This window comes from Pseudomonas sp. GW822-FHT04H02, assembly GCF_058800645.1.
On sequence record NZ_JBXAMM010000010.1, the window covers coordinates 1 to 110,725 of the forward strand.

General features: G+C 63.1%; 111 protein-coding genes and 2 pseudogenes (1 of these 113 cut by a window edge). 59 read left to right on the plus strand and 54 right to left on the minus strand.

Going from position 1 to position 110,725, the window contains the following annotated elements; genetic code table 11:
- Positions 1-184: 184 nt before the first annotated feature.
- Both AC1RMG_RS30875 and AC1RMG_RS30880 read right to left on the minus strand, forming a co-directional pair.
- Positions 185-1,405, minus strand: a complete 1,221-nt coding sequence (locus AC1RMG_RS30875) for a CaiB/BaiF CoA transferase family protein (RefSeq protein ID WP_410037194.1) — start codon at positions 1,403-1,405, stop codon at positions 185-187.
- A 13-nt stretch (positions 1,406-1,418) separates the two neighbouring features.
- Positions 1,419-2,600, minus strand: a complete 1,182-nt coding sequence (locus tag AC1RMG_RS30880; RefSeq protein WP_011058503.1) for an acyl-CoA dehydrogenase — start codon at positions 2,598-2,600, stop codon at positions 1,419-1,421.
- A 159-nt stretch (positions 2,601-2,759) separates the two neighbouring features.
- Between AC1RMG_RS30880 and AC1RMG_RS30885 the strand changes: the two genes are divergently transcribed.
- The 11 genes from AC1RMG_RS30885 to AC1RMG_RS30935 all read left to right on the plus strand — a co-directional run bounded on the left by AC1RMG_RS30885 (position 2,760) and on the right by AC1RMG_RS30935 (position 12,887).
- Positions 2,760-3,659 (plus strand): LysR family transcriptional regulator, encoded by a 900-nt coding sequence (locus AC1RMG_RS30885; protein ID WP_123472550.1) that lies wholly within the window; start codon positions 2,760-2,762, stop codon positions 3,657-3,659.
- A gap of 451 nt (positions 3,660-4,110) precedes the next feature.
- A complete protein-coding gene (locus AC1RMG_RS30890) occupies positions 4,111-5,232 on the plus strand; it encodes a Re/Si-specific NAD(P)(+) transhydrogenase subunit alpha (RefSeq protein ID WP_011058501.1) in 1,122 nt (373 codons plus the stop codon).
- A 15-nt stretch (positions 5,233-5,247) separates the two neighbouring features.
- Complete coding sequence (locus tag AC1RMG_RS30895; RefSeq protein ID WP_005783507.1) at positions 5,248-5,571, plus strand: NAD(P) transhydrogenase subunit alpha part 2; 324 nt, start codon at positions 5,248-5,250, stop codon at positions 5,569-5,571.
- Entirely contained in the window at positions 5,571-7,007 is a 1,437-nt protein-coding gene (locus AC1RMG_RS30900; protein WP_103407858.1) for an NAD(P)(+) transhydrogenase (Re/Si-specific) subunit beta, read from the plus strand. Before AC1RMG_RS30895 ends, AC1RMG_RS30900 begins: the two co-directional genes overlap by 1 nt.
- 179 nt (positions 7,008-7,186) lie before the next feature.
- On the plus strand, positions 7,187-8,680 hold the full coding sequence (gene scpC, locus AC1RMG_RS30905) for a succinyl-CoA:acetate CoA-transferase ScpC (protein WP_011058499.1): 1,494 nt from the start codon (positions 7,187-7,189) through the stop codon (positions 8,678-8,680).
- Between the two features lie 319 nt (positions 8,681-8,999).
- The gene (locus AC1RMG_RS30910; protein WP_011058498.1) at positions 9,000-9,215 is read left to right on the plus strand and encodes a DUF1127 domain-containing protein; all 216 of its coding nucleotides are present in this window, start codon (positions 9,000-9,002) and stop codon (positions 9,213-9,215) included.
- Positions 9,216-9,483: 268 nt separating this feature from the next.
- Positions 9,484-9,684 carry a DUF1127 domain-containing protein gene (locus AC1RMG_RS30915; protein WP_493170962.1) on the plus strand — a complete coding sequence of 67 codons (201 nt, stop codon included), beginning with the start codon at positions 9,484-9,486 and terminating at the stop codon, positions 9,682-9,684.
- A 167-nt stretch (positions 9,685-9,851) separates the two neighbouring features.
- Positions 9,852-10,169 (plus strand): DUF2388 domain-containing protein, encoded by a 318-nt coding sequence (locus tag AC1RMG_RS30920; RefSeq protein ID WP_011058497.1) that lies wholly within the window; start codon positions 9,852-9,854, stop codon positions 10,167-10,169.
- Between the two features lie 103 nt (positions 10,170-10,272).
- Positions 10,273-10,581, plus strand: a complete 309-nt coding sequence (locus AC1RMG_RS30925) for a DUF2388 domain-containing protein (RefSeq protein WP_011058496.1) — start codon at positions 10,273-10,275, stop codon at positions 10,579-10,581.
- Positions 10,582-10,608: 27 nt separating this feature from the next.
- Positions 10,609-10,929 carry a DUF2388 domain-containing protein gene (locus AC1RMG_RS30930; RefSeq protein ID WP_011058495.1) on the plus strand — a complete coding sequence of 107 codons (321 nt, stop codon included), beginning with the start codon at positions 10,609-10,611 and terminating at the stop codon, positions 10,927-10,929.
- Positions 10,926-12,887 (plus strand): DUF7844 domain-containing protein, encoded by a 1,962-nt coding sequence (locus AC1RMG_RS30935; protein ID WP_493170964.1) that lies wholly within the window; start codon positions 10,926-10,928, stop codon positions 12,885-12,887. Before AC1RMG_RS30930 ends, AC1RMG_RS30935 begins: the two co-directional genes overlap by 4 nt.
- Before the next feature lie 103 nt (positions 12,888-12,990).
- Here the strand turns inward: AC1RMG_RS30935 and AC1RMG_RS30940 are convergent, their stop codons facing one another.
- The gene (locus AC1RMG_RS30940; RefSeq protein WP_210482910.1) at positions 12,991-13,392 is read right to left on the minus strand and encodes a GFA family protein; all 402 of its coding nucleotides are present in this window, start codon (positions 13,390-13,392) and stop codon (positions 12,991-12,993) included.
- A gap of 319 nt (positions 13,393-13,711) precedes the next feature.
- On the opposite strand from AC1RMG_RS30940, the gene AC1RMG_RS30945 reads away from it, so the two are divergent.
- From AC1RMG_RS30945 to AC1RMG_RS30985, 9 genes are all read left to right on the plus strand, one after another.
- On the plus strand, positions 13,712-15,019 hold the full coding sequence (locus AC1RMG_RS30945) for a CitMHS family transporter (protein WP_015633664.1): 1,308 nt from the start codon (positions 13,712-13,714) through the stop codon (positions 15,017-15,019).
- 67 nt (positions 15,020-15,086) lie between these two features.
- Positions 15,087-15,854, plus strand: coding sequence for a TerC family protein (locus AC1RMG_RS30950; RefSeq protein WP_011058491.1), 768 nt, complete (start codon positions 15,087-15,089; stop codon positions 15,852-15,854).
- Positions 15,855-16,070: 216 nt separating this feature from the next.
- A complete protein-coding gene (locus AC1RMG_RS30955; RefSeq protein ID WP_493170966.1) occupies positions 16,071-17,729 on the plus strand; it encodes a Na/Pi cotransporter family protein in 1,659 nt (552 codons plus the stop codon).
- Between the two features lie 56 nt (positions 17,730-17,785).
- On the plus strand, positions 17,786-19,168 hold the full coding sequence (locus AC1RMG_RS30960) for a M16 family metallopeptidase (protein ID WP_493170968.1): 1,383 nt from the start codon (positions 17,786-17,788) through the stop codon (positions 19,166-19,168).
- 179 nt (positions 19,169-19,347) lie between these two features.
- A complete protein-coding gene (locus AC1RMG_RS30965; RefSeq protein WP_493170970.1) occupies positions 19,348-20,391 on the plus strand; it encodes a DUF5924 family protein in 1,044 nt (347 codons plus the stop codon).
- Positions 20,392-20,445: 54 nt separating this feature from the next.
- The gene (locus AC1RMG_RS30970; RefSeq protein WP_011058487.1) at positions 20,446-21,594 is read left to right on the plus strand and encodes an ABC transporter permease; all 1,149 of its coding nucleotides are present in this window, start codon (positions 20,446-20,448) and stop codon (positions 21,592-21,594) included.
- Entirely contained in the window at positions 21,591-22,394 is an 804-nt protein-coding gene (locus AC1RMG_RS30975) for an ABC transporter ATP-binding protein (protein ID WP_011058486.1), read from the plus strand. The genes AC1RMG_RS30970 and AC1RMG_RS30975 overlap by 4 nt, the downstream gene beginning before the upstream one ends.
- A gap of 1 nt (position 22,395) precedes the next feature.
- The gene (locus AC1RMG_RS30980) at positions 22,396-23,334 is read left to right on the plus strand and encodes an MlaD family protein (RefSeq protein ID WP_011058485.1); all 939 of its coding nucleotides are present in this window, start codon (positions 22,396-22,398) and stop codon (positions 23,332-23,334) included.
- A complete protein-coding gene (locus tag AC1RMG_RS30985; RefSeq protein ID WP_011058484.1) occupies positions 23,331-23,960 on the plus strand; it encodes an ABC-type transport auxiliary lipoprotein family protein in 630 nt (209 codons plus the stop codon). Before AC1RMG_RS30980 ends, AC1RMG_RS30985 begins: the two co-directional genes overlap by 4 nt.
- A gap of 72 nt (positions 23,961-24,032) precedes the next feature.
- On the opposite strand, the gene AC1RMG_RS30990 is transcribed toward AC1RMG_RS30985, so the two are convergent.
- The 5 genes from AC1RMG_RS30990 to AC1RMG_RS31010 all read right to left on the minus strand — a co-directional run bounded on the left by AC1RMG_RS30990 (position 24,033) and on the right by AC1RMG_RS31010 (position 28,516).
- Positions 24,033-25,262: a nucleoside recognition domain-containing protein gene (locus tag AC1RMG_RS30990; protein ID WP_493170972.1), complete on the minus strand. Its 1,230-nt coding sequence runs from the start codon at positions 25,260-25,262 to the stop codon at positions 24,033-24,035.
- Between the two features lie 176 nt (positions 25,263-25,438).
- Positions 25,439-26,770 (minus strand): glutamate/aspartate:proton symporter GltP, encoded by a 1,332-nt coding sequence (gltP, locus tag AC1RMG_RS30995; protein WP_011058482.1) that lies wholly within the window; start codon positions 26,768-26,770, stop codon positions 25,439-25,441.
- A gap of 745 nt (positions 26,771-27,515) precedes the next feature.
- Positions 27,516-27,983 carry an inhibitor of vertebrate lysozyme family protein gene (locus AC1RMG_RS31000; protein ID WP_015633660.1) on the minus strand — a complete coding sequence of 156 codons (468 nt, stop codon included), beginning with the start codon at positions 27,981-27,983 and terminating at the stop codon, positions 27,516-27,518.
- Between the two features lie 2 nt (positions 27,984-27,985).
- Positions 27,986-28,150 carry a DUF1328 domain-containing protein gene (locus AC1RMG_RS31005; RefSeq protein ID WP_003170804.1) on the minus strand — a complete coding sequence of 55 codons (165 nt, stop codon included), beginning with the start codon at positions 28,148-28,150 and terminating at the stop codon, positions 27,986-27,988.
- 81 nt (positions 28,151-28,231) lie between these two features.
- Positions 28,232-28,516, minus strand: coding sequence for a hypothetical protein (locus tag AC1RMG_RS31010; RefSeq protein WP_015633659.1), 285 nt, complete (start codon positions 28,514-28,516; stop codon positions 28,232-28,234).
- Positions 28,517-28,957: 441 nt separating this feature from the next.
- Between AC1RMG_RS31010 and algB the strand changes: the two genes are divergently transcribed.
- Positions 28,958-30,304 carry a sigma-54-dependent response regulator transcription factor AlgB gene (gene algB / locus AC1RMG_RS31015; RefSeq protein ID WP_011058479.1) on the plus strand — a complete coding sequence of 449 codons (1,347 nt, stop codon included), beginning with the start codon at positions 28,958-28,960 and terminating at the stop codon, positions 30,302-30,304.
- Between the two features lie 10 nt (positions 30,305-30,314).
- Positions 30,315-32,099, plus strand: coding sequence for a KinB sensor domain-containing domain (locus AC1RMG_RS31020; protein WP_015633658.1), 1,785 nt, complete (start codon positions 30,315-30,317; stop codon positions 32,097-32,099).
- A gap of 4 nt (positions 32,100-32,103) precedes the next feature.
- On the opposite strand, the gene AC1RMG_RS31025 is transcribed toward AC1RMG_RS31020, so the two are convergent.
- From AC1RMG_RS31025 to AC1RMG_RS31055, 7 genes are all read right to left on the minus strand, one after another.
- A complete protein-coding gene (locus tag AC1RMG_RS31025; RefSeq protein WP_493170974.1) occupies positions 32,104-33,723 on the minus strand; it encodes an EAL domain-containing protein in 1,620 nt (539 codons plus the stop codon).
- A 76-nt stretch (positions 33,724-33,799) separates the two neighbouring features.
- Complete coding sequence (locus tag AC1RMG_RS31030) at positions 33,800-34,579, minus strand: N-acetylmuramoyl-L-alanine amidase (protein WP_011058476.1); 780 nt, start codon at positions 34,577-34,579, stop codon at positions 33,800-33,802.
- 101 nt (positions 34,580-34,680) lie between these two features.
- The gene (locus AC1RMG_RS31035) at positions 34,681-36,864 is read right to left on the minus strand and encodes a GGDEF domain-containing protein (RefSeq protein WP_493170975.1); all 2,184 of its coding nucleotides are present in this window, start codon (positions 36,862-36,864) and stop codon (positions 34,681-34,683) included.
- Entirely contained in the window at positions 36,861-37,739 is an 879-nt protein-coding gene (locus tag AC1RMG_RS31040; RefSeq protein ID WP_011058474.1) for an endonuclease/exonuclease/phosphatase family protein, read from the minus strand. The genes AC1RMG_RS31035 and AC1RMG_RS31040 overlap by 4 nt, the downstream gene beginning before the upstream one ends.
- 12 nt (positions 37,740-37,751) lie before the next feature.
- Positions 37,752-38,381, minus strand: a complete 630-nt coding sequence (locus AC1RMG_RS31045; RefSeq protein WP_125062521.1) for a thiol:disulfide interchange protein DsbA/DsbL — start codon at positions 38,379-38,381, stop codon at positions 37,752-37,754.
- Positions 38,382-38,578: 197 nt separating this feature from the next.
- Positions 38,579-39,184, minus strand: coding sequence for a c-type cytochrome (locus tag AC1RMG_RS31050; RefSeq protein WP_011058472.1), 606 nt, complete (start codon positions 39,182-39,184; stop codon positions 38,579-38,581).
- 45 nt (positions 39,185-39,229) lie between these two features.
- Positions 39,230-39,520, minus strand: a complete 291-nt coding sequence (locus tag AC1RMG_RS31055; protein WP_015633654.1) for a c-type cytochrome — start codon at positions 39,518-39,520, stop codon at positions 39,230-39,232.
- Between the two features lie 191 nt (positions 39,521-39,711).
- Between AC1RMG_RS31055 and yihA the strand changes: the two genes are divergently transcribed.
- Complete coding sequence (gene yihA, locus AC1RMG_RS31060) at positions 39,712-40,353, plus strand: ribosome biogenesis GTP-binding protein YihA/YsxC (protein WP_011058471.1); 642 nt, start codon at positions 39,712-39,714, stop codon at positions 40,351-40,353.
- Between the two features lie 415 nt (positions 40,354-40,768).
- Here the strand turns inward: yihA and polA are convergent, their stop codons facing one another.
- Positions 40,769-43,561 carry a DNA polymerase I gene (polA, locus tag AC1RMG_RS31065; protein ID WP_169892310.1) on the minus strand — a complete coding sequence of 931 codons (2,793 nt, stop codon included), beginning with the start codon at positions 43,559-43,561 and terminating at the stop codon, positions 40,769-40,771.
- Positions 43,562-43,635: 74 nt separating this feature from the next.
- Between polA and AC1RMG_RS31070 the strand changes: the two genes are divergently transcribed.
- Both AC1RMG_RS31070 and AC1RMG_RS31075 read left to right on the plus strand, forming a co-directional pair.
- Positions 43,636-43,923 (plus strand): DUF2782 domain-containing protein, encoded by a 288-nt coding sequence (locus AC1RMG_RS31070; RefSeq protein ID WP_011058469.1) that lies wholly within the window; start codon positions 43,636-43,638, stop codon positions 43,921-43,923.
- A 65-nt stretch (positions 43,924-43,988) separates the two neighbouring features.
- Positions 43,989-44,939, plus strand: coding sequence for a homoserine kinase (locus AC1RMG_RS31075; RefSeq protein ID WP_493170978.1), 951 nt, complete (start codon positions 43,989-43,991; stop codon positions 44,937-44,939).
- 90 nt (positions 44,940-45,029) lie between these two features.
- Here AC1RMG_RS31075 and AC1RMG_RS31080 read toward each other — a convergent pair whose 3' ends face one another.
- The gene (locus AC1RMG_RS31080) at positions 45,030-45,950 is read right to left on the minus strand and encodes a zinc ABC transporter substrate-binding protein (RefSeq protein WP_053154825.1); all 921 of its coding nucleotides are present in this window, start codon (positions 45,948-45,950) and stop codon (positions 45,030-45,032) included.
- Positions 45,951-46,016: 66 nt separating this feature from the next.
- Here AC1RMG_RS31080 and zur point away from each other — a divergent pair, with 66 nt between their 5' ends.
- From zur to AC1RMG_RS31100, 4 genes are read left to right on the plus strand one after another with little or no spacing between them, the layout of a single operon-like run.
- Positions 46,017-46,499: a zinc uptake transcriptional repressor Zur gene (gene zur, locus AC1RMG_RS31085; RefSeq protein WP_011058466.1), complete on the plus strand. Its 483-nt coding sequence runs from the start codon at positions 46,017-46,019 to the stop codon at positions 46,497-46,499.
- Complete coding sequence (gene znuC, locus AC1RMG_RS31090) at positions 46,499-47,284, plus strand: zinc ABC transporter ATP-binding protein ZnuC (RefSeq protein ID WP_011058465.1); 786 nt, start codon at positions 46,499-46,501, stop codon at positions 47,282-47,284. Before zur ends, znuC begins: the two co-directional genes overlap by 1 nt.
- The gene (gene znuB, locus AC1RMG_RS31095; protein ID WP_011058464.1) at positions 47,277-48,065 is read left to right on the plus strand and encodes a zinc ABC transporter permease subunit ZnuB; all 789 of its coding nucleotides are present in this window, start codon (positions 47,277-47,279) and stop codon (positions 48,063-48,065) included. Before znuC ends, znuB begins: the two co-directional genes overlap by 8 nt.
- Positions 48,066-48,102: 37 nt before the next feature.
- A complete protein-coding gene (locus tag AC1RMG_RS31100; protein WP_019095618.1) occupies positions 48,103-48,822 on the plus strand; it encodes a PA5502 family lipoprotein in 720 nt (239 codons plus the stop codon).
- Positions 48,823-48,878: 56 nt separating this feature from the next.
- Here the strand turns inward: AC1RMG_RS31100 and katE are convergent, their stop codons facing one another.
- Positions 48,879-51,071 carry a catalase HPII gene (gene katE / locus AC1RMG_RS31105; RefSeq protein ID WP_401156431.1) on the minus strand — a complete coding sequence of 731 codons (2,193 nt, stop codon included), beginning with the start codon at positions 51,069-51,071 and terminating at the stop codon, positions 48,879-48,881.
- A 215-nt stretch (positions 51,072-51,286) separates the two neighbouring features.
- Between katE and AC1RMG_RS31110 the strand changes: the two genes are divergently transcribed.
- Genes AC1RMG_RS31110 through AC1RMG_RS31120 form a run of 3 tightly spaced genes read left to right on the plus strand, consistent with a single transcriptional unit; the run spans position 51,287 to position 53,792 of the window.
- Complete coding sequence (locus tag AC1RMG_RS31110; RefSeq protein ID WP_019095617.1) at positions 51,287-52,294, plus strand: methionine ABC transporter ATP-binding protein; 1,008 nt, start codon at positions 51,287-51,289, stop codon at positions 52,292-52,294.
- Entirely contained in the window at positions 52,294-52,959 is a 666-nt protein-coding gene (locus AC1RMG_RS31115; protein ID WP_011058460.1) for a methionine ABC transporter permease, read from the plus strand. Before AC1RMG_RS31110 ends, AC1RMG_RS31115 begins: the two co-directional genes overlap by 1 nt.
- Positions 52,960-53,018: 59 nt before the next feature.
- The gene (locus AC1RMG_RS31120; protein ID WP_174395494.1) at positions 53,019-53,792 is read left to right on the plus strand and encodes a MetQ/NlpA family ABC transporter substrate-binding protein; all 774 of its coding nucleotides are present in this window, start codon (positions 53,019-53,021) and stop codon (positions 53,790-53,792) included.
- A 199-nt stretch (positions 53,793-53,991) separates the two neighbouring features.
- On the opposite strand, the gene AC1RMG_RS31125 is transcribed toward AC1RMG_RS31120, so the two are convergent.
- From AC1RMG_RS31125 to AC1RMG_RS31145, 5 genes are read right to left on the minus strand one after another with little or no spacing between them, the layout of a single operon-like run.
- Complete coding sequence (locus AC1RMG_RS31125; protein ID WP_015633647.1) at positions 53,992-54,627, minus strand: SCO family protein; 636 nt, start codon at positions 54,625-54,627, stop codon at positions 53,992-53,994.
- Positions 54,624-55,526 (minus strand): heme o synthase, encoded by a 903-nt coding sequence (gene cyoE, locus AC1RMG_RS31130; protein WP_065364959.1) that lies wholly within the window; start codon positions 55,524-55,526, stop codon positions 54,624-54,626. Before cyoE ends, AC1RMG_RS31125 begins: the two co-directional genes overlap by 4 nt.
- Positions 55,514-56,593 carry a COX15/CtaA family protein gene (locus AC1RMG_RS31135; RefSeq protein ID WP_493170981.1) on the minus strand — a complete coding sequence of 360 codons (1,080 nt, stop codon included), beginning with the start codon at positions 56,591-56,593 and terminating at the stop codon, positions 55,514-55,516. The genes cyoE and AC1RMG_RS31135 overlap by 13 nt, the downstream gene beginning before the upstream one ends.
- 10 nt (positions 56,594-56,603) lie before the next feature.
- Complete coding sequence (locus AC1RMG_RS31140; protein WP_015633644.1) at positions 56,604-57,194, minus strand: PA_0111/PP_0108 family redox-active disulfide protein; 591 nt, start codon at positions 57,192-57,194, stop codon at positions 56,604-56,606.
- On the minus strand, positions 57,160-57,900 hold the full coding sequence (locus AC1RMG_RS31145) for an SURF1 family protein (RefSeq protein ID WP_065364960.1): 741 nt from the start codon (positions 57,898-57,900) through the stop codon (positions 57,160-57,162). The genes AC1RMG_RS31140 and AC1RMG_RS31145 overlap by 35 nt, the downstream gene beginning before the upstream one ends.
- Positions 57,901-57,970: 70 nt before the next feature.
- Between AC1RMG_RS31145 and AC1RMG_RS31150 the strand changes: the two genes are divergently transcribed.
- A complete protein-coding gene (locus AC1RMG_RS31150) occupies positions 57,971-58,174 on the plus strand; it encodes a twin transmembrane helix small protein (protein ID WP_011058453.1) in 204 nt (67 codons plus the stop codon).
- 6 nt (positions 58,175-58,180) lie between these two features.
- Here AC1RMG_RS31150 and AC1RMG_RS31155 read toward each other — a convergent pair whose 3' ends face one another.
- The 4 genes from AC1RMG_RS31155 to coxB form a co-directional block, all read right to left on the minus strand.
- Complete coding sequence (locus AC1RMG_RS31155; RefSeq protein ID WP_011058452.1) at positions 58,181-59,068, minus strand: cytochrome c oxidase subunit 3; 888 nt, start codon at positions 59,066-59,068, stop codon at positions 58,181-58,183.
- A gap of 33 nt (positions 59,069-59,101) precedes the next feature.
- On the minus strand, positions 59,102-59,659 hold the full coding sequence (locus AC1RMG_RS31160; RefSeq protein WP_011058451.1) for a cytochrome c oxidase assembly protein: 558 nt from the start codon (positions 59,657-59,659) through the stop codon (positions 59,102-59,104).
- A gap of 99 nt (positions 59,660-59,758) precedes the next feature.
- Entirely contained in the window at positions 59,759-61,354 is a 1,596-nt protein-coding gene (gene ctaD / locus AC1RMG_RS31165; RefSeq protein WP_011058450.1) for a cytochrome c oxidase subunit I, read from the minus strand.
- 82 nt (positions 61,355-61,436) lie between these two features.
- Positions 61,437-62,564, minus strand: coding sequence for a cytochrome c oxidase subunit II (coxB, locus tag AC1RMG_RS31170; RefSeq protein WP_011058449.1), 1,128 nt, complete (start codon positions 62,562-62,564; stop codon positions 61,437-61,439).
- A 373-nt stretch (positions 62,565-62,937) separates the two neighbouring features.
- Here coxB and AC1RMG_RS31175 point away from each other — a divergent pair, with 373 nt between their 5' ends.
- On the plus strand, positions 62,938-63,588 hold the full coding sequence (locus tag AC1RMG_RS31175; protein WP_015633641.1) for a hypothetical protein: 651 nt from the start codon (positions 62,938-62,940) through the stop codon (positions 63,586-63,588).
- Between the two features lie 83 nt (positions 63,589-63,671).
- Here AC1RMG_RS31175 and AC1RMG_RS31180 read toward each other — a convergent pair whose 3' ends face one another.
- The 6 genes and pseudogenes from AC1RMG_RS31180 to AC1RMG_RS31205 form a co-directional block, all read right to left on the minus strand.
- Positions 63,672-65,207: a SulP family inorganic anion transporter gene (locus AC1RMG_RS31180; RefSeq protein ID WP_011058447.1), complete on the minus strand. Its 1,536-nt coding sequence runs from the start codon at positions 65,205-65,207 to the stop codon at positions 63,672-63,674.
- A 91-nt stretch (positions 65,208-65,298) separates the two neighbouring features.
- Positions 65,299-66,033 (minus strand): carbonic anhydrase, encoded by a 735-nt coding sequence (locus tag AC1RMG_RS31185; RefSeq protein ID WP_011058446.1) that lies wholly within the window; start codon positions 66,031-66,033, stop codon positions 65,299-65,301.
- Positions 66,034-66,276: 243 nt separating this feature from the next.
- Positions 66,277-67,113, minus strand: a pseudogene (locus AC1RMG_RS31190) (PA0069 family radical SAM protein); the annotation flags it as partial.
- Between the two features lie 84 nt (positions 67,114-67,197).
- Entirely contained in the window at positions 67,198-68,193 is a 996-nt protein-coding gene (locus AC1RMG_RS31195) for a Kiwa anti-phage protein KwaB-like domain-containing protein (protein ID WP_493170983.1), read from the minus strand.
- A 9-nt stretch (positions 68,194-68,202) separates the two neighbouring features.
- On the minus strand, positions 68,203-68,817 hold the full coding sequence (locus AC1RMG_RS31200) for a KwaA family protein (RefSeq protein ID WP_323623010.1): 615 nt from the start codon (positions 68,815-68,817) through the stop codon (positions 68,203-68,205).
- Positions 68,818-68,947: 130 nt separating this feature from the next.
- Positions 68,948-69,184, minus strand: a pseudogene (locus AC1RMG_RS31205) (PA0069 family radical SAM protein); the annotation flags it as partial.
- A gap of 199 nt (positions 69,185-69,383) precedes the next feature.
- On the opposite strand from AC1RMG_RS31205, the gene AC1RMG_RS31210 reads away from it, so the two are divergent.
- Entirely contained in the window at positions 69,384-69,740 is a 357-nt protein-coding gene (locus AC1RMG_RS31210) for a hypothetical protein (RefSeq protein ID WP_125062517.1), read from the plus strand.
- Positions 69,741-69,785: 45 nt separating this feature from the next.
- Here the strand turns inward: AC1RMG_RS31210 and AC1RMG_RS31215 are convergent, their stop codons facing one another.
- The 3 genes from AC1RMG_RS31215 to AC1RMG_RS31225 are packed head-to-tail and all read right to left on the minus strand — an operon-like array spanning position 69,786 to position 73,645.
- The gene (locus AC1RMG_RS31215) at positions 69,786-71,090 is read right to left on the minus strand and encodes a cytochrome c (protein ID WP_125062516.1); all 1,305 of its coding nucleotides are present in this window, start codon (positions 71,088-71,090) and stop codon (positions 69,786-69,788) included.
- A gap of 12 nt (positions 71,091-71,102) precedes the next feature.
- Entirely contained in the window at positions 71,103-72,887 is a 1,785-nt protein-coding gene (locus AC1RMG_RS31220; protein ID WP_015633637.1) for a GMC family oxidoreductase, read from the minus strand.
- 2 nt (positions 72,888-72,889) lie between these two features.
- Complete coding sequence (locus tag AC1RMG_RS31225; RefSeq protein WP_072443341.1) at positions 72,890-73,645, minus strand: gluconate 2-dehydrogenase subunit 3 family protein; 756 nt, start codon at positions 73,643-73,645, stop codon at positions 72,890-72,892.
- Between the two features lie 292 nt (positions 73,646-73,937).
- Here AC1RMG_RS31225 and AC1RMG_RS31230 point away from each other — a divergent pair, with 292 nt between their 5' ends.
- Entirely contained in the window at positions 73,938-74,597 is a 660-nt protein-coding gene (locus tag AC1RMG_RS31230; RefSeq protein WP_019095605.1) for a phosphatase domain-containing protein, read from the plus strand.
- Positions 74,598-74,717: 120 nt separating this feature from the next.
- Here AC1RMG_RS31230 and AC1RMG_RS31235 read toward each other — a convergent pair whose 3' ends face one another.
- Positions 74,718-74,996 (minus strand): YheV family putative zinc ribbon protein, encoded by a 279-nt coding sequence (locus AC1RMG_RS31235; protein ID WP_011058440.1) that lies wholly within the window; start codon positions 74,994-74,996, stop codon positions 74,718-74,720.
- On the minus strand, positions 74,993-77,044 hold the full coding sequence (gene prlC / locus AC1RMG_RS31240; protein WP_493170987.1) for an oligopeptidase A: 2,052 nt from the start codon (positions 77,042-77,044) through the stop codon (positions 74,993-74,995). Before prlC ends, AC1RMG_RS31235 begins: the two co-directional genes overlap by 4 nt.
- A gap of 102 nt (positions 77,045-77,146) precedes the next feature.
- Here prlC and AC1RMG_RS31245 point away from each other — a divergent pair, with 102 nt between their 5' ends.
- Both AC1RMG_RS31245 and AC1RMG_RS31250 read left to right on the plus strand, forming a co-directional pair.
- Positions 77,147-77,692 (plus strand): gamma carbonic anhydrase family protein, encoded by a 546-nt coding sequence (locus tag AC1RMG_RS31245; RefSeq protein WP_019095603.1) that lies wholly within the window; start codon positions 77,147-77,149, stop codon positions 77,690-77,692.
- A gap of 27 nt (positions 77,693-77,719) precedes the next feature.
- The gene (locus tag AC1RMG_RS31250) at positions 77,720-78,370 is read left to right on the plus strand and encodes an HAD family hydrolase (protein ID WP_011058437.1); all 651 of its coding nucleotides are present in this window, start codon (positions 77,720-77,722) and stop codon (positions 78,368-78,370) included.
- Positions 78,371-78,398: 28 nt separating this feature from the next.
- Here AC1RMG_RS31250 and AC1RMG_RS31255 read toward each other — a convergent pair whose 3' ends face one another.
- Positions 78,399-79,508, minus strand: coding sequence for an aminopeptidase (locus tag AC1RMG_RS31255; RefSeq protein WP_152685851.1), 1,110 nt, complete (start codon positions 79,506-79,508; stop codon positions 78,399-78,401).
- A gap of 59 nt (positions 79,509-79,567) precedes the next feature.
- Between AC1RMG_RS31255 and AC1RMG_RS31260 the strand changes: the two genes are divergently transcribed.
- Together AC1RMG_RS31260 and AC1RMG_RS31265 are read left to right on the plus strand one after the other, a co-directional pair.
- Positions 79,568-79,981 carry a PA0061/PA0062 family lipoprotein gene (locus tag AC1RMG_RS31260; RefSeq protein ID WP_011058435.1) on the plus strand — a complete coding sequence of 138 codons (414 nt, stop codon included), beginning with the start codon at positions 79,568-79,570 and terminating at the stop codon, positions 79,979-79,981.
- Positions 79,982-80,023: 42 nt separating this feature from the next.
- A complete protein-coding gene (locus AC1RMG_RS31265) occupies positions 80,024-80,443 on the plus strand; it encodes a PA0061/PA0062 family lipoprotein (protein WP_011058434.1) in 420 nt (139 codons plus the stop codon).
- A gap of 6 nt (positions 80,444-80,449) precedes the next feature.
- Here the strand turns inward: AC1RMG_RS31265 and AC1RMG_RS31270 are convergent, their stop codons facing one another.
- Both AC1RMG_RS31270 and AC1RMG_RS31275 read right to left on the minus strand, forming a co-directional pair.
- Complete coding sequence (locus tag AC1RMG_RS31270) at positions 80,450-80,683, minus strand: DUF1161 domain-containing protein (protein ID WP_011058433.1); 234 nt, start codon at positions 80,681-80,683, stop codon at positions 80,450-80,452.
- A gap of 156 nt (positions 80,684-80,839) precedes the next feature.
- Positions 80,840-81,271, minus strand: coding sequence for an OsmC family protein (locus AC1RMG_RS31275; RefSeq protein WP_011058432.1), 432 nt, complete (start codon positions 81,269-81,271; stop codon positions 80,840-80,842).
- Positions 81,272-81,511: 240 nt separating this feature from the next.
- On the opposite strand from AC1RMG_RS31275, the gene AC1RMG_RS31280 reads away from it, so the two are divergent.
- Complete coding sequence (locus tag AC1RMG_RS31280; RefSeq protein WP_210671242.1) at positions 81,512-82,513, plus strand: LLM class flavin-dependent oxidoreductase; 1,002 nt, start codon at positions 81,512-81,514, stop codon at positions 82,511-82,513.
- 60 nt (positions 82,514-82,573) lie between these two features.
- On the opposite strand, the gene AC1RMG_RS31285 is transcribed toward AC1RMG_RS31280, so the two are convergent.
- On the minus strand, positions 82,574-82,798 hold the full coding sequence (locus AC1RMG_RS31285) for a DUF1161 domain-containing protein (protein WP_041114958.1): 225 nt from the start codon (positions 82,796-82,798) through the stop codon (positions 82,574-82,576).
- Positions 82,799-82,932: 134 nt separating this feature from the next.
- Positions 82,933-83,148, minus strand: coding sequence for a dodecin (locus AC1RMG_RS31290; protein ID WP_011058429.1), 216 nt, complete (start codon positions 83,146-83,148; stop codon positions 82,933-82,935).
- Between the two features lie 158 nt (positions 83,149-83,306).
- Here AC1RMG_RS31290 and AC1RMG_RS31295 point away from each other — a divergent pair, with 158 nt between their 5' ends.
- Positions 83,307-83,633: an ElaB/YgaM/YqjD family protein gene (locus tag AC1RMG_RS31295; RefSeq protein ID WP_011058428.1), complete on the plus strand. Its 327-nt coding sequence runs from the start codon at positions 83,307-83,309 to the stop codon at positions 83,631-83,633.
- On the opposite strand, the gene AC1RMG_RS31300 is transcribed toward AC1RMG_RS31295, so the two are convergent.
- The gene (locus tag AC1RMG_RS31300) at positions 83,630-84,523 is read right to left on the minus strand and encodes a LysR family transcriptional regulator (protein WP_011058427.1); all 894 of its coding nucleotides are present in this window, start codon (positions 84,521-84,523) and stop codon (positions 83,630-83,632) included. The two genes, AC1RMG_RS31295 and AC1RMG_RS31300, sit on opposite strands and share 4 nt — an antisense overlap.
- Positions 84,524-84,670: 147 nt before the next feature.
- Here AC1RMG_RS31300 and trpB point away from each other — a divergent pair, with 147 nt between their 5' ends.
- The 3 genes from trpB (at position 84,671) to AC1RMG_RS31315 (ending at position 87,268) form a co-directional block, all read left to right on the plus strand.
- Entirely contained in the window at positions 84,671-85,891 is a 1,221-nt protein-coding gene (gene trpB, locus AC1RMG_RS31305; RefSeq protein ID WP_011058426.1) for a tryptophan synthase subunit beta, read from the plus strand.
- Entirely contained in the window at positions 85,891-86,703 is an 813-nt protein-coding gene (trpA, locus tag AC1RMG_RS31310; protein ID WP_053154810.1) for a tryptophan synthase subunit alpha, read from the plus strand. Before trpB ends, trpA begins: the two co-directional genes overlap by 1 nt.
- Before the next feature lie 121 nt (positions 86,704-86,824).
- A complete protein-coding gene (locus AC1RMG_RS31315) occupies positions 86,825-87,268 on the plus strand; it encodes an anti-virulence regulator CigR family protein (protein ID WP_065364968.1) in 444 nt (147 codons plus the stop codon).
- 55 nt (positions 87,269-87,323) lie between these two features.
- Here AC1RMG_RS31315 and AC1RMG_RS31320 read toward each other — a convergent pair whose 3' ends face one another.
- Positions 87,324-87,650: a DOPA 4,5-dioxygenase family protein gene (locus tag AC1RMG_RS31320; protein ID WP_011058423.1), complete on the minus strand. Its 327-nt coding sequence runs from the start codon at positions 87,648-87,650 to the stop codon at positions 87,324-87,326.
- Positions 87,651-87,732: 82 nt separating this feature from the next.
- Here AC1RMG_RS31320 and AC1RMG_RS31325 point away from each other — a divergent pair, with 82 nt between their 5' ends.
- Positions 87,733-88,398, plus strand: coding sequence for an NAD(P)-dependent oxidoreductase (locus tag AC1RMG_RS31325; RefSeq protein WP_015633624.1), 666 nt, complete (start codon positions 87,733-87,735; stop codon positions 88,396-88,398).
- Here AC1RMG_RS31325 and AC1RMG_RS31330 read toward each other — a convergent pair.
- Positions 88,395-89,345, minus strand: a complete 951-nt coding sequence (locus tag AC1RMG_RS31330) for a choline sulfate utilization transcriptional regulator (protein WP_493170990.1) — start codon at positions 89,343-89,345, stop codon at positions 88,395-88,397. The genes AC1RMG_RS31325 and AC1RMG_RS31330 overlap by 4 nt on opposite strands.
- Positions 89,346-89,459: 114 nt before the next feature.
- Between AC1RMG_RS31330 and betC the strand changes: the two genes are divergently transcribed.
- The 3 genes from betC to AC1RMG_RS31345 all read left to right on the plus strand — a co-directional run bounded on the left by betC (position 89,460) and on the right by AC1RMG_RS31345 (position 93,578).
- A complete protein-coding gene (gene betC, locus AC1RMG_RS31335; protein WP_072443349.1) occupies positions 89,460-90,974 on the plus strand; it encodes a choline-sulfatase in 1,515 nt (504 codons plus the stop codon).
- A gap of 17 nt (positions 90,975-90,991) precedes the next feature.
- Positions 90,992-91,909, plus strand: a complete 918-nt coding sequence (choX, locus tag AC1RMG_RS31340) for a choline ABC transporter substrate-binding protein (protein WP_011058419.1) — start codon at positions 90,992-90,994, stop codon at positions 91,907-91,909.
- Between the two features lie 100 nt (positions 91,910-92,009).
- Positions 92,010-93,578: a SulP family inorganic anion transporter gene (locus tag AC1RMG_RS31345; RefSeq protein WP_123472569.1), complete on the plus strand. Its 1,569-nt coding sequence runs from the start codon at positions 92,010-92,012 to the stop codon at positions 93,576-93,578.
- A gap of 115 nt (positions 93,579-93,693) precedes the next feature.
- Here AC1RMG_RS31345 and aroE read toward each other — a convergent pair whose 3' ends face one another.
- On the minus strand, positions 93,694-94,515 hold the full coding sequence (gene aroE / locus AC1RMG_RS31350; RefSeq protein WP_015633620.1) for a shikimate dehydrogenase: 822 nt from the start codon (positions 94,513-94,515) through the stop codon (positions 93,694-93,696).
- A gap of 93 nt (positions 94,516-94,608) precedes the next feature.
- Positions 94,609-95,526, minus strand: coding sequence for an oxygen-dependent coproporphyrinogen oxidase (gene hemF / locus AC1RMG_RS31355; protein ID WP_493170993.1), 918 nt, complete (start codon positions 95,524-95,526; stop codon positions 94,609-94,611).
- A gap of 167 nt (positions 95,527-95,693) precedes the next feature.
- Between hemF and AC1RMG_RS31360 the strand changes: the two genes are divergently transcribed.
- Positions 95,694-96,671: an NADPH:quinone reductase gene (locus AC1RMG_RS31360; RefSeq protein WP_026020270.1), complete on the plus strand. Its 978-nt coding sequence runs from the start codon at positions 95,694-95,696 to the stop codon at positions 96,669-96,671.
- 64 nt (positions 96,672-96,735) lie between these two features.
- Here AC1RMG_RS31360 and tsaC read toward each other — a convergent pair whose 3' ends face one another.
- From tsaC to AC1RMG_RS31375, 3 genes are all read right to left on the minus strand, one after another.
- Positions 96,736-97,293, minus strand: a complete 558-nt coding sequence (tsaC, locus tag AC1RMG_RS31365) for an L-threonylcarbamoyladenylate synthase type 1 TsaC (RefSeq protein WP_011058414.1) — start codon at positions 97,291-97,293, stop codon at positions 96,736-96,738.
- A gap of 54 nt (positions 97,294-97,347) precedes the next feature.
- Complete coding sequence (gene dprA, locus AC1RMG_RS31370; RefSeq protein WP_125062508.1) at positions 97,348-98,454, minus strand: DNA-processing protein DprA; 1,107 nt, start codon at positions 98,452-98,454, stop codon at positions 97,348-97,350.
- 87 nt (positions 98,455-98,541) lie between these two features.
- Positions 98,542-99,552, minus strand: coding sequence for a LysM peptidoglycan-binding domain-containing protein (locus tag AC1RMG_RS31375; RefSeq protein ID WP_493170995.1), 1,011 nt, complete (start codon positions 99,550-99,552; stop codon positions 98,542-98,544).
- Between the two features lie 153 nt (positions 99,553-99,705).
- Between AC1RMG_RS31375 and def the strand changes: the two genes are divergently transcribed.
- From def to AC1RMG_RS31400, 5 genes are all read left to right on the plus strand, one after another.
- Positions 99,706-100,212 carry a peptide deformylase gene (gene def, locus AC1RMG_RS31380; RefSeq protein WP_011058411.1) on the plus strand — a complete coding sequence of 169 codons (507 nt, stop codon included), beginning with the start codon at positions 99,706-99,708 and terminating at the stop codon, positions 100,210-100,212.
- Between the two features lie 69 nt (positions 100,213-100,281).
- Positions 100,282-101,241 (plus strand): methionyl-tRNA formyltransferase, encoded by a 960-nt coding sequence (gene fmt, locus AC1RMG_RS31385; RefSeq protein ID WP_015633615.1) that lies wholly within the window; start codon positions 100,282-100,284, stop codon positions 101,239-101,241.
- Positions 101,238-102,563 carry a 16S rRNA (cytosine(967)-C(5))-methyltransferase RsmB gene (gene rsmB, locus AC1RMG_RS31390; protein ID WP_493170997.1) on the plus strand — a complete coding sequence of 442 codons (1,326 nt, stop codon included), beginning with the start codon at positions 101,238-101,240 and terminating at the stop codon, positions 102,561-102,563. The genes fmt and rsmB overlap by 4 nt, the downstream gene beginning before the upstream one ends.
- 22 nt (positions 102,564-102,585) lie before the next feature.
- Positions 102,586-103,959: a Trk system potassium transporter TrkA gene (gene trkA / locus AC1RMG_RS31395; protein ID WP_011058408.1), complete on the plus strand. Its 1,374-nt coding sequence runs from the start codon at positions 102,586-102,588 to the stop codon at positions 103,957-103,959.
- A 124-nt stretch (positions 103,960-104,083) separates the two neighbouring features.
- Positions 104,084-104,401, plus strand: a complete 318-nt coding sequence (locus AC1RMG_RS31400; protein ID WP_493170999.1) for a tetratricopeptide repeat protein — start codon at positions 104,084-104,086, stop codon at positions 104,399-104,401.
- A 171-nt stretch (positions 104,402-104,572) separates the two neighbouring features.
- Here AC1RMG_RS31400 and AC1RMG_RS31405 read toward each other — a convergent pair whose 3' ends face one another.
- From AC1RMG_RS31405 to AC1RMG_RS31415, 3 genes are all read right to left on the minus strand, one after another.
- Positions 104,573-104,812: a PilZ domain-containing protein gene (locus AC1RMG_RS31405; protein ID WP_011058406.1), complete on the minus strand. Its 240-nt coding sequence runs from the start codon at positions 104,810-104,812 to the stop codon at positions 104,573-104,575.
- A 72-nt stretch (positions 104,813-104,884) separates the two neighbouring features.
- Entirely contained in the window at positions 104,885-105,772 is an 888-nt protein-coding gene (locus AC1RMG_RS31410) for a lysophospholipid acyltransferase (RefSeq protein ID WP_011058405.1), read from the minus strand.
- A gap of 42 nt (positions 105,773-105,814) precedes the next feature.
- Entirely contained in the window at positions 105,815-106,378 is a 564-nt protein-coding gene (locus tag AC1RMG_RS31415; RefSeq protein WP_047290171.1) for a DNA-3-methyladenine glycosylase I, read from the minus strand.
- 81 nt (positions 106,379-106,459) lie between these two features.
- Here AC1RMG_RS31415 and glyQ point away from each other — a divergent pair, with 81 nt between their 5' ends.
- From glyQ to AC1RMG_RS31435, 4 genes are all read left to right on the plus strand, one after another.
- The gene (gene glyQ / locus AC1RMG_RS31420; protein ID WP_003177094.1) at positions 106,460-107,413 is read left to right on the plus strand and encodes a glycine--tRNA ligase subunit alpha; all 954 of its coding nucleotides are present in this window, start codon (positions 106,460-106,462) and stop codon (positions 107,411-107,413) included.
- Positions 107,410-109,464: a glycine--tRNA ligase subunit beta gene (gene glyS / locus AC1RMG_RS31425; RefSeq protein WP_015633612.1), complete on the plus strand. Its 2,055-nt coding sequence runs from the start codon at positions 107,410-107,412 to the stop codon at positions 109,462-109,464. The genes glyQ and glyS overlap by 4 nt, the downstream gene beginning before the upstream one ends.
- A gap of 17 nt (positions 109,465-109,481) precedes the next feature.
- Complete coding sequence (gmhB, locus tag AC1RMG_RS31430) at positions 109,482-110,015, plus strand: D-glycero-beta-D-manno-heptose 1,7-bisphosphate 7-phosphatase (protein ID WP_011058402.1); 534 nt, start codon at positions 109,482-109,484, stop codon at positions 110,013-110,015.
- A gap of 83 nt (positions 110,016-110,098) precedes the next feature.
- A protein-coding gene (locus AC1RMG_RS31435; protein WP_041114926.1) for a lysophospholipid acyltransferase family protein crosses the window boundary here: on the plus strand, positions 110,099-110,725 show its 5' portion. Its footprint extends 144 nt past the window's final position; 627 of the gene's 771 nt are visible here — the first part of the coding sequence; it begins with the start codon at positions 110,099-110,101; the stop codon falls past the right edge of the window.

The window sequence follows — 110,725 nt, forward strand, 5'->3', positions numbered from 1 at the left end:
ATTGAATCTCAAGGAGTTTTCCGTTTCGACTGCGCCGGAAGTGGGGCGAATTATAGACCTGTAGAATCTGCCGTCAAGACTTAATTTGCATTTTCTATGAATGAGCTCAAAAGAACCCTCTAAGGGTGCCTCTACAAGACTATATAGAGGCACAGGGTGCGCCTCTATATATAGAAGGGCAGCGCTACACCACTCGCGAATGCCTCAAGGCGTCCACAGCCTCGACCCGCATCCCCAAGACACGCTGCAGAACCTCTGCAGTATGTTCGCCCAATAGAGGAGGGGCGTTACGGTACTCAACGGGGGTTTGCGAAAGACGAATCGGGCTAGCCACCTGAGGCACCATCCCAGCCAACGCGTGTGGTAGCTCCAAAGCCAGGCCTCGAGCCACGACCTGTGGATCAGCAAACACCTGCGCCAGATCATTGATCGGCCCACAAGGCACCCCAGCCAGCTCCAGCTGACTCACCCACTCCGCCGTAGTCTTGAACACCGTGGCCTGGCGAATCAGCGGGATCAGCACCGCCCGATTGGCTACCCGCAGCTTGTTAGTGGCAAACCGAGGGTCGTCCGCCCACTGCGGCTGACCTGCTACCTCGGCAAACTTGCGAAACTGCCCGTCATTACCCACGGTGAGGATGAAGTCGCCATCCGCCGTCGGAAAATCCTGATAGGGCACTATATTAGGGTGCGCATTACCCAAACGCTTGGGAGCGACCCCTGTGGTCAGATAGTTCATGGCCTGGTTGGCCAGGCAAGCGACCTGCACATCCAGCAATGCCATATCGATGTGCTGACCACCGCCACCCTGATCTCGATGAGCCAGGGCCGCCAGAATCGCCACAGTGGAGTAGAGCCCGGTAAGGATGTCGGTCAAGGCCACCCCCACTTTTACCGGCCCAGCCCCCTCATCACCCTCAGGTCGCCCAGTCAGGCTCATCAGACCACCCAAGCCCTGGATCATGAAGTCATAACCCGCGCGCTTGGCATAGGGCCCGGTCTGACCAAAACCGGTGATAGAACAGTAGATCAGCCGCGGATTGACGGCCTTGAGCGACTCATAGTCCAGACCGTAAGCCGCCAGCCCACCCACCTTGAAGTTCTCGATGACGATATCCGACTTGGCAGCCAGCTCACGCACCAACTGCTGCCCCTCAGGGCGCGTGAAGTCGATGGTCACTGACTGCTTGTTACGGTTGGCCGACAGGTAATAGGCAGCCTCCGTGGTGTTCTCGCCATAGGCATCTTTAAGGAAGGGCGGCCCCCAGGCGCGTGTATCGTCACCATTACCCGGACGCTCGACCTTGATGACCTCGGCCCCCAGGTCCGCAAGGATCTGCCCGGACCAAGGCCCGGCCAGTACCCGCGATAAATCCAGTACCCGCAGATGCGATAACGCGCCCATGGTCGCTCTCCTATTAATAGAACGCCTGGATACCGGTTTGTGCACGCCCGAGAATCAGCGCATGCACGTCGTGAGTACCTTCGTAGGTGTTGACCACTTCCAGGTTCACCAGGTGACGAGCAATACCGAACTCATCGGAGATCCCGTTGCCGCCCAGCATGTCACGGGCCATGCGCGCGATATCCAGGGACTTGCCGCAGGAGTTGCGCTTCATGATCGAGGTGATTTCCACCGCCGCAGTCCCTTCATCCTTCATCCGCCCCAGGCGCAGGCAGCCCTGGAGGGCGAGGGTGATTTCGGTCTGCATGTCCGCCAGCTTCTTCTGGATCAGTTGGGTTGCCGCCAGAGGACGACCGAACTGCTGGCGATCAAGGGTGTATTGACGTGCGGTGTGCCAGCAGAACTCCGCAGCCCCCAAGGCGCCCCAGGAGATGCCGTAACGCGCCGAGTTCAAGCAGGTAAAAGGTCCTTTGAGCCCACGCACATCCGGGAAGATGTTCTCTTCCGGCACGAACACGTTGTCCATGACGATTTCGCCGGTGATCGAGGCCCGCAGGCCGACCTTGCCGTGAATCGCTGGTGCACTCAGGCCCTTCCAGCCTTTCTCCAGGACAAAACCACGAATGTCGCCGGCATCATCCTTGGCCCAAACCACGAATACATCAGCAATCGGGCTGTTGGTGATCCACATCTTGCTACCAGTCAGGCTGTAGCCACCGTCCACTTTGCGTGCACGAGTAATCATCGCACCCGGGTCAGATCCATGGTTCGGCTCGGTCAGACCAAAGCAGCCAATCCATTCGCCGGACGCCAGTTTCGGCAGGTACTTCTGCTTTTGCGCCTCGGTACCAAACTCGTTGATCGGCACCATCACCAAGGACGACTGCACACTCATCATCGAGCGGTAGCCGGAGTCCACTCGCTCCACCTCACGAGCGATCAGGCCATAGCACACATAGTTAAGGCCGCTGCCGCCGTACTGCTCAGGAATGGTAGCGCCCAACAGGCCGACTTCACCCATTTCCCGGAAGATGGCCGGGTCGGTCTTCTCATGGCGGAAAGCTTCCAGAACCCGTGGTGCCAGCTTGTCTTGAGCGAACTGCTCGGCACTGTCGCGGACCATGCGTTCTTCTTCGGTGAGTTGCTGGTCCAGCAGAAGGGGATCGATCCAGTTGAAGCTTGCTTTACCGCCCATGAGTGAATCCTCGTGAAGTAGGTCAACTATCGTGGAACAGATCCTAGGCCTACGGCGCGCCCCCAGGCAAACGAGGATTTCGCATAGCGTTGTGCTAATTTCTCACTTCGTAATGGCCTAAACCGCCTTTTACAGCATCTATTAGTGAGATTGCCGTACATGCGCAGAAAGATCCCCAGTACCACCGCCTTAATCAGCTTCGAAGCCGCGGCACGTCATGAGAGCTTTACCAAGGCAGCCCAAGAGCTTTCCCTGACCCAGGGCGCGGTCTGCCGACAGATCGCCAGCCTTGAAGAGTTCCTCGGGCTGGAACTTTTCCGGCGTTCACGACGGGGCGTCAAGCTCACTGAGGCCGGGCTGTCCTACAGCCGCCGGGTCGCCACACAACTGGACGCAGTGGAGCGCGACACACTTTCAGTGATGGGCCAGCAGGGGGCCAACGTCATCGAACTGGCGGTGGTTCCGACCTTCGGGACGCAGTGGTTATTGCCACGCCTGAAGGACTTCCAGCAGCAGCACCCCGAAGTCACGGTCAACCTGACCAACCGCACGCGCCCCTTCCTCTTTGCCGACACCCCCTTCGACGCCGCCATCTACTTTGGCGACGCCGATTGGTCGGGTACCCAGTCTCACCGGCTGATGGGCGAAAACCCGATGCCGGTGTGCAGCCCGGCAATGCTCGGCAAGCAGCAAGAGTTGAGCGCCGAGGCCATAGCCGAACTGCCCCTGCTGCAGCAGACCACGCGGCCTTATGCCTGGCGGCAATGGTTCAACTCACAGCAGCTGAATATCCCCCGCGACATGACAGGTCCGCGCTACGAGCTATTCTCCATGCTCGCCCAGGCCGCCATGCACGACATGGGTATCGCCTTGATTCCGCCCTTCCTTATCCAGCGCGAGCTGGCCGAAAAACGCTTGGTCATTGCCAACCCCCGGGCACTCTCGAGCATCAAGGCGTATTACCTGATGATTCCCGAACGCAAAGTGGAATCGGCCTCTTTACGGGCTTTTCGCGACTGGCTGGTGAACCAGGCAAACAGCTACAACCTTGAAAAATAAAGGCTCATAGCCAATAGCTGACCCCGTAGTCAAATAAATTAGAACCCTACAGATATAACTATTTGTCGCATTTTCACAGACTGTACCGACACCTTGAACAATCGTTCTACAAGCGCCTAACCACGCGGCTTGTAGGGTTTATTCAAGGGCAATGTAAGACTATTCATGTCACGGATGAGAAAAATCTTATTTTCCATAGCAAAGCCTTGAAAGGCACGGCTTACAAGGCTTTAACCTGGTACGTTGCGACATTCGGTCACGGGGTGACTTGTAGTTAATTTTCCGTCACTAGTCAGAATCCCTTGAAGGCCTCAAAGTTCGCCTGCAAAATGCCGCGCCCCGCTGTGATTTCAGCGGGATCGTGCTGATCGGCCGCCCCAGCCGCACCCTCCGAAGTGCGCTGGCCTTCTAAGAAAGATCGAAAGCAATAAGATCAAGCAGGAGATTTGACGTGCACATTGGTGTTCCTCTCGAAACCCAGACGGGTGAAACACGGGTTGCTGCAACCCCGGAAACCATCAAGAAGCTGATCGGCCAGGGTCATAAAGTCACTGTGCAAAGCGGCGCCGGCATTAACGCCAGCGTGGTCGACAGTGCCTATGAAGCGGCAGGGGCCACCATTGGCAACGCCAACGATGCCTTTGGCGCCGAGCTGATTCTCAAGGTCGTGGCGCCCAGCGACAGCGAACTGGCGCTGATCAAGAGCGGCACCGTACTGGTGGGCATGCTCAATCCGTTCAGCAATGAAACCATCGCCAAGCTGGCCGAGCGCGGGATCACCGCCTTCGCCCTGGAGGCCGCACCCCGCACCTCCCGGGCCCAGAGCCTGGACGTGCTGTCGTCCCAGGCCAACATCGCCGGCTACAAGGCCGTGCTGCTGGCTGCCCACTACTATCCGCGCTTCATGCCGATGCTGATGACCGCCGCCGGAACGGTGAAGGCTGCCCGGGTGCTGATTCTCGGCGCCGGTGTTGCCGGCCTGCAGGCCATCGCCACGGCCAAGCGCCTGGGTGCGGTGATCGAAGCTTCGGACGTGCGTCCGGCAGTGAAGGAGCAGATCGAATCCCTGGGCGCCAAATTCGTCGACGTGCCTTACGAGACTGACGAAGAGCGCGAGTGCGCCGTCGGTGTCGGCGGTTACGCGCGCCCCATGCCGGCTAGCTGGATGCAGCGCCAGGCTCAGGCCGTGCACGAACGCGCCAAACAGGCCGATATCGTCATCACCACCGCGCTGATTCCGGGCCGCAAGGCACCAACCCTGCTGAGCGCCGATACCGTGGCCCAGATGAAGCCCGGTTCGGTGGTCATCGACCTGGCAGCCGCTCAGGGCGGCAACTGCCCACTGACTGTGGCTGACCAGGTCGTAGTCGAGCACGGCGTGACCATCGTCGGCCCGACCAATCTGGCCGGGGCAGTGGCTGCCGACGCCTCGGCGCTGTACGCCCGCAACCTGCTGGACTTCCTGAAGCTTGTCTTCACCAAAGAAGGGCAGTTCGAAGTCAACCTCGAAGACGACATCGTCGCCGCGTGCCTGATGTGCCGCGACGGCCAAGTCATCCGCAAAAACGCCTAAGCAGGGATTCAGACGATGGAAGAGCTTATCTCCCCCGGTATCTACAACCTGATCATCTTCGTGCTGGCGATCTATGTCGGTTACCACGTGGTCTGGAACGTTACACCCGCACTGCACACCCCCCTGATGGCAGTGACCAACGCCATTTCCGCGATCGTCATCGTCGGCGCCATGCTGGCTGCCGCCCTGACCGTGACCCCGTTGGGCAAGACCATGGGCACCCTGGCCGTGGCCCTGGCTGCGGTCAATGTGTTCGGCGGCTTCCTGGTCACCCGTCGCATGCTGGAAATGTTCAAGAAGAAAGCGCCCAAAGCCGTGAAAGAAGAGGTGCAGAAATAATGAGCATGAACCTGGTAACAACCCTCTATCTGATCGCCTCGGTGTGCTTTATCCAGGCGCTCAAGGGCCTTTCGCACCCGACCACGTCCCGACGCGGCAACCTGTTCGGCATGCTGGGCATGGCCCTGGCGGTACTGACCACCATCGGCCTCATCTATAAGCTGGGCGCGGAACTGGCAACCGCCGGCATCGGCTACGTCATCGTTGGCCTGCTGATCGGCGGCACCGCCGGCTCGATCATGGCCAAGCGCGTCGAGATGACCAAGATGCCGGAGCTGGTGGCCTTCATGCACAGCATGATCGGCCTGGCCGCGGTGTTCATCGCCATTGCCGCCGTGGTTGAGCCGCAGTCCCTGGGCATCGTCAAGCACCTGGGCGACGCGATCCCCGCCGGTAACCGCCTTGAGCTGTTCCTTGGCGCAGCCATCGGTGCCATCACCTTCTCCGGTTCGGTGATCGCCTTCGGCAAGCTGTCGGGCAAGTACAAGTTCCGCCTGTTCCAAGGCGCACCAGTACAGTTCGCCGGGCAGCACAAGCTCAACCTGGTACTGGGCCTGGCCACCCTCGGCCTGGGCGTGACCTTCATGGTCACCGGCAACCTAGGTGCTTTTGCCCTGATGCTGGCCCTGGCCTTCGTCATGGGCGTGCTGATCATCATCCCGATCGGCGGTGCCGACATGCCAGTAGTAGTGTCGATGCTCAACAGCTACTCGGGCTGGGCGGCAGCAGGGATCGGTTTTTCCCTGAACAACTCGATGCTGATCATCGCCGGCTCCCTGGTGGGCTCCAGCGGTGCAATCCTCTCCTACATCATGTGCAAGGCGATGAACCGTTCGTTCTTCAACGTCCTGCTCGGCGGTTTCGGCAACACAGCCGATGCCGGCGGCCCGGCAGGTTCGAAGGAAGCACGCCCGGTGAAATCCGGTTCAGCCGACGATGCGACCTTCCTGCTGACCAACGCCGATACCGTGATCATTGTTCCCGGCTACGGCCTGGCGGTAGCACGCGCCCAGCACGCGCTGAAAGAGCTGACCGAGAAGCTGACCCACCGCGGCGTGACCGTGAAATACGCGATCCACCCGGTAGCGGGGCGCATGCCCGGCCACATGAACGTCTTGCTGGCCGAAGCCGAAGTGCCTTACGACCAGGTGTTTGAGATGGAAGACATCAACTCCGAGTTCGGCCAGGCCGACGTGGTGCTGGTGCTGGGCGCCAACGACGTGGTCAACCCGGCGGCGAAGAACGATCCTAAGTCGCCGATTGCCGGCATGCCGATCCTCGAGGCTTTCAAGGCCAAGACCATCATCGTCAACAAGCGCTCCATGGCCAGCGGCTATGCCGGCCTGGACAACGAACTGTTCTACCTGGACAAGACCATGATGGTCTTCGGCGACGCCAAGAAGGTCATCGAAGACATGGTCAAAGCCGTCGAATAAAGCTGCTGTAGCGCAATACCCAAAACCTCAGCCTTTAGTAGGCTGGGGTTTTTTATTTACTCCATAAAGCCGACAGAAGGCTCTAGATCAGGGCCTTTCATTCGACCTTTGTCGCGCGGTGTTTTTTTTTGAAATCACTAGACTGCGCTTCTTGCTTCCGTTGCCCGAGATAACAATCCATGTACCGTGATCGTATCCGCTTGCCTTCGTTGTTGGATAAGGTGATGAGCGCCGCTGACGCTGCCGCCCTGATTGAGGACGGCATGACCGTCGGCATGAGCGGCTTCACCCGCGCCGGTGAAGCCAAGGCCGTGCCCCATGCCCTGGCCGAACGGGCCAAGGTAACGCCACTGAAAATCAGCCTGATGACGGGCGCCAGCCTGGGCAACGACCTGGACAAGCAGCTCACCGAAGCTGGCGTGCTGGCCCGGCGCATGCCGTTCCAGGTGGACAGCACCCTGCGCAAGGCGATCAACGCCGGCGAAGTGATGTTCATCGACCAGCACCTGTCGGAAACCGTCGAACAACTTCGTAACCAGCAGCTCAAGCTGCCGGACATTGCAGTGATCGAGGCTGTCGCCATCACTGAACAGGGCCATATCGTGCCGACCACCTCGGTGGGCAACTCCGCCAGCTTCGCGATCTTCGCCAAGCAGGTGATCGTCGAGATCAACCTGGCGCACAACCCGAACCTGGAAGGCCTGCACGACATCTATATCCCGACCTATCGACCGACCCGTACACCGATTCCCCTGGTGAAGGTCGACGATCGCATCGGCAGCACGGCGATTCCGATCCCTGCGGACAAGATCGTCGCCATCGTCATCACTAATCAGTCGGATTCGCCGTCCACGGTTTCCACCCCGGACAGCGAGACCCAGGGCATCGCCAACCACCTGATCGACTTTCTCAAGCAGGAAGTGGATGCCGGGCGCATGAGCAACAAGCTCGGCCCGCTGCAGGCCGGTATCGGCAACATCGCCAACGCGGTGATGTGCGGCCTGATCGAGTCGCCATTCGAGAACCTGACCATGTACTCCGAAGTACTGCAGGACTCGACCTTCGACCTGATCGACGCCGGTAAGCTCAGCTTCGCCTCGGGCAGCTCCATCACCCTGTCGAGCCGGCGCAACGCCGACGTGTTCGGCAACCTGGAACGCTACAAGGACAAGCTGGTGCTGCGTCCGCAGGAGATCTCCAACCACCCGGAAGTGGTGCGCCGCCTGGGTATCATCGGCATCAACACCGCGCTGGAGTTCGATATCTACGGCAACGTCAACTCCACCCACGTCTGCGGCACGCGGATGATGAACGGCATCGGCGGCTCCGGCGACTTCGCCCGCAACGCACACCTGGCGATCTTCGTCACCAAGTCGATTGCCAAGGGCGGGGCGATTTCCAGCGTGGTGCCGATGGTCAGCCACGTGGACCACACCGAGCATGACGTCGACATCCTGGTGACCGAGATCGGCCTGGCGGACCTGCGCGGCCTGGCGCCGCGGGAGCGGGCCCGGGTGATCATCGACAACTGTGTGCATCCTTCCTACCGCGACGCACTGAATGACTACTTCACCAAGGCCTGCGCCCTGGGTGGTCACACGCCGCATATCCTGCGTGATGCCCTGAGCTGGCACATCAACCTGGAAGAAACCGGGAAAATGCTCGTCGAGTGATTGATACAGTTGGCAGCTGACGCAAACACAGTTTCGTCAGCTTGCCGGCCGCTCGCCAGAGACTGCCAAAAACTGTACTGCTGTACCGGTATTTTCCCCGCCTAAAACCACTTGCCTCCCATCAAAAAGCACCGAAATGCACCATAAAGGTGCTGACAGGTACAGTTGCGCCTTTTCCGAACAGTACAGCCCCTATAAACAGTTAACTGGTCCTTCACAATACAGGCGAACTGTATCTACAGAGTCTTGCGCGGGAAGAGGATCATGGGCACCAGTTAAACCACTACCTGATCCCGCCACAAGCGGAAGGATGTCAACCATGGAACGTACACTCAGTTCCGAACTGTTCTTCGAAGACAAAGCTGAAAAAACCCAGGCTTCCCTGCCTCTGCGCGTTATCGCCAACCTGATGCTGTGGCAGCGCCGCATCTCCAGCCGCCATCAACTGGCTCGCCTGGATTCGCGTCTGCTGGCCGATGCCGGGATCAGCGAAGCACAACGCTACGAAGAGCTGAGCAAGCCGTTCTGGCGCTAACTCAGCGTCGCTGGCCCTGACCCACCGGGTCCACCGCCAGCACCCCGAATTGCACACAACAAGACCCGTCGCGGGAAACCGCGACGGGTCTTGTCGTTCTGGCCGCGGAAAACGCGCTACACAGCTGAAATACAGCCCGCTTCATCGTGACAGGTACAGTTTTATAAAACATAACAATTAACCAGTACAATTTAGCTCGAGTGTATCTGTATCACCGCATCGAACCGCCGCACCATGAGGTTGCAGCCAGCTCATCGCTCGGCTGCTCATGGAGGCAAGCATCATGCACTCGTCCCCTGGCACCAACCTTCACTGCACGCTCTTCAAGCGCTGGCTCACGGCGCTCGCCAACACACGGGAGCGGGCCCGCACCCGTCACTTGCTGGCACAAATGGATGGACAACTCTCGGACAGCGGCATCAGCCACAGCGATCGGGCAGCGGAACTGCACAAACCCTTTTGGCGCTGAGGCCTGCCGCAACGCTGTGCGAATGGGGCCGCTGAGCCTAATATCTGAGGCGACGTGGCGATTTTCATTCGAACTGCGTCAGAGCAATCAGACACAGCACCTCGCAGTGGCTGCCCGGCGTCTCACTCAGCGCCCTTAAATTGTCTGTTCATTCACAGGAGTTACCCATGTCCCGTCTCCGCCTGCTCAGCGCCGCCGCCCTGCTGGCCCTGGCTGCCAATGCCCACGCCACCAGCCTGATCGTGACCACCGACGCCATTGTCGGCGCGCTCAAGGCCACCACCGACGCCACCTCCGATGCCACTTCTTCCCTGCGTGACAACAAGATTGTCCGTGCCGCCCGGGATGATGCCGCCAGTTTCGTCGCCACCGACGGCGCCATTCGCGGGGTAAAACTGGAAAGCGCATTTGCCCACATTCGCCAGCAAGCGCCTCAGTTGCAGGCCTCTGATGCACAGCTGGCCCAGGCCATCCTGGCAATCTGAAGCGTCTCGGTTTCAGGTGCCCCGGCGCACCTGAAACCCTCTGCGCTGGTCCTCCAAGGGGCATTGCGCTAGCCTTGGCGCTGGTTTTCAGCTGTCGAGACTCTTGGGTTTGTTCCGTATTTCGCTTTCCGCTCCCGTATTGATCGCCGCCTGTTGGGCCGGTTCGGTGCAGGCATTCGACCTCACCACCCAAAGCCTGGTTGTCACCGTCTATGCGACAGGCCAGGTGACCTCGGCGCCCTTCGACCATAAACTGCTGCTTGCTGCCCAGGATGACGCCGCTGCCTTCGTGGCAACCGACGGCCAACTGCGCGGCGCCCGCCTGGAGTCTGCGCTGGAATACCTGCGCCAGGACCCGGCAAAACTTCATGCCAGCGACCTTGAACTGGCGCAGGCAATTCTCGTCCAATAACCATCCCTGTTCTTCCGGAGTCGTTCCATGCGTAGCCCGCTGATTGCCGCCACCCTTGGCCTGCTGTTGTTGGCCGACGTGGCCCAGGCACACACCCTGGTGGCCACCAGTAACATCATCGTCCGCGCCTCCGGCCGCACGATCGATTTCACCTCGGACACCACCACTTCGATCCGTGACTCCAAAGTCGTGCGCGAAGCCCACGACGATGCCGCCAGCTTCGTCGCCAGCAACGGTGATATCCGCGGCGCGCAACTTGAAGCGGCGTTCAATGCCCTGCGCACGCAGCTGCCAGAAGCCCGCGACGCCAGCGACCAGGTGCTTGCCGAAGCCATCCTGGCCCTGTGAAACCACTCCTAGCCTGGCTGCTGGCCGGGACCCTGGGGCTGCTCTGCGGCACCGCCCAGGCCGACCTGCAACTGCGCCTCAAGACCGATGGCTTGAGCCCGGCGCAGCAACACGCCAGCCAGGCACTGCTGGATGAAGCGATGCAGGCGTTGCCGCCGCGTTTCATCCAGCAACTGGATCGCACCATTGATGTCGGCTGGACCGACCGAATGCCCGACAACGCCTATGGCGAGGCATCCCTGGTGTCGGAACTGGACCTCAACCGCGCCTTGCTGCCCAGCCTGACCGACGGCTCCGCCGCCACCCAGAAGACCAGCCGCCCCCATGGCACCGTGCGCCGGGAAATGCTCGCCACGGTACTCCATGAACTGACCCACATTTATGATCGCGCGCGTTTGTGGCCCGGTGCCGAGCGTAGCCTGATCCAGCGCTGCACCCGCAAGAACAGCACCTCCGGGCTGATCGGCCTGCCGGATGAGTGTCGCGGCCAGAATGACCGGCGCTTCACCCTCAGCGATGATCCACGGCTGCTGGATCTGGCCGGTTGGCCGCAATACGTCGGCCGCCGTGGCGAACGCGAGCAGCACAACCGTCAGGTCGCCCGCAGCCCGGACATCTACGAGATCACCAACCCGAAGGAATTCGTCGCGGTGAACATGGAGTACTTCCTTCTCGATCCGAGCTACGCCTGCCGCCGCCCGGCGCTGTACCGCTATTACCAGGAACATTTCGGCTGGGCGCCGGCCGCCAAGGAGAGCTGCGCCAAGTCCTTCGCCTTCCTCAACGCCGGCAACGACTTCGCCAAGACGCCCCTGGGGCAGGTGGACCCGGAGCGGGTCTACGCGGTGGACTACCTGCTGGCCGAAGCCAACCAGAACTGGGTCAGCCGCTGGGGTCACAGCATGCTGCGCCTGGTGATCTGCGCCCCGGGCCGCCCCCGCGGGCCGGATTGCCGGCTGGACCTGGACCAGCACCTGGTGCTGTCCTACCGCGCCTTCGTTGGTGACGTGCAGCTCTCCAGCTGGGACGGCCTGGTGGGCAAGTACCCTTCGCGGCTGTTTGTCCTGCCGCTGTCCCAGGTCATCGACGAGTACACCAAGACCGAGCTGCGCAGCCTGGCCTCGGTACCGTTGAAGCTGTCACGCAGCGAGATCGAGGAAGTGGTGGAGCACGCCGCCGAGATGCATTGGAGCTACGACGGCAACTACTACTTCCTGTCCAACAACTGCGCAGTGGAAAGCCTCAAGCTGCTGCGCAGCGGCAGCAACAACAAGCAACTGATCGGCCTCGACAGCATCATGCCCAACGGCTTGCTGGAGGTGCTCAAGGGCAGGGGGCTGGCGGACACCAGCGTGCTCGACGACCCGCGCGAGGCGCTGCGCCTGGGGTATCGCTTCGACTCCTTCCGCGACCGCTACCAGGCGATGTTCGAGGTGATCAAGAAGCGCCTGCCGATCAAGCAGGCCAGCGTCGAAGACTGGCTGTCGCTGAGCGCCGAGGAACGCCGGCACTGGTTCGACCAGGCCGACCTGCGCACCAGCGCCGCCTTGCTGCTGCTGGAGCAGGCCAGTTATCGCCGGCAACTGCTGCTGGCTCAGGACGAGGTCAAGCAGCGCTACCTGGGGGCTCGCGAGCTGAAAAATGGTGGTATGGAGCAGGCCAACAAGACCCTGCAGCAGATCCTCGCCAACAGCGGCTTCCTCAGCCGCCCGGCAGAATTGCTGGGCAGCGGCGGCTACGGCCTGCCTCAGCCCGCTGAATGGCAACGCCTGGAGTCCGAGAGCAGCCAGCGGCAGAAGCAACTGCAATCCTTGACCGGTGACCTGGACAAGGAAGTGCGAGCACTGCTGGAACCGGCCCGAGCGGCGGAAATTGCCGCCAACGAGGCCAACCTGAAGCTGGTGGGCGAGCATCTGCGGACGCTGCACAAGGCGGCAGGCGGGTTGGAACTGCCGTAGCGCTGCCAAGCCCGCGAGGCTGCGAAAAGGACCGAAGGGCCTTGCTGGGCGGCCTTGAGAGCCTCGCGACCGCTGCGCGCTCGTGCGCAGCCTGCGGCAGCGGCTACAGGGTTTCCTGCGGTTCTTGCGGCAGGTGCTCGTCCAGATGCACCCAGGGCAGGCGGCTGTCGGTCCAGATATGCCGGTCTGCAGGCGCCCGTTCCGGGTGATCCAGGGTGGCGATGGTGACATCGATGCTGTCTGGGCTCAGGTGGGTGATCAGCGCCAAATGAGCACCACAGTTGCCGCAGAAATAGCGCGCACAACTTCCAGATGAGTCGTACCGGGCGGGAACGCCTTCCAGCCATTCGAAAGCCGAGGCGGGCAGGGTGATCCAGGTGGTCACCAGACCGCCACTGACCCGGCGGCAGATCGAGCAATGGCAGTGGGCGATGTCCCGCAACGGGCCGCTGAACTGGTAACGCAGCCGCCCGCAGTGGCAGCCTCCGGTGTGCAACTCTCTCATGTGCATGTCTCCCTGGCGCCGATAGCCATCACTTTATGCCGCTGGTCGCCTGCTGCAACATCCGTTCGTTCCTTTCAGCGACGAAAGCTGGCTGAAAGCTTCCCCCATTAGGATCGCCTCCACTACCGGCAACAGACCGGTTGGCCACAGCGGGCGTTTCTCGCGCTCCCGGCCCTATTAACAACAACAATGGTGATTCTGATGTCCGCTCCTACCCGCCTGTTTGCTGCAACTCCTCCCGTACGCCTCGTGCTTGCCGTCCTGCGCTGATCCCACCCGGTTCGCCATTCCCTAGCCGCGCTACGCCTGGAGTAATCCCATGCTGACTTTCCTTGGCTTTGCCATGGTCATCACCTTCATGTTCCTGATCATGACCAAGCGCCTGTCGGCGCTGATCGCCCTGATCATCGTGCCCATCCTGTTCGCGCTGTTCGGTGGCTTTGCGCCGAAGATCGGCCCGATGATGCTCGAAGGCATCACCAAGCTCGCGCCCACCGGCGTGATGCTGATGTTCGCCATTCTGTATTTCGCCCTGATGATCGACTCCGGCCTGTTCGACCCGGCCGTGCGCAAGATCCTCAAGCTGGTCAAGGGCGACCCGCTGAAGGTCTCGGTGGGCACTGCGGTACTGGCCCTGGTGGTGTCCCTGGACGGTGACGGCGCCACCACCTACATGATCTGCGTGGCCGCCATGCTGCCGCTGTACAGCCGCATCGGCATGAGCCCGCGAATCATGGCCGGCCTGATCATCCTCGCCGGCGGGGTGATGAACATGACCCCCTGGGGCGGCCCGACCGCCCGCGCGGCCAGCGCCCTGCACGTGGACCCGTCGGACATCTTCGTGCCCATGATCCCAGCCATGCTGGCCGGCGTGGTGGCGATCCTGGCGATCGCCTACATGTACGGCAAGCGGGAAAGGGCGCGCCTGGGTGAACTGCACCTGGCGGGCGACGAGATCGACCACAGCGAGATCAGCGTGTCGCAGTACCCCGACGCTCGTCGTCCGAAGCTGATCTGGTTCAACGGCGCCCTGACCTTCGCCCTGATGTGCGCGCTGATCGCCGGGCTGCTGCCGTTGCCGGTGCTGTTCATGGTGGCCTTCAGTATCGCCATGATCGTCAACTATCCCTGCCTGCAGCAGCAGAAGGATCGGGTCGCGGCCCACGCCGGCAGCGTGCTGGCGGTGGTCGGGCTGATCTTCGCGGCGGGCATCTTCACCGGCATCCTGTCCGGCACCGGCATGGTGGATGCCATGTCCAAGAGCCTGCTGGCGGTGATCCCGGAAGCCCTGGGGCCGTACCTGGCGGTGATTACCGCGCTGGTGAGCATGCCGTTCACCTTCTTCATGTCCAACGATGCCTTCTACTACGGCGTGCTGCCGGTGCTGGCCGAAGCCGCCAGCCACTACGGCATCACCGCGGTGGAAATGGCCCGTGCGTCGATCGTCGGCCAACCCGTGCACTTGCTCAGCCCGCTGGTACCCTCGACCTACCTGTTGGTGGCCCTGGCCGGTATCGAGTTCGGCGATCACCAGCGCTTCACCCTCAAGTGGGCAGTGCTGGTCTGCCTGTGCATAATGTTCGCCGCTTTGCTGATGGGGATTTTTCCGCTGTTCAGCACTCTATAAAAGCAATGCTTCTACGCCCGGGCCGGCCTCACGGCCCGGGCTATAACACTCGCTCAAAGGAATACACATGGAATGGCTGACCAACCCGGAAATCTGGGTTGCCTTCTTTACCCTGACTGCCCTGGAGATCGTCCTGGGCATCGACAACATCATCATGATCTCGATCCTGGTCAGCCGCATGCCCAAGCACATGCAGGCGCGCACGCGAATCTTCGGTCTGGCGCTGGCGATGGTCACGCGCATTCTGTTGCTGCTGTCGATCACCTGGGTCATGCGCCTCACGGCCGACCTGTTCGTGGTCTTCGGCCAGGGCATTTCCGGGCGTGACCTGATCCTGTTCTTCGGTGGCCTGTTCCTGCTGTGGAAAAGCTCCCAGGAGATGTACCACGCCCTGGAAGGCGAGGACGAAACCATTGATGAGCCCAAGGGCAAGGGCGGCAACTTCCTCTACACCATCATCCAGATCGCCATTATCGACATCGTCTTCTCCCTGGACTCGGTGATCACCGCCGTGGGCATGGTTTCCCATGTGCCGGTCATGGTGGCGGCCATCATCGTCGCGGTGCTGGTGATGATGCTGGCGGCCGGGACCATCAGCGAATTCATCGACAAGCACCCGTCGCTGAAAATGCTCGCGCTGTCCTTCCTGCTGGTGGTGGGTACTGTCCTGATCGCCGAAGCCTTCGAAGTGCACGTGCCAAAAGGCTACGTCTACTTCGCCATGGCCTTCTCACTGGCGGTGGAAGCCATCAACATCAAGATGCGCACCGCCATCGCGAAAAAGAAAAAACAGCAGGACCCGGTGAAACTGCGCAAGGACGTTCCTGGTCAATAATCCGGGAATGCGCTGAATGGAAAAGGGGCTCTCGAGCCCCTTTTCTGCGTCTGCAGGAAGCTATTTTCATGACAGTTTTGTTTCAATCGCCGGTTTGGCTATGCGATGCTGGCGCCTCGTGCGTTAGCCAACTACAGCTTAAGTACATAACGTAGAACGTCGCGCAACAACGTCCACTCGCCCCGCTTGGGGCACTTCACCCCAGGGGGGGCCTCTATGCTGACCCTGCTCAATCTGCTTTCCGCCGTGGCCCTGCTGATCTGGGGTACGCATATCGTCCGTACCGGCATCCTGCGGGTCTACGGCTCCAACCTGCGCCACGTGATCGGCCAGAACATGGCCAGGCGACCACTGGCGTTCATTGCCGGGATCCTGGTCACGGCCATGGTCCAGAGCAGCAACGCCACGGCGATGCTGGTGACGTCCTTTGTCGGCCAGGGCCTGATGGCGCTGACCCCGGCGCTGGCCACCATGCTCGGCGCCGACGTCGGTACCGCGCTGATGGCCCGGGTACTGACCTTCGACCTGTCCTGGCTGTCGCCGCTGCTGATCTTCCTCGGGGTGATCTTCTTTCTCTCGCGCAAGCAGACCCGCGCCGGCCAGCTGGGCCGGGTCGGCATCGGCCTGGGGCTGATCATCCTGGCCCTGCAACTGATCGTCGAAGCCGCGGCCCCCATCACCCATGCCCAGGGCGTGAAGGTCCTGTTCGCCTCGCTGACCGGCGATATTCTCCTGGATGCACTGATGGGTGCGGTGTTCGCCATGGTGTCCTATTCCAGCCTGGCGGCGGTGCTGCTCACCGCGACCCTGGCCGGCGCCGGGGTCATTAGCCTGCCGGTGGCCATCGGCCTGGTGATCGGCGCCAACATCGGCAGCGGGGTACTGGCCTTCCTCAGCACCAGCATGCAGAACGCCGCCGGGCGCCAGGTCGCGCTGGGCAGCCTGCTGTACAAGCTCATCGGCCTGCTGCTGATCATCCCGGTGCTCGACCCACTGGCCCACTGGATGGACAGCCTGGACTTCAGCCCCCAGGAAGTGGTGATCGGCTTCCACCTGCTGTACAACACCGCCCGCTGCCTGTTGCTGCTGCCCACTGTCGCCCCCATGGCCCGGCTCTGCGCCTGGCTGCTGCCGGAGCGCCCCCAGGAAAACGGCCGCGCTCGCCCGCGGCACCTGGACCCTACCGCCCTGGCCACGCCGAGCCTGGCCCTGGCCAACGCCGCCCGCGAAACCCTGCGCATCGGTGACCTGATCGACAGCATGCTGGAGGCGATGCGCGACGCGCTGCAGGGCAAGCAGACAGCCATCACCCAGGAACTGCGCGCCCTCAGCGACGACGTCGAAGCGCTGTACAGCGCCATCAAGCTGTACCTGGCGCAGATGCCCCGGGAAGACCTCAGCGACCAGGACAGCCGGCGCTGGGCCGAAATCATCGAACTGGCGTTCAACCTCAAGCTGGCCAGCGATCTGATCGAGCGCATGCTGCGCAAGGTCCAGCAGCAGAAGACCTCCCAGCGCCGCTCCTTCTCCGAGGTTGGCCTGGAAGAGTTGACCGGGCTGCACGCGCAACTGATCGCCAACCTGCGCCTGGGGCTCTCGGTGTTCCTGAGCGCCGACCCCGAAAGCGCGCGCCAGCTGCTGCGGGAAAAACGCCGTTTCCGCGCCCAGGAGCGGCGCCTGGCCCACGCCCACGTCAGCCGCTTGCAACGCAAGATCGTCCAGAGCATCGAGACCAGTTCCCTGCACCTGGAGCTGATCGCCGACATGAAGCGCCTCAACTCCCTGTTCTGCAGCAGTGCCTACGTGGTTCTGGAAACCTCGGACACCGGCGCGCTGGAGGTCGAAGAGATGGCTGACATCACTCATTCACCCTGAACGTCCACAGTCCCACGAAGTCTGTAGAACTTACGCACGCCGTAAGGAAGCTTGTTATGCGTTGTCTGTTATTCGCCTGCCTGTTGCTGGGCAGTGCACAAGGATGGGCTTTGGATCGTTTCCAGGTCGAAGGCTACACCCTGCCCAATGGCCTGCAACTGCTGCTCAAGCCCGGCAGCGAACGCGGCCACGTGGCGATCCGCCTGGTGGTGGGAGTGGGCCTGGACGACTTCGCCTGTGCCGACAAGGAGTTGCCGCACCTGCTGGAACACCTACTGTTCAGCGGCGTGGATGACAGCGGGGAAGGCGGCCTGGAAGAACGCATGCAGGCCCTGGGCGGCGAATGGAATGCCTACACCAGCAATGCCGACACCACCTTCGTCATCGAGGCCCCAGCGCGCAACCAGCGCAAGGTCCTGGACCTCTTGCTGTCGCTGCTGACCCATACCCGCCTGGACGACAACGCCGTGGCCGCGGCCAAGCAAGTGGTGGAACGAGAAGGCGGGGGTCACTATTCGCACCTGCAACGCTGGCTCGACCGCCAGGACCTGGGACACAAGGCAGACAACCAGCTGGCGGTGGAACTGGGGCTCAAATGCGCCGAACGCGCCGAGGTCGGAAACCTGACCCTGGCCCAGCTGGAGCAGGTACGCAAGGACTGGTACGCCCCCAACAACATGACCCTGATCGTGGTGGGCGAGCTCGATCGCCTGCTGCCGGCCTACCTGGAGCGCACCTACGGTGCCCTGGAGCCGGTGGAACCCAGCGAACACCCCGACCTGCCGCAGATCCAGGGCACCGCCGCCCCTGAGCGCACCCTGGTCCATGGCTGGGTAGGGCAGAGCGCACAACTGCACTGGCTGTTTCCCGAGCCCGTGCTGGACCAGCAGCACGACGAGACCTTCGACCTGCTCAAGGACTACCTGGACTGGGCGCTGTATCGCCAACTGCGTCTTGAGCACGAATTGTCCTACGGCCCCTGGAGTGATCGGGAAGTCTTCGGTGGCGTGGGTTTTCTCAGCCTCAATGCCGACCTTGAGCGCGACGACCTGCCCCAAGCCCGGCAAGTGGTAGAGCAGCTCAAGGCACGGCTGCTCAAGGACGGCCTCGACCCGGCCACCTTCGCCCGCCTGAAACAGGCTGCCATCGATCGCCAGGCCTGGGCCGTGCAGGGCAACAGCGCCCTGGCGGACTATTACTGGAGCGCCCTCGGGGACTTCGACAACGGCCGCTTCAGCGACCCGGCCAAGCGCCTGAAAGCAGTGAGCCTGGAACAGGCCAACCTGGCCCTGCGCCAGCTGCTGCAGCAGCCGGGCTACCTGCGCATCGAACAACCGCTGCTCAGTGACGAACAACTGCTCTGGCTGATCGGCGGCCTGCTGTCCCTGGTCCTGCTCGGCAGCTTCGGCGTCTACCTGCTGCGCCGCCGGGCCCGCTGACCCATGGCCAGGGAGCTTGCTCCCGCCGGGCCGCGCAGCGGCCCCAGGGGCAGGGCAATGCGATCACCTTGGCCGGATTACCTCACCAGCGCCTGCGCACCTGAGCGAGCTCCCTCGCCACGGACCGCCGCCGACGTTATCCTGTCGCGGTTTTTCCTGCCCTGACTGTGATCCCCCCGATGCCGAACCTGACCCTCCTTATCCAGCGCATTCTCGAACTGATGAAGCGCTATCCGGGGATCATTGCGCTCGGCGGTTTCATCTCCGGGGTCGGAAGCTTCATCCTGGTGGACCGGCAACAGAGCCTGGCCTCGTGGATCGCCGTGATCCTGCTGGTGAGCTGGGTCTGGCTGATGCTGGAGAACAGCCTGACCCAGCTGTTCACCAAGGTCTTCAAGCGCGAGATCCCGCAGCCGCTGCTGCGCTATGCGACGCAGATGATCCACCAGGAAAGCCTGTTCTTCGTCCTGCCGTTCTTTTTCATCACCACCAGCTGGAACAGTGGCCAACTGGTGTTCACCGGCCTGCTCGGCGCCGCGGCGCTGACTTCCATCACTGACCCGCTGTACTACAAATGGCTGGCCCCGCGCCGCTGGCTGTTCCTGGCGCTGCACACCCTGACCCTGTTCGCCGCCTTGCTCACGGCCCTGCCGCTGATCCTGCACCTGACCACCGCCCAGAGCTTCAAGCTGGCCCTGGGCATCGCCATGCTCCTGTCCTTTCCGAGCCTGGCCTCGATCCTGCCGATCCGCAGCCTGCGCAGTGCCCTGACCGTGCTGGCCATTACCCTGGCCATCGGCAGCACCGGCTGGCTGCTGCGCTCCTGGGTGCCGCCGGCCACCCTGTGGCTGACCGAGGATGCCATCAGCACCCAGCTCCAGGATCGCACCCCGGGCGACAGCCTGGAGCAGATCAGCACCGCCCAGGTAAGCAGCACCGGCCTGTACGCCTACACCGCGATCAACGCCCCCCGGGGCCTGGACGAGCGCATTTACCACGTCTGGCAATTCAACGGCAGCGAGGTGGATCGCGTCGCGCTGGACATCCATGGCGGGCGCAAGGAAGGCTACCGTGCCTGGTCCCACAAGCAGAATTTCCCCGCCAACCCGGCGGGCGACTGGCAGGTGCGGGTGATCACCGAGGACGGCCAGGTGATCGGCGTGCTGCGCTTCGAGATCACCGCTCCAGATCAAGACGCGGCCAAGACCGGCGAGGCAAAGTAACCGGGATCGTGCTATTACGTAGCACTGCGAAATGGCCACACAAGCTCGGAGCTTATGACTAGCAGCGTGACGCCCGGCACCGCTCAACTGGACCTTGCCCACTCCCCGGCGCAATTGCGCATCGGCGGCGACTGGACGCTGGCGCACTACAGCGACCTCAAGCGCCTCAGCCAATCCCTGGACGGCCGCTACGACAGCAGCACCCATATCGACCTCAACGGCCTGGGCGCCCTGGACACCGCCGGCGCGTCGCTGCTGGTGGAACTGCTGGGGGCCGAACGCCTGGGGCAGTCCGCCGAACACCCCGACTGCACCTTGTCCGCCGCCGACCGCGCGCTGCTGCACACGGTCTACACCTCGTTGAACGACTTCTGCGTACCGGTCAAGGAACCGGAGATCTCGGTCAGCGTGCAATTGCTTTCGCGCATTGGCAGCGCGGTCTACACCGTCTGGCAGGACACCCTGAAGGTCCTGGGCTTCATCGGCCTGATCCTGGAAACCCTGGCCCGCGGCCTGCTGCGCCCCAAGCGCTGGCGCATCACCCCGGTGGTGGCACACATCGAACAGACCGGCCTCGACGCGGCGCCCATCGTCGCCCTGCTGACCTTTCTGGTGGGCGCGGTGGTGGCCTTTCTCGGCGCCACGGTGCTGGCCAACTTCGGCGCCAGCATCTTCACGGTGGACCTGGTGGCATTTTCCTTCCTGCGGGAATTCGGCGTACTGCTCACCGCGATTCTCATGGCCGGGCGCACCGCCAGCGCCTTCACCGCGCAGATCGGCTCGATGAAGGCCAATGAAGAGATCGACGCCATCCGCACCCTGGGCCTGGACCCGGTAGAACTGCTGGTGCTGCCTCGGGTCCTGGCCCTGCTGGTGTCGCTGCCGATGCTGACGTTCCTGGCGATGCTTTCGGGGATAGTCGGTGGCGCGGTGGTCTGCGCCCTGTCCCTGGATATCTCCCCGGCGATGTTCCTCTCGCTGCTGCATTCGGATATCGGCGTGAAGCACTTCCTGCTGGGCCTGGTGAAAGCGCCGATCTTCGCCTTCCTGATCGCCGCCATCGGCTGCCTGGAAGGCTTCAAGGTCAGCGGCAGCGCCGAGTCGGTGGGCGCCCACACCACCTCCAGCGTAGTCCAGTCGATCTTCGTGGTGATCGTCATCGATGCCGTGGCCGCGCTGTTCTTCATGGAGATGGGCTGGTGAGCCGGCCGCCACGCGCGCCGGCGAAGGCGGTGATCGAGGTCCGTGGCCTGTGCAACCGCTTCGGCAAGCAGAGCGTGCACGAGAACCTCGACCTGGATGTGTACCAGGGCGAGATCCTCGGCGTGGTCGGCGGCTCGGGCAGCGGCAAGTCGGTACTGCTGCGCAGCATCGTCGGCCTGCGCCAGCCCAGCGAAGGCTCGGTGCGGGTATTCGGCCAGGACCTGCCAAGCCTGCCGGAACAGCAACGTTCGCTGATCGAACGACGCTTCGGCGTACTGTTCCAGAAGGGCGCGCTGTTCACCTCGCTGACCGTGACCGAGAACGTCGCCCTGCCATTGATCGAGCATGCCGGCCTGTCCCGTGCCGATGCCGAACACCTGGCGGCGGTCAAGCTGGCCCTGGCCGGCCTGCCGCTGTCGGCGGCCGACAAATACCCGGCCTCGCTCTCTGGCGGGATGATCAAGCGCGCTGCCCTGGCCCGGGCGCTGGCCCTGGACCCGGACATCCTGTTTCTCGACGAACCCACCGCCGGCCTCGACCCGGTGGGCGCCGCCGCCTTTGACCAGTTGATCCTGACCCTGCGCGATGCCCTGGGGCTCAGCGTGTTCCTGGTCACCCACGACCTGGACACCCTCTACACCATCACCGACCGGGTGGCGGTGCTGGCGCAGAAAAAGGTACTGGTGGCGGATGCCATCGATATCGTCGCCGAGACCGACGACGAATGGATTCACCAATACTTCCATGGCCCTCGCGGCCGCGCGGCCTACCAGGCCGCTACACAGACCAACGAGGGATGACATGGAAACCCGAGCCCATCATGTACTGATCGGCCTGTTCACCGTGATCGTGGTGGCCGGCGCCTTGCTGTTCGGCCTGTGGCTGGCCAAGTCCAGCGTCGACAGCGCCTTCCAGGACTACCAGATCGTCTTCAACGAGGCGGTCAGTGGCCTGTCCAAGGGAAGCTCCGTGCAATACAGCGGGATCAAGGTCGGTGATGTGGTCAACCTGCGCCTGGACCCCAAGGACCCGCGCCGGGTGCTGGCACAGATCCGCCTGGGCAGCGAGACGCCGATCAAGGAGGACACCCAGGCCAAGCTGGCCCTGACCGGCATCACCGGCACCTCGATCATCCAGCTCAGCGGCGGCACGCCGCAAAGCCCGACCCTCAAGGGCAAGGACGGCGAACTGCCCACCATCATCGCCTCACCGTCGCCCATCGCCCGCCTGCTGAACAACAGCAACGACCTGATGACCGGGGTCAACCTGCTGCTGCACAACGCCAACCGCATGTTCTCCCCGGACAACGTGGCCCGGGTCAGCAGCACCCTGGACAACCTGCAGAAGACCTCCGCCAGCATCGCCGAGCAGCGCGACGACCTGCGCCAGCTGATGCAGCAACTGGGCTCCATCAGCAAGCAGACCGGCGCCATGCTGGAACAGACCACCGCGCTGATGCGCAACGCCAACGGCCTGCTCAACGACCAGGGCAAGCAGATGTTCGGCAGCGCCGAGCACGCCATGCGCTCCCTGGAGCAAAGCAGCGCCACCCTGAACAAACTGCTGAGCGACAACCAGGACTCGCTGAACAACGGCATGCAGGGCCTCAACGGCCTGGCGCCAGCCGTCCGCGAGCTGCGCGAGACCCTGAGCTCGCTGCGGGCCATCACCCGGCGCCTGGAAGCCAACCCCGGCGGTTACCTGCTGGGTAACGAGAAGAACAAGGAGTTCACGCCATGAAGCGTGCCTATCGCCTGCTTGCCCCCCTGGGCCTGAGCGCCGCCCTGGCCCTGACCGGGGCCTGCTCGATACTGCCCAAGGGCGAGCCGCTGGACATCTATCGGCTGCCGGTAAGCCAGGCCGGCGCCACGGCGCCGAACCAGGCCCTGCCGTGGTCCTTGCAGTTGCTCAAGCCCCAGGCCGGGGATGCGCTGAACAGCGCACGGATCGCGGTGATTCCCCAGGGCAACCTGATCAGCAGCTACAAGGCTTCGCGCTGGAGCGACCCGGCACCGATCCTGCTGCGCAACCGCCTGCTGGACGGCTTCCAGCGCGATGGCCGGGTCCAGCTGTTGAGCACCGATGACAGCAACCTGCAGACCGACCTGGCCCTGGGCGGCGACCTGCAAGCCTTCCAGACCGAATACCAGGGCAACGCCGCCCAGGTGGTGATCCGCCTGGATGCGCGGCTGATTCGTGGCTACGACCAGAAGATCCTCGCCAGCCGGCGCTTCGAAGTGCGCCAAGCGCTGGCTGAAACCGGGGTGCCGGCGGTGGTCACAGGATTTGGCCAGGCCGGCGATGCGCTGACCCGGCAAGTGGTGGATTGGGCAGTGGGGCAGGGCAATCGGGCGCTGAAACATTGAGAGCCCTTTCGCCGGCAAGCCGGCTCCTACAGAGGGAGTAGGAGCCAGCTTGCCGGCGAAGGCTCGCTCAACTCATCCAAAGAACCAGTAGCAAACCGCAATCGCCGCCACCACACCGGCGAATTCCGCCAGCAAGGCACAGCCCACGGCGTGCCGCACCCGCTGGATGCCTACCGCGCCGAAGTACACCGCCAGCACATAGAAGGTGGTTTCGGTACTGCCCTGGATGGTGGCCGCCACCAGGGCCGGGAAGCTGTCCACGCCCTGGGTCTGCATGGTCTCGATGAGCATGGCCCGTGCCGCACTGCCCGAGAACGGCTTGACCAGGGCAGTGGGCAAGGCGTCCACGAAACGTGTGTCCCAACCGGCCCACTCCACCAGATGACGAATGCCGTCGAGGCCGAAATCCAGGGCCCCGGACGCCCGCAGCACGCCGATGGCGCAGAGCATCGCTACCAGGTATGGCAAGAGGCTCTTGGCGACGTCGAAGCCCTCCTTGGCGCCCTCGACAAAGGCCTCGTAGACCTTGACCTTGCGCAGCGCGCCGACCACCAGGAACAGCATGATCAGCCCAAACAGCGTGAGGTTGCCGAGAATCGACGACAGGGACGCCAGGGCCGTGGCCGACAGGGTGGCCAGCAAGGCCATGAAGGCGCCCAGGGCCAGGGCCCCGGGAACCAGGTAGGCCAGTACCACCGGGTCCCACAGGCGCAGGCGCTGCATCACCGCGACCGACAGCAGGCCCGCCAGGGTCGAGGCGCTGGTGGCCAGGAGAATCGGCAGGAACACCAGGGTCGGGTCCGCCGCGCCTTGCTGGGCGCGGTACATGAAGATGGTCACCGGCAGCAGGGTCAGGGACGAGGCGTTGAGCACCAGGAACAGGATCTGCGCATTGCTGGCAGTGGTGGCGCTGGGGTTGAGTTCCTGCAGGGCGCGCATGGCCTTGAGGCCGATGGGCGTGGCGGCGTTGTCCAGGCCCAGGCCGTTGGCGGCGAAGTTCAGGGTGATCAGGCCCAGGGCCGGGTGCCCCGGCGGCACTTCCGGCATCAGGCGCTTGAACAGCGGCCCCAGGACCTTGGCCAGCCACTCGACGATTCCAGCCTTCTCGGCGATGCGCAGAAAACCCAGCCACAGGGTCAGGGTGCCGAACAGCAGGACCATGACCTCCACCGACAGCTTGGCCATGGCGAAGATGCTTTCCACCATGGCAGCGAAGATCCCGGCGTTGCCACCCACCAGCCACTGCGCCAGGGCCGACACGGTTGCCACGATAAAGAAGCCAAGCCACAGGCCATTGAGCATCGGTCATACCCCTCGAAAGATGCGGCGAATGATAGCGGGGCGGGCAGAAACGACAAACCCCGGATTAACCGGGGCCTGTCATCTGTTGGGGCTGGATTGCCGCTGAAGGCGGTCTTCAGGCAGCTGAAGGGCTTGGGGCCTCTTCGCTGGCAAGCCAGCTCCTACACAATAGGCGCTTAGCCTTTGGACGCTTCGCCTGCTGGCAGTTTTTCCTTGCTGCGCCAGTGCGGCAGGGAGTTCCAGTAGCGCTGGCCCTTGGCGTCGTCGTACATGCCTTCCCAACGGGAGATGACCAGTACCGCCAGGGCGTTGCCGATCACGTTCAAGGCGGTACGCGCCATGTCCATCACACGGTCGACACCGGCGATGAAGGCCAGGCCTTCCAGAGGAATGCCGACGCTGCCCAGGGTGGCCAGCAGGACCACGAAGGACACGCCCGGAACCCCGGCGATACCTTTGGAGGTGACCATCAGGGTCAGCACCAGCAGCAGTTGCTGGCTGATGGACAGGTCGATGCCGTACAGCTGGGCGATGAAGATCGCCGCGATGCTCTGGTACAGGGTCGAACCGTCGAGGTTGAACGAGTAGCCGGTCGGCACCACGAAGCTGCAGATGGCTTTCGGCGCGCCGTAGGCTTCCATCTTCTCGATCACCCGCGGCAGCACGGTTTCCGAGCTGGCGGTGGAGTAGGCCAGGACCAGCTCATCCTTGAAGATGCGCATCAGCTTGATCACCGAGAAGCCGAACAGGCGGGCGATCAGGCCGAGGATCACGAAAGCGAAGAAGGCGATAGCCACGTACACCAGGATCACCAGCTTGGCCAGCGGCAGCAGGGAGGCGAAACCGAAGTTGGCGACGGTCACCGCGATCAGTGCAAATACACCGATAGGGGCGTAGTTCATGATCATGTGGGTGACTTTGAACATGCTTTCCGAAACGCCCTGGAACATCTTCACCAGCGGTTCGCGCAGGTCGGACTGCAGGCTCGACAGGCCCAGGCCGAACAGCACCGAGAAGAAGATGATCGGCAGCATCTCGCCGCGGGCCATGGCCGCGAAGATGTTCGATGGAATCAGGTTGAGGATGGTCTCGATGAACGCGTGTTCATGCTGCACCTCGGCCGCAGTGGCCTGGTACTTGGAGATGTCCACGGTGCCCAGGGTGCTCATGTCGATGCCTGCACCCGGATGGAACAAGTTGGCCAGCAGCAGGCCGACGACGATGGCGATGGTGGTCACGATTTCGAAGTAGATGATGGTCTTGAGGCCGATGCGCCCCAGTTTCTTCGCGTCACCGACACCGGCGATGCCGACGATCAGCGAGGAAATGACGATCGGGATCACGATCATCTTGATCAAGCGGATAAAGATATCGCCCGCAGGCTGCAGGACGTTGCTGATCCACCAGGCCTTTTCAGCACTGAAATGATTGAGCAGCGCGCCAATCGCAATCCCCAGGACCAGACCGATGAGGATCTGCCAGGCGAGGCTTAATTTTGCCTTCTTCATATCATTACCCTTACTTCAGTTGGACTCGGGCTGATGCGCGAACTGGAACGCTCAATGGCGGAAAAGTTTGTGCATCGGCCCCCGTATAAGGTCATCCCGAACGAGCATTTACGGCTCTCTGCGGGCGAAAAAAGGCGCAACTATTCCGATGCTAGGGAGGCACGTCTAATGCCGTAAACGCCTACCCTATGCCGAATCGGCATGAGTTTTTCCAAACAAAACGAGCGTCCCAACCGGTTCGAATACGACATTTCGGCAGGCAAAAATGCCGTGAAACGGCCATTTCAGGCGGCGTGCAGGCTTGTCGGAGGGGTCAGGAAAAAGGCTAAAAAAGTTTAGGATTGCTCTGATTCGGGCGCCCGGAAACGCTGCGCAATTCGCACAAAGTTTCTCGATATACGGTCGCAGAGAAACACCAGGAAACGCTTGATCGGAGTCAAAGGAAGATTTTTTCCCGCGCGAGCACGGAAATTGTCAGACGGACGGCTCTAGCACAGGACTTTGCCAATCAAGCACGCCGCAAGCTCATCAGGTCGGTGGCCGACCTGGGAGCTTGCGCCGCCGCTCTTTCCTGACCCGGCCCTTGCGGAGGCACTCCCTGTACCCCTAGGTCACTCCGATCACCCGTGGATCAGAACATCCCGGCCCCTTGGTCATGCACTCGCCCTCCTCGGGTGGTGCAACAGCCGAAAGCGCCAGGGCGGCCCTTTCGTCTATCTGTTATGCAATATCGGCAATTTGCACATCAGTACCAGTTCGGGTCCTTGCGCAACTGCTCCTGGAGCAGCGCTTGCATGCCGTCATCGGGCTTGCCGAGGAACCGATAATTGGCGTGGCGGGTCGGTGACTTGTCCGCGGGCAAACCCGCCGGCACGTCCACCAGCATCGCGTAGGCATGCTTCTTGTCGAAACTGAAGGCCACGATCAAACGCTGGTTTTGACAACTCTGGGCGGTTTCGCACAGAGGGCCCACCAGATACTGATCGCCGTCTTCGGTCATGGCATTCATCTGTTGCGGCGCATCACCCGAGAGGTTCATCACCCACTCGGGCAGGCGCTCCTCCTTGTGCACGACCCCCTGCCAGGTTTCACGAAACTGCGGGTCCGACCCCAGCAGCTGATTGGCTCGTGCCTGGCCATCATTGGCCGCCGACGCCAGGGCGCTGGCGCCCAGCAGCAGCGCGGCAGTCAATGTCTTCAACGAGAGACTCATGGTCAGCCTCGGCCTCGACGGCCAAAGAAGAACGAAGCGATGAACATCACCAGGAACACCACAAATAGAATCTTGGCGATACCCGTGGCAGTGCCCGCGATACCACCGAAGCCCAGGACCGCAGCGACAATGGCAATGATCAGGAATGTGATTGCCCAGCTCAGCATGATGATTCTCCTTACTCTTCTATTAGTGGTGCTGCCTATGGAGCCAGCCCGGCGCCGCCGATTGCGGGCCCGGCCTTGGTGCTAGAACACCCAGCGTTCCTGACGTGGCGCGTCCGCGACCGGCTGTGCCTGGTCGACGGCCATCAGTTGCATGGGGGCCTGGTCGTTGAGCTGGCTGCTCACCGAACTGAAATGGGTCTGGGTGAAGTGATGAACCGGCACTCGCGGCGCGGGTGCCTGGCTGTCCTGCCAGCGCTGGAACTGTTGCCCGGCGATCAGGGTGACCAGCAACGCCAGAACGGCGAAGAGGCCTTGCTGGAGATGCAGTGGCGCAATACGCAATTGGGCAAGACGTTGGCGATTCATCCTGAAACTCCTCCCACACTGGTGGTGATGTTGTTATGGAAGCCACGGCCGGCGCTTCTCGATGAGAGGGATATTGCAGGCTGCATGCCAGCTTTTTCTTTGAAATTAAATTCAATAAAATCAAACACTTAAATCAAATTACCAAAAGCATTCCACACGCATACTGCACGATGCCCCCATGCCGGCCGTGCGAAATGCACGATGTCCCGGGAAAATAGTGAGCGTTTTTTGATCACAGGGGGAACTTTGATGAATGGCCAATAGCCTGATACAGACCCACCCAGCAGCTACTCTGGGTAAAACATGCGTAATTTCAGCCTGTTAGCCGTTTCAGCCGGAGATATCTAACCTGCTGGCGCTGGAATGGATCAGAATCAACCTTGCAACTTGCCCGATTTTTCCGGGACTAAATAAAGATCATTCATTAAGGAGCCTCGGGAAATGGAGTCAGCGCCGGAGAATCAAGGCCGCATCCTTCTGGTGGATGACGAATCCGCAATCCTTCGCACCTTCCGCTACTGCCTGGAAGACGAGGGCTACACCGTGGCCACCGCCAACAGCGCGGCGCAGGCCGATGCTCTGCTGCAACGCCAGGTATTCGACCTGTGCTTCCTCGACCTGCGCCTGGGCGAAGACAACGGCCTCGACGTACTGGCACAAATGCGTACCCAGGCACCCTGGATGCGGGTAGTGATCGTCACCGCTCACTCCGCCGTGGACACCGCAGTAGATGCGATCCAGGCCGGCGCCGCAGACTACCTGGTCAAGCCCTGCAGCCCCGACCAGTTGCGCCTGGCCACCGCCAAGCAGCTGGAAGTGCGCCAGCTCTCGGCACGCCTGGAAGCCCTCGAAGGTGAGGTGCGCAAGCCCAAGGACGGCCTGGACTCCCACAGCCCGGCAATGAAAGTGGTGCTGGAAACCGCGCGTCAGGTGGCCAGCACCGACGCCAACATCCTTATCCTCGGCGAGTCCGGCACCGGCAAGGGCGAGCTGGCGCGGGCCATTCACGGCTGGAGCAAACGCGCCAAGAAATCCTGCGTGACCATCAACTGCCCCTCGTTGACTGCCGAACTGATGGAGAGCGAACTCTTCGGCCACAGCCGCGGCGCCTTTACCGGGGCCAGCGAGAGCACCCTGGGCCGGGTCAACCAGGCCGATGGCGGAACCCTGTTCCTCGACGAGATCGGCGACTTCCCGTTGACCCTGCAACCCAAGCTGCTGCGCTTCATCCAGGACAAGGAATACGAGCGCGTCGGCGACCCGGTAACCCGCCGCGCCGATGTGCGCATCCTCGCCGCCACCAACCTCAACCTTGAAGACATGGTGCGCGACGGGCGTTTCCGCGAAGACCTGCTGTACCGGCTGAACGTCATCACCCTGCACCTGCCGCCCCTGCGCGAGCGCAGCGAAGATATCCTGACCCTGGCCGACCGCTTCCTCGCCCGCTTCGTCAAAGAGTATTCGCGCCCGGCCCGGGTCTTCAGTGATGAAGCCCGGGAAGCGCTGCTCAACTACCGCTGGCCGGGCAACATCCGCGAACTGCGCAACGTGGTGGAACGGGCGAGCATCATCTGCCCGCAGGAGCGGGTGGAAATCAGCCACTTGGGCATGGCCGAGCAACCCACCAACAACGCCCCGCGGATCGGCGCCGCCCTGAGCCTGGACGAGCTGGAAAAGGCCCACATCGGTGCGGTCCTGGCCACCAGCGACACCCTGGATCAAGCCGCCAAGACCCTGGGTATCGACGCGTCGACGCTGTACCGCAAACGCAAACAGTACAACCTGTGAGCAACACCCTATGAAGTTAGCGATGAAACTGCGCACCCGGCTGTTTCTGAGCATCTCGGCGCTGATCACCGTGGCCCTCTTGGGCCTGGTGCTCGGGCTGGTCAGCGTGATGCAGATGGCCAGCACCCAGGAATCGCTGATCCGCAACAACTTCATCACCCTGGACCTGGGCCTCAAGCTGCGCCAGACCCTGGGCGACCAGCTGATCATCATGCTCGGCAAGCAGCCGGACCGCGCCGCCCTGGAAACCTCCCGGCAGCATTATCTGGAGCTGCTCGACGAAGGCATCGCCCATGATCGGCAGACCCAGGTACAAAGTGGCTTCCAGCAGGCCCGTAGCGACTACCTGAGCTTCTACCAGGCCTTCGAGCGCAACAGCACCGCAAGCGGGCTGCATGACAACAACGAGCTGACCGAGCGCTTCAACGCCTTGCGCGGCGGGCTGATCACCGAACACAAGCGCGCCCTGGACAACATCAGCCAGGTGGAGCAGCAGGCCCGCAACCGTGCATGGCTGGTGGCCGGCCTTCTGGGCCTGGTGGCCCTGGCGGTGCTGATCATCGGCTTCGTCACGGCCCATGCCATCGCCCGGCGCTTTGGCGGGCCGATCGAAGCCCTGGCCAAGGCTGCGGACAAGATTGGCGAAGGCAATTTCGACGTCACCCTGCCCATTTCGGCGGCGGCGGAGATGAACCTGCTGACCCGGCGCTTCGGCATCATGGCCGAGGCCCTGCGCCAGCATCAGGCAACCAATGTCGATGAGCTGCTGGCCGGCCAGCAGCGCCTGCAGGCCGTGCTCGACAGTATTGACGACGGCTTGCTGATGATCGACCGCCAGGGCCGCCTGGAACACCTCAACCCCGTGGCCCAGCGCCAGCTGGGCTGGGACCAGGAGCGCCTCGGCCAGGGCCTGGGCAGCGCCCTGCAACGCCCGGAGCTGGATGAGCAGCTACAGCTGGTATTGCGCGGCGGCAACCTGGAACGGGCGCCGGACGACCTGGATATCGAGGTCGACGGCGAGTCGCGCCTGCTGACCTACAGCCTGACCCCCGTCAGCCATACCCAGGGCCATATTCTCGGCGCCGTGATGGTGCTGCACGATGTCACCGAGCAACGGGCGTTCGAACGAGTGCGCAGTGAGTTCGTGCTGCGCGCCTCCCACGAACTGCGTACCCCGGTCACCGGCATGCACATGGCCTTCGGGCTGCTTCAGGAACGCCTGCACTTTCCCGAGGAGTCCCGGGAAACCGACCTGCTCAATACGGTCAACGAGGAAATGCAGCGCCTGATGCAGTTGATCAACGACCTGCTGAATTTTTCCCGCTATCAGAACGGCCTGCAGAAACTCACCCTCGCTCCCTGCCCCCTGGAAGAGCTGCTGGTGCAGGCCCAGGGCCGCTTCAGCGAGCAGGCCCAACAGCAGGGCATCGACCTGCTGCTGGAGATCCAGGCGCCGTTGCCACGGCTGCATGCCGACCGCGCACAACTGGAGCGGGTGCTGGACAACCTGATCGACAACGCCTTGCGCCACACCGCCAGCGAGGGCCAGATCCGCCTGCAGGCACGGCGCCATGGCGAGCGGGTGATCGTCAGCGTCGAAGACAATGGCGAGGGTATCGCCTATGGCCAGCAAGGGCGGATCTTCGAACCTTTCGTCCAGGTGGGCCGCAAGAAGGGCGGTGCCGGCCTCGGGCTGGCGCTGTGCAAGGAGATCGTTCAGCTGCATGGCGGGCGCATGGGCGTCTACTCAAGGCCCGGGCAGGGCACCCAGTTCTATCTGGCCCTGCCGCTCTAGAGCTTCATGTTTCATCATCCAGGCGCCTGGCCACCAGCCGTCGGCCACGGGTAATCAGCTCAGTGAACTGCAAGGCACTCAGGGCATGGGCGAACAGCCAGCCCTGGCCGAAGCTCACGCCCTCGCTGCTGAGCAGCAGCGCCTGGTCCTCGAACTCGATGCCCTCGGCAATCACCTTGAGTTTCAACGCGTGGGCCATGCGAATGATGTGCGGCGCCACGCCGCTGCTGGCGGCATCGTGCCCCAGGGCATCGATGAACGCCTTGTCGATCTTCAGGCAATCCACCGGCAGGCTCTGCAGGTAGGCCAGGCTGCAATAGCCGGTGCCGAAATCGTCGATCAGCACCTGATGCCCGACATCGCGCAGGGCCTGCAGGTTGTTGCGCGCCACCACCACATCGATCAGCCCACGCTCGGTGACCTCGAAGGCGATCTGCCGGGCCGCTACCCGATGCGTGGCCAGCAGCCGCGCCATGACCATGCCGATCCGCGGGACCATCACGTCGCAGGCCGCCAGGTTGACTGAGATGTACAACTGGGGATTGGCCCGTAGCACATGCCCCAGTTGCTCCAGCAGGCGCTGCAGGACGAAGTCGGTGATCTGGCGGATCTGCCCGGTGTTCTCTGCCAGCGGGATGAACAGGTCGGGACTGGTCAGGGTACCGTCCGGGCGGCGCCAGCGCAGCAGGGCCTCGGCCCCCACGCAGAGCCGGCTACTGAGATCGAAGATCGGCTGGTACAGCACCTGCAGCTCGCCGCGGCGCAGGGCCCCTTGCAGCTCCGCCCCCAGGGACTGGCGCTGGCGGACCAACTGATACACCAACCCACCGATGAACAGCGCCAGCACCAGGCTGGAGGGCAGCAACCACCACCAACCGTCGAGCACTTCGCCCTGCAGGCTGGCGCGGGGGGTGATCAGCACCAGTTGGTACTCGGGGTTGCGAGTGGGCATGCGATAGATCAGCAGGTCCGGGGTGACCTGCAAGGGCCCGTCGCGGCCCCCCCGCCAGGGCTGTGCGGGGGGCCAGGCACGGGCCGGGCCGAGCACCGGTATCGCCCGGGCACCATGATCCACCACCACCATCAGGCTGCCACCGGGAGGCAGATCGACCACATCGGTCAGGTGCCCGCGGGAAGTGGCCACGCGAAAGTTGCCGCGACCCAGCATCAGCGCAGCAAGGTTCTCATTGGGCTGGGTCGAGGTGTTGAGCCAGTAGCTGTAGGTCGGCCCGCGGATATCCGGCGGCCTGGCCGCCGGCAGGAGGTTCTGCCGTGGCCAGTTGGAACAGGTGTGGGTGGCGTCCCTGTAGGCCGCTTCATAAATGAAGCGATAGCTGTAGCTGACCTGCTGCAGAGCTGCGATGAGATCGGCGTTGCACTCGCGCAGCGGCTGCGCCTCCAGCACGTCGAGACCTTCGCGCAGTTGCCCGAACAACTGCTCCAGCCGCTCCAGGAAACGCTGGCCCTGGGCGTTCATCTGCTCGCTTTCCCGTTGCTGGACCTGGTGCATGGCCAGCCCGGCGCTGCCCAGCAGCAAAATCACCGCACTCAGCACAGCCGTCAGCATCGCCAGCGTCCAGGGGCGATGGAACCAGGTACGCAAGGGCTCGCGAGCGGCCGGCATCGTGGGAGATCCGAAGGATTACCAATGAGTTATAGCAACTGATTGGACAATCGGCCCCAACCGTCCGGCGGCGTCATTATTTTGTCTGGTTGAGCACCATCAGGATGGCCGCACTTTCTGCGTCCGGCGTGCCATCGAAACGCCCCGGCCGGTAGTGCATCTGGAACGCGGCCAGGACGTTACGGGTCGCCTTGTCCAGCTCGCCGGTCTGCGGCGTGGCGTAACCCAGCTGGGCCAGTTGCTGCTGGTACCAACCGATGCTCGGCGGGCTCACGGTAAAGAACGCCTGCTGGCGTGCCACTGCCTGGGCATCGGGCCACAGTCCCAGGCCGGCCTCGGCCAGGCGTTTCCAGGGAAACAACGGGCCCGGATCCAGCTTGCGCATAGGGGCGATATCGCTGTGGCCAATGATGTGGCGCGGCGAGATGTTGTTGCGCTTGCTGATGTCCTTGAGCAGCACGATCAGGTTCTGGATCTGCGCTTCGCTGTAGGGGTACCAGAGCCGCCCGCTGGGGCCATCGCGGAACCCCGGGTTGACGATCTCGATGCCAATGGAACTGGAGTTGAGCCAGGTCCGGCCCTGCCACTGGCTGTCACCGGCATGCCAGGCACGGTATTGCTCGTCCACCAGCTTGTAGATGGTGGCGGACTTGTCATCGCCGATCAGGTAGTGGCTGCTGACCTGGCCATGGGTCAACAGGGCCAGGGAGCGCTCCAGCGATGCCGAGGTGTAGTGGACGATGATGAACTGGGCGCGCTGATCGTAATTGACCGACGGGTGGCTGGTGTCGATGCGCGGGCCGCTGGCGCAGCCGGCGAGGATCAGCAGGGAGAGGGCAAGAGCAAGAAGTTTCATGGCAAAAGGCAGTACGCTGAAGACGATAATGCAACAGTGTAACGTACTGCCCTGGCGATCATGGGCAAAACAGCGCTTTCATTCAGCAAAGTGCTGGCTCCTCAACCAGCTTCCACCCGGTTACGGCCGGCATCCTTGGCCCGGTACAGCGCCTGATCGGCTCTTTTGATCACCAGATCGCTGCGATCACCGGCCTTGAACGCACTCAGCCCGACGGACACGGTGATGGTCACCGGTTCGCCCTTGAAATGGAACGGGCACGCCTCGATTGCCGCGCGCAGGGCTTCCACAATGCGCACGCCCACCGGCCAGGGGGTGTTGGGCAGCAGCAGAACAAACTCCTCGCCACCGAAACGTGCGATGAAATCGCTGCCTCGCAGGCGTTTGCGCAGTACGTTGGCGATGATCTTCAACACCTTGTCACCGGCCAGGTGACCGTAGTTGTCGTTGATCCGCTTGAAATGATCGAGATCGAGCATGGCCAGCAGCAGGCTGTTGCCATGTTGTTGCCATTGGCCGACTTCATGTTCCAGGCGTTCGCTCCAGGCAGCCCGGTTGGGCAGGCCGGTGAGCGGATCGATCAGCGCCTTCTGCCGCTGCTCTTCCAGGTGCTCACGGTAGCCCTGGGCTTCCTGCTCCATGCTCGAAACCCGCTCCGCCAGGCTTTGCAGGCGGGCGGCCACTTCCCGTTCACGCTCGTCGCGCTGCTTCTGGTGGTGGTCCATGGTGCCCAGCAGGCCTTCCAGGTGGCTTTCCAGCACTTGCTTGAGGTCATCCAGATCGGCGGCCTCCTGCACGCTGCTTTGCAGGCCGTCGACCTGTTCACGAATCTGGCTGTCCATGGCCCGTGCTGCCGAACTGCTGTCGGCATGGCCGTCGCTGGCCGCCTGCAGGTTGCTCTGGAAGGCCTCCAGGCGCTCGTTGAGCTGCTTGAGGTAAGTCTCGAACTCATGCTGGCCGGAGTCGGTGATGGCCAGCATCAACACCGCCAGATCGTCGAGGATCGGCAGCAATTCGTACCAGTTCAGCCCATGCTGCAGACGATCGCGCATGGCCTCGGCCTGTGGCCGGTGGCGCTCCGGCAGGCTCAGGTCGTCGAGCAGCCCCAGCAAGGTGTGCTCGATGTGCTTGGCCACCGAACTGTAGGAGGGCTCGGGCGAATCCGGCAGAGCGTAGAGCACATCGTGCTCCGACTGCTCCGGATCGATGGCGGCCAGGGCCTCGGCCATGACTGCCGGCAGGGGCAGGCTGTCCAGCAGCACTGCCGGGGAAACCGTCGGCAGGGGCAACAACTCGTCGGGATTGAGCGCGGCTTCGGCGACAGGCGCTGGCGGCGAATCGGAAGCGGCGACCACCCCGGGATCGACGGGCGCTTGTGGCTCCGCGACAGGCGAAATGGTTGCTTGAGGTTCGACCTCGATAGCGGGTACAGGCTCGACGGGCTTCTCCTGCACCAGTACCGGAGGCACGAACGCCACCACCGGGGCCGGAGCGGGCACTGCAGCAACCTCCGGCTCGTCGCTGGCAACCGGCTGGGCAACCGGCTCAGGTTCGAGCTGCACTTCGGGCTGTGCCGGGGCGGGCGCGGCAGGCGCCGAAACCGCCTCAGGCAAGGCCTGGGTCGGCGTCTGATAGTGCTCGCGCGCGCCATCCTCCGGGGCCGGGGCTTCATCGGCTTGTGGATGAGCCTGCGCCGCGGCGGCCGGGAGCGGCGGATTCGTCGCAACGGCTTCCTCCGCCGGGGCTGGCGTCTCGCTCGCCTCGCGGCTGCCGAACAGGCGCTGCAACAGGCTTGGGCGGTCGGGTTCGGCCGGGGTTTCCAGCTGGCTCAGGGCCTTGCCCTGCAGGCTGCTCAGTTCGCCGAGCAGCAAGGGAATTTCCCGCGCCTGGCCAACCCGGCCATCCAGTTGCTTGGCAAAGGCTTTCAGCGGACGGCTGACCTCCCGGGGCAGGGGCAGGGACTGCAACTGGCTGACCAGCGCCGTCAGCGCGCTGCTCATCTGCTCGACCCGGGTTTCCCGCCGCTGCTCGGAGTCCAGCACGGCTTTTTCCAGGCGCGGCAGCAGGGCAGCAAGCCCGGCGTCCATGTCGTCGGTGCGTACCACCTCGCGCATTTCCTTCATGCACTGGTCGACCGCGCGATCGGTGCCCTCCGCCGCCAGGGTGCTGCGTACCAGGCCACGACGCAGCAAGTCGAGACGAGCCGCCCATCGGCGCTCGAGCTTTTCCTGCTGTTCGATACTTTTGAGGTATTTCTCTTTCCAGCGATTGGCGTCGTCGCTCATTCATCGGTTCCGCGAGGGGCAGGACTCAACGCGGGCAATGCATCAGCCGTGAGCGAACCCGGCAGACGAATCTCTACCGCGACCGGCAGGTGATCGGATATGGGTTGGGCCAGGACCTCCACGCGCTCCAGGGTCAGGCTGGGGCTGAGCAGAATATGGTCCAGGCAACGTTGCGGACGCCAGCTGGGGAAGGTCGCCTGCAGTTGCGGCGCCAAGAGGCTGAGGTCCCTTAGAGGGGAATGCTCCAGCAGGTCGCTGGCGTGGGTGTTCATGTCCCCCATCAGCACCTGATGCTTGTAGCCGCCGATCAACTCGCGGATGTACGCCAGTTGCCGGGTTCGGGTGCGGGCACCGAGCGCCAGATGCATCATCACCACCACCAGTGCCTCGGGGCCCTCGCCAAAACGCACGAGGATCGCGCCACGCCCCTTGGGGCCAGGCAGCGGGTGGTCTTCGATGGCCCAGGGGCGCAGGCGGCTGAGCACGCCATTGCTGTGCTGAGCCAGGCGTCCCAGGTTGCGATTGAGCTGTTGGTACCAGTAGGGGAAGGCGCCCAGTTGGGCCAGGTGTTCCACCTGATTGACGTAGCCGGAGCGCAGGCTGCCGCCATCGGCCTCCTGCAGGGCCACCAGGTCGAAATCGCCAAGCAGGTTGCCGATTTTCTGCAGATTGTCGGCACGCCCATGATGGGGCAGCAGGTGCTGCCAACCACGAGTCAGGTAATGGCGATAACGTTCGGTGCTGATACCGACCTGGATATTGAAACTGAGCAAGCGCAGACGACTGTCTGCCGGCAGGCCGGACGACGCCAAATGGTGCTCGTTGACCTGCGGATCATGCAGGCCAACGATGCGTTCCGAGCTCCAGCGCGGCATGGCGGCGGGCGCTTACTTGGCTGCGCGCTCTTTGGCGATCAACTGGTCAGCCACGCTCAGCGCGCCTTCAGGACCACCGGCGGTGCCCAGGTCGAAACGATACTTGCCGTTGACCACCATGGTCGGTACGCCGGTGATCTGGTAGGCCTGGGCCTTTTTCTTGGCGTCTTCGACCTTGCCTTTGACGGCGAAGGAATTGTAGGTGCTCAGGAACTTGTCCTTGTCGACGCCTTCGCCAGCCAGGAACTCGGCCATCTCTTCAGGAGTAGCGAGCTTCTTGCCGCCATGGATGGCTTCGAATACGGCCTTGTGCACCTTGTGCTCGACACCCATGGCTTCAAGGGTGATGAACAGTTGGCCATGGATGTTCCAGATACCGCCGAACATGGCCGGGATACGGACGAAGTTGACGTCGGCAGGGAGTTTTTCAGCCCAGGGATTGATGGTCGGTTCGAAAGCGTAGCAGTGCGGGCAGCCATACCAGAACAGCTCAACCACTTCGATCTTGCCTGGCACGGCAACCGGAACGGCGCTGCTCAACTCGACATATAGTTTACCGGCTTCAAGCGGTTCGGCCGCTTGAGCGGTCACGCCAAACAGGCTGGCGGTGACGAGTGCGGCGCTGAGAATCAGATTACGCATGCTTTACTCCTGGACAATTTTGGCGCCTCGCTCGACCTGAATTCGGCCAGGTCTTGGCGGGCTTGAGTTCGCTAGTGTAGCGGCAGACGCCATAAAAAAGGGCGGCCTGAGCCACCCTTTATGCTTGCACCGTCAGATTAATCGATCATTAACGTTGCCGTGGCTTAGCACCTTGGGCAACGCTGATCGAGCCGGCCTCAGTGCAGGCCCTGAATATAGCTGGACACCGCTTCGATGTCTTTGTTGCTCAGCTTGCCAGCGATGCTGCGCATCACCAGGGTATCGCCGTCGTTGGTACGGTTGCCTTCGCGGAAGTCGGTCAGCTGCTTGGCCACGTACTGTGCGTGCTGGCCGCCCAGATGGGGGAAGCCGGCTGCTGCGTTACCCGCACCGTTTGGCGAGTGGCAACCGGTGCAGGCAGGCATGCCCTGGTCCAGCTTGCCGCCACGGAACAGTTCTTCACCACGGGCCACGACTTTAGGATCTGCTGCGCCGACGCTGCCTTTCTGGCTGGCGAAGTAAGCGGCGATGTCAGCCAGGTCCTGATCGCTCAGGTTGGTCAACAGGCCTGTCATCTCCAGCACCTGGCGCTTGCCGGACTTGATATCGTGCAACTGCTTGTTCAGGTACTTTTCCCCCTGACCCGCCAGCTTGGGAAAGTTTGGCGCCATGCTGTTCCCATCAGGGCCGTGGCAAGCACCACAGACTGCGGCTTTCGCCTGACCGGCAGCAGCGTCGCCTGCGGCATGGGCGACACCTGTGATGCCCAAGGTCAACAGCAGACTCACGAGTAATTTGTTCATCAGCTAATCCAACTACGGCTAAGGGTTAAGAGTTATGGACCGGGATCACTCGCTCATCCAATGGATGATGACTCGGTAATCCTCGGCACTGCAGTCCATGCACAAACCACGCGGCGGCATCGCCTTGAAACCCTGGGTCACGTGTTGCACCAGCGTCTCCATACCTTGCGCCAACCTCGGCGCCCAAGCTTCCTGGTCGCCCTTGCGGGGCGCCGTGGGTAGTTGGCCGGAATGACAAGCCCCACAAACACGGTTGTACACAGCTTCCGGATCCTGTGTAGCCTGAGCGCCGTAAAACGGCATCAAGACACCGGCAGCTAGCAGCCATTTCGTCATAAAACGACCTTTTCAGGGTTGAGAGCGTGCTGCGTTCTAATGCGCATTCAAGGTTTATCGCTCTCGTGAACTTCATCCTACGCTGGGACAAAGCGCACACAAAATCTGCGGCATTATATACTGGCGTTACTGAAACGGAAACGACACCGCTCGCCGCGTCCACTCTCGGCATCGCCCCAATCGGAAATCCCATGCAACTCAAGAACCCCATCCTCGGTCTGTGCCAACAGGCTACGTTCATGCTCAGCGCCGCCAAAGTCGATCAATGCCCTGACGATGAAGGCTTCGAAGTGGCCTTTGCCGGGCGTTCCAACGCCGGCAAATCCAGCGCCCTGAACACCCTGACCCACGCCAGCCTGGCACGCACCTCGAAAACTCCGGGTCGCACGCAGTTGTTGAACTTCTTCAAGCTAGACGACGATCGCCGTCTGGTCGACCTGCCGGGCTACGGTTACGCCAAAGTGCCAATCCCGCTCAAGCAACACTGGCAGCGTCACCTGGAAGCCTACCTGGGCAGCCGCGAGAGCCTTAAGGGCCTGATCCTGATGATGGATATCCGTCATCCCATGACCGACTTCGACCTGCTGATGCTGGACTGGGCAGTCGCCAGCGGCATGCCGATGCACATCCTGCTGACCAAGGCCGACAAACTGACCTACGGCGCGGCCAAGAACACCCTGCTCAAGGTGCAGTCGCAGATACGCAAGGGCTGGGGCGAAGCCGTCACCATCCAACTGTTCTCGGCCCCCAAGCGCATGGGCCTGGAAGAGGCCTACACCGTGCTGGCGGGCTGGATGGAACTGGCCGACAAAGGCGCCGAAGCCGAGGCCTGAGAGACGTAGGGAAAATTGCCTGGGGGATGATCAGGCAAGGCAAAAGCGCGGTGCGAAAGCGGAGTTTACTGGCTGTAAATGAGCATTTCGCGCCGCGCTTTTAACGCAGCATGATCATTTCCCAGGCGGTTTTCAGGCAAAAAAAACCCCGGACTTCGTATGGGGAGGGGGAAGTTCGGGGTTCAAGTTCTAGACCGCTAGGGCGGGGTCCAGATATCTGCCAACACTTAACACAACATAGGAGCATCGAAGGGCTTCACCAGCCATTCAGTAACTCTGAGTGGGCGTTCACCTATTTAGTTCCGGCCGGTTGCAAAAACTATTGGCAATAAACGATGAAATTTTCGGTGCTAATAGCTCTTCGCTAGTTTTTGCCGCGACACTATGCCGCGGCAAAAACACCTGAAAAGTGCCCTTAATGGGCCTCATCCCAGTTATTTCCCACCCCCACTTCCACCAATAACGGTACATCCAGGGTTGCGGCACCGCTCATGTGCCCGCGAATTTCCTCACGAACCTGGTCCACCAGGTCCTCGCGCACTTCCAGCACCAGTTCGTCGTGCACCTGGAGAATCACTCGGGCATCCAGCCCCGAGAACGCCAGCCAGTGGTCCACGGCCACCATGGCTTTCTTGATGATGTCTGCCGCGGTGCCCTGCATCGGCGCATTGATCGCGGTGCGTTCGGCGCCGGCGCGCTCCTGTGGCTTGTTGGAGTTGATCTCCGGCAGGTACAGGCGGCGACCGAAGATGGTCTCGACATAACCCTGGTCCGCGGCCTGGGCGCGGGTGCGGTCCATGTACTCGCGAACCCCCGGGTAACGCGCGAAGTAGGTGTCGATATAGGCCTTGGCCTGCTTGGTATCGACACCGATGTCCTTGCCCAGCTTCTGCGCGCCCATACCGTAGATCAGGCCGAAGTTGATGGCCTTGGCGCTGCGGCGCTGATCGGAAGTGACGTCCTTGAGCTCGACCTTGAACACCTCGGCCGCCGTGGCGGTGTGCACGTCCAGGTTGTTGCGGAAGGCGTTGAGCAAACCTTCGTCGCGGGACAGGTGCGCCATGATCCGCAACTCGATCTGCGAATAGTCCGCTGCCAGCAGCTTGTAGCCCGGCGGCGCGATGAAGGCCTGGCGAATGCGCCGGCCTTCAGCGGTACGTACCGGAATGTTCTGCAGGTTCGGATCGCTGGAGGACAGCCGGCCGGTGGACGCTACCGCCTGATGATAGGAGGTATGGATGCGCCCGGTACGCGGGTTGATCTGCTCCGGCAGGCGGTCGGTATAGGTGCTTTTCAGCTTGCTCATGGAACGGTACTGCATCAGCACCCGCGGCAGCGGATAGTCGTCTTCCGCCAGCTTGGCCAGCACCTCTTCAGCCGTGGATGGCTGGCCCTTGGCAGTCTTTTTCAGCACCGGCAGGCCGAGCTTGTCGTAGAGGATGCTGCCCAGCTGCTTGGGCGAGCCCAGGTTGAACTCCTCGCCGGCGATCTCGAAGGCTTCGCGCTCCAGGGCGACCATCTTGTCCCCCAGTTCGATGCTCTGCACTCCCAGGAGCTTGTCGTCCACCAGTGCTCCCTGGCGCTCGATGCGCGCCAGGACCGGCACCAAAGGCATTTCGATATCGGTGAGCACGCTGGCCAGGCTCGGTATCGCGGACAGCTTGTCGAACAGGACCTGGTGCAGGCGCAGGGTCACGTCGGCATCTTCCGCGGCGTAGGGGCCGGCCTGCTCAAGGGGAATCTGGTCGAAGGTCAACTGCTTGGCACCCTTGCCAGCGATGTCCTGGAAACTCACAGTGCTGTGGTCCAGGTACTTCTGCGCCAGGCTGTCCATGTCATGGCGGGTGGCGGTGGAGTTGAGCACGTAGGATTCGAGCATGGTATCGAAGGCCACGCCGCGCACAGTGATGCCATTGGCCTGGTCGCCGCCGATGGCGCAGTTGGCCAGGATGTTCATGTCGAACTTGGCGTGCTGGCCGACCTTGAGCAGCTTGGGATCTTCCAGCAAGGGCTTGAGGGCCAGCAGTACGCTGTCGCGATCCAGCTGTGCCGGCGCGCCCATGTAGGAGTGGGTCAGGGGAACATAGGCCGCTTCGCCGGCCTTGACCGAGAAGGACAGGCCCACCAGTTGCGCCTGCTGCGCATCGATCCCGGTGGTTTCGGTATCGAAGGCAATCAGCTTGGCGCCCTTGAGTTTCTCCAGCCAGGCATCGAAACGCTCCTGGTCGAGGATGGTTTCGTACTGCAGCTCCAGCGGAGCTTGCTCCACAGTCTGCGGCGGCGGCACGGCGGCGGGTGTCGCCTCAGCGCCGCTGAGCTCGACACGCTTGGCATCGCGCTGCAACTCGTCGAGCCAGCTCTTGAACTCCAGCAGGCTGTAGAGCTCCACCAGCTTCTCGCGGTCCGGCTCGCCCAGGTGCAGGTCGTCGAGCCCGACATCCAGCGGCACGTCGACCTTGATGGTCGCCAACTGATAGGAGAGGAAGGCCATTTCCTTGTGTTCTTCGAGCTTGGCCGGCAAGGTCTTGGCCCCGCGGATCGGCAGGGTCGGTACGATATCGAGCTGTTCGTACAGCTCCTTCAACCCGCCATTGACCCCGACCAGCAGGCCGGAAGCGGTCTTCGGACCAATGCCCGGCACCCCGGGAATGTTGTCGGAAGAGTCGCCCATCAGCGCCAGGTAATCGATGATCTGCTCGGGAGCGACGCCGAATTTCTCCTTCACGCCTTCCACGTCCATGCTGCTACCGGACATGGTGTTGACCAGGGTAATGTGCCCGTCCACCAGCTGTGCCATGTCCTTGTCGCCAGTGGAAATCACCACCGAGCGGTCCGCTGCCGCGCTGCTGCGGGCCAGGGTGCCGATCACGTCATCGGCCTCGACCCCTTCCACGCACAACAAGGGGAAACCCAGGGCGATCACGCTGGCGTGCAACGGCTCGATCTGCACCCGCATGTCGTCGGGCATGCTCGGACGGTTGGCCTTGTATTCGGCATACATGTCATCGCGGAAGGTCCCACCCTTGGCATCGAAGACCACGGCGAACGGGCTGTCCGGGTACTGTTTGCGCAGGCTCTTGAGCATGTTCAACACGCCCTTGACCGCGCCGGTAGGCAGGCCTTTGGAGGTGGTCAGCGGTGGCAGCGCGTGGAACGCGCGGTACAGATATGAAGAACCGTCCACCAGGACGAGGGGGGCTTGGCTCATGAGCGGGATCAACCTTTTCGGCGGGTCCGGCGCTAGAATAGCGGGACCGTTGACGACAAAGGGACAAGGTTATCATGCGCACACTAAATCGCTTGCTGCTGACCGGCTTGATTGCAATCGCTCCATTGGCCGCGATCGCCGCAGAAGATGCGCCATCAGCGGACCCGGAAGTAACCATTCGCACGGAAGGCGACAAGACCATCCAGGAATACCGGCAAAATGGCTTCCTGTATGCCATCAAGATCACGCCAAAGGGCGGCAAACCCTACTTCCTGGTGCGTGCCGATGGCTCGGACGGCAACTTCATCCGTTCGGATCAGCCGGATATGCTGATCCCTTCGTGGAAAATCTTTGAGTGGTAAACCACTCCGACTTCAACTCAATGGCGCTGGCTGGATAGCAGCGCCCGTACTGGCAGTTTTTAACCATGTCTGTGTTCACCCCCCTGGCTCGGCCCGAGCTGGAAACCTTTCTCGCCCCGTATGGGCTCGGCCGCCTGCTTGATTTCCAGGGGATCGCCGCTGGTAGCGAAAACACCAACTTCTTCATCAGCCTGGAACAGGGCGAGTTCGTCCTGACCCTGGTGGAACGTGGCCCGGTCCAGGAAATGCCGTTCTTCATTGAACTGCTGGACGTGCTGCACCAGGCCAACCTGCCAGTGCCCTATGCCCTGCGCACCACCGACGGCGTCGCCCTGCGCGAACTGGCGGGCAAGCCGGCGCTGCTGCAACCGCGGCTGGCGGGCAAGCACATCAAGCAGGCCAACGCCCAGCACTGTGCCCAGGTCGGTGAACTGCTCGGCCACCTGCACGTGGCCACCAAGGACCACATGATCAAGCGCAAGACCGATCGCGGCCTGGACTGGATGCAGGAAGAGGGCAGGCAACTGCTGTCGCACCTGGCCCCCACGGCCCAGGACCTGCTGCAACGGGCCCTGGATGAAATCGCCGCTCAGAAGGTGAAGATCCTCGCCCTGCCCCGGGCCAACATCCACGCCGATCTGTTTCGCGACAACGCCATGTTCGAAGGCACCCACCTGACCGGCCTGATCGACTTCTACAACGCCTGTTCGGGACCGATGCTCTACGACGTGGCGATCGCCCTGAATGACTGGTGCTCCGACGATGAAGGTGTACTCGACGGCCAACGGGCCCGAGCCCTGCTGGGCGCCTACGCGGCGCTGCGCCCGTTCACTGCGGCAGAGGCCGAACTCTGGCCGACCCTGCTGCGGGTGGCCTGCGTGCGCTTCTGGCTATCGCGGCTGATCGCCGCCGAGAGCTTCGCCGGGCAGGACGTGCTGATTCACGATCCGATGGAGTTCCAGCAGCGCCTGGCGCAGCGGCAAAAGGTCAGCATCGCGCTGCCGTTCGCCCTGTAAACGCTTCGCGGGCAAGCCCGCTCCTACAGAGATGCGCCCAACCTGTAGGAGCGGGCTTGCCCGCGAAAGCCCTCGCGCAACAATCCCCGCTTAAAGCTGCTCCAGGCAGCCCGCCAGATCATTCCCCAACTTCTCCAGCACCTGCTCATAGCCTTGAGCGGTCGCCGGCGTGTAACCGCCCAACGCATCCAGCTCCGCCAGTTTCACCGGCAGGCCGGCCACCAGGGTTTCCGCCAGGCGCGGGCGCAGGGGCGGCTCGCTGAATACACAGGTCTTGCCCACCTGCTGCAAGCGCGCGCGCATGGCGGCGACGTGCTGGGCCCCCGGCTGGACTTCCGCTGCCACGCTGAACACCCCGGCGTGCTTGAGGCCGTAGGCGTCCTCGAAGTAGTCGAAAGCTTCGTGGAACACGAAGTAAGGCTTGCCGGCGATCCCCGCCAGGCGGGCTTTCAAGCGAGCATCCAGGGCATCCAGACGCTCGCTGAACGCCTTCAGGTTGTTCTGGTAGCGGGCGGCATTGGCCGGGTCGGCGGCGCTCAGGTCCGCGGCCATGCGGGTGGCGATCACCCGGGCATTGACCGGCGACAGCCAGAGGTGCGCGTCCAGGGTGCCGGGGCGATGATCATGGTCATGTTCGTCGGCATCTTCAGCGTGGGAGTGGCTATCTTCGGCAAAGTGCCGGAGTTTCATGCCCGGCAGGTCCTGTACCGCCACCGAGGGCAGGCTACGGCCCTTCAGCACCCGCGGCAGGAAGCCTTCCATGTCCGGGCCGATCCAGTACAGCAGGTCTACGCTCTGCACCTTGCGCACGTCCGAAGGGCGCAGCGCGTAGTTGTGCGGGGAAGCTCCGGGCGGCAGCAGCACCTCGGGAACCGCCACGCCATCCTGCACGGCGGCGGCAATCAGTTGCAGCGGCTTGATGCTGGTCAACACCCGCACTTCGGCCTGGGCCGAGCCGATCGCGAACAGGCTGAAGGTAAAAGCGACAAAAAGGCGAAAAAGTCTGGGCACGATGGACACTCGAGGAGGCGAGAACGGGTAACATAATAACGTCTCTCACAAACCTCGTCGCCGCTCATGCCTAAAACACCCCTTGCCAGCCGTCCACACGACCACTCTCACTGCGTACACAGCGCACTGTCTGAGGCCGACGCCCTGTGCGCGCGGCAAGGCCTGCGCCTGACCGCCCTGCGCCGGCGGGTGCTGGAGCTGGTGTGGCAAAGCCACAAGCCCCTGGGGGCCTACGACATCCTGGCCGTGCTCAGCGAGCAGGACGGCCGTCGCGCCGCCCCGCCAACGGTTTACCGGGCGCTGGATTTCCTCCTGGAAAACGGCCTGGTGCACCGCATCGCCTCGCTCAATGCCTTTGTCGGCTGCAACCACCCCGAGCACGCGCACCAGGGCCAGTTCCTGATCTGCCGCGAATGCCACGCCGCCATCGAGCTGGAACAGAAATCCATCAGCGACGCCATCATCAGCAGCGCCCGCGACGTCGGCTTCGTGGTCGAGGGCCAGACCGTCGAAGTGGTCGGGCTCTGCTCGGGCTGCCAGGGGGCTTGATGAGCAATGCGTTGATCCGCCTCGAGCAGGTCGGGGTGACCTTTGCCGGGCAGAACGTGCTGGAGAACATCCAGCTCAGCGTCGAACCCGGCCAGATCGTCACCCTGATCGGCCCCAATGGCGCCGGCAAGACCACGCTGGTGCGCGCCGTGCTCGGCCTGCTCAAGCCCGACACCGGCAGTGTCTGGCGCAAGCCCAAACTGCGGGTGGGCTACATGCCGCAGAAGCTTCATGTGGACCCGACCTTGCCGCTGTCGGTGCTGCGCTTTCTGCGCCTGGTGCCGGGAGTGGACCGTACCCGGGCGCTGGCAGCGCTCAAGGAAGTAGGTGCCGAGCAGGTGATCGACAGCCCGGTGCAGAGCATCTCCGGTGGCGAGATGCAGCGCGTGCTGCTGGCCCGGGCGCTGCTGCGCGAGCCGGAGCTGCTGGTGCTCGATGAACCGGTGCAAGGCGTCGATGTGGCCGGCCAGGCCGAGCTCTACAGCCTGATTACCCGCCTGCGCGACCGTCACGGCTGCGGCGTGCTGATGGTCTCCCACGACCTGCACCTGGTGATGAGCACCACCGATCAGGTGGTCTGCCTCAATCGCCACGTCTGCTGCTCTGGCCACCCCGAGCAGGTCAGCGGCGACCCGGCCTTCGTCGAGCTGTTCGGCAAGAACGCACCGAGCCTGGCGATCTACCACCACCATCACGACCATGCCCACGACCTGCATGGTTCGGTCGTCACCCAGCCCGCTTCGGGCCACGCCCATGTCCATGGAGAAAACTGCAAGCATGGCTGATTTTCTGCTCTACGCCCTGCTCGCAGGCCTGGCCCTGGCGGTGGTTGCCGGCCCCTTGGGGTCCTTCGTGGTCTGGCGTCGCATGGCCTATTTCGGCGACACCCTGTCCCACGCCGCGCTGCTCGGCGTGGCCCTGGGCTTTCTGCTGGATGTCAGCCCGGCGGTAGCGGTCACGGTCGGCTGCCTGCTGCTGGCGGTGCTGCTGGTGACCCTGCAACAGCGCCAACCCCTGGCTTCCGACACGCTGCTGGGGATTCTTGCACCCAGCACCCTGTCTCTGGGCCTGGTGGTACTAAGCTTCATGCATGAAGTGCGAATCGACCTGATGGCCTACCTGTTCGGTGACCTGCTGGCGATCAGCCCGGGCGACCTGGCGTGGATTCTCGGCGGTAGCGCGGCGGTGCTGTTGCTGCTGGTGGCGTTGTGGCGCCCCTTGCTGGCGATCACCGTGCACGAGGAACTGGCCAGGGTCGAAGGCCTGCCTGTGGCCTCGCTGCGCCTGGCGCTGATGCTGCTGATCGCCGTGGTGATTGCCGTGGCCATGAAGATTGTCGGGGTGTTGCTGATCACCTCGCTGCTGATCATCCCGGCCGCTGCGGCACAGCGTCACGCCCGCTCTCCGGAGCAGATGGCCCTGGGCGCCAGCCTGCTGGGCATGCTCGCGGTGTGCGGCGGGCTGGCGCTGTCCTGGTTCAAGGACACACCGGCCGGGCCGTCGATCGTGGTCACCGCCGCCACACTGTTTCTGCTGAGTTTTGTTCTGCCCCGTCGAGGGGTGTAGACTTGCTCGCTTTTTGCGCAATTAGAGAGTCGCAGGAATGAAGCCGTTCGCCTCCCGTTATCTGCTCCTTGTCGCATTTTCCCTGCTACTGGGAGCCTGCCAAAGCACGCCACCAGCGGCCACCGAGGTCCCTGATGCACGGGCCACGGCCATCGCGCAGCTGGAACAAAACATCGCCAGCAGCGAACTGGCCACCGCGGAAGATCAACTCAGTGCCTTGCAGGCGCAGACGCCCGACGACCCGCAACTGGTGCAGTACCAGCGGCAGTTGGCCGAAGCCTATCTGCAGCGCAGCCAGATCGTCCTGCAGAAGGGCGATGTGAACGCCGCAGCCACGGCCCTGAGCCGTGCCCGGGCACTGATGCCCAAGGCTCCGGCGCTGACCGGTGGGGTCAACAATGCCATTGCCCACGCCCGCAAGGCGGAGCTGGACAAGGCCGAAGCCGCCCTGAAGGCCGCCGAAGCGCGCCCTGCGGCCAAGCTGATCGATCCGACCGCCGAGAGCACCACCGTCGCCTTGAACGTCACTGATATCCGCAAGCTGCGGCATCAACTCGATGCCCTGGCCGCCGATGTGGTGAATTACCAGTGCGACGTGAGCATCCAGGTACCACGCACCGAGGATTACCCCTGGCTATCGACCCTGCTCGGCAAGCGGGTGAAGAAGCTCGACCCGGACTTTGAACAGAAGATCAATCGGCAAATCGTGCGCCATGTACCGGCGCAGATGGTGCTGACTCCGCGCAAGGCGCAGTAAAGCCTTCGCCGGCAAGCCGGCTCCTAGACGGAGCAGGCTTGTCGGGGAAAGTGTGTTCAGGCCGGGATTGCCTTGGCCTTTTCCTCTCGGCTCCAGACCCGATGTTGCGCGATGGCGGCAATGAATGCCTTCAGCGCCTTGGCATCGGCCCCCACGATCAAGCCTTCATCCGCCTCCAGCCGCAGGCTGTGCAACAGCTCCCGGGCATCGCCGTGCAGGGCAATCGCCTTGAGGTGCTTGTACGCCTCCAGCAAGTAATGCAGGGCCACGCCATTGCCGCTCAAGGCGTTGATCGACTGCGCACCTCCGGGCACGAACACCGCATCGAAGGCCACCGATGGCAAGCCCTCCATGGACGCATCCACCGGCAGGCGCTTGCCGTCCGCCGTGGTGACCGGCGCCGAGGTCGGCCCCAGTAGCTTGGCGTGTGCCCCTTCGGCCTTGAGAGCCTTCTTCAGCGCATCGATCGCCGCACCATCGACGCCGTTGGCCGCCAGAATCGCCACCTTCCGGGTTTTGATATTGCCCGGCAACAGGTTCGCCTGGCTCAGGGCCGGCGAGCGCGAGAGCGAAGTCTTGCGCTCCGCCACCGTGGCTTTCTTCGGCGCCGCCAGCCCGAGGTTCTCGGCCACTCGCGCGGCCAGTTGCAGGTCGATGTTGGCCAGAATCTCGTTGACCTGGCGTTCGCGGATCCATTCACGTTCCACCTTGCCCAGCTCAAAGCTGTAGGCGGCGATGATGTGCTCCTGCTCGTGCTTGCTCATGCTCTTGTAGAAGAGCCGCGCCTGGGAGAAATGGTCGCTGAACGATTCGCTGCGCTGGCGGATTTTGTGCGCATCGATACGCTCGTTGTAACTCTCGAAGCCGCCATCCTCGGCCGCCGGTGGGGTTTCCCGGGGCCAGCCGCCGTCGATGGAATTGGGCTCATAGGAGGCCCGGCCCTTGTCCAGGGTGATGCGGTGCATGGCGTCGCGCTGGCTGTTGTGGAAGGGCGCCAGCGGCCGATTGATCGGCAATTCGTGGAAGTTCGGCCCACCCAGGCGGCTGATCTGGGTATCGGTGTAGGAAAACAGCCGTCCTTGCAACAGCGGGTCGTTGGAGAAGTCGATCCCGGGCACTATGTGCCCCGGGCAGAAGGCGACCTGCTCGGTCTCGGCAAAATAGTTGTCCGGGTTGCGGTTCAGCACCATCTTGCCCAGGGGCGTGATCGGCACCAGCTCCTCGGGAATCAGCTTGGTCGGGTCGAGGATGTCGAAATCAAAGTTGTGCTCGTCTTCCTCGGCGATGATCTGTACGCCGAACTCCCACTCCGGGTAATCCCCGGCTTCGATCGATTCCCATAGGTCGCGGCGATGGAAGTCGGTGTCCTTGCCCGCCAGCTTCTGCGCCTCATCCCAGACCAGCGAACAGGTACCCACCGTCGGCCGCCAGTGGAACTTGACGAAGCTCGACCGGCCCTGGGCGTTGATCAGGCGAAAGGTATGCACGCCAAAGCCCTGCATGGCCCGCAGACTTTTCGGAATGGCCCGGTCGGACATGGCCCAGATCACCATGTGCGCCGATTCCGGCTGCAGCGAGACAAAGTCCCAGAAGGTGTCATGGGCCGAGCCGCCGGTGGGTATTTCGTTGTGGGGTTCGGGTTTCACGGCGTGTACGAAATCGGGGAACTTGATCGCGTCCTGAATGAAGAACACCGGCATGTTGTTGCCCACCAGGTCGAAGTTGCCTTCGTCAGTGAAGAACTTCACCGCAAAGCCGCGCACGTCACGCACGGTGTCGCCAGAGCCTCTTGGCCCCTGGACCGTGGAAAAACGTACGAACACTGGTGTTTTCTTCCCCGGATCACGCAGGAAACCGGCCTTGGTCAATGCCGAATGGTTGTCATAGCTCTGGAAGTAACCATGGGCACCCACCCCTCGGGCATGCACGATGCGCTCGGGAATCCGCTCATGGTCGAAGTGGGTGATCTTCTCCCGCATGATGAAGTCTTCCAGCAGCGAAGGCCCACGAGCACCGGCTTTGAGGGTGTTCTGGTTGTCGGCGATCTTCACCCCCTGGTTGGTCCGCAGGGCCTGCCCGGTGGCGTCGGAGCGGAACGTCTCCAGGCTCTTGAGCTTGCTGTTGCTGTTGCCGCGGTCCAGGGTGTCGGTCCCGGCCATCTGGCTTTTTGGGGTATCGGGCTTCTTCGTGCTCATCAGGCAAAACTCCTCGTTGGCGAAATCCCTGGCGTGCCGGGGCTTCGTGGGCAAAGGCCTCCAGGCACGGCACCTGGCGGCTTTCGAGTGACTTAACTAGTGACTGACGAGAAGGTGCGAGCGTTCCTTTTTTATGACCTTTGATCGCGTTATTGCCAAATGGCAGGATGATTGCGAAATAAATGCTAAGAACCTCTATACGGACAGGCTAAAATGCGCGCCCGGCTAACCGCTGATCCTTTTCTAACGCGCCCCACAAGGTTCGCTACGTGATCGAGTTTCAAAACGTCCATAAAACCTACCGGGTCGCCGGTAAGGATATTCCCGCCCTGCACCCGACCAGCCTTCGGGTCGAGAATGGCCAGGTGTTCGGCCTGATCGGCCACTCCGGTGCGGGTAAAAGTACTCTGCTGCGCCTGATCAACCGCCTGGAAAACCCCAGTGGCGGCACCATCGTCGTCGACGACGAAGACGTCACCGCCCTGGACGCCAGTGGCTTGCGCCGCTTCCGCCAGCAGGTCGGCATGATCTTCCAGCACTTCAACCTGCTGTCGTCCAAGACCGTGGCCGACAACGTCGCCCTGCCCCTGACCCTGGCCGGCGAGCTGTCGCGCAGCGACATCGACCGCCGGGTGGCCGAGCTGCTGGACCGGGTCGGCCTGGCCGACCACGCGAAGAAATACCCGGCGCAGCTGTCCGGCGGCCAGAAGCAGCGCGTCGGCATCGCCCGCGCCCTGGCCACCAAGCCGAAGATCCTGCTGTGCGACGAGGCCACCAGTGCCCTGGACCCGCAGACCACTGCCTCGGTCCTGCAACTGCTGGCCGAGATCAACCGCGAGCTGAACCTGACCATCGTCCTGATCACCCACGAGATGGACGTGATCCGTCGCGTCTGTGACCAGGTGGCGGTGATGGACGCCGGCGTGATCGTCGAACAGGGCCCGGTGGCCGACGTGTTCCTGCACCCCAAGCACCCGACCACCCGGCGCTTCGTCCAGGAAGACGAGCAGATCGACGAGAACGAGCAACGCGACGACTTCGCCCACGTGCCAGGCCGTATCGTGCGCCTGACCTTCCAGGGCGATGCCACCTACGCACCGCTGCTGGGCACTGTGGCCCGGGAGACCGGGGTCGACTACAGCATCCTCGCCGGACGCATCGACCGCATCAAGGACACCCCTTACGGGCAACTGACCCTGGCCATCACCGGCGGTGACATGGAAGCGGCCTTCGCCCGCTTCACCGCGGCCGATGTCCACATGGAGGTGCTGCGCTGATGGATACCTTCTTCGCCAACATCGACTGGCTGGAAATCTGGCTGGCCACCGGCGACACCCTGATGATGCTCGGCGGCTCGCTGCTGTTCACCGTACTGCTGGGCCTGCCACTGGGCGTGCTGCTGTTCCTCTGCAGCCCGCGCCAACTGCTGGAGCAGAAGTCGCTGTATGCGCTGCTGTCGCTGGTGGTCAACATCCTGCGTTCGCTGCCGTTCATCATTCTGCTGATCGTGATGATTCCCTTCACCGTACTGATCACCGGCACATCGCTGGGGGTTGCCGGGGCCATTCCACCGCTGGTGGTCGGCGCCACGCCGTTCTTTGCCCGGCTGGTGGAAACCGCCCTGCGCGAAGTGGATCGCGGCATCATCGAGGCCACCCAGTCCATGGGTGCCAGCACCCGGCAGATCATTACCAATGCCTTGCTCCCGGAAGCCCGCCCGGGCATCTTTGCCGCTATCACCGTGACTGCCATTACCCTGGTGTCCTACACCGCCATGGCCGGCGTGGTGGGGGCCGGTGGCCTGGGCGACCTGGCGATCCGCTTCGGCTACCAACGCTTCCAGACCGATGTGATGGTGGTGACCGTGGTGTTGCTGCTGGTGCTGGTCCAGGTTCTGCAAACCGTCGGCGACAAGCTGGTGGTGCACTTTTCCCGCAAATAAAATTGCCGGCCCAGGCCGGCAGGCGCCCGGGGTCGGGCGACTTACAAGGAGCTTGTTGGATGAAAAAACTACTCGTCGCTTTCGCAGCCGTTGCCGCGTTCTCCGCGCACGCCGCCGAAACCCTGACCGTGGCCGCCACACCAGTGCCCCACGCCGAGATCCTGGAGTTCGTCAAACCGGCCCTGGCCAAGGAAGGCGTGGACCTGAAGGTCAAGGTCTTCACCGACTACGTGCAGCCCAACGTGCAAGTCGCCGAAAAGCGCCTGGACGCCAACTTCTTCCAGCACCAGCCCTACCTGGATGAGTTCAACAAGGCCAAGGGCACCCAGCTGGTGAACGTTGCCGGTGTTCACGTCGAACCCCTGGGTGCCTATTCCAGCAAGTACAAGCAGCTCTCCGAACTGCCGGGCGGCGCCACCGTGGTGATCCCCAACGACGCCACCAACGGCGGCCGCGCGCTGTTGCTGCTGGACAAGGCCGGCCTGATCAAGCTCAAGGATTCCAACAACATCCTGGCCACCATCAAGGACATCACCGAGAACCCCAAGGACCTGAAGTTCCGTGAACTGGAAGCCGCCACCATCCCGCGCGTGCTGACCCAGGTCGACCTGGCGCTGATCAACACCAACTATGCCCTGGAAGCCAAGCTGGATCCTTCCAAGGACGCCCTGGTGATCGAAGGCAAGGATTCGCCTTACGTGAACATCCTGGTGGCCCGTCCTGACGACAAGGATTCGGACGCCATGAAGAAGCTGGTCGCGGCCCTGCACAGCCCTGAAGTGAAGCAGTTCATTCTCGAGAAGTACAAAGGCGCCATCGTGCCGGCGTTCTGATCGGTTGCAGAAACACAAACGGGGCGCCTTGGGGCGCCCCGTTTCGTTGTAGCCGCTGCCGAAGGCCGGGATAAGGCGCCCAGCGTCTTCCAAGGGCCTCAGGAGCGCGTCCTCTTCGAGGCCGATCGCAGCCTGCGGCAGCGGCTACAGGGTTCAGCGGTTCAGCGGTTCAGCGGTTCAGCGGTTCGAGCATGTAGCGTTACTTGCGCTGCAGCATCACCGGCAGTTGGGCCACCAGCTTCTGGTTGTTCAGCGGAGCACGGATGAAACCGCGCTGGGTACCGTCCGGGCCGATCACCGCCAGGTTGCCGCTGTGGTCCACGGTGTAGTTGGGCTTGCTGGTATCGGCCGGGATGAAGGGAATGCTCACGGCGTTGGCGAGCTTCTGCAGGTCTTCCACCGAGGAGGCGGTCAGGCCCTTGAAGTCCTTGTCGAAGTAGCCCAGGTACTGCTTGAGCTGCTGCGGGGTATCACGGTTGGGGTCGACGCTGACCAGGACCACCTGCAGCTTGTCCACCGCTTCCTTGGGCAGCTCGCTCTTGATCTGCCGCAACTGCGCCAGGGTGGTGGGGCAGATGTCCGGGCAGAAGGTGTAGCCGAAGAACAGCAGCGACCATTTGCCCTTCAGCTCGTCGATCACCACTGGCTGGCCGTCCTGGTCGACCATCTTCACCGCAGGCAGGGTACGGCTTTGCGGCAGCAGGATGATGCCCGCATCGATCAGTGCAGTGGGGTCGCCCTGACCCTTGCCGGACAGTACTTTGTTGACGGTAAGCCCCAGCACCAGGGCCACCAGGGCAACGAGAATAAAGACGGTTTTCTGAGTTCGAGTCATAGGTTCAACAATAGGTAGTGGTCTACGAGCAGGGCGATGAACAGCAGGAACAAGTAATAAATAGAGTACTTGAAGGTGTTGATCGCCGCGTGCGGCCGAGTGCCACGGTACAGCACCCAGGCCCATTGCAGGAAGCGCCCGCCCAGGGCCAGGGCGCACACCAGGTACAGCACGCCACTCATGTGGATGACATAGGGCAGCAGGCTCACCGCCAGCAGAGCAAAGGTGTAGAGCAGGATGTGCACCTTGGTGTAGTGCTCGCCATGGGTCACCGGCAGCATCGGGATATCGGCCTTGGCGTATTCCTCTTTGCGATGGATGGCCAGGGCCCAGAAGTGCGGCGGGGTCCAGGCGAAGATGATCAGCACCAGCAGCAGCGGTTCGGCGCTCATGTGCCCGGTGGCGGCGACCCAGCCCAGCAACGGTGGAGCCGCGCCGGCCAGCCCGCCGATCACGATGTTCTGCGGCGTCGCGCGTTTCAGAAACCCGGTGTAGACCACCGCATAGCCCAGCAGCGAGGCCAGGGTCAGCCAGGCCGTGAGTGGGTTGGTGAAGGTCAGCAGCAGCGCCTGCCCGGCTAGCGCCAGGAGCAGGGCAAAGGCCAGCGCCGCTCGTGGCGATACCCGGCCTTCGGCCAGGGGCCGTTTGTGGGTCCGAGCCATCAGCGCGTCGATGCGCCGATCCACCACATGGTTGACCGCCGCCGCGCCACCCGCGCACAGGGCAATGCCCAGGTTGCCGAACACCAGCACCGTCCACGGAACCCCGGCGCGGGTGGCGAGGAACATGCCCACCAACGAGGTGATCAGCATCAGCACCACCACCTTGGGTTTGGTCAGTTCCAGGTAATCGCGCCAGATCGCCTGGGGGTGCTGGCGGGCGCCGGTCAGAGTCGCCATGGCATCTCTCCTTTGATGGTGATGGGACCCGCCATCTGTTTACGCGGGCTGAGCCGCCAGCCCAGGGGCAGGCGATCCCGGGCCCGAACCAGGCTGGTACGGGCGTGGTAGTTGACCAGCACCAGGGTCAGCAGCAGCGCCGCCCCCCCGGCGTTGTGGGCCACGGCCACCGGCAGTGGCAAATGAAAGAACACGTTGCTCAGGCCCAGGCTGACCTGCGCCACCAGCGCCACCAGCACCAGCCCGGCCAGGCGGGTCATGCCGGTCTGCCGCAGCTGCCAGGCCAGGCCCAGCAACACCAGGGTCACCAGCACCGCGCCGACCCGGTGGGTCATGTGGATGGCGGTGCGGGCATCGCTGTCCAGTTGCCCGCCCAGGTAGTTGGGGCCGATGTGCTGGGTCAGGTGGAAGCCGTTGGCGAAATCCATGTTCGGCCACCACTGGCCATGGCAGGTGGGCAGGTCGATACAGGCCACCGCCGCGTAGTTGGAACTGACCCAGCCACCCAGGGCGATCTGCCCGATCACCAGCACCAGCCCGGCGGTAGCCCAGTGCTGCAAGCGCCGCGGCACGATCAGCGCCGGCAATACCCCGGACAGGCGCAAGGTCAGCAGGAACAACAGGCTCAGGGTGGCGAAACCGCCCAGCAGGTGCGCGGTGACCACTTGCGGCCAGAGCTTGAGGGTCACCGTCCACATGCCGAAGGCCGCCTGGGCGAACACCACTGCCAGGAGGAACAGCGGCAGCTTCAGGGGCTGCCCCGGATGCCGGCGATGGGTCCAGGCCCGGGCCGCCAGGAGCACGATCAGCAGCCCCAGGGTGCCGGCGAAGTATCGGTGGATCATCTCGTTCCAGCCCTTGTGGGCCTCCACCGGGGTATCGGGAAAATGCAGCTCGGCATGGGCCAACTGGGCTTCGCCTTTCGGCACGCTGATAAAGCCGTAGCAGCCGGGCCAGTCCGGGCAGCCGAGGCCGGCATGGGTCAGCCGGGTGTAGGCGCCGAGCAGCACCACGATCAGGGCCAGCAAGGTGGCAAACAACGCGAGGCGAAATCCAGGTTTGGCCATGACGATGCCCTTATCCGATGTTCGACAGTTTCAGCAGGTGGCGCAGGTCGTTGAGCAGGTCCTTGCCCTTGACCCGGGCGTCATAGCGCAGCACCAGGTTGCTGTGGGGGTCGACGATCCACAGCTGCGGCGCCTCCTTGTCGTTGGCGCCCTTGGTGAAGGTCGCCAGGTCCAGGGGGTAGCGTTGCAGTTGCGGGTATTCACGCTGCAGCTTGGCTTCGTATTCGGCGCTCAGGGGCCGGGCGCTGGCCAGGGCATGGCTGGCCCGCGAGGCATCACGGCCCAGGGCGATCTGGATCTGCCGCGCCAGGTACACCAGTTGCTGGCAATCCACTGCGCACTCCCCGGGCGCGGTGACCAGAACCTGCCAGCGATCCTCCTCGGCCTGCACGCCGATCTGGGCGCGGGTCTGGCCATTGCCGATAAGCTCGCCGTGATAGCTGCGGCTTTCCGGTACCCAGAACTGCAGCTTGTACATGCCGGTGGCAAGGATCATCGGGCCGATCACCATCAGCAGGATCAGCACCAGTTGCCAGCGGCCGCGCCGCCGGTTGGGCGCCTGGGCGTCAGAGATGTTGGGTGGATTCATGGCCGTTCCCATGGCGTTTCTCCCGAGTGTTGTGCCAGCCGAAATAGAGATAGAGAGCGAACAGCGCCAGGGCCATGGCGAACCACTGCACCGCATAGGCCTGGTGTTTTTCCGGGCCCATGGCGACCACCGGCCATTCGGTCAGGTAGGCCCCCGGGCCCGACTCCAGGCGCACTTCATGGTCGAAACCGCTGCGGCCCAGCTCGGCCCAGAGCGCTTGTGGCGCCACGGCGGTAATCAGCCGCGGCCAGCTTGCGCCGCTGGGGTCGGCGTGCAGCTGGAATGCCGCGCCCGGCGAAACGTAGACCCAGGCATCCAGGCTCAGGCTCTGCTGCGGGGTGCTGAATACGGGAGGCGTGCGCCGGTCGGGCCAGGGCAGCCAGCCGCGGTTGACCAGCAGCCAGCGACCGCTGGCCTGGTCGAGGAAGGGTTGCAGCAGCTCGACCCCGACCTTGCCGTCATGCAGGCGGTTATCCAGCAACAGGCTGTGGTCGGCATCGAAATGACCGTGCAGGCGTACCCGGCGAAAAGCCGGATCCTCGCTGGCCAACAGCTCGAACAGGGCCACCGGCTCCGCCGCACGGCGCTCGGCGTAGCTGGCCAGCAACTGGCGCTTCTGCTCGCCCCGGCCCAGTTGCCAGAAGCCCAGGGCAACCAGCACCGGCAGCAGCAAAAGCACTACCAGGGTCGGCCCGATGCCCGGCCGGAAGCCCTTCATGGCTGGCCTGCAAGGCTGAGAAATCCACTCGCTATACTGCTGTACATCGCGTTTCCCCCGGAGTCCCACCATGCTCAAAGCAGCCATCGTCCTGATGCTGATTGCCACGGTTGTCAGCCTGTTCAGCGGCCTGTTCTTTCTGGTCAAGGACGACAGTTCATCCAAGCGCCTGGTGACCTCACTGAGCATTCGGGTCGCGCTGGCCGTGGTCACCGTCGGCTTGATCGCCTGGGGTTTCTTCAGCGGCCAGCTGGTCTCCCACGCGCCCTGGTAGGGCGCCTCAGAGCACGTAGACGAAAACGAACAGGCCGATCCAGACCACGTCGACGAAGTGCCAGTACCAGCTGGCGGCCTCGAAGCCGAACTGGTGCTCGGCGTCGAAATGCCCGCGCATGATGCGCATCAGCATCACGAACAGGATCAGGGTGCCAATGGTCACGTGGGCACCGTGGAAACCGGTGAGCATGAAGAAGGTGGCGCCGTAGATCCCCGAACCCAGGGTCAGCCCCAGCTCGTGGTAGGCATGGATGTATTCCTCGGCCTGAAAGCCCAGGAAGGCGCAACCCAGCAGCACCGTCAGCGCCAGCCAGATCTTCAGCGCGCCGCGATGGCCTTTCTTCAAGGCGTGGTGGGCGATGGTCACGGTGACGCTGGAACTCACCAGCAGGATGGTGTTGAGCAGCGGCAGGCCCCAGGGGCTGATGGTGCCCTTGGGCGACGGAAAGAGTTTCGGGTCGGGGTTGTTGAGCAGCGGCCAGACGAACTCGAAGTTCGGCCACAGCATGTGGGCGATGCCCTTGTGCCCCTCACCGCCGAGCCAGGGCCCGGACATGTGCCGCACATAGAACAGCGCGCCGAAGAAGGCCATGAAGAACATCACTTCGGAAAAGATGAACCAGCTCATGCCCCAGCGGAACGAGCGATCGAGCTGGGCGCTGTAGAGCCCGGCGCGGCTTTCCTTGACCACCGCACCAAACCAGCCGAACAGCATGTAGGCCAGCAGCAGGCCGCCGACGAAAAAGATCAGCGGGCCGTGGGATTCCGGTCGCGCAGCCTTGAGGTCGTTGAACCAGGTGCCCAGGCCCACCACGGTGACGAACATGCCCACCGTTGCGATGATCGGCCACTTGCTCTGGGCGGGAACGTAATAGTGCTCATGAGTCGCCATGGGTTGTTCTCCTTATCGGGCACGCTAGATCGTCTAGCCACCGTTCTTGGCGGCAACCGCCACCGGTGGATGACGCGCGGTGATATCGAACAGCGTGTAAGCCAGCGTCAGGTGCTTCACATCCTTGGGCATGTCACGGTCAACGATGAAACGCACCGGCATCTCGATCTTCTCGCCCGGCTGCAGCACCTGCTGGGTAAAGCAGAAGCACTCGGTCTTGTGGAAATACATGGCCGCGCTGCTGGGGGAGATGCTCGGGATCGCCTGGGCGCTCATCGGGTGGTCGCTGGGGTTGCGGGCGATGAAGATCATCTCGTTCACCGCCCCCGGATGGACCACGATGTCATCGGACTTGGGATAGAAATCCCAGACCATGTCGATGGCATTGGTGGACAGGAACTGCACCCGCACCTGGCGCGATACATCCACCTGCTGCCCCTGGTCCGCATACTGCCCACCGGTCTTGCCGTTGATCCCCAGGGCCTTGCACATCACGTCGTAGATCGGCACCAGGGCAAAACCGAAGACGAACATCGCCACCACCACCAGCAACAGGCGGGTCACCAGTTTCTTCAGCGTTACCTCGGCCATCTCAACGTCCTCCCAAGCCTGCAGGAGCCGGCTTGCCGGCGAAGCGGGCACCACCCTCTGGCACCTTCGCGAGCGAGCTCGCTCCTACAGCACAGATGTTCATTTCACTTCCGGCGGGGTGACAAAGGTGTGGTACGGCGCCGGCGAGGGAATACTCCACTCCAGGCCTTCGGCACCTTCCCAGGGTTTGGCCGGAGCCGCTTTGCCGCCGCGGATGCACTTGATGACGATGAACAGGAAGAAGATCTGCGTCGCGCCGAAGGTGAACGCACCGATCGAGGACACCATGTTGAAGTCGGCGAACTGCAGGTTGTAGTCCGGGATCCGCCGCGGCATGCCCGCCAGCCCCACGAAGTGCATGGGGAAGAACGCCATGTTCATGCCGACGAAGGACAGCCAGAAGTGCAGCTTGCCCAGGGTCTCGTCGTACATGTGCCCGGTCCACTTGGGCAGCCAGTAGTAGGCCGAGGCGAAGATCCCGAAGATCGCCCCCGGCACCAGTACGTAGTGGAAGTGCGCCACCACGAAGTAGGTGTCCTGGTACTGGAAGTCCGCCGGGGCAATGGCCAGCATCAGCCCGGAGAAACCGCCGATGGTGAACAGGATGACGAAGGCCACCGCGAACAGCATCGGTGTCTCGAAGGTCAGCGAGCCCTGCCACATGGTACTCACCCAGTTGAACACCTTGACTCCAGTGGGCACGGCGATCAGCAGGGTGGCGTACATGAAGAACAGCTCGCCCACCAGCGGGATGCCCACCACGAACATGTGATGCGCCCAGACGATGAACGACAGGAAGGCGATCGCCCCGGTGGCATAGACCATCGAGGTGTAGCCGAACAGTGGCTTGCGGCTGAAGGTGGGGATGATCGAGCTGACCGCGCCGAAGGCCGGCAGGATCATGATGTACACCTCGGGGTGGCCGAAGAACCAGAACACGTGCTGGAACAACACCGGGTCACCGCCGCCGGCCGCACTGAAGAAGCTGGTGCCGAAATGGATGTCCATCAGCATCATGGTCACCACCCCGGCCAGTACCGGCATCACTGCAATCAGCAGGAAGGCGGTGATCAGCCAGGTCCAGACGAACAACGGCATCTTCATCAGGGTCATGCCCGGGGCTCGCAGGTTGAGGATGGTGGCGATCACGTTGATCGCGCCCATGATCGAGCTGACGCCCATCAGGTGGATGGCGAAGATGAAGAAGGTCACGCTTTCCGGGGCGTAGGTGGTGGACAGGGGGGCATAGAAGGTCCAGCCGAAGTTCGGCCCGCCGCCGGGCATGAACAGGGTCGAGATCAGCAACAGGAAGGCCGCCGGCAGCAGCCAGAAGCTGAAGTTGTTCATCCGCGGCAGGGCCATGTCCGGCGCGCCGATCATCAACGGGATCATCCAGTTGGCCAGGCCGACGAAGGCCGGCATCACCGCACCGAAGACCATCACCAGGCCATGCATGGTGGTCATCTGGTTGAAGAACGCCGGCTCGACGATCTGCAGCCCGGGCTGGAACAGTTCGGCACGGATCACCATGGCGAACGAGCCGCCCAGCAGGAACATGCAGAAGCTGAACCACAGGTACAGGGTGCCGATGTCCTTGTGGTTGGTGGTCAGTACCCAGCGCATCAGGCCCTTGGCCGGGCCATGGGCGTGGTCATCATGGCCGGCGTGGCCGTGGTCATCGATCACAGCACTCATGTCCTGTCTCCTGCGAGCGAATGGACTGGATGATCGGCGGCGAGACGCCGCGACCGGTTGCGCACATACCCCATGAGCCGGCTCATTTGCTTTCCGCCTGCTTCAGCGCCAGGACTTCCTTGGGCGTCACCATGTCGCCCTTGTTGTTGCCCCAGGCGTTGCGTTCGTAGGTGACGACGGCGGCGATGTCGACTTCCGACAGCTGCTTGCCGAAGGCCGCCATGGCGGTGCCCGGCTTGCCGTGGAACACCAGGCTCAGGTGAGCCTCCTTGGGCCCGGTAGCGATCTTCGAGCCCTTGAGGGCCGGGAACATCGGCGGCAGGCCCTGGCCTTCCGCCTGGTGACAGGCAACGCAGGTGGTGTGGTAGATCTTGTCACCGCGGGCCACCAGCTCGTCTAGGGTCCATTCCTTGCTGGTCAGTTCCTTGAGCTTGGCCGCCTCGGCCTTGCGCTCGCCCATCCAGGTGTCGTAGTCGGCCTGGCTCTTGACCTCCACCACGATCGGCATGAAGCCGTGGTCCTTGCCGCACAGCTCGGCGCACTGGCCACGGTAGATGCCGGGCTTGTCGACCCGGGTCCAGGCTTCGTTGACGAAACCCGGGATAGCATCACGCTTGACCGCAAAGGCCGGCACCCACCAGGAGTGGATGACGTCGGCGGCGGTCACCAGAAAGCGCACCTTGGCGCCCACCGGCAGTACCAGCGGCTGGTCGACCTCCAGCAGGTAGTGCTCGCCCTTGGTGCTCTGGTTGTGGATCTGGTCGGCGGGGGTGGCCAGGTTGCTGAAGAACTCCACGTCCTGGCCGAGGTACTTGTAGTGCCACTTCCACTGATAGCCGGTGATCTGGATATCCACGTCCGGCTCGCTGGTGTCGTACATCTTGATCAGCGTCGCCGTGGCAGGCACGGCCATGGCCACCAGGATCAGGAAGGGAATGATGGTCCAGAGGATTTCCACCGTGGTGCTTTCGTGGAATTTGGCCGGGACCTGGCCGACGGAACGGCGGTGAACGATCATCGACCAGAACATCGCACCGAAGACGATGACGCCGATCACCACACAGATCCAGAAGATGGTCATGTGCAGGTCGAATACCGCGTGGCTTATCTCGGTCGCCCCAGGCGTCATATTCACGGTCCAGGCGGCTTGCGCCTGGCTGAATACCGACCACAACAGGAGGCCCATCCAGACATGTGGATGTCGCATCATTGCGGGTTCCCCTTATCGTTCTTGTTATCCCGCCGGCTTAACACCTGCGGCAAGGGAGCGGCTGCCTAGACTACGAACTTAAACCGGCCGAGCCTTCGCTGCATTTGCAGTCGGGCGTCATCAGCTAACTTCATACAAGGGCGAGTATAGACAGCGACTCCCACCTCGCAACGCGAGGGCGTAAATCAGCTGAAACACTAATAAGGAGGTTTGCAGGCCACGGCGGGAAAGGGATCGAGTGCCCTGGATGGCGAAACGATATAACCGTGGTGACTAAGCATGAAATAATTATGACAAATGCGTCTTAAGCGCTTTTGTAAGCAGGCTAACTTATGTTCTCCCTATTCAATTGCCCTTGTTCCCTGGAGTTTTCATGAACACCGCCGCATTGCGCGAGCAGATCAAACTGGCCCAGCAGCACGAAGCCAGTACCGGCCTCCTGACCCGTCAGTTGGAGAGCCAATTGCCTCACCTGCACCCCGCCATCCAGCTGCCCGAAGTCGACGCCAAGGGCGTCATGACCCGTTTTGTCAGCGCCTACATCGACCAGGTTCCAGACCTTCTGGACGCCGCCAACTCTGTAGCCCGGGAAGCCGGCATCGAGTCGCAGATCAAGCCGGTGCTGAAGATCGCCGAGCAATTCTTCCTCCAGCCGCCGGCCATCATGGATGGCCACGTCGGCCTCGACGGCCTGCTGGATGAAGCCTATCTGGCCCACCGTCTGGTGGAAGAGGTCAACGACCTGTACATCAAGCATTTCGGCCGTCCGCTGATCCCCCTGGACATGACTGTCGCCAACCTCATCGCCCACCAACTGATCGGCGAAACCTTCGCCAACCAGCTGGACGAAGCGGTGCACCACGCCGTCGACGCCATGCTCGACGAAGAAAGCTTCGCCCTGGAGTCGGTGGAAGCCTACCGCGAGAAACTCAGCAGCCCGGACACCGAGGCCGCCTGGAAACGCTGGCCTTGCCTGTCACGCCAACTGGGCGTGGAACTGGAACTCGACCAGCCAGCCGCCTGACCCACTCCTCGCCAGCAAGGCTCGCAGCGAGCCTTGTGGCGAAGGGCCTGGCTCGCCCAAGCCCCTCTCGCCCACCCGGCGATTCAACCTCTCGCCGCAGCCGCCCCCACGCCGCTGGTGGTGGTCAACCGGCCCTCCAGGCGCCGCTTCAAGCCCCGCGTTTCGATCACCAGCCGCGAGCCCTTGGCACTGTTGGCCCGATTCCAGTCTTCCAGCAACTCCAGGCACGCATGGTCGATATAACTGAGGTTGCTGAGGGGCACATGCACAGTGGTGGCCGGGGGAATCGTCGCCAGTACCCGAGTCAGGGCCGGCACCTTGAGAAAGGTCGCAGCGCCGACCAGACGCAACTCCATCTCGCCTTCCTCTGCCAGGTCGATCAGGCTGATCTTCAAGCGCGATGCCTTGAACGCCAGCTTGGCCAGGGTCAGGGCAAAGCCGATCAGTACCCCAGTCAGCAGGTCGCTGAAGACAATCGCCAGGGCCGTCACCGCGTAAGTCAGCATCGGCATGCGCCCGTAGCGCCCCAGGCCGCGAAAGACCTTGAGGTCCACCAGCTTGAAGCCGGTGTAGACCAGCACCCCCGCCAGGCTCGCCACCGGAATGCTCTGCAGCACGCTGGACAGCACCAGCACGAAACCCAGCAGCCACAGGCCATGGAAAATCGTCGAATAACGGGTCTGGGCCCCGGCCTGGACATTGGCCGAGCTGCGCACGATGACCCCGGTCATGGGCAGGGCACCCAGCAGACCGCAGAGCATGTTGCCCACGCCCTGGGCCGACAGTTCACGGTCGAAGTCCGAGCGCTGGCCGCTGTGCATGCGATCCACCGCGGCGGCGGACAGCAGGGTTTCGGCACTGGCGATAAAGGCCACGGCGAAGGCGGCGATCAGCAGGTTGGGGTCCGCCAGGTTGAGCAGGTCGGCGGGGCGCAGCCAGTCGATGGCCTCGGCCAGGTTGGCCGGCACCTCGACGCGCTTCACCGGCAGCGCCAGCAGCAGGCTGGCCAGGGTCGCCAGCCCGACACCGAGCAGGGCACCGGGGATGAACCGCAGCGCCTGGGGCCGCCACTTGTCCCAGCCCCACATCACCGCGATGGTCGCCAACCCCAGCAAGCCAGCCTGCCACCCCAGGCTCGGCAAGGCCTGCGCCAGAGCCTGGGGAAAGCCCACAAGGTTATCCAGGCCCGAGGCCTGGGGCGCGGCATCTAGCATCACATGCACCTGGGACAGCACGATCAGCACGCCGATGCCCGCCAGCATGCCGTAGACCACCGCTGGCGCCGTGACCCGGAACCAGCAACCCAGGCGCAGGCGCCCGGCCAGCAATTGCAGCAGCCCGGCCAGCAGCAGGATCGGCCCGAGCATGGCCACCCCATGCTGGCGCACCAGCTCGAACACCAGCACCGCCAGCCCGGCCGCCGGCCCGCTGACCTGCAAGGGCGAGCCCGCCAGCCAGCCCACCACCAGGCCACCGATGATCCCGGTGATCAGGCCCTTGGCCGGCGGCAGGCCCGAGGCAATGGCGATCCCCATGCACAGGGGCAGGGCCACCAGAAACACCACCACCGAAGCCAGCAGCTCCCGTGGCAGGACACTTTTCAACTGTGCTGCACGCATGACAGTTCTCCCGACTTTTCTTCAGGCGTGGCAAAGCCGGGCCGCCAGATGGCAGCCCTGGCTACAACCACTCAGGGGGATTGAGGTGGGATCAGAAACGCGCTTTAGGCGTCGCTACCGGGATCGGGTGGCTGCCATCCAGAGGCAGGAAACAACCCTTGTCGGCGTCGTAGGCCTTGATCGAGCTGGTCTCGATGTCATAGACCCAGCCATGGATGAACAACTGGCCGTTGGCCATGCGCGAGGCCACGGAAGGATGGGTGCGCAGGTGCTGCAGTTGAGCAATGACGTTCTCTTCGGTCAGCACATGCATGCTGGAGGATTCGTCGGCGCAATCGCAGTTCTCGTGGACCATGGTCCGCGCCACTTCGGCGTGGCGCAGCCAGGCCTTGACCGTGGGCATTTTCTCCAGGCTCTGCGGGTTGAGTACCGCGCGCATGGCGCCGCAATCCGAGTGCCCGCAGACGATGATGTGATGCACCCCCAGGGCCAGCACCGCGTACTCGATCGCCGTGGAAACACCACCGTTCATCTGCCCGTAGGGCGGCACCACGTTGCCCACGTTGCGGGTCACGAACAGATCGCCCGGGGAGCTCTGGGTGATCAGCTCGGGAACGATGCGCGAGTCGGCGCAGGCAATGAACATCGCCCGCGGCCGCTGAGCGGTGGCGAGTTTCTTGAACAGCTCTTCCTGCTGCGGGAAGACTTCATGATGAAAATGCAAAAAGCCGTCAACGATGTGCTGCAGCGCTGCATCGGCGGTCTCGGCGACTTCTGTGGGTGCCGGAGCCGACGCAGCCAACGGCTGTTTATCCTTGTCACTCATGATTCATCCTCTCTGTCGGATTTGGTGAATTTTCCAGAAATATCCGGCACGACGCCAGCCATCGATAAAAAAACCACCGACCCGCTGGCGGCGACCCATAGGTCACTTGATGAACAAGGTAGCCATGAATACTTAACTCAAACTGAACGGAAGGCTCTAGAACGCCACTATGAGCGATGGCAAAAGGCGACCAGAGTACCTGGGGAACGCTGCGCCCACTACTCAACGATAGGCCAATGCCGCTCACAACAACGACATCTGCCCGCCCGGCGGACAGAAGGCTGAACAGTCGAGATCGAAACCTTCGCGACGGTTGAGCCCCAGACGCTTGAGCGCCTTGGCAAAACGCTGGGCCAGCAGATCGGCGAAGGGCCCTTCACCGCGCATGCGGGCGCCAAAACGGCTGTCGTAGAGCTCACCGCCACGGCTCTGGCGGATCAGGCTGAGCACATGGGCCGCCCTTTGCGGGTAATGCGCCGCCAGCCACTCCTCGAACAGCGGCGCCACTTCCAGGGGCAGGCGCAGCATCATGTAGGCCGCGCTCTGCGCCCCTGCGGCATGGGCCTCGCTGAGCAGGCTTTCCAGCTCGCTGTCGTTGATCATCGGGATCATCGGCGAACACAGCACGCCCACCGGGATGCCCGCCCCGCGCATCACCCGGATGGCCCGCAAGCGCGCCTTGGGCGCCGCCGCCCGGGGCTCGAGAATGCGCTTCAACTCATCGTCCAAAGTGGTCAGGCTGATCATCACCGCCACCAGGCGCTGGCGCGCCAGCTCGCTCAGCAGGTCCAGGTCCCGGAGGATCAACGAGCCCTTGGTGACGATGGTCACCGGGTGTCGATAGCGCAGCAGCACCTCCAGGGTGCGCCGGGTCAACTGCTGTTCGCGCTCGATGGGCTGGTAGGGATCGGTATTGGACCCCAGGTTGATCGGTGCGCAGCGATAGCCGGGCTTGGACAGTTGCTGCTCCAGCAAGGCCGCGGTGTTGCTCTTGGCGATCAGCTTGGTTTCGAAATCCAGCCCCGGGGACAGGTCCCAATAGGCGTGGCTGGGCCGCGCGTAGCAATAGATGCAGCTATGACAGAGCGCCATCGCCTATCAGGCGTATGGGCGCAATCCTCACCTTGTGTGAAACCAAGAGGCATTAGAAACGGTACAGTGTAGTTACTGGGCAGTTATCACATGGCCACTACTAGACCCATAAAACTTCCCACTGACCATTCCTTTTTTGTGATAGTCATTAAGTAACTTTAGGAAATCCTCAACATCTTCCTTATTTTCGATAAGAATCTTACCATCTGCGGTAAATTTCAAATCTTTCTTTTCAAAAGAATGTAAGACATTCTTCATATTCTCAATTTCTAACTGCCCAATGCCCGTATGATTCTGTTTACGCGCAATGTTCGCAACCATCCTCATCAAGGATGGTTTAGCGCTTATTTCTTCTTGCAGCAGCTCAATTCCTTCTAGAATATTTTGCTGGGTCATTTCTGCGACCACTGTATTAGCATTTTCTACAAACTCATCTTCAAGACTGACAATTTTTTCAAAAGCTCCTTTTCCAAATATGTAGAAAGTATTATCTAACAACACACAGTCAACCTTATTATCAAAACTAATTGACTCTAACTTAACTTCCACCAGTCGCGCATCGTCAGAATCAAACCAAGCAACAAATTTCTCACCAGAAGTTTGCGCTTCGTCAGTAGCAATTTTCGTTGGAGCTGTTTTTCTAAAAACCAAAACAGATTTATTGCCTTTGCTGAACTTCACGCAATATGCCCAAAGCTTATCTTTGACGTCGTGAAGTGACTTTATATTTTCAACCGCCCCAGCCTCGATTTTACCCCAAAGTGATGGAGCAACTTTCATTGCATTTGCATCGGGATACTTATGTACGACATTAGCAGAATCATCAGCAATAACTTTATAATCTTCAAACTTTACGTCTGGCCTACCGACGACTTTACCGATTTGAGCTTTTAAGCTTTTGATAAAATAATCATTCAGCTTCTCTGACGCGTCTGTTTTTTTAACATCATATATAAAAGTTTGAACTTTCTTGACTCTTTTGATACGCCTCTGAATGAAAAAAAGCTGTACGACCAATCCTTCCTCATTGAGAAGCCCATCATCAACTATCAACTGGTCAATACTCATCCGTTTCTCCTAAGCTACACCATAGCTAAGTTTATGTGCGATTCGTTTAGGTCGAAGGGTATCTCCTTCCTCCAAAAATCGCTCCTTGGTTAAAACAATTGTTTTCTTCGTCTTGCCCGTATGGTCTTGATATTCAATTTGATACAGCGAGTACCAAAAACTTAATGTTGGGTTTATCAACATCATGGAAGAATTAGAATAAATAGCATACGTTACCGACATTAACGCGATTATCGGAACCAACTGACTAATATTTGACAAATCCTGAAACACGAAAGGAATTATGTATGTGAACAGGTAAGCAATAGCTTCGCTATTTTTATTTTCCACGTCTGTAACAGTAATTTCTTCACCGCTCTCGTTTGCCCTTCTCTCTAAATTTCGAAGCAAAATGAGAAGACCGATCAAACAAAAAATGGAGATTATAATTAAAAATGAAGAAACTCCGAAATATCGAAGAAAGTTCAAGAATGTTTCTGTCGTTATTCCAACTGGATTTAAGAAATCTTTGTTTTGATAAATTTGCTGGAAAGACATTATGGCAAATAGAGGAATATACGACACGATGAACAAGGAGAATCTTGCTCCGCGCTTCAATCCGTGACGCCGTGTGTGACTAGCCATATCACCATCTCCTTTGGTCGGGTCAGCATAGCTGATAGCCTTTTGATAGCAAAGCGTAGTGGTTCAAACCCGCCATGGAGCGATAAACGCAACGACTTTCAAATCTCTCATTTGAGTATCCTTTTACAGAATAGATACAACCGTGCTCGCAACCGCGATAGGGGTTGATGGAGCGGTCGAAGGGCAGGTCCGGCGAACTGTTGCGGGTGATGATCGACTTGGCCGTTTCAAAGCGCACCTCGGTGCCCTGGGTCAACGGCACTTCCTGGTACCAGCCATCATCCTCGGCCACCGAACGATTGGGCGCAAAACGGTTGTGCGGATTGCTCGCGGTACCACGACCACGGGGAGGCAGGGGGTTGAACATGGAAGCACTCCATAACTGTATGCACATACAGTAATGGAGCCGGATTTACCTGACCAGCACCGTCGGACCGAAACCCACCCCTGACAGCGGACGTTCCCCAGTGCGACACAAGGCGTACCGCATCCTTGGCCGACAAGCCGGCTACTGCGGGCGTGTGGCGTTAGGGTATAAGGCAGGCTCAAAGAACAGGAGCACGAGCATGCCCAGGACACCCGGCACGCTGGAAAAGATTTTCTACGCCGCAGAGGCCTACCTCCCCAGCTACGAACAAGGTGCCGACCTGATCATCGTCAGGGCCCCCGACGGGCAGTTGTGGGGAGTGGCCTGCGAGTTCGAGCTGTGCACCCAGGACATCGAAAAGGCCACTGTGAACGGCCAGCAGCCCTTCGATGAAGCGGACCCGAAGTTCGCCGAGGTGCGCTGGAGCCCCTGCCACGAAGGCATCGGCCTGCTCCCCGCAAGCTGGCAAGACCTGATGACCGCCGGGCTGGCGGACTGCATCGCCGGCTATCAACTGGAAAGCCGCCTGGGCATCCAGCGCTTCACCCAGGGCTGAACGGCCATCCCGGGCCGGCGCCCGCAGCGAGCGCCGGCCTTGGGGCTAGTGGCTGGTGACCTGCCCCAGGTCGTCGTTGGAGGTACTCTGCAAGTCGCCGTTGCGCAGCGCCGCCACATCCCCGGGCTTCACCGCCGAGGCCTGGTTGCCCCAGCTGCTGCGGATGAAGTTGACCACATCGGCCACCTCCTGATCCGACAGGCGCCAGGCGAAGGCCGGCATGGTGAAGGTCGAAGGCGCGCTGTGGGTCGCTGGCAAGGTGCCGCCCTTGAGCACGATATGGATCAGCGAGGTGGCATCCGCCGATTGCAGCACGGGGTTGCCCGCCAGCGCCGGGAACACCCGGGTGTAGCCGTGGCCGTCGGTGCGGTGGCAGGCCGCGCAGTTGTCGATGTACACCGCCGCGCCCGGCTTGCTGTCGTCACCGTTCCACAGGGCCTGGGCCACTTGCTTGTCGTACTGGTGCGGCTGGTCCTTGGGGTCATTGGCCGGCAGGGACTTGAGATAGCGGGCAATCGCCGTCAGGTCTGCGTCGGTCATGTACTGCATGCTGTGGACCACCACATCGCTCATGCCGCCGAACACCGCGCTGCGATCACTGCGACCGGTCTTGAGGAACTGCACCAGTTGCTCTTCGCTCCAGCTGCCCAGGCCATCCTTGTGATCGCCACGCAGGCTCTTGGCGATCCAGCCCTCCAGCGGCGCGCTGCCAGACAGGAAGTCGCTGCCATCGCTGGCGCTCAGGGCCTTCTCCTGCATGGTCAGGGCCCGTGGCGTGTGGCAGGCGCCGCAGTGGCCCAGGCCTTCCACCAGGTAGGCACCACGGCTGATCACCGGATCGGTGCCAGCCGCAGGTGCCGGGGTCTCCACGCTCGGGGCGAACATCCAGCGCCAGATGGACAACGGCCAGCGCATGCTCAGGGGCCAGGGAATGTCACTGTCCTGGTTGTCCCGGGCCACCGGTGCCACGCCCTTCATGAAGTAGGCATACAGCGCCTGCATGTCGGCGTCGCTAACTCGGGCGTAGGAGGGAAATGGCATGGCCGGGTACAGGGTGCTGCCGCCCTTGGCCACGCCATGGCGCACGGCTTTGTCGAAGTCCTCGAAGCTGTAGTCGCCGATGCCGGTCTTGTCCGGGGTGATGTTGGTGGAATAGATCACGCCGATGGGGGTCTCCATCGGCAGCCCGCCGGCGAACGGCTTGCCGTCCTTGGCGGTATGGCAGGCCACGCAGTCACCGGCGCGGGCCAGGTATTCGCCCTGTTGCACCAGGGCTTGCTGATCCGCTTCGGCAGCATTGGCGGCTGCGCTGCCCAGCAGCGCCAGGGTGGCGATAACGAGTGCTTTCATGGTCATCGCTCCTTATGCCTGAACCAGCGGGCCAGGGTTTTTCAGGTACTGCTCGCGGATCGCCCGGGCCGACCAGTAGGTCAACGCTGCCACCAGGCCGGTAGGGTTGTAGCCCAGGCCTTGAGGGAAGGCCGAAGCCCCGGGCACGAAGACGTTGTGCACGTCCCAGCTTTGCAGGTAGCGGTTCAGGGCGCTGGTCTTGGGGTCGGTGCCCATGATCGCGCCGCCGTTCAAGTGGGTGGTCTGGTAGGACGCAGTGTTGAAGTGCTCACCGACCTTCTTGCCCAGCAAGGCAATGGCCTTGGGGTTCATCGCCTCGGCGATCTTGCCCATTTTCTCCACCATGAAGCGGTTCATCTTGATGTCGTTTTCCTGCCAGTCGAAGGTCATCCGTAGCAGGGGCAAGCCGTAGGCATCGCGGTACACCGGGTCCAGATCCAGGTAGTTGCCACGGTAGGACTGATGCGCTCCGTGGGCGTCCATGGAGACCTGATGGGTGTAGTAGTCGGCGGTGGCTTTCTTCCAGGCACTGCCCCAGGCCGGGGTACCCGGCGGGTTCGAGGTGCCGGCGATGGGCCGGCTGCCGGCCTGGTTGACCCACATCGGCGAGCCGCCGACAAAGCCGTGGGGGCCGTGGTCGAAGTTGTCGGCGTTGAAGTCGTCCACCGCCACACCGTTGCCGCCGGCGCCGATGAAGTTGTTGGTGTGCACGTCCTTGTCGAAGTAGGCCTTGATGGTGGCCATGTTCTGGTAGGCGAAATTCTTGCCCACCACGCCTTCGCCGGTGATCGGGTCGTAGGGCTTGCCGATGCCCGACAGCAACATCAGGCGCACGTTGTGGAACTGGAAGGCGCCGAGGATCACCAGGTCCGCCGGCTGCTCGATCTCGCGGCCCTGGCCATCGACGTAGGTGACGCCGGTGGCGCGGGTCTTGCTGCTGTCGAGGTTGACCCTGAGCACGTGGGAGTTGGGCCGCAGCTCGAAGTTCGGCAGCGGCTTGAGGGCCGGCAGGATGTTCACGTTGGGCGAGGCCTTGGAGTACATGTAGCAGACGTAGCCGCTGCAGAAGCCGCAAAAGTTGCACGGCCCCATCTGTGCGCCATAGGGGTTGGTGTAAGGCCCCGAGGTATTGGCCGACGGCAGGTTGTAGGGCTTGTAGCCCACCTCATTGGCCGCTTTCTGAAACAGCTGTGCGGAATAGGTGTTCTTCTGCGATTCCAGCGGGAAGTGGTCCGAGCGATCCGGCGCATAAGGGTTGCCGCCCTTGCCGTCGCCCACCAGTTGGCCCTTCACGGTCCAGGCCTGGCCCGAAGTGCCGAAGACCTTTTCCGCGTAGTCGAAGAACGGCTCCAGCTCTTCATAGCTGACGCCGAAGTCCTGGATGGTCATGTCCTTGGGGATGAAGTTCTTGCCGTAGCGTTCTTCGTAGTGGCTGCGCATGCGCAGCTCGATGGGGTCGACCCGAAAGTGCACGCCGGACCAGTGCAGGCCGGCACCACCCACGCCATTGCCCGGCAGGAAGGCCCCCAGTTGCCGGTTGGGCAGGGCCACGTCGTTGACGCTGTGGCGGATGGTCACCGTCTCTTTGGAAATGTCCTGGAAGAGTTTCTTGCGCACGCTGTAGGTGAGTTCGTCGATCACCTGGGGATAGTTGCCATCCGGGTAGGTGTCCTGCATCGGCCCGCGTTCCAGCGCCAGCACATTGAGCCCGGCCTCGGTCAGTTCCTTGGCCATGATCGCGCCGGTCCAGCCGAAACCGACGATCACTGCGTCGACCTTCTTCATCACTGTTGCCATGCTCAAGCCCTCTCGCCGCGAATCGATACAGCCGGGAAGGGGTATTGCTCGTTGCGTTCCACCCAATCCATGAAATCGGCGCGAGCGCCGGGAAAGCCGATCAGGGTCCAGCCCACCAGGCCTTTATTGCCACCGTGGATCGGATCGCTGAAGAAGCCTTCCTTGGTGTTCTGCAACAGCAGATTGAAGAAAAGCTTGGCCGGGACCGCGTCGAACTGCGGGGTTCCGGCCTCCAGTTGCTTGAGCAAGTCGTCTCGGGTAGCGCTGTCTTGCGCAGCAAATGTTTGCCCCTTGAGCTCTTTGCACCATGCATCCGTGGCGGCAATGCCCAGGCGATAGATGTCCTTGGGCACCAGTTTGCTCTGCCAGCCCATCTCCGGTACGGCATCGGCCTTGAACGGGCCTTGCATGTACCACAGGGCGCCAGCGGCGTAGGGGGTATTCATCTGCCGGTCGATGTATTCCGGCACGCCGGCTTCCAGGGCGCCCGGGCCCATTTCATCGGCAGGGATCAGGCGTTCCACCGCGGCCTTGATGAAGGCCCACTCCTCGGCGGTGAAATAGCCCGGCTCATAGCCCTGGCCGCTGCCGGCGGGCTGCTTGCCCGGCGTGGCCGGTGTGGCAGCGGCGGCCGTTTCAGGTGCAGCCGCCAGCAGGGAGCCGCCCAGGCCGGTGCTGGCGACGGTGACCACAGGGATCAAGGTCAGGGATTTACGCAAGAACTCACGCCGCGGGTTGTCTCGATCTTGATCAGACATGGGTGCACCTCATCAGGCATTGATGGATTGGTCAGCCGCGTCATGGCGCGACTTTGTGTTTTGGCAACGCAAAAGGCCGGGAAGACCCGGTTTTATGAACACATCAGCAAACTTTAGTTACAAATGGTAGCAGGCTAAGCATCCAGATGAATCGTTTCAGGCGGAAAAAAGATCAGAAACCGCCGGAAAAAGCGGATCAGCTTCACGATTCTTTGACAGAGGGCTCACGGGGCTTTGACCCCGGCAAATCGATACTGCGCGGCATTGAATCCCCTCATCGGTGATCCCGCGCATGTCGAGCATTCGTTTCATCCCGGCCCTTTGCCTGTCGTTGCTGGCGCTGCTGGCCGGGCCACAGGTACAAGCCGCAGAGGCCCCCTCCAGCCGCCCGGACCAATGGGCGCAGCCAGTGGAAAAGCAGTACAACCTGTACCAGATGTCCCCGACCCTGTATCGCAGCGCCCTGCCGGACAAAGGCGCGGTGCCGCTGCTGCAGCAGCTCAAGGTGGCAACGGTGATCAACTTCCTGCCGGAATCCGACGCCAGCTGGCTGTCGGCACCGGGCATCAACCAGGTGCAGTTGCCTTATCGCACCAACCATGTGGACGACGCCGATGTGCTCAAGGCCCTGCGCGCGATCCAGAGCGCCGAAGCCCAAGGCCCGGTGCTGATGCACTGCAAGCATGGTTCGGACCGCACCGGCCTGATGTCGGCCATGTACCGGGTGGTGATCCAGGGTTGGAGCAAAGAAGAAGCGCTGAATGAAATGACCCAGGGTGGGTACGGCGACAGTTCCCACTTCAAGGATGGCATTCGCTACATGATGCAGGCCGATGTCGACAAACTGCGCACCGCCCTGGCCAATGGCGATTGCAGCACCAGCGTATTCGCCACCTGTTCGGTGAAGAGCTGGTTCGAGACGGTGAGCGCGACCAAGCCGCTGAGCAACTGAGCGCCACACCCTGTGTAGGAGCGAGCCTGCTTGCGAAAACCCAGGGATCGAAAGAAGGGGGGGCGAATCGCTTCGCCGGCAAGCCGGCTCCTGGAGGGGAGCCGGCTTTTTACTGCGGGGTCAGTCAGTCTTTTTCTTCAACTTGGGGTTGGGGAAAAACTGCACCGATTGCACCTTGATGTCCGCCACCTTGGGCGTCGCGCTGTTGACCCGGGTCCCGAGTTCCTTGGGCACCGACAGCCCCTGTTCGTTGAGGGTGTCGGAGTAGCCACAGGCCACACACTCGCGATGAGGCACATCGTCCTCACTCCACATCATCAGCTTGTCCTGCTCACTGCACGCCGGGCATACCGCCCCGGCGATAAAGCGTTTCTTGGTCTTCACGGGTGCGTCACTCATGCTGCCGCGTCCTCGCTGAGGCCGCTGTGGCGCAAGAGTGCGTCAATCGACGGCGCGCGTCCGCGGAAATCGACGAACAGCACCATAGGCTCCTGGGAGCCGCCACGGGCCAGGATCGCCTCGCGGAACGCACGCCCGGTGGCCGAATTGAGCACACCCTCTTCCTCGAACCTGGAGAAGGCGTCGGCCGACAGCACTTCCGCCCACTTGTAGCTGTAGTACCCCGCGGCATAACCGCCGGCGAAGATGTGCGCGAAGCTGTTGGGGAAGCGGTTGTAGGCCGGCGGGCGCATCACCGAGACTTCGTCGCGCACGGTTTCCAGCACTTGCAGCACGCTGCGGCCGTCGCCGTGGGTGGCGTGCAGTTCGAAGTCGAACAGGGAAAATTCCAGCTGGCGCACCATCATCAGCCCGGACTGGAAGTTCTTCGCCGCCAGCATCTTCTGCAGCAGGTCCTGGGGCAGCGGTTCGCCGCTTTCATAGTGGCCGGAGATCAGTGCCAGGCCTTCCGGCTCCCAGCACCAGTTTTCCATGAACTGGCTCGGCAGCTCGACGGCGTCCCAGGCCACGCCGTTGATCCCGGACACTCCGGCGTGCTCGACCCGGGTCAGCAGGTGGTGCAGGCCGTGGCCGAATTCGTGGAACAGGGTGGTGACTTCATCGTGGGTCAGCAAGGCCGGCTTGCCGCTGACCGCCGGAGTGAAGTTGCACACCAGGTTGGCTACCGGGCTTTGCAATACCCCGTCCAGCGTGCGACGGCGATCGCGGGCACCGTCCATCCAGGCACCGCCGCGCTTGTTGGCGCGGGCATAGAGGTCGAAGAAGAAGCGGCCGACGTGCTGGCCGTTTTCCTTGATCTCGAACAGGCGCACGTCCGGGTGCCAGGTATCGAAACCTTTCTGCTCGGCGATCTCGATGCCGTACAGGCGCTGGACAATGGCGAACAGCCCGCTCAGCACCTTGTCGATGGGGAAATAGGCGCGCAGGGCTTCCTGGGAAACGCTGTAGCGCTGCTCACGCAGCTTCTCGCCGTAGAAACCGCTGTCCCAGCTTTGCAGGTCGGGGCAACCCTGTTCGGCGGCGTAGGCCTTGAGCTGCTCCAGGTCCTGGGCGGCAAACGGCTTGCTGCGCTTGGCCAGGTCCCGCAGGAAACTCAGCACCTGGTCGCTGGACTCGGCCATCTTGGTGGCCAGGCTCAACTCGGAGAAGCTGGCGAAACCCAGGAGCTTGGCCAACTCCTGACGCAGGTCGAGGATTTCTTCCATCACCGGACCGTTGTCGTTCTGACCGGCGTTAGGGCCCTGGTCCGACGCACGGGTGCTGTAGGCGGCATAGACTTCTTCGCGCAGGGCACGGTCCTGGGCGTAGGTCATCACTGCGTAGTAGCTGGGGAATTCCAGGGTGATCAGCCAGCCTTCCAGGTCCTTGGCCTGGGCGGCGGCAGCCATTTGCGCCTTGGCCGAGTCGGTCAGGCCGGCCAGGGCGGCTTCGTCGGTGATGTGCTTGGTCCAGGCCTGGGTGGCATCCAGCAGCTGGTTGGAGAACCGGCTGCCCAGCTCGGAAAGCTTGCTCTGCACCTCGGCATAACGCTTTTGCTGCTCGGGCGGCAGGTCGATGCCCGACAGGCGGAAGTCCCGCAGGGAGTGTTCGAGGATAGTCTTCTGCGCCACGTCGAAACCGGCGGCTTCCGGGCTCTTGGCCAGGGCGTCGAAGGCCTGGAACAGCTCGCGGTTCTGGCCCATTTCCGTGGAATAGGCGCTCAGGGCCGGCAGGCAGGCCTCGTAGGCTTCACGCAGTTCGGCGCTGTTGCACACTGCGTTGAGGTGGCTGACCGGGCTCCAGGCAGCGCCCAGGCGATCATTGAGCTCGTCCATGGCCAGCACCAGGCCAGCCCAGGTCGGCTGGGTGACTTGGGTCTTGAGGATGTCAGCGATGGCGGCGCGGTTGTCAGCCAGGATCTGTTCGATGGCCGGTTGCACATGCTCGGCGCGGATCGCCGAGAACGGCGGCAGGTCGTAGGGCTGCAGAAGAGGGTTGTTCACACTCACGGTGGGCACCTTGGCTGGAAGAAACATTGAGCCATCTTAATTACAATCGACGCCCACCGCAGCTATAGCCCCCATTAATAAATCTCAGAGAGGCATTCGCACTTGGCCATTCGCAGCTACCAGAACCACACCCCGAACCTGGGCGAGCGGGCCTTTGTCGACCACTCGGCGGTGGTCATCGGCGACGTGGAAATCGGCGCCGACAGCTCGGTCTGGCCGCTGACCGTGATCCGCGGCGACATGCACCGCATCCGCATCGGCGCGCGCACCAGCGTGCAGGACGCCAGCGTTCTGCACATCACCCACGCCGGCCCGTTCAACCCCGACGGCTTCCCGCTGCTGATCGGCGACGACGTGACCATCGCCCACAAGGTCATGCTCCACGGTTGCAGCATCGGCAGCCGGGTGCTGATCGGCATGGGCAGCATTGTCATGGACGGCGCGGTGGTGGAGGACGATGTCATCGTCGGCGCCGGCAGCCTGGTGCCGCCGGGCAAGCGCCTGGAAAGCGGCTTCCTGTATGTCGGCAGCCCGGTGAGGCAGGCGCGCCCGCTGACCGACAAGGAGCGCGCCTTCTTCACCTACAGCGCCGCCAACTACGTGAAGCTCAAGGACCTGCACCTGGCCGAAGGCTACGACCGGCCCTGACCCCCCTTGCACAGCCCAGGAATCCCCATGCATTACCAAACCGTACTGTTCGACCTCGACGGCACCCTCACCGACCCTCGCGAGGGCATCACCCGTTCGATCCAGTTCGCCCTGGGCAAACTGGGCATCGACGAGCCGGACCTGAGCAAACTGGAGCACTTCATCGGCCCGCCGCTGTTGCAGGCCTTCATGCAGTTCTACGGCTTCGACGAGGCCCGGGCCTGGGAAGCGGTGAACTTCTATCGCGAACGCTTCAAGGTCACCGGCCTGTATGAAAACCGCGTCTTCGATGGCGTCACGCCGCTGCTGGAAACCCTCGGCGGGCAAGGGCGGCAACTGTACATCGCGACCTCCAAGCCCTGGGTCTTCGCCCGGGAGATAGCCCGTCACTTCGACTTCGCCAAGCACTTCAAGGTGATCTACGGCAGCGAACTGGACGGCACCCGCACCGACAAGGTGGAGCTGATCGCCCATCTGCTGGAGCAGGAGCAACTCGACCCTGCCAGCACATTGATGATCGGCGACCGCAAGCACGACCTGATCGGCGCCAGGCGCAACGGGCTGGACGCGGCGGCGGTGGGGTATGGCTTTGGCAGCCATGAGGAATTGACTGCCGAAGCCCCGGCCTATCACTTCCAGACCCTGGGCGAGCTGCACCAGGCGTTTTTGCCGCGTTAGGGCAGAGGCTTCGCCGGCAAGCCGGATGCTACAGGCCCGAAGCAGGAGCCGGCGCCAGGGCGACGGTGTCCTGCAACCGGATCAGGGCCGCCTTGCGCTCCTCGGCCGGCAAACGTCCCAGCGTCTCCACGGCGGCGAAGAATGCCGGCCAGTCCCCCTTCACCTGCATGAACAAGGCGGCAAACGCCGGCACCCATTGGTCATACAGGCCGAAGGGCAGCAGCCGGGCGTTGTTCAGCGGGGCGTTGATCCAGGCGTCATAGCGCTTGGAACCGGCCCACTGGCTGTCGCGCAACTGCCGATACTCGCTGCGCATGCGCTCGAACTCCGCGGCCTTGCGCTGGCGCATCTGCTCGGCGGGCAAGGGCAGGGCATACAGCTGCTCCAGGCGCTTGCGGGTATCGAGCACCAGCTGGGTGAACTGGTCACGCTGGCGCAACTCGCCGTCGCTCAATGGCGCCAGCCCGCGATAGGCGCGCCACTGGCGGGTGCCTTCCTGCTCGACGAAGGTGGCGTAGGACTCGTTGAACTCGGTGTCGTCCTTCACATAGAAGCGCTGGTGCGCCAGCTCGTGGAAGATCAGGGTCGCCAGGCGCTCGTCGCCCCAGTGCATCATCGAACTGATGATCGGGTCGTCGAACCAGCCCAGGGTGGAATAGGCCTCGACCCCGCCGATCGCCACGTCCATGCCCTTCAACTGCTGCAACGCCGCCTCGCCCCGGGCCGCGCCCTGGCTGTAATAGCCGCGGTAAGCCACGCAACCGGCAATGGGAAAGCAGTGGGTTTGCGGGTTCAGGGAAAACTCCGGGGTGGCGAACACGTTCCACACCACATAGGGCCGCCCGATGTCGACGTACAGCCGATAGCTGCGGTTGTCCGGCAGGTGCAGGTGCTCGCTGGCAAAGCGGCGTGCCTGCTGCGACTGGGCCAGATGGGCGCGCAGGCTCGCATCGCGGCTCGGGTCGGCGACGACTTGCGCCACCGGCACACGGGCTCGCAGCAGCTGCAATTGGCCACTGGCCAGTTGGCTGTAATAACCGACGCTGCTGCAACCGTTGAGCAGCAAAAGCATCAGTGCCGGAAACAAAAGCCGTAAAAGAGGATCAAGTAACCCATGGCTTGAACACGGCCTAGTCAAATCGAATCATCCACAGAGAGTCTGTCCGCAAGACTATCTCGCCAGCCTGGAGTTTCGCCATGCGCGTGTTGCTGTTGACCACCGGCCTGCTGACCCTCGGCGGTTGCGCCGGCCTGCCCGACCCCGACCCGGCCCAGGCCTGGGTCGACCTGGCTCCGCCCCGGGACACCCACCTGCAGGCATTGGAGGTGGACGCCAAGAACATCGATGATCCGCGCTATTTCCAGGTCCAGCCCGGCAGCCATGAACTGACCCTGCGCTACCAGTTCGCCGTGCAACCGAGCAACATCGGGCCAGACGCCGAGCCGCTGTGGCGCGATTGCCAGCTGAACGTGAAATTCAAGGATTTCGGTGCCGGCCAGCGCTACCAGGTACAGGCCGGGAACATCGGTTTCCACCCCTGGGCCAGGCTCTACGACGAGCAGCACACCCTGCTCGACAAAGCCCGGCCGGCAGGCTGCCAGCGCAGTTGAACGGCGCTATGCTGAGGGCCTCTCGCTCACTCGGCCCCAGTCATGCGTCCATTTCTACTGTTTCTCGCCCTTGGCACCCTCAGCGCCTGCACCACGCCCCTGCCGGGCGTCGATCCGCAACAGGCCTGGATCGACCTGGCCACCCCGACGCCCGGGGGCAAGCTGGTCATGGCCGAACGCCTGGACAACCAGCGCCTGGACGACGGGCGCTTCTTCCAGGTCAGCCCCGGCAGCCACGAATTGATGGTGCGCTTCGATTTCGAAGTGTTCGCCGGCGGCATGGGCATGAACAACGATCCCCAGGAGCGCCTGTGCTACCTGAGCCTGCGCTACGACCATTTCCAGGCCGGCCAGCGCTATCGCCTGGAGGCGCGCAACCTGGGGTTCACCCCCAGCGCCCGGCTGTACAACGCCCAGCGCGAAATAGTCGCCGAGGAGCGCATGATCAACTGCGTGCCCTGAGTCGGGTCAGCGATCGTTCTTCTGATAGATGATCTTCCTGGTGCCGTTTTCACAGCTGCCGACCACCATGTTGTTGTCGTGGACCTCGTCGTTGGTGACGATTTCCAGGGTGTAGGAAGGTACGCCCTGGGCCTGGATCTTGGCTTCGATCTCGGCCTTGAGTTCCTCGCAGGGCTTGGGCGCGGCCAGGGCCGATGTGGCCAGCGCACAACTAACAACCGCCAAGGCAAAACGTTTCATGATCTAAAGCTCCCTTGCTGCGGTGCACACGGGGGTGCGCTGAAGCCGCAGTCGCGTATTCGACCACAGGTGCTTGTCCGCCGCACAGGCGCATTCGCTGGCATGCCCGCTCCTACGGACCGGTGCAGGAGCCGGCTTGCCGGCCAAGCAGTTGCCTCAACTCAGCAGCGTCGCATCCAGGCTGATCTTGGCGTTGAGCACCTTGGACACCGGGCACCCTTCCTTGGCCTTCTTGCTCAGCTCATCGAACTGCTGCTGGCTGGCACCGGGGATCTTCGCCTTGAGGATCAGGTGCACCGCGGTAATGGCAAAGCCGCCATCGACCTGGTCCAGGGTCACTTCTGCCTGGGTGTCGATGCTGTCCGCCTTGAGCCCGGCCTCGCCAAGGATCATGGAAAAGGCCATGGAGAAACAGCCCGCGTGGGCCGCGCCAATCAGCTCCTCCGGGTTGGTCCCCTTGCCGCCTTCGAAACGCGCCTTGAAGCCGTAGGGCGCCTCACGCAACACGCCGGTTTCGGTCGAGATCGAGCCAATGCCGGTTTTCAGGTCACCTTCCCAGTGCGCCGAGGCTTTCTTTTTGATGCTCATCGCTTTCTCCTCAAGAACCGGTGCGAAAGTTCGCACCCTGATGTTTTTTGTTGCCTAAGGGTTCTGAGGATAGATCCGATGGCAAAGTTCAGCCGTTGTCGCCGATGCCCGTTTACCCGACAAATTCACTCGGGCTATTGAAACTCGGGTATATGCCCACATTGCATAGATCTGACTTACAGACTTCGGCAGGTTTTGGCTCATGACAAAAGCCTGCGCACCCCAAGGAGAAGCAGGCTTATGAAACCGCTGTCCACTGTTAAATACTCGACCCTCGACCTGGTGCCCGTGCGTGAAAACGGCAGCCCGGGGCAGTCCCTGCGCAACTCCCTGGACCTGGCGCAGCATGTGGAGAAGCTCGGTTACACGCGCTTCTGGGTCGCCGAGCACCACAACATGGACGGTATCGCCAGTTCCGCCACCTCGGTGCTGATCGGCTACCTGGCGGGCGGTACTTCGACCATTCGTGTCGGTTCCGGCGGGGTCATGCTGCCCAACCACGCGCCCCTGGTGATCGCCGAACAGTTCGGCACCCTGGAAAGCCTGTACCCGGGGCGCATCGACCTGGGACTGGGCCGCGCCCCGGGTTCCGACCAGATGACCGCCCGCGCCCTGCGCCGGGAACGTTCCGGCAGCGCCGACGATTTCCCTGAGGACGTGGCCGAACTGATGGCCTACCTGGGCCCGCGTACCCCCGAACAACGGGTGATCGCCATGCCGGGCACCGGCACCAACGTGCCGGTATGGCTGCTGGGCTCCAGCCTGTTCAGTGCACAACTGGCCGGGGAACGGGGCTTGCCTTACGCCTTCGCCTCGCATTTCGCACCGCGCTACATGCACGAGGCGATTCGCGTCTACCGCAACCACTTCAAGCCTTCGGCGGTGCTCGACAAGCCTTATGTGATGCTTGGCGTGCCGCTGGTGGCAGCCGACACCGACGAACAGGCCGATTACCTGGCGACTTCGGTGTACCAGCGCATCCTGGCGCTGATGCGTGGCCAGAGCCTGGTCCAGCGCAAACCGGTGCAAAGCATGGACGGCCTGTGGCTACCCCATGAGAAGGAAGCGGTCGCCAGCTTCCTCGGCCTGGCGATGGTCGGCAGCCCGGCGAAAATCCGCGCCAAGCTGCAGGTGCTGATCGAGCAGACCGGAGCCGATGAGCTGATCTTTACCTGCGATCTGTACGAACACGCCGATCGGCTGCACTCCTACGAGCTGCTGTCACAGGTGATGAAAGGCTGAAACGACAGGCATGAAAAAGCCGACGTTCTGCGTCGGCTTTTTTTTGACCATCCACAAGGCTCAACCGCGCTTGTAGACAATTTCCTTGGTACCGGCTTCGCAGGAGCCGACTACCTTGCCATCCGCCGCCGCGCCCTTGTCCACCACTTCCAGCGAGTAGTGCTTGGCGCCGTTGGCGTCGATCTTGGCGGCAATCTCGCTCTTGAGTTCTTCGCACGGCTTGCCAGCGGCAAGGGCTGTTCCCGCAAGACTCAACAAAGCAGCAGCTAATACTAGTTTTTTCATCGGTCACATTCCCTGGTCGGATCAAAAGAGGCGGCATTGACGCCTGCCTGACAGAGGCTCAAGACACTTGTAGCGCTTTGCCATTTCCTATGGCACTCGGCCAGCGCACAAGTTCCAGAGCCTAGCTCAAGCCTTCAACTATTGGCAATTCGGAAGCCCACCTTGAGCGTGACCTGAAAATGCGCCGCTTTGCCGTCCTTGATATGGCCCCGGGTTTCGGTCACTTCGAACCACTCCAGGTGCTTGATGCTCTTGTGCGCTTCCGCCAGCGCGTTGTTGATCGCATCTTCGATGCTGTTCGGCGACGAACCCACCAGTTCGACTTTCTTGTAAGTGTGATGATCAGTCATGGCGCTCTCCTTTTTAGCTGTGAATTACAGCCTAGCAGTGATTTTTCTTATTACTTGTGGCGCCTGCGCCCAAGGCTAAGTTCAGATTTTCTGCACTTTCCCAACACGCCGCAGTCGGAACCTACACAGCCCATTCACCACCCTGCAGGAGAGCCGACATGGCCAACACCTCGTTACGCAAAGCCTCACTGGAAAGTATGGAAGCCGAGATCTCCAGCCTGCTCAAATCGCTGGAAAGCCTGAAGGACGATGCGTCCGACGAGTCGCGCAAGACCCTCAAGGCGCTCAAGAGCAATGCCGAAAGCGCGCTGAAGCATTCGCGCAGCCTGCTCAGCGATGCCTATGAAGAAGTCAAAGTGAAAACCCGTGAAACCGGGATCGCGACCCGCGACTATGCCCAGGAACACCCCTGGACCACCGCCGGGGTCGCCGTGGGTGCCATCGGCCTGCTGGCCGCCTATCTGCTGTGCAAGCGCGGCGACTAAAGCTGCTGGCGCAGTTCGTTTTCCAGCCACTGCGCCAATTGCCGGGCGCGCCCATCCGCGGCGCGCTTGGGTAACCACAGCGCCAGTTGCCCCGGGGTGTCGGAAAAACCCCAGGGCGCAACCAGCCTGCCCGCCAGCAAGTCCTCGGCCACCAGCGGCTGCGGGGCAATTGCCACCCCCAGGCCCGCCACGGCCGCCTCCAGCAAATAATACAGATGCTCGAAACCCTGCCCGTACTTCAACGTTTCGGGATTCAGGTCGTTACGCCGTGCCCAACTGGGCCAGGCCTGGGGGCGGGAAGTGGTGTGCAGCAGGGCCTCGCTGGCCAGGACGCCAGCCGGCGCCTGCCGCAGGCGTGGATAACCGGCATAGCGCGGGCTGAGCACCGGGCCGATGCGTTCGCTGGCCAGTTCATAGACCTGCATGTCCGCCGGCCAGGGCGGTTCGGCAAAGACCAGCAAGGCATCCAGGCCCGGGCGCCGGGGGTCGAGGTCGCCTTCACCGGCCGAAAGGTGCAAGCGCAGGTCCGGCAGGTCGGCGTTCAGGCGCCCCAGGCGCGGGATCAGCCAGCGCGCCAGCAGGCTTCCGGAACAGCCCAGGACAAAGGGCGCATCGGCGCTGCCCTGGGTCAGCTCGGCGCAGACATCCCGCAGGCGCTCGAAGGCCTCGCTGCTGGCATCGCGCAGGCGAATGCCGGCATCTGTGAGTTTAAGGCCACGGCCCTCCTTGACGAAAAGGCTCAGCCCCAGGTGTTCTTCAAGCACCTTCAACTGCCGGCTGACCGCGCCGTGGGTGACATGCAGCTGTTCGGCCGCCTGGCTGACGCTATTGAGCCGGGCAGTGGCTTCGAAGGCCCGCAGGGCATTCAGGGGAGGCAGGTCGCGGCTCATTTTATCTGTGAGTTTTCCTGACAGGTTGTGGCGATCTTATCGGTTTTCAGCATCGGATGTCAGGGGTAGAGTGGGCTCCATTGTGTTTCTACGAAGCGGTCTTTCCACCAGGCCTTCTTTCTTCAAACTTCCCCCGGGAGCGCTGCAATGACCCAGTCCCAATTACGCAATGGCCCTGACGACAACGGCCTGTTCGGCGCATTCGGCGGCCGTTACGTGGCCGAAACCCTGATGCCGCTGATCCTCGACCTGGCCCGCGAATACGAAAAGGCCAAGGAAGATCCCGAATTCCTCAAGGAACTGGCCTACTTCCAGCGCGATTACGTGGGCCGCCCCAGCCCGCTGTACTTCGCCGAACGCCTGACCGAGCACTGCGGCGGCGCCAAGATCTACCTCAAGCGTGAAGAGCTGAACCACACCGGCGCGCACAAGATCAACAACTGCATCGGCCAGATCCTGCTGGCGCGGCGCATGGGCAAGAAACGCATCATCGCCGAGACCGGCGCCGGCATGCATGGCGTGGCCACCGCCACCGTGGCCGCGCGTTTTGGCCTGGATTGCGTGATCTACATGGGCACCACCGACATCGAGCGCCAACAGGCCAACGTATTTCGCATGAAGCTGCTGGGCGCCGAAGTGATCCCGGTGGTGGCCGGCACCGGCACCCTGAAGGACGCGATGAACGAAGCCCTGCGTGACTGGGTGACCAACGTCGACAGCACCTTCTACCTGATCGGCACCGTCGCCGGCCCGCACCCGTACCCGGCCATGGTCCGCGACTTCCAGGCGGTCATCGGCAAGGAGACCCGCGAGCAGATGCAAGCCCAGGAAGGCCGCCTGCCGGACAGCCTGGTGGCGTGCATCGGTGGCGGTTCCAACGCCATGGGCCTGTTTCACCCGTTCCTTGACGACAAGAGCGTCGAGATCATCGGCGTCGAAGCCGCCGGCTACGGCATCGAGACCGGCAAGCATGCCGCCAGCCTCAACGGCGGCGTACCCGGCGTACTGCACGGCAACCGCACCTTCCTGCTGCAGGACGACGATGGCCAGATCATCGACGCCCACTCGATTTCCGCCGGCCTCGACTACCCCGGCATCGGCCCGGAACACGCCTGGTTGCACGATATCGGCCGCGTCGAATACACCTCGGTGACCGACGACGAAGCCCTGGCCGCGTTCCACCAGTGCTGCCGCCTGGAAGGCATCATCCCGGCCCTGGAAAGCGCCCATGCCCTGGCCGAAGTCTTCAAGCGGGCACCGAACCTGCCCAAGGATCACCTGATGGTGGTCAACCTCTCGGGCCGTGGCGACAAAGACATGCAGACCGTGATGCACCACATGCAACAGTCCCAGCAGGAGAAACACTGATGAGCCGCCTGCAAACCCGTTTTGCCGAGCTGAAGGAAGCAAACCGCGCCGCCCTGGTAACCTTCGTCACCGCCGGCGACCCGAACTACGACACCTCCCTGGCGATCCTCAAGGGCCTGCCCGCAGCGGGCGCCGACGTGATCGAACTGGGCATGCCCTTCACCGACCCGATGGCCGACGGCCCGGCGATCCAGCTGGCCAACATCCGTGCCCTGGGGGCCAAGCAAAACCTGGCGAAAACCCTGCAGATGGTTCGCGAGTTCCGCGAAGGCAACAGCGACACCCCGCTGGTGCTCATGGGCTACTTCAACCCGATCCACCACTACGGCGTGCCGCGCTTCATCGCCGACGCCAAGGCCGCTGGTGTCGATGGCCTGATCGTGGTGGACATGCCGCCGGAACATAACAGCGAACTGTGCGACCCGGCCCAGGCCGCCGGCATCGACTTCATCCGCCTGACCACACCGACCACCGACGACGCCCGCCTGCCCAAGGTGCTCAACGGCAGCTCCGGTTTCGTCTACTACGTTTCCGTGGCCGGGGTCACCGGTGCCGGCGCCGCCACCCTGGAGCACGTGGAAGAAGCCGTGGCCCGCCTGCGTCGCCACACCGACCTGCCCATCAGCATCGGTTTCGGCATCCGTACTCCGGAGCAGGCAGCCGCCATCGCTCGCCTGGCAGACGGCGTGGTAGTGGGCTCGGCGCTGATCGACCACATCGCCAGCGCCGAGTCTTCCGAGCAGGCGGTGGATGGGGTGCTGAGCCTGTGTGCGGCGCTGTCCGAGGGCGTACGTAAGGCCCGCGTCAGCTGAGGGTAAAGTTCCTGATACAGAGGAATTAGCGCCTCGAGACACAGACTAAACAGCAAGACCCGGGGGTTCGCGACCAAGGTGGCGAACCCCTTTTTGCTGTGTGTGTTGCGAGGAATACCTGATGAAAATGCCCAAACGTCTGATTGCCGGTGCCGCGGTGCTGATGCTCAGCGCCAGCCCGTTGCTGCAGGTCATGGCCGACGAGCGCGGCGGCTATGATCGTGGCGGGCCACAACAGGGCCATTGGGACAACCGTGGCAACGAGCACCGTGGCCCGGGGGATGATCGCCGCGGCGGCCCGCCACGGGATTTCGGCCCGGTGCGCCAGACCATCCGCGACAACCACGGCTACTTCGTCCGGGGCGCGCCGCCGCCTCCCGGCATCCACCTGGTGCGCGGCCAGCCACTGCCGCGCGGCTACTACGGCGAACGCCTGGAGCCCCGGGCCCTGTCGCGCCTGCCGGTGTACCCGGGGTACGAATGGCGACGCATGGGGGGCGACATCGTGCTGATCGCCGTGGGCACCGGCATCGTCTACGAGATCCTCGACGGCGTGCTCTATTGACCTCACCCGACCGGCCGGCCCCTGCAGGAGCCGGCTTGCCGGCGGTCCGTCGCCCTCAGAACCCCCTCAGGTCCAGTGGCCGCATAGCCCCCATCCAGATCGCATGGTCGGTGTGGTCCAGCAGGTCATCACCGGTATCCGGATGCAGGAACACCACCAGCCCCTGGCGATTGAGGGCCAGCCACGGCACCACCTGGGCAAACACCTCGGGGCCGAACGCCAACTGGCAGCTCCAGTCCGGATGCGGCCCCACCGGCCGCTCGTGGACCCGGCCCATTTTCAGTTCGAACAGCTGCGCCGCCCGTTCGCACAAGGCCCGGGCCTGGTCGATGGTGCTGGCGTCAAAGTAGACATGGGCGTGGTAGCCCTTGATCCGTTGCATGCAAACCCTCGCAATCAAGACGAACCCTCAAGGCTCGCCACAGGTCACAACCGGTACCTGTGGAAAATAAGGAAGCCAGGCCATGAAAAATGCCGAAACTCCGGTGGTCAAACTGGTGCTCTATGGTGCCATGAGCAGCCTGGGCAGTGCGTTGATGGCAGAGAGCCTGAGGCGCCAGCATGAGGTGATCGCCATTCTCGACGACCTCACCGCGCTGGCCCCGCGCCCAGGCCTGCGCGCCAAGGGCGGCGACCTGTTCGACCCGGACCGGGTCAAGCAGAGCGTAGCCGGTAGCTCGGCGGTGATCTGCCTGCTGGATGCCGCCGATCTGCCCGGCAGCACCACGCCCGGCCAGGCCCCCGACCCGGTGAACCAGGTACGGGCGGTGGATGCCCTGATCGAAGGCATGCAGGGCGCCGGCATCCGTCGGTTGATGCTGGTGGGGGAGTTCAGCGTTCTCGACAACCCGCCCTCCAGCACCAGCCTGCCTCACCATGCCGCGCAGGAAATCCTCGATGCACTGCGCAGCAGCGCGCTGGACTGGACCCTGATCAACGCGCCGCGGGGCGTGGCCGGGCTGGGTATCGAGCATTTCAACCAGGTTGGCGACAGCCTCGAGCCGGGGCTTGCCGAGCCGCTGCGACGGCTCAACGGCGTGGCAATCGGCATCAGCGACGAGCTGCGCCTGAATCTGCACCTGCGCGAGCATGTGAGTTTCATCGCCACCCAACCCCAGGCCGCCACCTAGCGGGCAATGGACGGCAGCGCCAGCCCCTTGAGGCTCTGGGCGCTGCCGGCCTGCTCGCTCATCAGCCAGTCGACGAAACGCTGGATCAGCGGGCCGCGGCGCTTGCGCTGGGGCAGCACCACGTAATAGCCGTAGGCGGACAGCGCGCTCTCGGCGATGGGCCGGCACAGCAGGCCCTGCTCCAGCAGGTCATCCACCAGGTGACGCCAGCCGATGGCCACGCCCTGGCCGCCGATGGCTGCCTGGATCAGCAGGGTGTAATTGTCGAAGCGCAATTGCCCTGGGGCCGGCGCACCCGCAAGGCCCAGCTCGCGAAATACCCCGCTCCAGTCGAACCAGTGGTTGCTGCCTTCACCCCGCAGGTGCAGCAGCGGCAGTTCCAGCAGGGAAGGGGCGGGCAGCGGTGCAGCACGGTCCTTGAGCAGCAGCGGGCTGCACACCGGAAACACTTCTTCGCTGAACAGCCAGTGGCTTTCCCCCTGCCTGAAGCGCCCGTCGCCGAACAGCACCGCCACGTCGATATCGCTGCGCAGCATGCTGTGGCTGCGCTCGCTGGTGACCAGGCTCACATCCACCTGGGGGTTGGCCTCATGAAAGCGATGCAGGCGGGGCATCAGCCAATAGGCGGCGAAAGCGAAATCCGTGGCCACCTGCAACACCTCATGCTGATGCTGCTGGCTGAGGGCGCTGAGGCCGGCATCGATGCACTGCAGGCCGGCCTGGACCTGATCCAGCAACAAGGCTGCAGACTCGGTCAGCTCGATGCCCCGGTAGATGCGGTCGAACAGGCGCACCCCCAGCTGTTCCTCCAGGCGCTTGATCTGCTGACTGATAGCCGGCTGGGTGGTGCCCAGTTCCACCGCCGCGGCGGTGAAGCTGCGCAGGCGCGCGGCTGCTTCGAACACTCGGAGCAGGTCCAGGGACAGGTCGCCAAGGGCTTCATACATAAGCTGTGCTTATCCTAGTCATTGCTGTACATGGGCTTTACCACCAAAGGCATGGGATCCATGCTCGATTGCAGCACTTTCGCATAACCATCGACTATGGAATGCCGCGAATCCATGAAGCGCAAGAACATTCTTTTCATCATGGCCGATCAGATGGCCGCACCCTTGCTGCCGTTCTACGGACCCTCGCCGATCAAGCTGCCTCACCTCAGCCGGCTGGCCGCCCAGGGCGTGGTCTTCGACGCCGCCTACTGCAACAGCCCCTTGTGCGCACCCTCGCGCTTCACTTTGGTCAGCGGCCAGTTGCCCAGCCGGATCGGCGCCTACGACAACGCCGCGGACTTCCCCGCCGACGTGCCTACCTACGCCCACTACCTGCGGCGCCTGGGCTACCGCACTGCGCTCTCGGGCAAGATGCACTTCTGCGGCCCGGACCAGTTGCACGGTTATGAAGAGCGCCTGACCAGCGATATCTACCCCGCCGACTATGGCTGGGCGGTGAACTGGGACCAGCCCGATGTGCGCCCCAGCTGGTACCACAACATGTCCTCGGTACTGCAGGCCGGCCCCTGTGTACGCACCAACCAGCTGGATTTCGACGAGGAGGTGGTGTTCAAGGCCCAGCAATACCTGTTCGACCATGTGCGCGAGGCCGGCGACCAGCCGTTCTGCCTCACCGTCTCCATGACCCACCCCCACGATCCGTACACCATTCCCAGGGCCTTCTGGGACCTGTACCGCGACGACCAGATTCCACTGCCGCAGACCCCGCCCCAAAGCGAGCTGGATCCGCATTCCCAGCGCCTGCTCAAGGTCTACGACCTGTGGGACAAGCCCTTGCCTGTGGATAAGATCCGCGACGCGCGCCGCGCCTACTTCGGCGCCTGCAGCTACATCGACAGCAACGTCGGCAAGCTGCTGCAGACCCTGGAAGACACCGGGCTGGCGGACGACACGCTGATCGTGTTTTCCGGCGACCACGGCGACATGCTCGGCGAGCGCGGTCTCTGGTACAAAATGCACTGGTTTGAAATGGCCGCCCGGGTACCGCTGCTGATCTGTGCACCGGGGCAGTTCACTGCCGGCCGGGTCAGCGCCGCTGTCTCCACCGCCGACCTGCTGCCGACCCTGGTGGAGCTGGCCGGCGGCCGGGTCGAGCCCGACCTGCCGCTGGATGGCCGCTCCCTGGTCCCGCACTTGCAAGGGCAGGGCGGGCACGACGAGGTGTTCGGCGAATACATGGCCGAAGGCACCATCGGCCCGCTGATGATGATTCGCCGCGGGGCCTACAAGTTCATCTACAGCGAAGACGACCCCTGCCTACTCTTCGACCTGCACCACGACCCGCAAGAGCGCTTCGACCTTGGCCAGTCGCCCGAGCATCGGCCGCTGTTCGCCGCGTTCCTGGCAGAGGCCCGGGCCAAGTGGGACATTCCGCGCATTCACCAACAGGTCCTGGCCAGCCAGCGCCGCCGCCGGCTGGTGGCCGAGGCGCTGAGCCGGGGCAAACTCAAGAGCTGGGACCACCAGCCGCTGGTAGACGCCAGCCAGCAGTACATGCGCAACCACATCGACCTCGATGACCTGGAGCGCAAGGCCCGTTATCCACAACCCTGCCAAAACCAATAAAACGTAAGGGGAAAAGCATGCAAAGGTTATCCACAGCACTGACGCTCGGGCTTCTGGCCCTGGGCAGCGCATCCGCTTGGGCCGACTCGTGCGAGACCGTGAAGATGGCCGACCCGGGGTGGAGCGATATCGCCGCCACCAATGCCATCACCGGCTTCCTGCTGGACGGCATGGGCTACAAGGCGAAGATCGACACCCTGGCCGTGCCCATCACCTTCGGTGGTCTGAAGGATGGCCGGGTGGATGTATTCCTGGGTAACTGGATGCCGGCGCAGCAAGGCTTCCATGACAAGTTCGTGGCCAATGGCGACGTCACCCAGCTGGCCAAGAACCTGGAAGGGACCGAGTTCACGCTGGCGGTGCCGGACTATGTGTGGGAGGCCGGAGTGCATGATTTTGCCGACCTGGACAAGTTCGCCGACAAGTTCGACAAAAAGCTCTACGGCATCGGCTCCGGCGCGCCGGCCAACCTGTCGCTGCAGGAAATCATCAAGAGCAACCAGTTCAACCTGGGCCAGTGGAAGCTGATCGAGTCCAGTGAACAGGCAATGCTCGCCGAAGTGTCCCGGGCCACGAAAAAGCAGCGCTTCATCACCTTCCTCGGCTGGACCCCACACCCGATGAACGTGCAGTTGAAGATGCGCTACCTGACCGGTGGCGAGAAGTACTTCGGCGCCAGCGGCAGCGTCTACACCCTGACCCGCAAGGGTTATGCACAGGCTTGCCCGAACGTCGGCAAACTGCTGGGCAACCTGCGGTTCACCCAGGAGATGGAGAACAGCATCATGGCCGCGGTGGTCAACAGCAAACTCAGCAACACCGAGGCCGCCAAGGCCTGGATCAAGGCCCACCCGGCAGTGCTGGAGCAATGGCTGGAGGGAGTGCGGACCATTGATGACAAAGAGGCCCTGGCAGCGGTGAAGAGCAGATTGTAGCCCGAGGTGCGCCGGCCATTCGCCGGCAAGCCGGCTCCTGCACCCAAAGCCTGGCAATGCTTTACCCTGGCCCACCGAATCAACCCACCCGTGAGGAACCATGGCCTGGCCCGACCGCCAATCTCTCCTGCCTTTGCTGAGCTGGCTGCCGCGCCAGACCCGGGCCAGCGTCGGCCGTGACCTGCTGGTGGGCCTGAGCGGCGCGATCCTCGCTCTGCCGCAATCCATCGCCTATGCCCTGATCGCCGGCCTGCCCCCGGAGTACGGGCTGTACGCGGCCATAGTCCCGGTGCTGATCGCCTGCCTGTGGGGTTCATCGTGGCACCTGATCTGCGGCCCCACGGCGGCGATTTCCATCGTTCTCTATGCCAGCGTCAGCCCCCTGGCAGTGCCGGCCTCCGAGGACTACATCACCCTGATCCTGCTCCTGACGCTGTTGGCCGGGGTCTTCCAGTGGCTGCTGGGAATGCTGCGCTTCGGCGCCCTGGTGAATTTCGTCTCGCACTCGGTGGTGCTGGGCTTCACCCTCGGCGCGGCGGTGGTCATCGCCCTGGGCCAGTTGCCCAACCTGCTGGGGCTGGAACTGCCGAACCAGGCCACTGCCCTCAACAGCCTCAGCCAGTTGCTGCAGCACCTGGGCGAGGTGGACCGGCCTTCGCTGCTGCTGGGGCTGGGCACCCTGGCGCTGGGGGTCGCCTTCAAGCTGCTGGCGCCGCGCTGGCCCGGCCTGCTGCTGAGCCTGGTGTTCAGTGCCCTGGTGGTATGGCTGCTGCCAGGGGTGTTTGGCCATGTGCAACTGGTCAGCGCCTTCGTCGGCCGGCTGCCGCCGTTTAGCCCATTGCCCCTGGACCTGGAACTGATCCTGCGGTTGCTGCCCAGCGCAGTGGCGGTGGGCATGCTCGGGCTGGTCACCAGCCTGTCGATTGCCCGCTCACTGTCAGCACGTTCGGAACAGTTGCTGGACGCCAACCAGGAGGTCCGCGCCCAGGGTCTGTCGAACATGGTCGGGGCGTTTTTCTCCGGCTACCTGTCCTCGGGCTCCTTCACCCGCTCCGGGTTGAGCTACGAGGCCGGCGCCTGCTCGCCCCTGGCCGGGGTGTTCTCGGCGCTGTGGGTGGCGCTGTTCGCCGTGGCCGGCGCCGGGCTGATCGCCCATATCCCGATCCCGGCCATGGCCGGCAGCATCCTGCTGATCTGCTGGGGGCTGGTGGACCATCGGGGCATTCGCGCGCTGTTCCGGGTCAGCCGCGCCGAGTTCGTGGTGATGAGCCTGACCTGCGTCGCCACCCTGCTCCTGGAGTTGCAGACCGCGATCTATGCCGGGGTCCTGGCGTCGCTGTTCTTCTACCTCAAGCGCACTTCGCAACCGCGGGTGCAGCAGTCCAGCGAAGGCGATGAAGACATCCTGCGGGTCGGCGGTTCGATTTTCTTCGGCGCCAGCCATTACCTGCAGGTGCGCATGCAGCGCTGCCACGCGCCCAGGCTGGTGATCGACGCACGGCAGATCAACTTTATCGACTACTCAGGGGTGGAAATGCTGCACCAAGAGGCGCGCCGGCTGAAACGCCAGGACCGTAGCCTGATCCTGCGCCGGGCACGGCAGACGGTGAAAGAAGAGTTGATCAAGCTCGAAGGCCCGGAACGCTGCCCGATCCACTTCGAAGACTGAACCCGCAGGCGCCTTGCCCACACCCGACGTGAGAGCCGGCTTGCCGGCGAAGAAGCCCTTGAGCCTGGCCCAGCCTTGAAGCCGCCTTCGCTGGCAAGCCAGCTCCTAAGGGGGGTTACTGCGCCAACTGGCGACGCAGTTCAGCCAGCACCGGGGCACTGTCGGGGCGCACGCCGCGCCATAGGTAGAAGGCTTCCGCCGCTTGCTCGGCCAGCATGCCCAGGCCATCCAGCACCAGGGCCGCGCCCTGTTCACTGGCCCAGCGGCAGAACGGTGTCGGCTCCTTGGCGTACATCATGTCGTAGCACACGGTCTTGCCCGCCTCGATCAGGCTGCCGGCAATCGGCGGCAGCTCGCCCGAAAGGCTGGCGGAGGTGGCATTGATGATCAGGTCCACCGACTCCTGCAGCCAGTCGAAGCCGCTGGCCGATACCGGCCCCAGGTCGGCGAACAACTCCGCCAGCAGCTCAGCCTTTTCCACGGTGCGATTGGCGATCACCAAGGCCTCCGGCTGCTCGGCCAGCAACGGCTCCAGGGCACCACGGACCGCGCCGCCAGCCCCCAGCACAAGGATGCGCTTGCCCTTGAGGCTGACCCCGGCGTTCACCTTCAGGTCGCGCACCAGCCCGGCGCCGTCGGTGTTGTCCCCCAGCAGGCGGCCGTCGGCCTGCTTGCTCAGGGTGTTCACCGCGCCGGCGCGCTGGGCCCGTTCGGTCAGGCTGTCGCACAGGCGATAGGCCTCTTCCTTGAACGGCACCGTGACATTGGCCCCACGCCCGTGGGCGAAGAAACTGCGAGCGGTGCCGGCGAAATCATCCAGGGGCGCCAGCAGGGTGTTGTACTCCAGCTGTTGGCCGGTCTGCTGGGCGAACAGCCGATGGATCAGCGGCGACTTGCTGTGGCCGATCGGGTTACCAAAGACAACGTACTGATCCATCTCTCATCCCATTTGCTCAACACAGGGGTAGGAACCGCATCCGCCTTGAAGGCCTTTTCGCCGGCAAGCCGGCTTCTACACAGTGGGTGCGGTTTAGTTGCTGGCTGCCAGCCAGTCGCGATCCTGCAGGAAGTATTCGGTCAGGCGCGCTTCTTCGCTGCCCGGCTCGGCCTTCCAGTCATAGCCCCAGCGCACTTGTGGCGGCAGCGACATGAGGATCGACTCGGTGCGCCCGCCCGATTGCAGGCCGAACAGGGTGCCACGGTCGTAGACCAGGTTGAACTCCACGTAGCGGCCCCGGCGAAATTCCTGGAATTCCCGCTGCTGCGCGGTGTAGGCCGCGGCCTTGCGGCGCTGGACGATGGGCAGGTAGGCCTCGATGTAGGCGTCGCCGATGGCGCGCATGAAGGCGAAACTGGTGTCGAAGTCCCATTCGTTCAGATCGTCGAAGAACAGGCCGCCGATGCCCCGCGGTTCATTGCGGTGCTTGATGTGGAAATAGCTGTCGCACCAGGCCTTGTAGCGCGGGTAGACGTCGGCACCGAAGGGCGCGCAGGCCCGCTCGGCAACCCGGTGCCAATGCACGCAGTCATCGACGTTGCCGTAGTAGGGGGTCAGGTCGAAACCGCCGCCGAACCACCAGACCGGCTCTTCGCCTTCCTTCTCGGCGATGAAGAACCGCACGTTGGCGTGGGAAGTCGGCACATGGGGGTTGTGCGGGTGGATCACCAGGGACACGCCCAGGGCCTCGAAGCCACGGCCGGCCAGCTCGGGCCGATGGGCACTGGCCGATGGCGGCAGGCCGCTGCCGAATACATGGGAGAAGTTCACCCCACCCTTTTCGATCACTGCACCGTCGCCGATCACCCGGGTACGCCCGCCACCACCGGCAGGCCGGGTCCAGGCGTCCTCGATGAAGTGTGCGCCACCGTCTTCGGTTTCCAGTGCAGCGCAAATGCGGTCTTGCAGGTCGAGCAGGTAGGCTTTCACGGCCTCGGTGCGGGTAGTCATGGCATCACCTTGAATCGGGCAAAGCTACGCGGCGCTAGGGATGGAGCACGGGCCGGCGCAAATGGGCGCGTAGCATAACACCGCGCCGGGGCGCTCCGCAGTTGACGAAGGTCAAGCAGAGGAGTCCGATAGAGCACTTTCACGACACGTCCGAGGAGAGAATGCAGATGGCCAAACGTATCCAGTTCCGCGCCCATGGCGGCCCCGAAGTGCTCGAATATGTGGATTACCAACCGGCGGAACCGGGCCCGCAACAGGTTCGCGTCAGCAACAAGGCCATCGGCCTGAACTTCATCGACACCTATTTCCGCAGCGGTCTCTACGCACCGCCCGCCCTGCCTTCGGGCCTGGGGGCCGAAGGCGCGGGCGTGGTCGAGGCCGTAGGCAGTGCCGTGACCCGTTTCAAGGTCGGCGACCGCGTGGCTTACGGCAGCGGCCCACTGGGGGCCTACAGCGATGTGCATGTGCTGCCCGAAGCCAACCTGGTACGCCTGCCGGACGCCATCAGCTTCGAACAGGCCGCCGGGGTCATGCTCAAGGGCCTGACCGTGCAGTACCTGCTGCGCCAGACCTATGAACTCCAGGGCGGCGAAACCGTGCTGTTCCACGCCGCTGCCGGCGGTGTCGGCTCCCTGGCCTGCCAGTGGGCCAAGGCCCTCGGGGTAAAGCTGATCGGCACCGTCAGCTCGCCGGAAAAGGCCGCCATCGCCAAGGCCCTGGGCGCCTGGGAAACCATCGACTACAGCCATGAAGACGTGGCCCAGCGAGTGCTGGAACTGACCGGCGGGAAGAAGTGCCCGGTGGTCTACGACGGCGTGGGCAAGGACACCTGGCTGACCTCCCTGGATTGCCTGGCCCCACGCGGGCTGATGGTCAGCTTCGGCAACGCCTCTGGCGCAGTGGACGGGGTCAACCTGGGGATTCTCTCGGCCAAGGGCTCGCTGTACGTGACCCGGCCGACCCTGGCCAGCTATGCCAACAATGCCGAGAACCTGCAGCGCATGGCCGACGACCTGTTCGGCATGATTGCCAGCGGCAAGCTGAAGATCGAGATTGGCCAGCGCTTCGCCCTGGCGGATGCGGCCAAGGCCCATATCGAACTGTCGGCACGACGCACGACTGGCTCGACTGTGCTGCTGCCTTGAACGCCTTCGCCGGCAAGCCGGTTCCTACCGAGTATCGTAGGAGCCGGCTTGCCGGCGAAGCGCTTCAGGAAGGCCGAACTACCTTGCCGGTAGCCAGGTCACGGATCAGGCTCGGGTTCTTGCGCCCGCCCAGGCTGCCACTGAGGACCAGATCCAGTTGCCCACGGAAATACTGCTCGATGCGCAGCCGCGTGCGCGCCGCCGGGCGCCCCTGGGGGTTGGCCGAGGTGGAAATCAGCGGGCCCACCAGGGAGCACAATTCACGCACCAGCGGATGGTCGCTGACCCGCAGCGCCACCGTGTCATGGACCCCGGTGACCCACTCGGGCAACAGGTTCTGATGGGGCACCAGCCAGGTATTGGGCCCCGGCCAGGTGCTGGACATGCGATCGATCCAGGTGTCCGGGAAGTCCTCGAAGAGGAAATCGAACTGATGGATGTTGTCAGCGATCAGGATCAGGCCCTTGTCCACCGACCGTGACTTGATCGCCAGCAGGCGATCCACCGCCTCTTCATTCCACGGATCGCACCCCAGGCCCCAGACCGCTTCGGTTGGATAGGCAATCACCGCCCCTGCGCGAATCTCTCGTGCGGCTTGCTGCACACGCCAACTGCTGACCATTGCCGACTCTCCAGATAAAAGCTGTGCGCAGTTTACCGATCCTGCTTATAAAACCTAGCTCAGACGCGCATACCAACGCCCATTTTCATGGACCGCACGGCCTTCGATCTCCAGCTCGGTCAGGGCCGCCAGCACCCGGGGCAGGGGCCAGCCGCTGGCGCTGGCCAAGGCTTCGCCGCTGTGGGGCGCCGCATGCAGCAAGGCCAGCAACGGGTGGGTACAGGCCGCTGTCGGCAGCGAGGCGCTGGGCGGCAGGTTCTGCCAGCCGGCCAGGGTCTCCAGGATGTGCTGCACGCTTTCCACCAGCACCGCGCCGTCGCGGATCAACTGGTGGCAGCCCCGGGCACCGGGGTGGTGGATAGAACCGGGGATGGCATACACCTCGCGGCCTTGCTCCGCCGCCAGCCGCGCGGTAATCAGCGAACCGCTGGCGACGCTGGCCTCCACCACCAGCACGCCCAGGGCCAGGCCACTGATGATTCGATTGCGCCGGGGGAAGTGTTCCGCACGCGCTGGGGTGTCCAGCGGGAACTCGGAAACCACCGCGCTGCCCTGGTCGATCATGGCCCTGGCCAGGGCCCGGTGCCGCTGTGGATAAAAATTTTCCAGGCCAGTGCCCAGCACGCCCACGGTACGCCCGCCAACATCCAGGGCCGCCTGATGGGCAGCGCCATCGACGCCCAGGGCCAGACCGCTGGTGATGACAAAACCGGCACGGGCCAGGCTGCGGGAAAAGGCCCCGGCGGTGTCCAGCCCCGGTCGCGATGCGCGACGGCTGCCCACCATCGCCAACTGCGGCCGTTCGAGAATCGAGGGGTCGCCGGCCACGAACAGCAGCGGTGGCGCATCCTCGAGTTGCGCCAGCAAGGGCGGGTAGCCGGGCTGGTCCCACATCAGCAAATGCTGGGCCTGGCTATCTATCCAGGCCAATGCGCGACGGGCGCCGTCGCGCACCTGGGGGCTGCGCCGGGCCTCGCTGCAGGCCGGCGGCAGGTCCAGGGAACGCCAGGCACTGGCCGGGGCACTGAGTGCTTTAGAAGCGCAACCGAATGCCTGAAGCAGGCGCTGAAAACGCATCGGCCCGAGTTCGGGCAGGACGTGCAAGCGCAATCGAGCTTCCAGTTCTGCCGGGGAAATGCTGCCGCTCATCGAGTTCGACATGGATCATCCTTGATCGTCAGGGCTCCAGCCTGAGCTGGAACAAGCTGTGGATAACTCTGTTGGTAACTTGTTGAGGAAAGATCTCCCTCAGGGGTTGCGGACCTTGTCCAGCACCGCCAGCGAACGCGTGGCCTTGAGTACCAATCCGTAGCTGAGCCTGTCGTAGCTGCGGAACACCATCAGCCAGCCGGCCGCCTCGTCGGGGATTTTCAGCGGCTCGCCGGTTTGCCGGTCGCGCACGGTTTCACCGGTCTTGATCACCGCCAGTACGTTGCCCTCCAGCAGGCCGTCGCGGCGCCCGCGGTTGAGGGTCACCACATCCAGGGCGCCGATCTGGGTGACCCCTCGGGGCACGTCGATGATCAGCCCTTCCACCGGCCGTTGCGGGGCACTGGGGTTGAAGGAGCCCGGCAACCCCGAGGTATCGGCGGCCAGCAAGCGATCACCCAGGCGCACTTCCTGGTTGCTGCTCTGCAAGGCGAGGGTGGCCAGGTCACCTTCGCTCGCCACCACCCGGGCGCTGCCAATGGCGTCGGCGTTGACCCCCAGCAGTTCCTGGCTCAGGGGGTCGCGGTAGACCTTGCCCTGGCGGAACAACTCATAGACCGGCTGCTCAGGGTCCAGCCGGCCACGGGCGAAAAGCCGGTCGCCCATGCCACCCAGCACCCGCTCGCCCTCGCCGGCCACGATATACGGCGCCTGCTCCAGGGCCCCGGGCTGATCGACGATGCGGTTGTCCAGCAAGAAGCTGCTGATCGCTTGCAGGGGGATGCTCGGAATCGGGGCAGGGGGCAGGCGCCGGGCCTGGGGCGCGAGCTTGACCGTCGGCGGCACCGCTGGTCGCTCCAGCTGCAGGCGTGGCGGGCCGTCATTGCGCACCAGTTGCAGGCGGTCACCAGGGAAGATCTGCCCGGCGAAGCCCGCCGGCCAGAGCTCGCGCCATTGCCAGGGCTGCTGCAGATACAGGCTGGCGACGCCCCACAAGGTATCGCCCGGCTGCACCCGATAGTGCTGTGGATAACTGTCCCGCAGTTGCACCTGGGCCTGGCCGATGGCGGTCCAGCCCGCCAGCAGCAGGGCGAACAGTGATTTCCTCATGGGCTGAATCCCTTTATTATGTGCGTTCGCGTGAAACGCCAGAGCCTGCACGGCTCGCTCCATCCCAGAGCACGTTTTGCACCGGCGGCCCAGGTCCAGAACCTGCGCGGACGCCGACTCCGCCCTTACTTCACACGTGTAGCAATTACGCTTATGGCCATTTTAAACATCCTCGAATTCCCTGATCCGCGCCTGCGCACTATCGCCAAACCAGTGGCCGTAGTGGACGACGAAGTGCGTCAGTTGGTCGACGACATGTTTGAAACAATGTATGAGGCCCCAGGCATCGGTCTGGCGGCGACCCAGGTCAACGTGCACAAACGCGTGGTGGTCATGGACCTGTCCGAAGACCGCAGCGAACCACGGGTGTTCATCAACCCCGAGTTCGAAGCCCTGACCGACGAGATGGACCAGTACCAGGAAGGCTGCCTTTCGGTACCGGGCTTCTACGAAAACGTCGACCGCCCGCAACGGGTCAAGATCAAGGCCCTGGACCGCGACGGCCAGCCCTACGAACTGATCGCCGAAGGTTTGCTCGCCGTGTGCATCCAGCACGAATGCGACCACCTGAACGGCAAGTTGTTCGTCGACTACCTGTCCACGCTCAAGCGTGACCGGATCAAGAAGAAGCTGGAAAAGCAGCATCGCCAGCAGGCTTGATGACCGTCTTGCAAAGGCTTGCTACGGCAAGCCTTTTTCTTTTCCGCATGTTTAACATCGAGAATTCCCATGACTGAGCCACTGCGCATCGTCTTTGCCGGCACCCCCGAATTCGCCGCCGAACACCTCAAGGCCCTGCTCGACAGCCCTTACCAGATCGTTGCGGTCTACACCCAGCCGGACCGTCCGGCGGGGCGCGGGCAGAAGCTGATGCCCAGTCCGGTCAAGCAGCTTGCTCTGGAAAACGACATCCCCGTGCTGCAACCGCCGACCTTGCGCAATGCCGAGGCTCAAGCCGAACTGGCAGCGCTCAAGCCGGACCTGATGGTGGTGGTGGCCTACGGCCTGATCCTGCCCCAGGCGGTGCTGGATATTCCGCGCCTGGGTTGCATCAACAGCCACGCTTCGCTGTTGCCACGCTGGCGCGGTGCCGCGCCGATCCAGCGTGCGGTGCAAGCCGGTGACGCGCAAAGCGGGGTGACCGTGATGCGCATGGAAGCCGGCCTGGATACCGGGCCGATGCTGCTCAAGGTCAGCACCCCGATCAGCGCCGAAGATACCGGCGGCAGCCTGCACGACCGCCTGGCCGAGATGGGCCCGCCCGCAGTGCTGCAAGCCATCGAAGGCCTGGCCGCCGGCACCCTGGAAGGCGAAGTCCAGGACGACAGCCTGGCCACTTACGCCCACAAGCTGAACAAGGACGAGGCGCGCATCGACTGGAGCCGCCCGGCCGTGGAACTGGAGCGCCTGGTGCGGGCCTTCAACCCCTGGCCGATCTGCCACAGCAGCTTGAATGGCGAAGCGCTGAAAGTGCTGGCCGCCACCCTGGCCGAAGGCAAGGGCGCGCCGGGGGAAATCCTCGGCGCCAGCAAGGACGGCCTGATCGTTGCCTGCGGTGAGCAGGCGCTGTGCCTGACCCGCCTGCAACTGCCCGGGGGCAAGGCGCTGAACTTCAGCGACCTGTTCAACAGCCGCCGCGAGAAATTCGCCATCGGCACCCTGCTCGGCCCAGCAGCGGAGGCCCAATGAACCCGCGCCTGGCCGCCACCAAGGCGCTGACTGCCGTGCTCAACGGCAAGGCCTCGCTCAACAGCTCGCTGCCGATCCAGCTGGACAAGGTCGAGGCCCGTGATCGCGGCTTCACCCAGGACCTGGCCTTCGGCACCGCACGCTGGCAGCCGCGGCTGTCGGCGCTGGCGGCCAAGCTGCTGCAGAAGCCGTTCAAGGCAGCCGACGCCGATGTCGAAGCATTGCTGCTGGTGGGCCTCTATCAGTTGCTCTACACCCGGGTTCCGGCCCACGCCGCCATCGGTGAAACCGTGGGCTGCGCCGACAAGCTGAAAAAGCCCTGGGCCAAGGCTCTGCTCAATGCCGTGCTGCGCCGTGCCCAACGCGAAAGCGAAACGCTGCTGGCCGAGTTGGAGCACGACCCGGTGGTGCGCACCGCGCACCCGCGCTGGTTGCAGAAATCCCTCAAGGCGTTCTGGCCCGAGCAGTGGGAAGCCATCTGCGCCGCCAACAACGCCCACCCGCCGATGATCCTGCGGGTCAACCGCCGGCATCACTCCCGCGATGCCTACCTGAAGCTGTTGAGCGAAGCGGGGGTTGCGGCCAAGGCTTGCGTCTATAGCCAGGACGGCATCGTCCTCGACGAAGCCTTGGATGTACGCAGCCTGCCGGGCTTTGCCGAAGGCTGGATCAGTGTGCAGGACGAGGCCGCGCAACTGGCCGCCGAGCTGCTGGAACTGGCGCCGGGGCAACGGGTGCTGGACGCCTGCTGCGCCCCGGGCGGCAAGACCTGCCACATCCTCGAAGTGCAACCGGCCCTGGCCGGCGTAGTGGCGGTGGACCTGGAGGCCAAGCGCCTGGTGCGGGTACGGGAAAACCTCGACCGCCTGGGGCTCGACGCCCAATTGATCGCCGCCGATGGCCGCGACACCCAGGCCTGGTGGGACGGCAAGCCGTTCCAGCGGATCCTGCTGGACGCTCCCTGCTCGGCCACCGGGGTGATCCGCCGCCATCCGGATATCAAGCTGACCCGCCAGCCCGAAGACATCGCCGCCCTGGCGCAACTGCAAGGCGAACTGCTGGATGCCATGTGGCAGGCCCTGGAAGTGGGCGGCATCCTGCTCTACGCCACCTGCTCGACCCTGCCCACCGAGAACACCGAGGTCATCGAGGCCTTCCTGGCCCGCACCCCGGGTGCTCATGAATTGGACATCGGCGGCCAACTGGGGCAGCCTGCGGCCGGCCTCAAGCAGCCCCACGGGCGCCAGTTGCTGGCGCAAGAAGGCGGCCACGACGGCTTCTACTACGCCAAGCTGATCAAGATTGCCGCCGCACGCGGTTAAACGGTTTTAAGGGAGTGACTGGATGAAGATCATCATCCTCGGCGCCGGGCAAGTGGGTGGCACGCTGGCGGAACACCTGGCCAGCGAAGCCAACGATATCACCGTGGTCGACACCGACGGCGAACGCCTGCGCGACCTCGGCGACCGCCTGGACATCCGCACCGTGCAGGGCCGCGCCTCGTTCCCGACGGTGCTGCGCCAGGCCGGCGCCGACGACGCCGACATGCTGGTGGCGGTAACCAACAGCGACGAGACCAACATGGTCGCCTGCCAGGTGGCCCACACCCTGTTCCACACCCCGACCAAGATCGCCCGGGTGCGCGAAGCCGCCTACCTGACCCGCGCCGGGCTGTTCGACAACGATGCGATCCCGGTGGACGTGCTGATCAGCCCCGAGCAGGTGGTGACCAACTACATCAAGCGCCTGATCGAGCACCCCGGTGCGCTGCAGGTGATCGACTTCGCCGAAGGCAAGGCGCAACTGGTGGCGGTCAAGGCCTACTACGGTGGCCCGCTGGTGGGCCAGCAACTGCGCCAGCTGCGCGAGCACATGCCCAACGTCGACACCCGGGTGGCGGCGATCTTCCGTCGCGACCGGCCGATCATGCCCAAGGGCGATACGGTGATCGAGGCCGACGACGAAGTGTTCTTCATCGCCGCCAAGGCCCACATCCGCGCGGTGATGAGCGAGATGCGCCGCCTGGAGGAATCCTACAAGCGCATCGTCATCGCCGGTGGCGGGCAGATCGGCGAGCGCCTGGCCGAAGCCATCGAAAGCCGCTACCAGGTGAAGATCATCGAGATGAACCCGGCCCGCTGCCGCTACCTCTCCGACACCCTGGACAGCACCGTGGTGCTGCAGGGCAGCGCCTCGGACCGCGACCTGCTGCTGGAAGAGAACATCGCCGACGCCGATATCTTCCTGGCCCTGACCAATGACGACGAAGCCAACATCATGTCCTCGCTGCTGGCCAAGCGCCTGGGAGCGAAGAAGGTGATGACCATCATCAACAACCCGGCCTACGTCGACCTGATCCAGGGTGGCGACATCGACATCGCCATCAGCCCGCAGCTGGCCACCATCGGCACGCTGCTGGCCCACGTGCGCCGCGGCGATATCGTCAGCGTGCACTCCCTGCGCCGGGGCGCGGCGGAAGCCATCGAGGCCATCGCCCACGGCGACGCCAAGTCGAGCAAGGTGATCGGCCGTGCCATCGAGAACATCGGCCTGCCGCCGGGCACCACCATCGGCGCGATCATTCGCGACGAAGAAGTGCTGATCGCCCATGACGACACGGTGATCGAAGCCGGCGACCACGTGATCCTGTTCCTTGTGGATAAAAAACACATCCGCGACGTGGAGAAACTGTTCCACGTCGGCCTGAGCTTCTTCTGATCAACAACTCTGTAGCCACTGCCGAAGGCTGCGATCGACTGCACAGCAGGCGCTGCCCTTGCGAAGGCCCTGCGGGCCTGATCGCAAACTGCGGCGGCTACATGAGCCCACAGGAGTGACAACCATGCTTGAATCCCTGGAAAAAATGCTCGCCAAGGGTGTGGATAACGCCCTGCTGCGCTTCGGCCTGGGCAAGGGTTACCTGGATCAGGGCGATTTCGCCAAGGCCGCCGAGCACCTGCAACGTTGCGTGGCCTTCGACCCCAAGTATTCCGCGGCGTGGAAGTTGCTGGGCAAGGCCTGCCAGGGGCAGGGCGACCTGCCGGCAGCGCGCCAGGCCTGGGAACAGGGCCTGGAAGCGGCCCGGGGCCACGGCGACAAGCAGGCGGAAAAGGAAATGACGGTGTTCCTGAAAAAACTCGACCGCCAGTCTCAAGATTGACCCCACCCCTCCTCGGTAGCCGCTGCTGCAGGCTGCGAACGAGCTGGGCGGCACTCCGATGCACTGCTCGCTAGCTCTGAAGACCCGCACAGGCTCGACAAGAGAGCGCCAAGCAAGGCCCTTCGGGCCTTTTCGCAGCCTCGCGGGCTCGGCAACGGCTACAGGGCTATTTCACAGGTAGCGCAGGGCGATCCCTTCCGCGTCCACTTGCACCACTTCCATGCGCACCCGCGGCGCCGTCACCGGCAGGCCTTGGACCTGGCCGTAGACCACCGCGCCCTTGGGCAGTCTTGCCAGGGCCGGGCTCTGTACATAGACGCCGCTGGCGGACAGGTTGCGGGTCTGCCCCAGGCATTCGCCGATGCTTTCGTGGGAAATCTTGATGCGGAACGACTTGCGATGATCGGACATCTTCTGCGCCCTTGTTCGGTGTGCTGTGGATAACTCCCGATGCGGGGTTATCCACAGATCGTGCCAGCTCCCTCAGTACCAGCGCGCCTCGCCAGGCGGGCGCTTCTTGAAGCGTTTCATGCTCCACATGTACTGGCTCGGATAGGCCCCCACATAACGCTCGACCACCTTGCTCATGGCCGCGCAGGAGGTTTCGGTATCGGTGCTGTACATGTCTTCCGGCGCCGCTTCGAGGATCACCTTGTAGCCCGAGCCGTCGGGCAGGCGCAGGGCATGGAGGAACACGCCGACCGCCTTGCCGCCGGCCAGCATGTTCGGCACGAACTTGCTGGTCAGGGCCTGGGTGGCGAAGAAGGGCACGAAGATCCCGGCGGATTCGGCCGGTTCCGGGTCGGCGGGGATGCCCACTGCCCCCCCTTTGCGCACTTCCTTGATGACGCTGAGGATGCCTTCCTTGGTGGAAGCCGCCACGCGGTTGCCCAGTTGCACCCGCTGCTTGCGCAGCAGTTCGTCCACCGCCTTGAGCTTGGGCGGACGGTAGAAAATGATCGGTTTGCACTGGCTGCAATAGAAGTGGTTGAGCACTTCCCAGTTGCCCAGGTGGCTGGTAATGCCAACCACGCCCTTGCCCGAGGCCAGGGCGTCCTTGAGCACTTCCAGGCCCTCGACTTCACGCACCAGGGCAATGGAACGCTCGGCCGGCCAGATCCAGGCGCAGGCGCTTTCAGTCAGGGACTTGCCGATGTCCTTCAGGCTCTGGCCCACCAGGCGCTCGCGTTCCGCCGGGTCCATCTGTGGAAAACACTTGGCCAGGTTGATGCGCACCACCTCGCGGGAACGATTGGGCGTCTTCCACATGATCCAGCCGATGGCTGCGCCGACCGCCTGCACCGCGCGCCAGGGCAGCAGGGCAAACAACCGCAGAGCACCCACCAGCAGGGCGCCTTTGAACTTATCCACAAATGACTCCTGATCTTGGTCATGAAGCGTGTCGCCAGCCGGCTATTCTAACCGCGCATCGGCCAGGATGGCGTACCGATCACAGTCCAGGGTGTGGTCCATGACCATCCCCGAGGCCTGCATCAGCGCATAACAGATGGTCGGGCCGACGAAAGTGAAGCCGGCCTTGCGCAGGCCGCGGCTCATGGCTTCGGCCTCCGGCGTCACCGCCGGCACTTCGCTGCGGTCCTTGAAATGGTTGATCTTCGGCACGCCACCGACGAAGGCCCAGAGAAAGGCCACCGGATCTTCCAGCTCCAGCCAGGCCTGGGCATTGCGCCGCGCGGCGTTGAGCTTGAGGCGGTTACGGATGATGCCCGGGTCCTGCATCAGGTCGTCGATCTCGGCATCGCTCATCTGCGCCACGCGCTGCACATCGAAGCCGAACAGCACCTGGCGATAGTGCTCGCGCTTCTTCAGCACGGTGATCCATGACAGCCCAGCCTGGAACCCTTCGAGCAATAACAACTCGAACAAGCGCTGCCCATCGCGCAGCGGCACGCCCCACTCCTGATCGTGATAAGCCATGTACAGCGGATCTTCGGAACACCAAAAGCAGCGTGGCATAAGGCTCCAGGGGGCGTGCGCAGGACTGAATCGGGTATACTCCCGCTCCTTAAATCGCAGCCCAAGTAACAGGTGAATTTCGTGAGCCAGCCTACGCCAGCCGTGCGTACCTTCCAAGACTTGATCCTCGCCCTCCAGCAGTACTGGGCCGAGCAAGGTTGTGTGGTACTTCAGCCCTACGATATGGAAGTAGGCGCCGGCACTTTCCACACCGCTACCTTCCTGCGGGCCATCGGCCCGGAAACCTGGAACGCCGCTTATGTGCAGCCCAGTCGTCGCCCGACTGACGGCCGCTACGGCGAAAACCCCAACCGCCTGCAGCACTACTATCAGTTCCAGGTGGTCTTGAAGCCCAACCCGGAGAACTTCCAGGAGCTGTACCTGGGTTCCCTGAAGCACGTGGGCCTGGACCCGCTGGTGCACGACATCCGCTTCGTCGAGGACAACTGGGAATCGCCGACCCTGGGCGCCTGGGGCCTGGGCTGGGAAGTCTGGCTCAACGGCATGGAAGTGACTCAGTTCACCTACTTCCAGCAAGCCGGTGGCATCGAGTGCTACCCGGTGACCGGTGAAATCACCTACGGCCTGGAACGCCTGGCCATGTACCTGCAGGGCGTGGATTCGGTATACGACCTGGTGTGGGCCGACGGCCCGTTCGGCAAGGTCACCTATGGCGATGTGTTCCACCAGAACGAAGTGGAGCAGTCGACCTACAACTTCGAACACGCCAACGTCGAGAAGCTGTTCGAACTGTTCGATTTCTACGAAAGCGAAGCCAAGCGCCTGATCGAACTGGATCAGCCACTGCCGCTGCCGAGCTATGAAATGGTCCTCAAGGCCTCGCACACCTTCAACCTGCTGGATGCACGCCGGGCAATTTCGGTCACCGCACGCCAGCAGTACATCCTGCGTGTGCGCACCCTGGCGCGTTCCGTTGCGCAAGCCTACCTGCTGGCCCGTGCCAAGCTGGGCTTCCCGATGGCAACCCCGGACCTGCGTGATGAAGTGTTGGCTAAGTTGGAGGCGGCACAATGAGTGCGCAAGATTTTCTGGTTGAACTGGGCACTGAAGAACTGCCACCCAAAGCCCTGAACACCCTGGCCGAAGCCTTTCTGGCCGGCATCGAAAAAGGCCTGCAGAGCGCCGGCCTGAGCTTCCAGGCCAAGCACGTATACGCCGCGCCACGGCGCCTGGCGGTGCTGATCACCCAACTGGCCACCCAGCAGCCGGATCGCAGCATCAACCTCGACGGCCCGCCACGCCAGGCAGCCTTCGACGCTGAAGGCAACCCGACCCAGGCGGCCCTGGGCTTTGCCAAGAAGTGCGGCGTCGAACTCAGCGAGATCGACCAGAGCGGCCCGAAACTGCGCTACAGCCAGAGCATCAAGGGCAAGCCGACCGCCAGCCTGCTGCCGACCATCGTCGAAGATTCGCTGAACGACCTGCCGATTCCCAAGCGCATGCGCTGGGCCGCGCGCAAGGAAGAGTTCGTGCGCCCGACTCAATGGCTGGTGATGCTGCTGGGCGATGAGGTCATCGACTGCACCATCCTCGCCCAGAAGGCCGGTCGCGACTCCCGCGGCCACCGCTTCCACCACCCGCAAAGCGTGCGCATCACCGCGCCGGCCAACTACCTGGCCGACCTGCGTGCCGCCTACGTGCTGGCCGACGCCAACGAGCGTCGCGAGCTGATCAGCAAGCGCACCGCGGAACTGGCGACCCTGCAGGAAGGCACGGCGATCGTCCCGGCGGACCTGCTGGACGAAGTGACTGCCCTGGTCGAATGGCCGGTGCCACTGGTGTGCTCGTTCGAGGAACGCTTCCTCGAAGTGCCCCAGGAAGCCCTGATCACCACCATGCAGGACAACCAGAAGTACTTCTGCCTGCTGGACGTGGACGGCAAGCTGCTGCCGCGCTTCATCACCGTGGCCAACATCGAGAGCAAGGACCCGCGCCAGATCATCGAGGGCAACGAGAAAGTCGTGCGCCCACGCCTGACCGACGCCGAGTTCTTCTTCAAGCAGGACAAGAAGCAGAAGCTCGAAGACTTCAACCTGCGCCTGCAGAACGTGGTCTTCCAGGAAAAACTCGGCAGCGTCTATGACAAGGCCGAGCGGATCTCCAAGCTGGCCGCCTTCATTGCCCCGCGCATCGGCGGCGACGCCCAGCGCGCCGCCCGTGCCGGCCTGCTGTCCAAGTGCGACCTGGCCACCGAGATGGTCGGCGAGTTCCCGGAGATGCAAGGCATCGCCGGCTACTACTACGCTCTAAATGACGGCGAGCCGGAAGATGTCGCCCTGGCCCTGAACGAGCAGTACATGCCACGTGGCGCCGGCGCCGAGCTGCCCAGCACCGTGACCGGTGCCGCCGTGGCCATCGCCGACAAGCTGGACACCCTGGTGGGGATCTTCGGCATCGGCATGCTGCCCACCGGCAGCAAGGACCCTTACGCCCTGCGTCGCGCGGCACTGGGCGTGCTGCGGATCCTGATCGAGAAGAAGTTCGACCTCGACCTGAACGACGCCGTGGCCTTCGCCGTCAGCGCCTTCGGCAGCAAGGTCAAGGCCGCCGGCCTGGCCGACCAGGTGCTGGAGTTCATCTTCGACCGCCTGCGTGCCCGTTACGAAGACGAAGGCGTGGATGTAGCCACCTACCTCTCGGTGCGTGCCCTGAAGCCGGGTTCGGCCCTGGACTTCGACCAGCGCGTGCAAGCCGTGCAGGCCTTCCGCAAGCTGCCGGAAGCCGCCGCCCTGGCTGCGGTGAACAAGCGCGTGTCGAACCTGCTGAGCAAGATCGAAGGCAATGTGCCGACCACCATCGAAGCCAAGTACTTCGACAACGCCAACGAGTTCTCCCTGTACTCGGCGATCCAGCAAGCGGACCAGGCTGTACAGCCCATGGCCGCTGCCCGCCAGTACAGCGAGACCCTGGCCCGCCTGGCTGCCCTGCGCGAGCCGGTGGACGCCTTCTTCGAGGCGGTGATGGTCAATGCCGAGGACGCCAATGTACGGGCCAACCGCTACGCGCTGCTGGCGCGGCTGCGGGGCCTGTTCCTGGGCGTGGCCGACATTTCGGTACTGAGCTGATCAGGTAGGGAACTGCTGTGAAACTGCTGATACTCGATCGTGACGGCGTGATCAATCACGACTCCGATGCCTACATCAAATCGGTGCAGGAGTGGATTCCGCTCCCCGGCGCGATCGAAGCCATTGCACAGTTGAGCAAGGCCGGCTGGACGGTGGCGATCGCCACCAACCAGTCCGGCATCGCTCGCGGCTACTACGACCTGGCCACCCTCGATGCCATGCACGCGCGCCTGCGCGAACTGGTGGCGGAGCAGGGCGGCGAAGTCGGGCTGATCGTCTATTGCCCCCATGGGCCCGACGAAGGGTGCGCCTGCCGCAAACCGAAACCGGGCATGCTGCGAACCATTGCCGAGCATTACCAGGCAGAACTGACAGGTCTATGGTTTGTCGGTGACAGTCTCGGTGACCTGGAAGCCGCAAAAGCCGTCGACTCTCAGCCAGTATTGGTAAAGACCGGGAAAGGCGAAAAGACTCTGGGGAAAACCCTGCCGGTAGGCACCTTGATTTTTGACGACCTGGCGGCCGTTGCCGCTGAACTTATCCACAATTAGGCCCCTTCTGGCATCCTGACCAAGGACTGTTCGGGAGAGCGCTTTTTAACAGGCGGGCAATGCCCGCAATGGTAAATGCCGCTATGTCGATCCTGCAGGCCATCAGAACCTTTTTCTTTTACCTGCTACTGGGCACCAGTTCCTTGCTGTGGTGCTCCCTGAGCTTTTTTATCGCGCCGTTCCTCCCATTCAAGGCGCGCTATCGCTTTATCAACGTCTACTGGTGTCGCTGCGCGCTGTGGCTGACCAAGGTATTCCTCAATATCCGCGTGGAAGTGAAGGGCGCGGAAAACGTCCCCGAGCGGCCTTGCGTGATCGTTTCCAATCACCAGAGCACCTGGGAAACCTTCTTTCTCTCGGCCTACTTCGAGCCCCTGAGCCAGGTGCTCAAGCGCGAGCTGCTGTATGTGCCGTTCTTCGGCTGGGCCATGGCCATGCTGCGGCCCATCGCCATTGACCGGGACAACCCCAAGGCTGCCCTCAAGCAGGTGGCGAGCAAGGGCGACGAGTTGCTCAAGGACAATGTCTGGGTACTGATCTTCCCTGAAGGCACCCGCGTGCCTTACGGCCAGATCGGCAAGTTTTCCCGCAGCGGCAGCGCCCTGGCGGTGAATGCCGACCTGCCGGTGCTGCCGGTGGCCCACAACGCGGGCAAGTTCTGGCCGAAGACCGGCTGGGCCAAGCGCCCCGGCACCATCACCGTGACCATC

Excerpts from the sequence above, each read along its gene's own strand:
- AC1RMG_RS30875 (WP_410037194.1), bottom strand. The coding sequence starts at position 1,405 with ATGGGCGCGTTATCGCATCTGCGGGTACTGGATTTATCGCGGGTACTG.
- AC1RMG_RS30880 (WP_011058503.1), bottom strand. The coding sequence starts at position 2,600 with ATGGGCGGTAAAGCAAGCTTCAACTGGATCGATCCCCTTCTGCTGGAC.
- AC1RMG_RS30885 (WP_123472550.1), top strand. The coding sequence starts at position 2,760 with ATGCGCAGAAAGATCCCCAGTACCACCGCCTTAATCAGCTTCGAAGCC.
- AC1RMG_RS30895 (WP_005783507.1), top strand. The coding sequence starts at position 5,248 with ATGGAAGAGCTTATCTCCCCCGGTATCTACAACCTGATCATCTTCGTG.
- AC1RMG_RS30900 (WP_103407858.1), top strand. The coding sequence starts at position 5,571 with ATGAGCATGAACCTGGTAACAACCCTCTATCTGATCGCCTCGGTGTGC.
- scpC (WP_011058499.1), top strand. The coding sequence starts at position 7,187 with ATGTACCGTGATCGTATCCGCTTGCCTTCGTTGTTGGATAAGGTGATG.
- AC1RMG_RS30910 (WP_011058498.1), top strand. The coding sequence starts at position 9,000 with ATGGAACGTACACTCAGTTCCGAACTGTTCTTCGAAGACAAAGCTGAA.
- AC1RMG_RS30915 (WP_493170962.1), top strand. The coding sequence starts at position 9,484 with ATGGAGGCAAGCATCATGCACTCGTCCCCTGGCACCAACCTTCACTGC.
- AC1RMG_RS30920 (WP_011058497.1), top strand. The coding sequence starts at position 9,852 with ATGTCCCGTCTCCGCCTGCTCAGCGCCGCCGCCCTGCTGGCCCTGGCT.
- AC1RMG_RS30930 (WP_011058495.1), top strand. The coding sequence starts at position 10,609 with ATGCGTAGCCCGCTGATTGCCGCCACCCTTGGCCTGCTGTTGTTGGCC.
- AC1RMG_RS30940 (WP_210482910.1), bottom strand. The coding sequence starts at position 13,392 with ATGAGAGAGTTGCACACCGGAGGCTGCCACTGCGGGCGGCTGCGTTAC.
- AC1RMG_RS30945 (WP_015633664.1), top strand. The coding sequence starts at position 13,712 with ATGCTGACTTTCCTTGGCTTTGCCATGGTCATCACCTTCATGTTCCTG.
- AC1RMG_RS30950 (WP_011058491.1), top strand. The coding sequence starts at position 15,087 with ATGGAATGGCTGACCAACCCGGAAATCTGGGTTGCCTTCTTTACCCTG.
- AC1RMG_RS30955 (WP_493170966.1), top strand. The coding sequence starts at position 16,071 with ATGCTGACCCTGCTCAATCTGCTTTCCGCCGTGGCCCTGCTGATCTGG.
- AC1RMG_RS30960 (WP_493170968.1), top strand. The coding sequence starts at position 17,786 with ATGCGTTGTCTGTTATTCGCCTGCCTGTTGCTGGGCAGTGCACAAGGA.
- AC1RMG_RS30965 (WP_493170970.1), top strand. The coding sequence starts at position 19,348 with ATGCCGAACCTGACCCTCCTTATCCAGCGCATTCTCGAACTGATGAAG.
- AC1RMG_RS30970 (WP_011058487.1), top strand. The coding sequence starts at position 20,446 with ATGACTAGCAGCGTGACGCCCGGCACCGCTCAACTGGACCTTGCCCAC.
- AC1RMG_RS30980 (WP_011058485.1), top strand. The coding sequence starts at position 22,396 with ATGGAAACCCGAGCCCATCATGTACTGATCGGCCTGTTCACCGTGATC.
- AC1RMG_RS30985 (WP_011058484.1), top strand. The coding sequence starts at position 23,331 with ATGAAGCGTGCCTATCGCCTGCTTGCCCCCCTGGGCCTGAGCGCCGCC.
- AC1RMG_RS30990 (WP_493170972.1), bottom strand. The coding sequence starts at position 25,262 with ATGCTCAATGGCCTGTGGCTTGGCTTCTTTATCGTGGCAACCGTGTCG.
- gltP (WP_011058482.1), bottom strand. The coding sequence starts at position 26,770 with ATGAAGAAGGCAAAATTAAGCCTCGCCTGGCAGATCCTCATCGGTCTG.
- AC1RMG_RS31000 (WP_015633660.1), bottom strand. The coding sequence starts at position 27,983 with ATGAGTCTCTCGTTGAAGACATTGACTGCCGCGCTGCTGCTGGGCGCC.
- AC1RMG_RS31005 (WP_003170804.1), bottom strand. The coding sequence starts at position 28,150 with ATGCTGAGCTGGGCAATCACATTCCTGATCATTGCCATTGTCGCTGCG.
- AC1RMG_RS31010 (WP_015633659.1), bottom strand. The coding sequence starts at position 28,516 with ATGAATCGCCAACGTCTTGCCCAATTGCGTATTGCGCCACTGCATCTC.
- algB (WP_011058479.1), top strand. The coding sequence starts at position 28,958 with ATGGAGTCAGCGCCGGAGAATCAAGGCCGCATCCTTCTGGTGGATGAC.
- AC1RMG_RS31020 (WP_015633658.1), top strand. The coding sequence starts at position 30,315 with ATGAAGTTAGCGATGAAACTGCGCACCCGGCTGTTTCTGAGCATCTCG.
- AC1RMG_RS31025 (WP_493170974.1), bottom strand. The coding sequence starts at position 33,723 with ATGCCGGCCGCTCGCGAGCCCTTGCGTACCTGGTTCCATCGCCCCTGG.
- AC1RMG_RS31030 (WP_011058476.1), bottom strand. The coding sequence starts at position 34,579 with ATGAAACTTCTTGCTCTTGCCCTCTCCCTGCTGATCCTCGCCGGCTGC.
- AC1RMG_RS31035 (WP_493170975.1), bottom strand. The coding sequence starts at position 36,864 with ATGAGCGACGACGCCAATCGCTGGAAAGAGAAATACCTCAAAAGTATC.
- AC1RMG_RS31040 (WP_011058474.1), bottom strand. The coding sequence starts at position 37,739 with ATGCCGCGCTGGAGCTCGGAACGCATCGTTGGCCTGCATGATCCGCAG.
- AC1RMG_RS31045 (WP_125062521.1), bottom strand. The coding sequence starts at position 38,381 with ATGCGTAATCTGATTCTCAGCGCCGCACTCGTCACCGCCAGCCTGTTT.
- AC1RMG_RS31050 (WP_011058472.1), bottom strand. The coding sequence starts at position 39,184 with ATGAACAAATTACTCGTGAGTCTGCTGTTGACCTTGGGCATCACAGGT.
- AC1RMG_RS31055 (WP_015633654.1), bottom strand. The coding sequence starts at position 39,520 with ATGACGAAATGGCTGCTAGCTGCCGGTGTCTTGATGCCGTTTTACGGC.
- yihA (WP_011058471.1), top strand. The coding sequence starts at position 39,712 with ATGCAACTCAAGAACCCCATCCTCGGTCTGTGCCAACAGGCTACGTTC.
- polA (WP_169892310.1), bottom strand. The coding sequence starts at position 43,561 with ATGAGCCAAGCCCCCCTCGTCCTGGTGGACGGTTCTTCATATCTGTAC.
- AC1RMG_RS31070 (WP_011058469.1), top strand. The coding sequence starts at position 43,636 with ATGCGCACACTAAATCGCTTGCTGCTGACCGGCTTGATTGCAATCGCT.
- AC1RMG_RS31075 (WP_493170978.1), top strand. The coding sequence starts at position 43,989 with ATGTCTGTGTTCACCCCCCTGGCTCGGCCCGAGCTGGAAACCTTTCTC.
- zur (WP_011058466.1), top strand. The coding sequence starts at position 46,017 with ATGCCTAAAACACCCCTTGCCAGCCGTCCACACGACCACTCTCACTGC.
- znuC (WP_011058465.1), top strand. The coding sequence starts at position 46,499 with ATGAGCAATGCGTTGATCCGCCTCGAGCAGGTCGGGGTGACCTTTGCC.
- znuB (WP_011058464.1), top strand. The coding sequence starts at position 47,277 with ATGGCTGATTTTCTGCTCTACGCCCTGCTCGCAGGCCTGGCCCTGGCG.
- AC1RMG_RS31100 (WP_019095618.1), top strand. The coding sequence starts at position 48,103 with ATGAAGCCGTTCGCCTCCCGTTATCTGCTCCTTGTCGCATTTTCCCTG.
- AC1RMG_RS31115 (WP_011058460.1), top strand. The coding sequence starts at position 52,294 with ATGGATACCTTCTTCGCCAACATCGACTGGCTGGAAATCTGGCTGGCC.
- AC1RMG_RS31120 (WP_174395494.1), top strand. The coding sequence starts at position 53,019 with ATGAAAAAACTACTCGTCGCTTTCGCAGCCGTTGCCGCGTTCTCCGCG.
- AC1RMG_RS31125 (WP_015633647.1), bottom strand. The coding sequence starts at position 54,627 with ATGACTCGAACTCAGAAAACCGTCTTTATTCTCGTTGCCCTGGTGGCC.
- cyoE (WP_065364959.1), bottom strand. The coding sequence starts at position 55,526 with ATGGCGACTCTGACCGGCGCCCGCCAGCACCCCCAGGCGATCTGGCGC.
- AC1RMG_RS31135 (WP_493170981.1), bottom strand. The coding sequence starts at position 56,593 with ATGGCCAAACCTGGATTTCGCCTCGCGTTGTTTGCCACCTTGCTGGCC.
- AC1RMG_RS31140 (WP_015633644.1), bottom strand. The coding sequence starts at position 57,194 with ATGGGAACGGCCATGAATCCACCCAACATCTCTGACGCCCAGGCGCCC.
- AC1RMG_RS31145 (WP_065364960.1), bottom strand. The coding sequence starts at position 57,900 with ATGAAGGGCTTCCGGCCGGGCATCGGGCCGACCCTGGTAGTGCTTTTG.
- AC1RMG_RS31150 (WP_011058453.1), top strand. The coding sequence starts at position 57,971 with ATGCTCAAAGCAGCCATCGTCCTGATGCTGATTGCCACGGTTGTCAGC.
- AC1RMG_RS31155 (WP_011058452.1), bottom strand. The coding sequence starts at position 59,068 with ATGGCGACTCATGAGCACTATTACGTTCCCGCCCAGAGCAAGTGGCCG.
- AC1RMG_RS31160 (WP_011058451.1), bottom strand. The coding sequence starts at position 59,659 with ATGGCCGAGGTAACGCTGAAGAAACTGGTGACCCGCCTGTTGCTGGTG.
- ctaD (WP_011058450.1), bottom strand. The coding sequence starts at position 61,354 with ATGAGTGCTGTGATCGATGACCACGGCCACGCCGGCCATGATGACCAC.
- coxB (WP_011058449.1), bottom strand. The coding sequence starts at position 62,564 with ATGATGCGACATCCACATGTCTGGATGGGCCTCCTGTTGTGGTCGGTA.
- AC1RMG_RS31175 (WP_015633641.1), top strand. The coding sequence starts at position 62,938 with ATGAACACCGCCGCATTGCGCGAGCAGATCAAACTGGCCCAGCAGCAC.
- AC1RMG_RS31180 (WP_011058447.1), bottom strand. The coding sequence starts at position 65,207 with ATGCGTGCAGCACAGTTGAAAAGTGTCCTGCCACGGGAGCTGCTGGCT.
- AC1RMG_RS31185 (WP_011058446.1), bottom strand. The coding sequence starts at position 66,033 with ATGAGTGACAAGGATAAACAGCCGTTGGCTGCGTCGGCTCCGGCACCC.
- AC1RMG_RS31195 (WP_493170983.1), bottom strand. The coding sequence starts at position 68,193 with ATGAGTATTGACCAGTTGATAGTTGATGATGGGCTTCTCAATGAGGAA.
- AC1RMG_RS31200 (WP_323623010.1), bottom strand. The coding sequence starts at position 68,817 with ATGGCTAGTCACACACGGCGTCACGGATTGAAGCGCGGAGCAAGATTC.
- AC1RMG_RS31210 (WP_125062517.1), top strand. The coding sequence starts at position 69,384 with ATGCCCAGGACACCCGGCACGCTGGAAAAGATTTTCTACGCCGCAGAG.
- AC1RMG_RS31215 (WP_125062516.1), bottom strand. The coding sequence starts at position 71,090 with ATGAAAGCACTCGTTATCGCCACCCTGGCGCTGCTGGGCAGCGCAGCC.
- AC1RMG_RS31220 (WP_015633637.1), bottom strand. The coding sequence starts at position 72,887 with ATGGCAACAGTGATGAAGAAGGTCGACGCAGTGATCGTCGGTTTCGGC.
- AC1RMG_RS31225 (WP_072443341.1), bottom strand. The coding sequence starts at position 73,645 with ATGTCTGATCAAGATCGAGACAACCCGCGGCGTGAGTTCTTGCGTAAA.
- AC1RMG_RS31230 (WP_019095605.1), top strand. The coding sequence starts at position 73,938 with ATGTCGAGCATTCGTTTCATCCCGGCCCTTTGCCTGTCGTTGCTGGCG.
- AC1RMG_RS31235 (WP_011058440.1), bottom strand. The coding sequence starts at position 74,996 with ATGAGTGACGCACCCGTGAAGACCAAGAAACGCTTTATCGCCGGGGCG.
- AC1RMG_RS31250 (WP_011058437.1), top strand. The coding sequence starts at position 77,720 with ATGCATTACCAAACCGTACTGTTCGACCTCGACGGCACCCTCACCGAC.
- AC1RMG_RS31260 (WP_011058435.1), top strand. The coding sequence starts at position 79,568 with ATGCGCGTGTTGCTGTTGACCACCGGCCTGCTGACCCTCGGCGGTTGC.
- AC1RMG_RS31265 (WP_011058434.1), top strand. The coding sequence starts at position 80,024 with ATGCGTCCATTTCTACTGTTTCTCGCCCTTGGCACCCTCAGCGCCTGC.
- AC1RMG_RS31270 (WP_011058433.1), bottom strand. The coding sequence starts at position 80,683 with ATGAAACGTTTTGCCTTGGCGGTTGTTAGTTGTGCGCTGGCCACATCG.
- AC1RMG_RS31275 (WP_011058432.1), bottom strand. The coding sequence starts at position 81,271 with ATGAGCATCAAAAAGAAAGCCTCGGCGCACTGGGAAGGTGACCTGAAA.
- AC1RMG_RS31280 (WP_210671242.1), top strand. The coding sequence starts at position 81,512 with ATGAAACCGCTGTCCACTGTTAAATACTCGACCCTCGACCTGGTGCCC.
- AC1RMG_RS31285 (WP_041114958.1), bottom strand. The coding sequence starts at position 82,798 with ATGAAAAAACTAGTATTAGCTGCTGCTTTGTTGAGTCTTGCGGGAACA.
- AC1RMG_RS31290 (WP_011058429.1), bottom strand. The coding sequence starts at position 83,148 with ATGACTGATCATCACACTTACAAGAAAGTCGAACTGGTGGGTTCGTCG.
- AC1RMG_RS31295 (WP_011058428.1), top strand. The coding sequence starts at position 83,307 with ATGGCCAACACCTCGTTACGCAAAGCCTCACTGGAAAGTATGGAAGCC.
- AC1RMG_RS31300 (WP_011058427.1), bottom strand. The coding sequence starts at position 84,523 with ATGAGCCGCGACCTGCCTCCCCTGAATGCCCTGCGGGCCTTCGAAGCC.
- trpB (WP_011058426.1), top strand. The coding sequence starts at position 84,671 with ATGACCCAGTCCCAATTACGCAATGGCCCTGACGACAACGGCCTGTTC.
- trpA (WP_053154810.1), top strand. The coding sequence starts at position 85,891 with ATGAGCCGCCTGCAAACCCGTTTTGCCGAGCTGAAGGAAGCAAACCGC.
- AC1RMG_RS31315 (WP_065364968.1), top strand. The coding sequence starts at position 86,825 with ATGAAAATGCCCAAACGTCTGATTGCCGGTGCCGCGGTGCTGATGCTC.
- AC1RMG_RS31320 (WP_011058423.1), bottom strand. The coding sequence starts at position 87,650 with ATGCAACGGATCAAGGGCTACCACGCCCATGTCTACTTTGACGCCAGC.
- AC1RMG_RS31325 (WP_015633624.1), top strand. The coding sequence starts at position 87,733 with ATGAAAAATGCCGAAACTCCGGTGGTCAAACTGGTGCTCTATGGTGCC.
- AC1RMG_RS31330 (WP_493170990.1), bottom strand. The coding sequence starts at position 89,345 with ATGTATGAAGCCCTTGGCGACCTGTCCCTGGACCTGCTCCGAGTGTTC.
- betC (WP_072443349.1), top strand. The coding sequence starts at position 89,460 with ATGAAGCGCAAGAACATTCTTTTCATCATGGCCGATCAGATGGCCGCA.
- choX (WP_011058419.1), top strand. The coding sequence starts at position 90,992 with ATGCAAAGGTTATCCACAGCACTGACGCTCGGGCTTCTGGCCCTGGGC.
- AC1RMG_RS31345 (WP_123472569.1), top strand. The coding sequence starts at position 92,010 with ATGGCCTGGCCCGACCGCCAATCTCTCCTGCCTTTGCTGAGCTGGCTG.
- aroE (WP_015633620.1), bottom strand. The coding sequence starts at position 94,515 with ATGGATCAGTACGTTGTCTTTGGTAACCCGATCGGCCACAGCAAGTCG.
- hemF (WP_493170993.1), bottom strand. The coding sequence starts at position 95,526 with ATGACTACCCGCACCGAGGCCGTGAAAGCCTACCTGCTCGACCTGCAA.
- AC1RMG_RS31360 (WP_026020270.1), top strand. The coding sequence starts at position 95,694 with ATGGCCAAACGTATCCAGTTCCGCGCCCATGGCGGCCCCGAAGTGCTC.
- tsaC (WP_011058414.1), bottom strand. The coding sequence starts at position 97,293 with ATGGTCAGCAGTTGGCGTGTGCAGCAAGCCGCACGAGAGATTCGCGCA.
- dprA (WP_125062508.1), bottom strand. The coding sequence starts at position 98,454 with ATGTCGAACTCGATGAGCGGCAGCATTTCCCCGGCAGAACTGGAAGCT.
- AC1RMG_RS31375 (WP_493170995.1), bottom strand. The coding sequence starts at position 99,552 with ATGAGGAAATCACTGTTCGCCCTGCTGCTGGCGGGCTGGACCGCCATC.
- def (WP_011058411.1), top strand. The coding sequence starts at position 99,706 with ATGGCCATTTTAAACATCCTCGAATTCCCTGATCCGCGCCTGCGCACT.
- fmt (WP_015633615.1), top strand. The coding sequence starts at position 100,282 with ATGACTGAGCCACTGCGCATCGTCTTTGCCGGCACCCCCGAATTCGCC.
- rsmB (WP_493170997.1), top strand. The coding sequence starts at position 101,238 with ATGAACCCGCGCCTGGCCGCCACCAAGGCGCTGACTGCCGTGCTCAAC.
- trkA (WP_011058408.1), top strand. The coding sequence starts at position 102,586 with ATGAAGATCATCATCCTCGGCGCCGGGCAAGTGGGTGGCACGCTGGCG.
- AC1RMG_RS31400 (WP_493170999.1), top strand. The coding sequence starts at position 104,084 with ATGCTTGAATCCCTGGAAAAAATGCTCGCCAAGGGTGTGGATAACGCC.
- AC1RMG_RS31405 (WP_011058406.1), bottom strand. The coding sequence starts at position 104,812 with ATGTCCGATCATCGCAAGTCGTTCCGCATCAAGATTTCCCACGAAAGC.
- AC1RMG_RS31415 (WP_047290171.1), bottom strand. The coding sequence starts at position 106,378 with ATGCCACGCTGCTTTTGGTGTTCCGAAGATCCGCTGTACATGGCTTAT.
- glyS (WP_015633612.1), top strand. The coding sequence starts at position 107,410 with ATGAGTGCGCAAGATTTTCTGGTTGAACTGGGCACTGAAGAACTGCCA.